A 114513-nucleotide genomic window follows, 5' to 3' on the forward strand; every position below is an offset into this window, starting at 1 on the left:
CGATTGCCTTGCAAACCGGTTCCAGCAGATGCGGCGCTTCCGGAATCTTGCGCTCCAGACGACGCACAAGGCTTGCAAGCGACGGCACGGGGGAACCCTGCCCCGACAGCAATTCGCCAGCTTCGTTCACGTCACCGGCGATCTTCTCGGATTTCATCATGATCGCGCGACGTTCAGCGAGTTCTTCCTCTTCGCCGGGTTGCGGATCAAGCTTCGTCAGTTCTTCGACCGAAGAGCGCAGATAGTCGCCTTCGCGCTCGGCCTGTTCGACGCGAGCGCGGTGTTTGGCAAGTGCGGTTTCCGCATCGCGCCAGGCCTTGTGACGCTCACGAACCACCGCAGCCTCTTGTTCGAGACCACCGAAGGCATCCAGCAATGTACGATGAAGATCGGTATCGATCAGGGCGCGGTCATCGTGCTGGCCGTGAATTTCCACCAGCTTGCGCCCAAGGTCGCGAAGAAGCGCGACGCTCGCCGCCTGATCATTGATGAAGACGCGCGTGCGGCCATCGCCCATCTGCAGGCGGCGCAGGATGATGTCGCCATCATCGTCAAAACCGTTATCGCGCAGAAAATTCCGGGCAGGATGTCCGCCCGGCACATCGAATACCGCCGTCACCTGCCCCTGATCGGCGCCATGACGCACCAGTGAGGCGTCGCCGCGCGCGCCCAGAGCCAGTGAAAGCGAATCAAGCAGGATGGACTTGCCCGCCCCGGTTTCACCGGTAAGCACGGACAAGCCCGTCTTGAACTCGATGTCGAGCCTTTCAATCAGAACAATATCGCGGATCGACAGGTGCGACAGCATGTGAGAATCAGCTTATGAGCCGCCGCCGGTGATGAGCGCCGAAGCCTTGGCCAGCCACGAATTGCCATTTTCGCGCGGCTGAAGACCGCCGCTCTGCAGGAGCTTGTAGCTGTCCTTGTACCACTGGCTGTCCGGATAGTTCTTGCCGAGAACCGACGCGGCCATCTGGGCTTCCGAGGTCAGGCCAAGCGCATAATAGGCTTCGACAAGACGGGCGAGCGCTTCTTCCACCTGACGGGTGTTGGAATATTCTTCTACCACGCCGCGGAAGCGTTTGATGGCAGCCAGATATTCCTTGCGTTCCAGATAGTAACGGCCGACCTGCATTTCCTTGCCTGCAAGCTGGTCGCGGGCGAAGCGGATCTTGGCCTTGGCGTCATCCGTATATTCGGAATCCGGGAAGCGATCGACCACTTCCTGCATCGCGGCGATTGCGCGGCGGCTTGCGGCCTGGTCGCGGGTCACGTCCGGAATCTGGCGGAAGTAGGAAAGACCGATGATGTAATAGGCATAGGCCGATTCCGGCGAAGTCGGGTAAAGCGTGTTGTAACGCTTCGCCATCGAGATCGCTTCTTCGTAATTGCCCTTGCGGTAGTTGGTGAAGGCAGCCATCACGAGCGACTTGCGCGCCCATTCCGTGTAGGGATGCTGGCGGTCGACGGCAGCAAATTTCTTCGCGGCTTCATCGAGGCGGCCTGCATCCAGATTGGCGAGACCTTCATTGTAGAGCTTGTCGGCAGGATCGATCGTCTCGACATATTTGGTGAGATCGATGTCGTCATCCTTGCTGGCACAACCGGCGAGCGGGATAAGAACGGCGATAGCGCCAGTCAGCAGCGCGGTTTTCGTCACACCCTTGAATTTGAAACTCGTCATGCGGTCTCCGGCCTTCTGGCAGCGTCATTCCTGTTTGGAGTTGCGTGCTTCTAGCACTGCACGGCTGCTCCATCCATACAAAACATTCAGCTCCAGCCAATGTAAGAACATTGCTGACGCTGTTTTGGCCGTCCATAAACCACATGCAGGCGAAATCGGCAATCGTCTAGTAGCCCGAATCCGCCGGACGGCACGTCGAAACCCGTAACCAGTGTGAATTGTCCCCGGTATTGACCACCCGCATGGGTAGATACTCCCCGATCAATCCACCGCGGAAACGGCGCACCGACTCAATTGCGAGGGGAACCGGCGAACACGGCCCAATTAAGGCCATGTGCCGATACCCACTCATTTCATGCTATAAATCAAAGCGCCCAGGGAGCAGCGATATTCGGCTTCACGGCAACGAAATCGGAGGCTGTTGAATTCTTGCGGACACCGGAAGCTTCGACAATATCGAATGCCGACTTGTCCGACAGCAACGCCTTCACGGTTTCCGCATTCAGCCGGTGGCCGCTGCGATAGGAACGGAAGCAACCGATGAACGGCAGGCCTGCCAACGCCAGATCGCCAACGGCATCGAGCGTCTTGTGACGGACGAACTCGTCCTTGAAACGCAAACCACCGGGATTGATGACCGAATTATCGTCACCGATGACGAGCGAATTGTCGAGCGACGAACCAAGCGCATGGCCGGAAGCCCAGAGGCGCTCCACGTCCTTCATGAAACCGAAAGTGCGTGCGGTGGAAAGCTCCTTGCGGAAGGTCGCTTCATCCACATCATTCGCAAATTTCTGCCGGCCGATCAGCGGGCACTCGAAGTCGATCTCGACCTCAAATCGCGTACCGGCGAAGGGGCGAAACTCACCCCAGGAGCCGCCAGCCTCGACGCGGACCGTTTTCAAAATGCGGATAAAGCGGCGCTTCGCTTCCTGCGTGACGATACCCGCTTCATCGAAAGCCTCGATAAAACGAGCCGAGGTGCCATCAAGAATGGGAATTTCAGGGCCATCGACTTCCACGACAAGGTTGTCAATCCCGAGAGCGGCGATTGCCGCCATCAGATGCTCCACCGTGTCGATCTTGGACTCTTTCGGCCCGAGAGACGTACAAAGGTCCGTCGCACCGATCTGCGAAACATGGGCGCGCACTTCGGGCGCCTTGCCCTTCAGGTCTGAGCGCTGGAATACGATGCCGGTGTCGGCATCAGCCGGGAAGAATGTCGCCGAAGCAGGAGCTCCGCCATGAACGCCGACGCCTGAAAGCGTGACCGCACGACCAATTGTCTTTTGATAAGCGCTCAAGACAGTTCCAATCTGCTGAATATAATGAGTGCAGGTCGCCCAAAAGGAATTTCAACGACCGATTTCGCAATTCTTGGGTCTATATGGATAGATATAGCTAAAATTGCGACAGGAATCACGCAAGGGTGTACAAAACTCCGCCGCCCGAACCATACCCGTTTCGATCAAGATAATAATTCGCGCGGCCTGAACAAAATCACGCTTTCTTACGAATGTGCTGTTTCTGTTTACAGAAACGAAAAGCCGCGGAGTTACCCGCGGCTTTCATATTCATTGCCAGAAATGGCTCAGTTCGACTGGCGGCGCAGGAAGGCCGGGATTTCGAGCTGGTCTTCTTCCGAAGCTGCGCGCGGCTGCGGACGGCCCTGATCGTCAAGCTGGCCGCGACGCGGTGCATAGATCGACGAATCCTGCTGTGGAGCGCGGCGTTCAGCCGGGCGCATGCCGGGTTCGCGGTGCTGAGCCGGTTCCAGACGGGCCGCAGGCTGATCGTCCTCACGACGCGACAGACCGTGGGTCAGACGCTTCAGGAGGCTCATCGGACCGCGCGGTTCTTCCTGTACAGGCTGCTGCGGAGCGCGACGGGCATTGATTTCAGCCTGTGCAACCGGCGGGAAATCCGAAACGGCTGGCATGCGCGGAGCAGGACGCGGTTCACGAACCGGCTGTTCATGCATCTGCGGCTGCTGGTAGGCCGGCTGCTGCACGGCCTGTGCCTGATGGGCAGCCGGAGCCTGCGGCATCGGCGCACGGGCAACCGGAGCGCGCTCGAAGGATTCCGGTGCCGGAGCCTGGAAGATGCGGCTCTGCGGGCGGAATTCCGGCTCTGCCGAAGCGGCAGGTGCAGCCGGTGCGGCGGGAATTTCAGCTTCAGCAGACTGGATCGCCTGGGCAATCGGATCGACCTGACGCGGCTGTTCAACGACCGGAGGACGCAGTGCGCCATGCGGAGCCATCGGCTTTGCCTGTGCGGTCTGCTTTACCGGCTGGCGAAATTCCAGCGGCGCAGGCGCCGCGTCTCCTAACTGCTTATCAATACCGGTAGCGACGACAGACACGCGGATGACGCCTTCGAGGCCTTCGTCGAAGGTCGCGCCAAGAATGATGTTCGCATCCGGATCGACTTCTTCGCGAATACGCGTCGCGGCTTCATCGACTTCGAACAGGGTCATGTCGCGACCGCCGGTGATCGAGATCAGGAGGCCCTTCGCACCGCGCATCGAGGTTTCATCGAGCAGCGGGTTGGCGATTGCAGCTTCGGCAGCAGCCATCGCGCGGCCTTCGCCGGACGCTTCGCCCGTACCCATCATGGCCTTGCCCATTTCGCGCATCACCGAGCGAACGTCGGCGAAGTCGAGATTGATCAGGCCTTCCTTGACCATCAGGTCGGTGATGCAGGCGACGCCCGAATAGAGCACCTGGTCAGCCATTGCGAAAGCATCGGCGAAGGTGGTCTTGTCATTGGCGATGCGGAAAAGATTCTGGTTTGGAATGACGATGAGCGTATCGACATTCTTCTGCAGTTCTTCGATGCCGAGATCGGCAGTTTTCATGCGGCGTGCGCCTTCAAAATGGAAAGGCTTGGTCACGACGCCGACGGTAAGGATACCGCGCTCACGAGCAGCACGCGCCACGACCGGAGCAGCACCGGTGCCGGTGCCGCCGCCCATGCCTGCCGTCACGAAGCACATGTGGGTGCCGTTCAGATGATCGACGATTTCGTCGATGCATTCTTCAGCAGCCGCACGGCCAACCTCTGGCTGGGAACCAGCACCAAGACCCTCTGTAACGGCAGCGCCGAGCTGGATCATGCGTTCGGACTTCGACATCGTCAAAGCCTGAGCGTCGGTGTTGGCCACGACAAAATCCACGCCGCGCAAGCCGGCATTGATCATATTGTTGACCGCATTGCCGCCGCCGCCGCCGACACCGAATACGGTGATGCGGGGCTTCAGCTCGGTGATATCCGGCTTTTGCAGATTGATAGTCATAGGTCCTTGTTCCTCTTAAGCCTTACCACCGCTTCGCCGCCGCGGTGTGGATTGGTTGTTACCCAGATGGTCACGCCCCAATAAGTCGACACGCTAATTCAACACGCTATTTCAACAGCTTACACAATACTGGATACTCAGAAACTCTCTTTCAGCCATTGGCTGACACGTTGAATGCGCCCACCCGTACCGGTCATGAGACCGGAGGAAGCCGCTTTCACCGACCGTTCTTCTATCCCGGCCACCTGCGGGTAAATCAGAAGTCCAACGGTCGCGGCGAAAGCCGCCCCCTTAGCCGCCTCAGGCAATCCCGCTATTCCTAGAGGACGCCCGATTCGTACATTTCTTGCAAGGATTCGTCTGGCAGCCTCCGGCATTCCCGGCAACTGGCTTGCGCCCCCCGTCAGAACCACGCGCTTGCCGACGATATGTCCGAGGCCGGACTGGTTGAGCCTGTCGCGCACCAGTTCCAGCGTCTCTTCCACTCTCGCACGGATAATCCGCGTCAGTACCGAGCGCGGATATTGATTGGGTACATCACGCTCATCGTCACCGATCGGGGGAACCGAGATGAGGTCGCGGTCATCGGCAGCGCTTGGCAGCGCCGAGCCGTACATGACCTTGAGGCGCTCGGCATCTTCCATACGGGTGGAGAAGCCGCGCGCCACATCCATCGTAACGTGCGTGCCGCCGATGGCCACGGCATCGGCGTGAATGAACTTGCCTTCGGAGAAGACGGAAATCGTCGTCGTGCCGCCGCCCATATCGATGCAGGCTGCGCCCATTTCAGCCTCGTCGCCGACCAGAGCCGCAAGACCGCTGGCATAAGGCGTTGCAACGATGGCTTCCACCGACAGATGGCAACGATTGATGCAAAGCTCCAGATTGCGCAGCGGCGCAGCATCGGCTGTCAGCACGTGCATGTCGACACCGAGGCTGTCGCCGAGCATTCCAAGCGGATCGCGAATGCCGCGCTCACCGTCGAGCGTATAGCCGACGGGCAGCGAATGGACGAGGTGACGTTCAGCGGCCAGCGCCTGCTTTGCGCCAGCCGCCAGAACGCGGCGAATATCCGTCTGCTCCACTTCATGGCCGCCCAGATTGACGCTTGCCGTGAAGGTTTCGCTCTTGAGGCGACCAGCGGAAATATTGACGATAAGGCTATCGACGGTCAGGCCAGCCATGCGCTCTGCGGCGTCGACCGCAAGACGGATCGACTGTTCAGCCGCGTCCAGATCGATGATGACGCCCGACTTGACGCCGCGCGAACGCTGATGGCCGATGCCCAGCACTTCCATGCGGTGCGTGCGGCCTGGCAGCAGTGCGCCGCCCTCATGCGGACGCAGCCTTGCGATGACGCAGGAAACCTTGCTCGACCCGACATCCAGAACCGTTAACAGGCGCACCTTGCGCCCTGCAGTCCCGCCTTGTGATGTCCCCTTGCCGCCCAGAATACTCATACGCGTTTCCCCGTGCGGGATAGTTCTTTTTTACGCTCTGCCAGAAATTTCTGGCGCTGCTCCATGCCGCTTGCCGTCAGCTGCACCGTCACACGATCTTCGAGACGAAGATCGACCGCAGCGATATCGCGCGACAGAAGATGCTGCTCCTGATCGAGCTTCTCGACATGCGCCAGCGCCTTTAGCGGATCAGTCTCCGGAAGCATGATGCGCACGCCATTATCCAGAAGCAGGTCCCAGCGACGGTCGCCGACCCGAACGTAAGCGCGAACCTTTCCGGCCAGCGCCGGATAGGCGGCAATCTCATCGACGAAGCCCTTGACCTTCTTTTCCGCGCCTTCGCCCACCACGAGCGGCAGCGAATTGTAACGGCCCGGACGGAACGGAACGATGGTGTCGCCCGCAGCGTCGATCAAGGAAAGATCCTTGTCGTTCTGCCAGATGGCGAACGCCTTGCGCTCGCGCAGCGACACGAGAACGGTGCCGGGATAAACCTTGCGGACTTCCGCGCTTTCAACCCAGGGCAGCTTGTCGATGGACTGGCGGGCCTCTTCGGCGCTCAGGCCGACAAGGGACGTCTCGCCGTCGAGATCGAGCTGACCAAGAATATCGATGTCGGAGGTCTCGTTGTTGCCGACAACCTTCACATCCTCGATTGCAAAACCAAGCGTGGATGCAGTTGTCTTGACGACCTCGGGCGTATGACCGCCGACGGCCATGCCATAGAGACCGGTCGCACCGAGGAAGCCCAGCATGCCGACGGTGCCGGCATGGCGCGGAATATTGACATTGCCCTGAAACAGGCGGACGGCAAAGCGGAACGGCTTGCGCAGGAAGCGCGGCAGGACAAAAGCGGCACCCATCGCACCCGATGCATCCCGCATCGAGCCCGAGCGCCCGTATCCGTCCGATTTTCCGTTCAACGCAAACAAGACGCGTCCTCCACCATCCAACTCAACAATTCACCGAAAGAGATACCAGCCGCTCTGGCGATATCAGGCACGAGCGAGGTGGAAGTCATCCCCGGCTGGGTATTGATTTCCAGCCAGATAACTTCGCCATCTTCGGAGAAACGATCATCGAAACGGAAGTCTGACCGGCTTACACCCCGACACCCGATTGCCCGATGCGCCGTAAGGGCCATTGTTTGTATTTTTTGGTAAATATTTGGTAAAATTTTCGCCGGGCACACGTGAGTTGATGCGCCTGCAACATATTTTGAATCGTAATCGTAGAACTGGTGCCCGACGGGAATGATCTCGCACACATCCATGGCGCGATCGTCCATAACGGAACAGGTCAACTCGCGACCGGGAATGTATTTCTCGACCAGAACCTCGGCGCCATAATTCCACTCGGCAGAGCTGATGATTTGCGGCGGATGGGCCTGATCGTCCTTGACGATCACGACGCCAAAGCTGGAACCTTCACGCACCGGCTTGACCACGTAAGGCGGCTTCATCGGATGCTCGGTACCGATCTCGAAACGATTGAGCAGAAGCGAGGGAGCAACGGCAACGCCGGCGGCGGCGGCAACCTTCTTGGCGCGATCCTTGTCCATGGCCAGCGCCGAAGCGAGAACGCCCGAATGCGTGTAGGGAATCTGGAGATATTCGAGAACACCCTGGATAGCGCCATCCTCACCGAACGGGCCGTGCAGCGCGTTGAAAACAACATCAGGCTTCAGCTCGGCAAGAACGGTGGCAACATTGCGATCCACGTCAATACGCGTCACGCGATAGCCGCACTCTTCGAGGGTCGCAGCACAAGACGCTCCGGAGGACAGACTTACCGGACGCTCCGAAGAGAAACCGCCCATCAAAACGGCAACGTGCTTTCCCGTCATGTTAGCATCCCCTCTGCGCAATCCCCTGCGCATCAATTAAACAGAATCCGAGCAACCCAGCAGCACAGGCCGCAGGCACCCGCGGCAGGAAAATCCTGCCGAATCAAATCACTGTGTGGTTAACCCTAAAGAATCAGAGGATTGATTCCGTGACAAGACCCTATAGGAAGGGACGAACCTTACGTGTCGCTTGCGAAGGCAAAAAAGCCCGGAATATCAGGTAGAAAATCCGGGCAACTTTTTTATCAAAATTTTCCAAGAAACTCTTCAACCGGCTCGCCCTCGCGGAACAAACCGAGACGTTTGATTTCCCAATGAAGGCGAATACCCGAATTTTCAAAAACTCGGGCGCGAACCGTTTCGCCCAAAGTCTCCAGATCAAGCCCCGTTGCGGTGCCTGTATTGATCATGAAATTGCAGTGCATCTCTGACATTTGCGCGCCGCCGACCCGCAAACCGCGACAGCCTGCCTTGTCGATTTCCTTCCAGGCCGATGTGCCTTCCGGATTCTTGAAGGTCGAACCGCCTGTCTTTTCGCGCACCGGCTGCACCGTCTCGCGGTGATGCTGCACCTCGTCCATGGCCTGCCTGATTGCGTCGCGCTCGCCCGCAATCCCCTCAAACAGGACGGAGGTAAAAATCAGGCCCGGCGAAGCCGAGGAATGCCGGTAGGCGTAGCCCATATCCACATTGGAAAGCACCTGCACCTCGCCATTGCGGTCAAGCGCGCGCACTTCCACGACGCGCTCGCGCGTTTCCACGCCGTTCGCGCCCGCATTCATGCGCAGCGCGCCACCTATGCCGCCGGGGATGCCATGGTAGAAATGAAATCCTGCGAGCCCTGCATCCAGCGCCGCCGCAGCCACACGCTTGTCAGGCGTTGCCGCCCCTGCCCGCAATTGCGTGTCGGAAACCTGTTCGACTTCGCCGAAACCCTTGGCTGAGAGCCGCACGACAAAGCCGGGAACGCCGCCATCGCGCACCAAAAGGTTGGAGCCAATGCCAACAACGAGGATCGGAATCTCTTCGGGCACCGCCTTCAGAAATGCGGAAAGGTCTTCCTCGTCAGCGGGCTGGAAAAGGACCTGCGCCGGTCCGCCAGCGCGAAACCAGGTAATCTTGTCCATGCCGGCATCCGCTGTCAGCCTGCCGCGCAGGCCCGACAACTTGCCGTCGAGCTTTTTCAGAAGCGTCTCGCCGCTTTCCATCTTACTTCTTGCCCTGTTCAGCCAGTTCTTTCGGCAATGCGTAGGCCCACTGCGTTATGTTGCCTGCACCGAGGCAAACCACGAAGTCGCCCGGCTCCGCAATCGACGCGACCAATGGCGCCAGCGCTTCCGGGCCGTTCGCATAACGCGCATCGCGATGACCTGCGGTCTTGATGCGCGATACCAGTGTCTCGGAATTGACGCCTTCGATCGGGTCTTCGCCTGCCGTATAGACCGGCGCCACGATGACCGTATCGGCATCGTTGAAACATGCCGCAAATTCATCGAAAAGGCTTGCCAGACGCGTGAAACGGTGCGGCTGGACGATGGCGATCACACGGCCTTTGGCGGCTTCACGGGCTGCTTTCAGCACGGCGCGGATTTCAACCGGGTGATGGCCATAATCATCGAATATCTCGACGCCGTTCCATGTGCCGGTATGGGTGAAGCGGCGCTTCACACCGCCGAAAGAGCCGAGACCACGACGAATATCGTCGGCGGAGATACCGAGTTCATGCGCAACCGCAATTGCCGCCGTCGCGTTGGATACGTTGTGCTGGCCCGGCATAGGCAGGCGCAGATCCTTGATCTCGGTCGCCTCGCCCTTGCGCGAGCGGATCACGACGTCGAACAGGCTCGCAGCACCGTCCATGCGGTGATTGACGAAACGCACTTCCGCCTGTGGGTTCTGACCGTAGGTGATGATGCGGCGATCCTCGATGCGGCTCACCAGAGCCTGCACTTCCGGGTGATCGAGGCACATCACGCCGAAACCATAGAATGGCACATTTTCAACGAACTGGCGGAAAGCGGCGCGCACGGCATCGAAATTGCCGTAGTGGTCGAGATGCTCCGGATCGATATTGGTGACAACCGCGATGTCGGCTGGCAGCTTCAGGAACGTGCCGTCGCTTTCGTCCGCTTCCACGACCATCCAGTCACCATCGCCCATGCGGGCATTGGTGCCATAGGCGTTGATGATGCCGCCATTGATGACGGTCGGATCGAGGTGCCCGGCATCAAGCAATGCCGCAACCATCGAGGTCGTGGTCGTCTTGCCGTGAGTTCCGCCAATCGCAACCGCATGCCGGAAGCGCATCAGTTCGGCCAGCATTTCCGCGCGGCGCACGATGGGCAGCAGCTTTTCGCGTGCGGCGATCAGTTCGGGATTGTTCTTCTTGATCGCGGTCGAAACGACGACGACTTCAGCATCGCCAATGTTTTCAGCCTTGTGGCCGACAAAGACCTCAATGCCTTTTTCGCGCAGGCGCTGCACATTGGCGCTGTCGGACTGGTCCGAGCCCTGTACCTTGTAGCCCAGATTATGCAGCACTTCGGCAATACCACTCATGCCGATGCCGCCAATTCCGATGAAATGGACGAGCCCGATATTCAGCGGCATTTTCATGGCCGAGTTCCTTCTTTGAATTCCTGAACAGATTTACCCGCTGCAATAGCCTCTGCCAGATCGGCAAGCAACCGCGCAGCATCCGGCTTGCCAACGCTTTTCGCAGCTTTTGCTTGTGCTTCGAGGCGCTGTGGCTCATTCATCGCAGCCTGGAGTATCCCCGCCAGGCGTTCCGGCGACAATTCCGACTGGCGAACGACCTCGCCGCCGCCCACTGCCGCGAGCGCTGCCGCATTCGCGGCCTGATCATGGTCCAGCGCATGCGGAAACGGCACCAGCATGGCCGGGCGACCGATGACCGTGATCTCGGAAACGGTGGAAGCCCCGGAACGCGAAATCACGAACTGGGCATCGGCCATGCGTGCCGGCATGTCGTTGAAGAACGGCGCCACATCCGCCGGAATGCCAAGCTTCTTGTAAGCATCCCGCACCGCGGCTTCGTCTTCCTTGCGGGACTGCTGGGTGATCAGCAACCGTGCGCGATCTTTCTCCGGCAGCAAGGCCACGGCAGCGGGAATGGCGGTCGAGAAGAACTGCGCGCCCTGGCTGCCCCCAAAAACCAGCAGCCGAAAACGTTCATCCACCTTGACCGGCTTGTAGGGCGTTCCGGCTGCAACCAGCACAGGCGGACGCACCGGATTGCCGGTCGTGACCGTCTTCTCGGCATGAAGGCCACCCGTTTCAGGCAAAAAGCCACCGGCGATGGCTTTCACCCGGCCCGCAAGCCCCTTATTGGCGCGGCCCATGACAGCGTTCTGCTCGTGGACCATGGTCGGAATGTTCATGTTGCTGGCGGCATAAAGCGGCGGCAGCGTCGGATAGCCGCCGAAGCCCGCAACCAGTTTTGGCTTCAGCCGACGGAACAATTTGCGGCAATCGAGATTGCCCTGCCACAGCGACCAGAACGTCTTCAGGAGCGCAATCGGATTGCGTCCTGCGATCGTCGCCGAGCGAATGACATGAACATGGTCTTCCGCGAATGCGCCGGCGAAACGCTGCGCGCGCGCATCGGTCGCCAGATGGACGTCCCAACCGCGCGCCTTCAGTTCATGTGCCAGCGCTTCCGCCGGAAACAGATGGCCACCCGTTCCCCCGGCGGCCAGTACGATTACGCCTTTCCCCATATTCCCCTCACAAAGCCGGAATGCGCCTGTTCACATCGGCGCCCATGCTGACCGTATGGGTCATGCGGGCTTCCGGACGGCGGCGTGTCAATGCCAGAAGAATGCCCATCGTGATGGCGATGGCGATGAGCGAGGATCCGCCATAGGAAATGAACGGCAGGGTCATGCCCTTTGCAGGCATAAGATGCAGGTTCACCGCCATGTTGATGATCGACTGGAAGCCGAACAGGATGACAATCCCCGAGACGGCCAGACGCGTAAACGCATCGCGTTCGCGCAGCGCGATGGAAAGGCCGCGCACGACGATGAACGCGAACAGCAGCATGATGACCATGCATAGGATGATGCCGTATTCTTCCGCCGCAACCGAGAAGATGAAGTCGGTGTGGCTATCCGGAATGATGCGCTTCACGGTGCCTTCGCCCGGCCCTTGTCCAAACCAGCCACCGCGCAGGATCGCCTCGCGACCGGCATCGACCTGGAACGTGTCGCCCTCGCCCGTCATGAAGCGATTGATACGTCCGGCGACGTGATCGAACATGAAATAGGCCGAAATGCCGCCACAAACAGCAAGACCGCCAAGAACCAGAATCCAGAACATCGGCAGGCCCGCAAGGAAGAACATCGCGCCCCATGTGCCGGTGGTCAACATCGTCTGACCAAGATCGGGCTGAAGCACGAGCAGGGCCGCAACGGTGCCGAACAGCAGCATGGCGAGAAAATTGCCGGGCATTTCGCCGCCGCGCTCACGTTCCGAGAACAGCCAGGCGCAAACCACCACGAAGGCGGGCTTCATGAATTCCGATGGCTGGATGGATATGCCCGCCAGGTTGACCCAGCGCCGCGCACCCTTCACTTCGATGCCGAAGAACAGTGCCGCAACCATCAAGACGAGCGAAATGCCGAGCAGGATCAGAGCAAAACGCCTGATCTGGCGCGGCGAGAAAAACGAAACGCCGATCATGACGACGACCGCCGGAAGCATGAAGAAAATCTGTCGCTCTACAAAATGAAAACTGTCCAGCCCGATGCGCGACGCGACAGCAGGACTTGCGGCGAATGACAGCAGAATGCCAAGCCCCATCAGGGCCAGACATGCAGCGAGGAAGAAGCGGTCTATTGTCCACCACCAGTTGGCGACAGGACCGCGATCGACACGGCTTACCATCAGCTTTCCCCTCCTATCCGCTCGACACCCGGAAGTGCGAGAACAGCGCTGCGGAATGCATCGCCGCGTTTTTCAAAGTTCTGGAACTGGTCGAAACTCGCGCAGGCAGGCGACAGCAGCACGACTGGCTCGGGAGCCGCATCGTTGCCGGCATCCCGGGCAGCGTGTTCAACGGCGACCGCAAGCGTGTCGGAAATCTCGAACGGCGCCGCATCGCCAAGCGTTGCCGCAAACTGCGCGGCGGCTTCGCCGATCAGATAGGCCTTGGCAATCCGTGGGAAGAACGCGGCCAGCGAAGCAATCCCGCCAGCTTTCGGCACACCACCTGCAATCCAGTAGATGTTCTGCGGGAACGAAGACAATGCCGGAGCCGTCGCTTCCGCATTGGTCGCCTTGGAATCGTTGACGAACAAGACTTTCCCGCGATGTCCGACCTGTTCCATGCGATGGGCGAGGCCAGGAAAGCTATTCAGACCGGCGTGGATTTCTTCAAGGCTGAGGCCCACGGACAGGCAGGCGGCAATCGCCGCAAGTGCATTCTGCGCATTATGCGCGCCGCGCAGCGAGCCGATACCTTCAAGAGAAGCGATTTCATCAACTTCTCCATCCTGTGCCCAGAGCAGTTTCGCACCGTCAGCAAAGTAGCCCTTGCCGAGTTGTTTTTCCTTGGAAATCCGCACGACATGCACGCCGTCACGATAAAGCCGGTCGGCAATGGCTTCGCAATATTGATCGTCGACCCCGACAATGGCCGTGTCGCTTGCCGCGACCAACCGTTCCTTGATCGCCGCATAGTTTTCCATCGATCCATGACGGTCGAGATGGTCCGGTGTCAGATTGAGCAGGATGCCTGCGGTCGGGTTCAGCGAAGGCGCCAGATCGATCTGGTAGGATGAACATTCAACCACGTAAAAGCGGTTCGCCTGCGGCGGCTCTAGCGTGAGGATTGCTGTGCCGATATTGCCGCCGAGCTGCATGTCGCGACCGGAAGCCTTGATGATATGGGCGATCAGGGCGGTCGTCGTCGACTTGCCATTGGTTCCTGTAATGGCAATGAACGGGCAATCGGGAGCAATGTGGTTGCGCTCGCGAACGAACAGCTCCACGTCGCCGATGATCTCAACCCCGGCAGCACGAGCCAGATCGACGGTCCAGTGCGGCTTCGGATGGGTCAGCGGGACGCCCGGCGAAAGCACGAAAGCCGCAAACTGCGACCAGTCTGCCTGCCGCAGGTCGCCAGTGGCAATGCCCGCGCTCTGTGCACGGGCAACGCTGTCGGGATTGTCGTCCCAGGCAATGATCTTTGCGCCTCCGCCAAGAATGGCCTTGGCGGTCGCGATGCCCGACCCGCCCAGTCCGAAAAGGGCGACCGTCTTGTCCTTGAGGGCGGTGATCGGGATCATGGCACTTTACCGGAGCTTGAGGGTGGAAAGGCCGATCATCGCGAGAATGATCGCGACGATCCAGAAACGGATCACGACCTGGCTCTCGGTCCAGCCCTTCTTTTCGAAATGATGGTGGATCGGCGCCATCAGGAACACGCGCTTGCCGGTCAGCTTGAAGGACCCAACCTGAATGATGACGGAAAGCGCTTCCACGACAAACAGGCCACCGATGATGGCGAGAACGATTTCGTGCTTTGTCGCAACGGCAACCGTGCCCAGCATACCACCCAGCGCAAGCGAACCCGTATCGCCCATGAAAATTGCGGCAGGCGGCGCATTGAACCAGAGGAAGCCGAGGCCCGCGCCGATGACGGCGCCCAGAACCACTGCAAGCTCACCCGTGCCGGGCACGAAATGAATCTGCAGGTAATCGGCAAAGATCGCGTTACCGGACAGGTAGGCGATGAAGCCGAAGGAGGCAGCGGCAACCATGACCGGCACGATTGCAAGTCCGTCGAGACCGTCTGTCAGGTTCACGGCATTGCCTGCGCCAACCATGACGAAAGCAGCAAACGGAATGAAGAACCAGCTCAGATTGATGACGAACTGCTTGGCAAACGGGAATGTCAGCGAGGACGAGAACGGCTCCTGCCCTGCCCGCATGATGATGAAAGCGGCGGCGGCGGCGATCAGGAATTCGATGCCAAGACGCGCCTTGCCGGAAAAGCCCTTGTCGGACTGCTTCGTCACCTTGAGATAATCGTCATAAAAGCCGATTGCGCCGAAACCCACGGTAACCAGCAGCACGACCCAGACATAGACGCTGGAGAGATTGGCCCAGAGCATGCACGACACAAGAATGCCGGTCATGATCATGAGGCCGCCCATGGTCGGCGTACCGGCTTTCTTGAAATGGGTCTGCGGGCCGTCGGCGCGGATCGGCTGGCCTTTCCCCTGACGCACCCGGAGCGAGTTGATGATCGACGGGCCGAACAGGAACACGATCAGCGCCGAAGTGATCATCGCGCCGCCGGTGCGGAAAGTAATGTAGCGGAACACATTGAGCGGTGTCATATGTTCGGCGAAGAAGGTGAGAAGCATCAACATTTAGAGAAAAATCCCTCAAATACCGCTTATTCCGCCGGTTCTACCGGCGGAAACTGGCTGATCAGCGCCTTGACGATTTTGGAAAAACCGATTCCCTTCGACGATTTCACCATGATGACATCGCCCGGACGGACAGTCTTGACCACCAGCGGCAACAATTCGTCGGTGCTCTGCCTGTACTCGGTATGAATTTCAACCGGCAAGGCATTTTTAAGCGCCGACATGTCCGGTCCACCGATAAAAAGCGCATTCACCTCGGCATCCACAATCGGACGCGCCAGATCGGCGTGGAGTTTTCCCGACTGACGGCCAAGCTCCAGCATATCCCCCAGCACCGCAATGCGGCGGCCGCGCGAACCTTCCGGCGCCGTTGAATGCAAGAGCGACAGGGCTGCGCGCATCGAGGTTGGATTGGCATTATAGCTTTCGTCGATCAGCGTGAACGTGCCTTCGGGGTGCTGCAGCACATGGCGCGCGCCGCGACCGCCTTCCGCGGTGAGCGTCGCCATTGCCATCATCACCTTGGCGATATCCGCGCCAACCAGATCGGCTGCGCCGAGGACGGCAAGCATGTTCTGGACGATATGTCGGCCCGGCATGCCGACCTTGACCGCAGCTTCATGCGTGCCAGCCTTCACCGTCATGCAGGAACAGGTGGGATGAAGCTTCACTTCGCGCAGGCGGTAATCGGAGCGTGCATTCTCGCCGAAGGTGACGATATGCTCGACGCCTGCCTTTTCAGCCAGTTCTTCCAGCTGCTTGAAGCGCTTGTCGTCACGGTTGAGGAGTGCATAACCGCCCGGGACAATGCCTTCAAAAATCTCCGCCTTGGCGACGGCGATTTCCTCCAGATTGGCAAAATGACCAAGATGCGCGGGGGCGATCAGCGTAATCAGCGCCACATGCGGGCGCACCATCTTTACCAGCGGGCGGATTTCGTCATGATGGTTCATGCCGATTTCAAAAACGCCATAATCCGTATCGGCAGGCATGCGCGCAAGCGTCAGCGGCACGCCCCAGTGATTGTTGAACGACGCCACCGAAGCATGAACCTTGCCGACTTCCGAAAGTACATGGCGCAGTGCTTCCTTGGTCGTGGTCTTGCCGACAGAACCTGTCACCGCGATGATCTGGGCCTTCGAGCGGGCGCGCGAAGCAATGCCAAGCTTGGTCAGGGCTTCAAGCACGTCCTCCACCACGATCATCGGCACCTTGGAATTGCCGAAAGCGGGCAGACGGTGTTCTGCCACCACGATCAGACCGGCACCGGCAGCCATGGCGGCGGTGACGAAATCATGGCCGTCGAATTGCTCGCCCTTGATGGCGAAGAACGCCTCGCCCGGCTTCAGCGAGCGGCTATCGATGGAGATGCCGGTTATGCCGCCGGGAAGGTTACCGAATGGCCTTCCTTCCATGGCTTCGACCATATCGTCGGATTTCCAGAGCCACTCACTCATTCCGAGCGCTCCTCAAGACGGGCAGCCAGTGCTGCCGCAACTTCCGCATGATCCGAGAACGGCAGGGTGATATTGCCGACGATCTGCCCTTCTTCATGACCCTTGCCTGCAACGACCAGCGTATCGCCCGGCTGCATCATCGACACGGCGGTGAAGATCGCCTCGCGGCGATCACCGATTTCCGTCGCACCTGGCGCAGCCGCCATGATTTCCGAGCGTATCTGCGCGGGAACCTCCGAACGCGGATTGTCGTCCGTGACGATGGCCACATCGGCCAGACGCGACGCGATTTCGCCCATGATCGGACGCTTGCCCTTGTCGCGATCGCCGCCGCAACCGAAAACCACGATCACACGGCCCGTCGTGAACGGGCGCACCGAAGTCAGCACATTTTCCAGCGCTTCCGGCTTATGGGCGTAATCGACGTAGGCCGGTGCGCCATCTTCCGTCGCGCCGACGAGATCCAGCCGTCCCGGCGCCCCTTTCAGGAGCGCCAGTGCGCGCATTGCAGCCGCAGCCGGAACGCCCGTGACCATGGCAAGTCCCGCGGCCACCAGCGCATTGGCCACCTGAAAATCTCCGGCGAGCGGCAGCTCGATCTCGAAGATCTCGTCGCCGATGCGCACTTCGACATGCTGGCGGAAACGCTCATGCTCCACGCGCTTGAGAGCGATGAAATTGCCCTTGCGTCCCACCGTCTTGACGTCGCATCCAGCTAGCGTCGCCGCTTCGATGGCCTGCGCCGAAAAATGATCGTCGGAGAAGATGATGGCTGGCGCGCCCTTCGGCAGAAGCGTGTTGAAGAGACGCATCTTCGCGCCCAGATATTCCTCAATGGTCGCGTGATAATCCATATGATCGCGACCGAGATTGGTGAAGGCACCGGCAGCAAGCTTGACACCATCGAGACGGCGCTGATCGAGACCATGAGACGAAGCTTCCATGGCGGCATGGGTGACGCCTTCGTCGGCAAGTTCGGCCAGCACGCGATGCAGTTCCACCGGATCGGGCGTGGTCAGCGAGTTATAGTCGCTGCGTGTCGGCGAGAAGACGCCGGTCGTGCCGATGTTGGCGGCGGGGAAACCGGCATACGCCCATATCTGACGGGTAAAGGATGCAACGGACGTCTTGCCGCTGGTGCCGGTGACCGCAACCATGACCTGCGGCTGCTTGCCATAGAACTGTGCCGCCGCAACTGCCAGGGCAAGACGCGGATCGTCGACATGAAGGACCGGCACACCCGCATCGGCAATGACCGTATCCTTGCCCGCAACGATGGCGCTGGCGCCGCGCTTGACGGCATCGGCGACAAAAGCCGCGCCATCAGCTTTCACACCCTTCAAGGCTGCGAAAAGAAAACCGCGTTCGACCTTGCGGGAGTCCGACGTGACACCGGTGATCTCCACCTCGCCGGCATTGCCGGAGGCCAGTTCCTTGAAAAGAGCGATTTCCTTCAGTTTCATGGTCATACCAAATCCAGATTCAGTTGTGCGCGTAACGCTGCAAAGGCTGTTTTATGCGAATCAGTCGTATTCGTTGGAAACCATTGCTGGCGGCACATCCTGTTGAAAATCAGGCTTGCCGCTTAAATTGCTAACCATTGCTGGCTGGGCTTCGAGCTGGAAATCGGGCTTCACGCCGAGGAACGAAGCGGACCGGCGGATGATTTCCGAAACCATCGGCGCTGCGTTGAGACCTGCGGTTGCGCTGAATTTGCCTTCCTCCGGCTTCGGTTCGTCGATGATGGTCAGCACGACATAAGTCGGGTCATCCATCGGAAATGACGCCAGAAATGCGTTGAAGCGCACATCCTTCGAATAGCGCCCATGCACCACCTTTTCCGCCGTGCCGGTCTTGCCGCCGACGCGATAGCCCGGAACCGTCGCGCGCTTGCCGGAACCGCCCTGCGCAGTCGCGTTGAGGCGGTAGAGATAACGCATGTCGGCAGAAACCTGTGGATGGATGATCTGCTTGGCCACCTGATCGGCCTCGGCCTGCGTGCGCGTCAGGAATGTCGGCGGCATCAGCTTGCCGCCATTCATCAGCGCCGCAGCGCCAACTGCCGTCTGCAACGGCGTCGTCATCATGCCGTGGCCGAACGAAATGGTCATCGAATGAACCTTCTTCCACACACGCGGCTCGACGGGGCGCGCCACTTCCGGCAGTTCCGTCTGCAAGCGATCGAGAAGACCGATCTTTTTCAGGAACGCACGGTGGCCTTCGATGCCGACGGCGTCGGCCTCGCGGCCCGAACCGATGTTGGACGAGAAGATGAAGACTTCCGGCAGCGTCAGCACACGGCCCTTGCCGTGGAAGTCACGGATGGTCTGGCGGCCGAAGACCAGCGGACGCGACGCATCAAGACGCGAGTTCAGGTTGAACTTGCCGGAATCGAGCGCCATCGCCGTGGTAAAGCTCTTGATGGTCGAGCCCATTTCATAGGTGCCTGCCGACATGCGGTTCAGGCGATCCTTGTCCAGCGCATGGACCGGATTGTTCGGGTCGAAATCCGGCACCGATGCCATGGCGATGACTTCGCCGGTCTTGACGTTCAGCACAACCGCACCGGCGGCAATCGCCCGATAGCGTTCCATGGCCTTGACCAGCACGTCGCGCATGATGTGCTGCACGCGAATGTCTATGGAGAGACGCACCGGTTCCAGCGACTGCCCGGTCGCAAGACCAACGGAGCGCAGGTCGGTCAGGCCCTGGCTGTCGATATATTTCTCCATGCCCGCAATGCCCTGATTGTCGACATTGACGAGACCGAGGATGTGCGAAGCGGTTGGGCCACCCGGATAGAAACGGCGCTTTTCCGTCCGGAAACCGATGCCCGGCACGCCGAGCGCCATGATCTGGCTCTGCTGGCGAGGCGTCAGCCCGCGCTTGACCCAAACGAAGCCCGCGCCGCTTTTCAGGCGCTTGTATGTCGCTTCCCAGTCGAGGTCCGGCAGCACGGTGGACAGCATTTCGATGGTTTCGTCAGGATCGACGATCTTGCGCGGTTCGGCATAGAGCGACGCCGTCTTGATATCGGTGGCGAGAATTTCGCCGTTCCGGTCGAGGATATCCGGGCGCGATGCCAGCTGCTGGACAGCCGGGCCTGCATTATCCTCGTTTTCGCCGCCGATGACGCCGAAATAGATGAGCTTTCCACCCATCACACCATAGATGCCGACAAAACAGGCGATGGCCATCCACAGGCGATTGCGTGCGCGGTTGCCGTGCTTCTTGCGCGAGCCGACAAACGCCATGTTGCCGGCCAGCTTTTCATCGCCAACCGGCTCAACACCGTTACCTGCCTGCATGTTCTTTTTTCTGAAAGGTCTCAGCCGCATGATCAGTGCCTCGCCCCACTCTTCTTGACGCTGCCGGTCGTGATAGCATCCTTTTCAAGCACGCCGCTTGCCAGCAGTTCGTCGCTGCCGGAGATGATCTTCTGGATATCATCCACCGGGCGTTCCGGAATTTCGTTGACGCCAAGGAGAAGCTGTTCGGCTTCGATCGGCTGGAGATTGAGTTCCTTTTCATAGACGCCCACGAGGCTCTGCAAGCGGCCCGGCTGGTTCATCAATGCCCAGTCGGCGCGCAGGAGCGTGATGGTGTCCTTCTCGGAGTCGATCTGCCGCTTCAGCTTGGCGATGACGGCGATCTGTTTTTCCGCGTCATATTTGATCGTGTAGGTGACGGTCGCCGCCACCAGCATCGCCGCTATCATGATGATGTCGAAAGTACGCAGCACTCGTTTAACTCCGGGCCAGTTCGTTCGTCTCGGGCAGTTTGGGCAACCCGAAAAGCGATAGATCGTCTTCCAGTGGCGGATTTTCCGTCCTTGTTCCGGCGCGCAGCTTCGCCGAGCGCGCACGCGGATTTCGTTCTTCTTCCTCAGCCGTCGGGCCGACCGCACCCTTGATCGCCGGCGTAAAGCTCGCGAGACGAACATGCGTTTCCGGCAGATGGCGCGATCCGGCGCTGCCGCCCGCCCGGTCCGCGAAGTAACGCTTCACCATGCGGTCTTCGAGCGAATGGAAGGTCACGACAACCAACCGTCCGCCCGGCTTCAGGATGCGCTCGGCAGCAAGCAGCGCCCGCGCCAGTTCGCCTAACTCGTCGTTCACATAGACACGCAGCGCCTGAAACACCCGCGTGGCCGGATGAATGCGATCCTTCGGGTTGCGACCGACCAGCGTTTCGATGGCATTGGCAAGATCGAGCGTGCGCGTGAAAGGCTGTGCCGTGCGGCGCTTGTCGATCATGCGCGCGATACGGCCCGCATGGCGTTCCTCGCCCAGGAAATTGAAGATGCGGGCCAGATCGCCGGTCTTGAGACGGTTGACCACATCGGCAGCGCTCGGCCCTTTTTTCGACATGCGCATGTCGAGCGGACCGTCCTTCTGGAAGGAGAAGCCGCGCTCGGCCTCATCGATCTGCATCGACGACACGCCAATATCGAGCACAACGCCGTCCACCTTGCTGCCCGCTCCCTTCACTGTCGAGACCGCGTCATCCAGGGCAGAGAACCGGGACTCGACCAGATTGAGCCTGCCCGGAAACTGTTTTTCCATCACCCGCCCGGCTTCGATTGCGGTCGGATCGCGGTCAATCGCGATCACGTCCGCACCCGCTTCGAGTATGCGGCGCGTGTAACCACCCGCGCCGAATGTCCCATCGACGATCACCGCGCCAGCTACGGGCTTCAGGGCATCGATCACTTCGGCAATCAGCACCGGAACGTGACGGACTTCAGCCCCACCGGCTTGAGAATTGTCTCCGCCGAGGCTTGCCATCATTCCGATCCTTTCCCGGGTACGCAGCCCGTTAGCTAAAGCGCATTGCGCTTGAGAGCATCTTCCCGCTTTCGGGAGACATGCCTGAGTGTTGCCTTTGGATTCCGCCCATTTGCCGTCGACTTGAGGGCATGACGGATTCGTTCGTCAGTTATCGGATATTAAGCTTAATGAAGCGTTATCCTTTGGATGGGCTTCGCGCCGGAACCCGCTCAGCCTCGGAACTTTCAACAGAGATTTTTTTGGGAGCAGTTTCGCGGCATCGACCGAAAACCGGAGCGCGTTTCACTCAACGCATCACCTCCGGCCCACACGCTATGCATCACAAGCTTATGATTTGTGATGCCCTGCCCCCTGTTGACGTCTCCGCGTGCTTGCCGTATTTAATGCAAATAGTTTGCAACTGCATTACGACATCAAGGCGTTTATGATGGCTCCATATGGAGAAAATTCGTCCGGCGCTGGCGAAGTTACATTTGAAGGCTGGCGGCGCGATCGCGGTGAAGCATCCATGTCCGATGTCCACCGCTCGATCAGGGTCAATCGCTCCGGCTCGAAGTTTCGCCGCGCACTGTCCTTTTTCGGCCCGGGATATCTGGTAGCCGTTGGCTATATGGACCCCGGCAACTGGGCGACCTCGCTGGCTGGCGGCTCCCGCTTCGGCTATACGCTGCTTTCCGTCGTTCTGCTGTCCAATCTTATGGCCGTGCTCCTGCAGGCGCTTTGCACTCGCCTTGCAGTCGCGACGGGCCGCGATCTGGCGCAGGCCTGCCGGGATGCCTATCCGCGTTTTCTCGCATGGCCGCTCTGGTTTCTCGCGGAACTTGCAATCTGCGCCACCGACCTTGCCGAAGTCATCGGCACGGCCATCGGCCTCAACCTCCTGTTCGGCATTCCGCTGGAAATCGGCGTCATCATCACCGCAGCCGACGTGCTTCTGGTGCTATATCTCCAGAACAAGGGATTCCGCCGCGTCGAGGCGCTTATCATCACGCTGCTTGGCGTGATCGCGCTCTGTTTCCTCATTCAGATTTTGATGGCGCAGCCGCAATGGGGCGAAGTCATCAAAGGCTTTGCCCCCACGACCGAGATCATCCGCAATCCGGACATGCTCTATATTGCGCTTGGCATCATCGGCGCAACGGTGATGCCGCATAACCTCTATCTGCATTCCGGTATCATCCAGACGCGCGACTACGGCCATACGAGCGCTGAAAAGCGCGAGGCCATACGCTTTGCGACATGGGATTCCACCATTGCTCTGACATTCGCGCTGCTCGTCAATGCGTCGATCCTGATCCTGGCTGCTGCGAGCTTCAACGCCACCGGCAATACCGCTGTCGAAGATCTGGACAAGGCACATGCTCTCCTGAACCCGCTGCTCGGCTCGGCCCTCGCGCCAACACTCTTTGCCATTGCGCTTCTGTGTTGCGGGCTGAACTCCACCATCACCGCGACCATGGCCGGGCAGATCGTCATGGAAGGCTTCATCGACATTCGCCTGAAGCCGTGGCTGCGCCGTGCGATCACCCGTTTCGTGGCCATCGTTCCGGCTGCCGTGGTGACGATCATGTATGGCTCTCAGGGAACGACCGAGCTTCTTATCCTGTCTCAGGTCGTGTTGAGCCTGCAACTGCCCTTTGCGATCATTCCGCTTGTGATGTTCACGGCAGAGAAAAAGAAGATGGGATCACTTGTCGCTCCGCGCTGGGTCACGCTGCTTGCCGCCATCACCGCTGCAATCATCATCGTTCTGAACATGAAGCTGATTTACGACTTCCTGACCGGCGTGCCCATCTAAGGCCCGAAGCGCTTCAAAAGGGCGGCCCTGCATCGCAGAGCCGCCCTTTCATTCATTTTACCGCAGCATTGCCGCCATCGGCATAAAGCGCTGTCCCCGCAACGAAACTGGACATGGGACCCGCCAGAAACAGCGCAGCCTGCGCGATCTCTTCCGGCTGTGCGATCCGCTTCATCGCATGAAGACCGGCGGCCCATTCCTTGTGTTTTTCATCTCCACCCATTGGCGTGTCCACACCGCCCGGCAGAAGCGCATTTGCCCGGATACCACGGACGCCGTAATCGGCGGTTATGCCCTTCACCAGCCCCATGAGAGCCACCTTCGAGGTTCCGTAAACCGACATGCCGGGTATGCCGACGCTCGTGCCGACAAATGTGGAGGTGAAGATGATCGAGCCGCCGCCCCGTTCGAGCATGAGGGGGATTTGCGATCTTGCTCCCAGAAATGCGGAAGTGAGATTACCCGCCAATACCGCTTCCCAATCGTCGGGCGCGATTTCGGCAAGCGGCGCGATGGGACCGACGGTTCCGGCATTGTTGAAAGCAATATCGAGCCCGCCGAATTCATCTTTCGCCGCTGCCACCAGCGCCGCATGGGTCCGGGCTTCCGACACATCGCCGGCAACACAATGCGCCTTTCCGCCAAACGCCGCGATCTCCTGTGCGACGCGCTCAAGGCCCGCGAGTCCGCGCGCGTTCAGCACCAGCGACGCGCCTTCTCTTGCAAAGAGCAATGCCGCCGCACGTCCTATCCCGGACGACGCGCCGGTAATGATTGCAACCTTGTCCTTCAAGCTGGTCATAGTGAACCTCCATGATTTCGTGGAGGTTCCGATTAGAACCTCGGTCGCAACGCAACTATCCGTTTCTTGCGTTGGAAGATCGAAACCGTCCTGGAGGAAAATTGTCAGCCGGTCTGTAAGCCGGGTTCTGTATGGCCGGGCTTGCGCCCGACGTGGCAGCCATTCATCTGGGACGGATGTCGCCACCCGCCTCGTGCAACCCACCCGGACGGCTGATCCGGAAACCGATTGCCGGCCCTTGCGAACCGACGCGCCGTCCCTATTCGGTTTTGCTCCCGATGGGGTTTACCGTGCCGCCTGCATTGCTGCCGACGCGGTGGGCTCTTACCCCACCCTTTCACCCTTACCCCGTCATCCCTGCCGTTTCGTCATTGCAACGGTACGGAAGACGGGGCGGTCTGCTTTCTGTGGCACTATCCCTGGGGTCACCCCCGCCGGGCGTTACCCGGCATCGTGTTTCCATGGAGCCCGGACTTTCCTCACCTGCCGCCTTTCGGCATATGACAGGCGCGGCTGCCCGACCGACTGACACGGCGCATATAGCAACGATAGCGCGACAGTGAAACCGGATTTCGAAAAAATCTCGTCACAACAGAAAAGCCGACAGTGTTGCCACTGTCGGCTTTCCGTTCGCATCAGGCTGCCTGTACTCTACGCGACCGCTGACGCAAATCTGTTAGAGAGCGCGCATATAGGCCTTGACCGAGCTGCAGTACTTCGCAGAGGTCGGGTTCATGCGCGTTGCGCCGTGACCGGCATTGTATTTCAGAATCGTGCCACAGGTGCTTCCGCCGCCGAGCTTCTGCGCCATGGCGAGATACTTCATGCCGAACTGGATGTTCGTGGACGGCTCGTAGAGGCCCTTGGCGGAGCCGGTGTAGCCGAGGCTGCGAGCGGTCGAGAGCTTGATCTGCATCAGGCCGATTTCACCGGCCTTGCCGCGCACATTCGGCTGGAAATTGCTCTCGTGACGCACAACCGCATGGGCAAGTGCGGAGGGCACGCCATAGGTCGACGCATAACGGTTGATGATGGTGGAATAGGCGCCACCCTTGGCGTTACGGGCGGTCGTCGTGTCTTTCGACTGCGAGCGCTTGCCGGTGGAACCCTTTGTGGCCGGGGCCGCACGGCGGCTGACGACCGATGCCTTCTTGGGCGCTGTGGTTGGCTTTTCCGCCGTGGCAGACTTGTTCTGCTGGCGTGCCTTGAGGAGAGCTGCGAGGTTGGTCGGTTCAGTTGAAGGGGCACTCAGCGCCGGATTCAGGCCAAACGAACTCATCGCGCCGACAAGGGCGCTAACAACAACAAATTTTACTTTCATAACCTACCGTCTTGAAACGTTTCTTTTGTCAGACCGCCTGTCTTGGGGGAGACGATCCTGTTTTTTGATCCCGCCCGATATGGCCCGTAAGAGCCCGTGACCGCTGGGATTGACGAATGAATTGGCGGGGAAATGCAGCTGAAGATTGGTTGCAAAAGTAAAATAGTCTTACAGGTTGCAACATTAGCGATTCATGCGCGGCCGCAGCGAACCGCCGTCACAGCCCCGCTGCAACGGGACTGGATCGATCTATTTTTATGAAAACATTACGAAAATCTGAAATGTTGCCCTTAGACAAACAGATCACTCGTGCCGCTTCAGGCGGTAACATTTTGCAGGGAAAAAATCAGCCTGTAGAGGGTATCTATGGTAGAAACATCGGCCACGCCGTCCACATTCTGTGGCCGAAAATGGCGCTGAAAGGCCTTAATCACGGTCTCCGTATCCTCATCGAAGATGCCAGTGATGGCAATTCCGTAGCCGTAAAGCGCCAGCATGGACTGCAAGGCTTCGACCGGCTGGCCGTTTTCGCCCCTTGCGAGAAACCTTCCGCCGCGGATCGGCGTCGGCTCGATGTAATGGGCGATACCTGCCTCATGAAGCCGCTTCCACGGAAAATTATGGCCGGGATCGGTCTTGCGGGACGGAGCGATGTCCGAATGGGCCAGCACATTCTCCGGTCTGATGGCCTGGCGCTCGCATATGTCGCGGCAAAGGCGGATAACCGCCTCGATCTGTGCATCCTTGAACGGCGGATAATCCTGGAGGTTGCCCGGGTTGACGATCTCTATGCCGATGGAAGCCGAATTGATGTCCGTTTCGCCCTTCCAGAAGCTCTGGCCTGCGTGCCAGGCCCGCGCCTTTTCGGACACCATCTGCACGATCCGCCCGTCTTCATGGACGAGATAATGCGCGGAAACTTCCATATCCGGCGACTTCAGGACCTGCACCGCTTCTTCGGCGGTTTCCAGACCCGTATAGTGGAGAATGAGAAAGGTTGGCATCTTGCCGTCGCGGCGCGGACCGAAATTGGGCGACGGGTCAAGCATTGCACCGACGAAATCAGGCCGGACAAGCGCCAGCTCCTCCAACAATTCGTTCTCGATTTCGTGTGCGCTGCTCATGCAGCCTCCAGATTCTTCTCGATACTCGCCCAGGCTGCGTTTATCGCCGCAAGACGCCTGTTGGCAATGGTTATGAATTCGAGCGGCAACCCTTCGGCCACCAGCCGGTCAGGGTGGTGTTCCTTCACCAGTGCGCGATAACGCTTGCGGGCCATATCGAAGGACACGCCGCGCTCCAGCCCCAGAATGGCGTAGGGATCGTCAGCGCCGCGCTGGACATGCCGGATCGCAATACGGTCGAAGGCCGCCTCGTCATAGCCGAAAATATCCGCCACGCCTGCAAGAAAGGTCATTTCCTTTTCGTGCACATAGCCATCGGCGGTGGCGATATGAAAAAGCCCGTCGAGGATGTCTTCCAGCAGATGACAGTCGGTCTGACCCTCACTGCACAATCCGGCAAGCTGACGCGCATAGGATTCGTAGCCCGCAACATCCTGTTTGGCGAGATCGTAGAGCCGCGCGACATGCGCCGTCTCTTCCTTAGGCACCGCGAATATATCCTGAAAGGCGCGAATTTCATCCTGGGTGACAACCCCGTCCGCCTTGGCCATCTTGGCGGAAAGCGCGATCATCGCGATGGAGAAAGCCACCCGGCGGCGCGTGTCGGCATCGCCTTCAAAAACGGTGCGCACGGCTTCGATAACGCCAGTAATGGCATTCGACGCCACGGACGTGACGAACTCACCGATGCGGACCCAAATCGACATGGCACTTTTCTATAGAATTCCGAAAGGACTGAAAACCGCCTAGGCAGGCGAAAATTGAAAAAACAAACATTTAGAAAGAATATCGAACCGCAGGCTGAGAGCCTCAATCAAAAAGCGTCGGGCCGTCGCGAAAATGGTGATTTTCGAGTACCGAAGCGGAACGTACTTAAGGTTACGTGAGCACCGGAATACAGAAAGGCGTCATTTGCAGACCGGCATGACGACTGTTGGACCAGGCTCTTACATTATTGCTGGGGCTCGCGGTCGTTGAAGGAGCGCTGTGCGGCAGCAGCCGCAGCCTCTCCAGCCGCCTGTGCCTGCTCATCCGTCTGGCCCACCGACTGAGCGGCGGCAACCGCATTTGCGCGCGCCCTTTCGATGGCGGCGGCTTTTTCTTCCGGGGTCACCACGCCTGAACTCTCGCGAAGCGACTTGACCAGATCGGGACCTTTTTCCGTGCCCGTGCTTTCTGCCGGCTTGGCAGGCTGCGAAATGGCGGCAGCGCCCTGCTCTCCGCCATTGGTCGTGGCAGCGCTTTCGTCATCTCCCTTGCCGCATGCGGCAAGCGCAACGAGAACGATCGCAGAAATGAAAAAGAGAAAGTTACGGTTCATGACGAAAGCCATAACCGAACCGAGCCTGCGTTGAAACACGGAAAACGCAGAGCGCCCGTCTTTTCCCACTGTGGTTGCCTTAACGTTCATGTCAAATCCGAAACCGGCCGAAGCCGTCAAGCACGAATGGCGACCCGACACCGGATCGCCATCCGCCTGCAAAGCAGTCACGACATCGCACCCTTAGTTGGAAGGTGCGGTCCCCGTACCCGGCGTCGATGGTGCCGGGGTGGCCGGAGTGGTCGGCGCTGGCGTCGTGTCATTGTTCGAAGGCGCTGCCGGCGTGGATGGTGCCGGTGCGTTGTTCGTGTCGTCCTTCTTGTCGTTGCAAGCTGCAAGACCGAGAAGCGATACGGCGGCGACAGAAGCAATCAGAAACTTCTTCACTTAGGCTCTCCTTCCTAGGTTAGGCTCTTGGCCTGGTTTCAGGCATCAATGGCAAGCTTTGCCAAACGCCTCTCTGTTTCTCCGTGCGTGGCCGGTTTGCCCGGCCAATCACCTTTACGGTCGCTCATCGACACAGAAGTCCTGTCGACTGAGACCTTCACAGGGAAAAACGGCAACAGCGCGGAAAAGTTCTCTCAAATAGTCTTACCGAACGTAATAAAGCGACAGTATTACAGGGCAGTAGCCCATTTTTTCCCGTTTATAAGCCCGCAATTATTTCGTCACGTCCCTGTCATTGGACGATGTTTAACTTTGCAAAATCGAAGTCGGGATTCGAGGATCAGGGGAACTTTTGATGACAGAGCAGGCAACAGACGGCACAATTCTCAAGCGTGCTGTGACACAAAACAACGCTCTTTCGCGCGCGGGCTTTTCCGAAAGATTGTTCGCGTGGCTGTTCAAGGGGCTGGTCTATCCGCAAATCTGGGAAGACCCGGAAGTCGACATGGCGGCACTTGCCATCGAGCCCGGCCACCGCATCGTCACCATCGCTTCCGGCGGATGCAATGCCATGTCCTACCTGACCGCCGATCCGGCATGCGTGGAAGCGGTCGATCTCAATCGGGCGCATGTCGCGTTCAACCGGCTTAAGCTCGCCGCCGTCAAAAACCTGCCTGATTACAACGCTTTCTACCGCTTCTACGGCAAGGCCGATGACAAGACCAATCTGGCGGCCTACAAGCGCTTCATCCGCCCGCACCTCGACAGCGAAAGCCGCGCCTATTGGGAAAAGCGCAAGTGGAACGGCCGCCAGCGCATTTCCATTTTCTGGCGCGACCTCTACCGCCACGGTTTGCTTGGCGTCTTCATCGGCATGGGTCACCGCGTTGCGCGGCTCTATGGGATCGATCCGCGCGACATCTTGAAGGCGCGCACCATGGAAGAGCAGCGCAGTTTCTTCGACACCGCGCTGGCGCCGCTTTTTGAAAAACGCATGGTGCGCTGGGCGACGGCCCGCAAATCGTCCCTGTTCGGGCTCGGCATACCGCCACAGCAATATGATGCCCTTGCTACCGCCGGGAATGGCGACATGGCGCTCGTCCTGCGCAGCCGCCTTGAGAAACTCGCCTGCGGCTTTCCCCTCACCGACAATTATTTCGCGTGGCAGGCCTTCGGGCGCGGCTATAGCGGCAATGAGGAGACCGGTCCGCTGCCGCCCTATCTGTCGCGCAGCAATTTCGAAACGGTGCGGGCGCGTGCCGACCGCATGACAGTGCAAAACGCCAGCTATACCGATTTTCTCGCCGCCAAGCCCGCCGCTTCCGTCGACCGCTATATCCTGCTGGATGCGCAGGACTGGATGAATGACGAGCAGCTCAACGCGCTGTGGATCGAAATCACCCGCACGGCCGCGCCGAACGCCCGCGTCATCTTCCGCACTGCTGCTGAACCGAGCCTGCTTCCGGGACGGGTAGCGCCCGAGATACTGGATCGCTGGGAATATCAGGCAGACGAGTCCCGCGCCCTGCATGATCGCGACCGCTCGTCGATCTATGGCGGCTTCCACCTCTATATCTTGAAGGATGCCTGACATGCTGCGCAGCCCATGGAGCGTTCAGGGTATGGACCACGCCAACCTCATGGATCGGGTCTACCGTCGTCAGCGGCATTTCTACGATGCAACCCGCAAATACTATCTTCTGGGTCGCGACCCCATGATTGCGGGGCTGGACGTTCCCCGCAACGGCACGGTTCTGGAAATCGGCTGCGGCACGGGCCGCAATCTGGTGAAGACTGCCGAACGTTATCCTGACGCCACGCTCTTCGGCATGGATATTTCCGCGGAAATGCTGGATACCGCCCGCCGGGCGGCAGAGCGCGTCGGCATCGAAAGCCGCGTCCGCCTCGACCGGGCCGACGCAGCGCAATTCGATCCGGAGCGATTGTTCGGACAAGCGGGCTTTGACCGGATTTTCATTTCCTATGCGGTGTCGATGATCCCGCAATGGCAATCGGTCATCCGGGAAAGCGTCCGGCACCTCAATGCGGGCGGCGAACTGCATATCGTCGATTTCGGCGATCAGTCTCGCCTGCCGCGCTGGTTCGCAAAAGCTCTGTTCAAATGGCTGGAATGGTTCCACGTCACACCACGCAGCGACCTTTTTGCGGTTTGCGATCAGCTCGCGCAGGAACGGCACGCCACTGTTGAAAAGCGCATTCTGTATCGCGGCTTTGCCTGGATAGCGGTCGTTCGTTCGGCGATGCCAGCCACTTCAACAGATTAGCAGCAAACTTGCCCGGCAGACTGGTGACGTCCGCCTCCGGATCGCGTAACCGTTAGAGGACTGATTCGCGACACGGAACCACTATATGAACCGTCTGGCCAGCTGCAGCATTCTCGCCCTCGGCGCTTTACTTCTTTCCGCCTGCACGACGGTGGACTACGACTTTTCCGACGTAAAGAAATCAGGTGGTTCGGTAGCCCGCATTCCACCGCCGTCAGGCCCGGTGAAGGCGCCCCGTTTCGGGGATCGCGACCCGCACGACTGGACCGGCAAGACGCCGTGGCACTATCCGATCCACGGCACGGACGTTTCCAAGTACCAGACCAATATTGACTGGAGCGCCGTTCGCGCCAGTGGCATTTCCTTTGCCTTCATCAAGGCGACCGAAGGCGGCGACCGGGTCGATGACCGCTTTCAGGAACATTGGAACGGCGCCCGTCAGGCAGGCATCGCGCGGAGCGCCTATCATTTCTATTATTTCTGCCGTCCGGCGATCGAGCAGGCGCGCTGGTACATCCAGAATGTGCCGCGTGACCCCGGCGCGCTTCCGCCCGTTCTCGACATGGAATGGAACCCGCAGTCGCCAACCTGCAAGCTGCGCCCCAACGCAGCCGTTGTGCGCAAGGAAATGCGCATTTTCCTGCAAGCGCTGGAAAAACATTACGGCAAGCGCCCGATCGTCTACACGACGGTCGATTTCTTCGATGACAACGATCTGCGGCAGATGGCGGATTATCCGTTCTGGCTGCGCTCCGTCGCCGGTCATCCTGACGAAAAATACGGACCGCATCCGTGGACGTTCTGGCAATATACGGGCACCGGCTCCATTCCCGGCATCAAGGGCGACGCCGACATCAACGTCTTCGCAGGTGACGCCAATACGTGGAAAAAGTGGCTGGAAAGCAACAAGGTCCGTTAACACGGCCCAGTTTGGCGGTTCACACCAAGTTTTGCTTCATTTCCGGGGCTTGTTGGGGCAATAGCAAAACAATCCTCGGAAGGGAGCCGACTGCTCCCGGTTTATTAGTGTGAGTTACCAATGAAGTTGTTTGCTTCAGTTATCGCAGCCGCCCTGCTGGCATCGACAGCCATGTCCAATGCACAGGCCGCCGCGTCCCCGGCGCCTGCTGCGGCCCCGGCTGAAAACGCCGTCAATCTTCCAAAACCGGAATGCGAGATCGATTTCGGCCAGTGGATGGACAATCTGACCAAGGAAGCCCGGGACGCCGGTGTCGGCGAGAAGGGCATCGCCGAACTGCACAAGGCCATGCTTGAGCAGAAGGTGCTCGACCGCGACCGCAAGCAAACTGTCTTCAACCTGACCTTCACCGAATTTTCCAAGCGCCTCATCTCGGAAGCGCGCCTGAAGAAGGGCCGTGACAACCTGGTCAAATATGCCGATGTCTTCAAGAAGGTCGAAGACACCTATGGCGTACCGGGACCAGTCCTTGCCGCCTTCTGGGGCCTGGAAACCGACTATGGCGCCATTCAGGGCGATTTCGACACGCTCAATGCGCTTGTCACCCTTTCCTATGACTGCCGCCGCCCGGACCTGTTCCGCCCGCAGCTGATCGCCCTTCTCAAGCTTTTCGATCAGGGGGTCGTCGATGCGGCAACCACTGGCGCATGGGCTGGCGAAATCGGCATGATGCAGCTTCTGCCGAAGGATTATCTTGAACGTGGCGTCGACGGCGATGGCGACGGCAAGGTCGATCTGAAGAACAGCGTTCCCGACGCCATGATGACCGCCGGTCGCATGATCTCGGAACTCGGCTGGAAACGTGGCCAGCCATGGCTCGAGGAAGTTCGCCTCACCAAGGACCTGCCTTGGGAAGAAGCGATCCGCACCAACCGCAAGCCGCATTCCTGGTGGGCTGAACACGGCGTGACCGGCCTCAATGGTCCGCTCGGCCCGGATGACGGCGATGCGTCGCTTCTGCTGCCGCTTGGTCGCAAGGGACCGGCTTTCCTGTCCTATCCGAACTTCGACGTGTTCGTGGAATGGAACAAGTCCATCGTCTATGCGACCACGGCGGCCTATTTCGCGACCCGTCTGGCGGGTGCGCCTGCCTTCGATCCCGGCAACCCGGTTCCGGGCCTGACGCAGGACCAGCTGAAGGAACTTCAGACCAAGCTGCAGGCGCGCGGCTATGAAATGGGCAAGATCGACGGCGTTTTCGGTGTCGCCACCCGCGATGCCGTGCGCGCCGAACAGTTGCGCCTTGGAATGCCCGCCGATTCCTGGCCAACGCAGGAGCTTCTCGACAAGCTCTGATATTCGACAAGGCGCGGAGTTCAAAGCCCGCGCCTTTTCCTTTCCTGAACTGAAATGCGCCCCATGCTCACAACGCTATTCGTCGTCCTTCCCGTTTTCGCGCTGATTTTCTCCGGCTGGGGTGCCTTCAGGCTGAAAATTCTCGGGCCGCATGCGATAGCGGAGCTGAACCGTTTCGTCGTCTATCTTGCACTGCCTGCCCTGCTCTTCGACATTATGGCCAACACCCATGGCAGCGAGCTGTGGCAGCCGGGCTTCATCGCAGTGTTTCTGCTTTCAAGCGCCATTGCTTTCGCATTGCCATTTCTGGTGCGGCTGCGCGGAAAAATGCCGCTTGCCGACACCGCGCTGGACGGCCTGAACGCCGCTTATCCCAATACCGGTTATATGGGCATCCCGCTTTCGATGATCGCTTTCGGCTCGGGCGTTCTGGCCGCGACAACCATTTCGATCATCATCACCGTGTGCGTCACCTTCGCTTTTGCCATCGTGCTGATCGAAATTGGCCTGCAAACCGAAAAGAAGCCAATCCGTCTCATCTGGAAGGTCGTGCGATCCCTGATCCGCAATCCGCTGCTTGTCGCTCCAGCGCTTGGTGCCGTGGTGTCCTTTCTGGGGCTCGCGATCCCCGCCCCGGCGGAAACCTTCCTCAAGATGCTCGGCGGTGCCGCATCGCCTTGCGCGCTCGTGGCCCTTGGCCTGTTCCTTGCCCAGCCGCGCAAGATCGAACGTGAAAGCGTGAATGCCATCGCCTTCCTGGTCTCGGTGAAGCTCATCGTGCAGCCGCTCGCAACCTGGCTGCTGGCGGTCCATGTGTTCGGACTGCCGACCCTGCTGGCGCAGAGCGCCGCGCTTCTCGCAGCCCTGCCGACCGGCACAGGGCCGTTCATGCTGGCCGAGCATTATCGTCGCGAAGCGGCGATAACCTCCAACGTCATCCTCTATTCGACCGTGATATCTGTCCTCACCTTATCGGCATATCTGGCGCTAATTCGCTGAAATGGGCTAAAAACGTGCCAAAAAAGCTGTGGCAAGTGCGGCGAAAACAGCACCAAACGTGGCAGTTCGATGTCTTTTTCATGAAATGTGAACAAATTTTTCTGGTTAATTATTTCAATAGTTTAGAGGGTAAACAATAGGTTTATTCCCCTATCACGGCAGATTGCAGAACGAAATCTTCTTTTGTTCGGGGCGTTTTGCGCTTAGATTCCGGTTTCCTACCAGCGCGCGTCCGACTCGTCGGGCGCATATGAAGGAGACAGACCAATGGGACTTACGCGATCTTTGAATGTCCTCATGATCTGTGCGGCATTTGCATTTGTTGCAGCGTTGATAGCAGGGGTCATCCCTTAGAGTATGTCTCCCGAAAGTGGGAACCGGTTTCGGGATAAAGACACCAGCCTAAACAGGAAATGCTCTAAGGCAAATGGCCTAAACCATTACGGCGGCTTCGGTTTTTGAGGATAGGCCGACCCGCACGAAAACGAGAAAGCCCGGCGAAATCGCCGGGCTTTCTTTTGTTTCAGGCCATTTCCAGCGCTGCTTCCGCCTTCGGCCTTATGCCGATCATATGGCAGATCGCAAAGGGCAGATCGGCGCGATTCATCGTGTAGAAATGGAAATCCTGCACGCCGCGTTCGATCAGATCCATCACCTGTTCGGCGGCAATTGCGGCTGCCACCAGCTGGTGCGTCTGCGGATCGTTGTCCAGCCCGTCGAAACGCTCGGCCAGCCAGGCCGGAATATGCGTCGCCGACCGCGCGCAGAAATTCTTGACCTGCTTGAAATTATGCACCGGCAGCACGCCCGGAACGATGGGGATGTAGATGCCTGCGCGGCGAACTCGCTCGACATAACGCTCGTAAAGATCGTTCTCGAAGAAGAACTGGGTGATGGCGCGCGTCGCACCATTATCGACCTTGCGTTTCAGCATATCGATATCAGTTGCAAAATCCGGGCTTTCCGGATGCTTTTCAGGATAGGCGGAAACTGAAATGTCGAAATCCGCAATATTGCGCAGGCCGGAGACCAGTTCGGCACCGTTCTGGTAGCCGCCCGGCGTCGGCACATATTTTTCGCCTATACCCGCCGCCGGATCGCCGCGCAGCGCCACGAAGCGATTAACGCCGAGCGATGCGAATTCACGCACCACACGGTCGACTTCCTCACGCGTCGCATCCACGCAGGTCAGATGCGCGGCGGGCTTGACGTCGGTTTCCTTGAGAATGCGCGCAACGGTGCGCGCCGTGCGTTCCCGCGTGGAACCACCGGCGCCATAGGTCACCGAAACGAATTCAGGCTGCAACGGGGCGAGCCGCGTGACCGTATCCCAGAGACGCTGTTCCATTTCTTCCGTCTTGGGAGGGAAGAATTCGAACGATACCCGGGTGGTCTGGCCAACGTCCGGTCGGCGGGAAAGACCGTAAAAACCCATCAAACTGTCTCCGTAATGCTCGGAGCATTTTGCAGCCAGATGGAAATATCCAGCGTCGCATAATGCCGTGAATACAAATATTTAGAGTGTGCTTCCGTCTGACTTCATCAAGCCGAAACGCGCTCTATCGTTTTCGACACCGGGTCGGCGATCAGAAGGCGCGGATCGCGGGCAAGCCACAGCTTCACTGTCAGCCCCTGATCTCCGTTGGTAGCCTTCGGCTCCAGCTCCAGTGTCTTTTCCGGTTCAAGACCGGCATCCCTCATCCAGCCCAGCATCTGCTCGTCACTGAAGCCGAGCCGCAGATGCGCGTGCTCCTCGCGCAGGAACTCAAGCCGGTGCGGTGCAAAATCAACGATCAGCAACCGCCCATTGGGGCGTAGCGCCCGCGCGCCTTCCCTGATGGCAGCCAGCGGGTCGTCAAGAAAGTGCAGAACCTGATGAATGGTCACCAGATCGAAACTCTCGCGTTCGACAGGCAGCGCATAGACATCGCCCTGCCGAACCTGGGCATTGCCGATTGCCGCCAGATCGAGATTGGCCCGCGCCACGGCAAGCATGTCGCGATTGATGTCGATACCGACGCCGCGAAGGTAAAGCGGCGCAAAAAGCTCCAGTAAACGGCCCGTTCCCGTGCCAACATCCAGCATGGCCTGAAACGGCTTGTCGCCGACTATTTTCTTGAGCGCAACCTCGACCGCGTCCTCGGAAACATGCAGCCTGCGTATCTGATCCCAGCTGCCGGCATTGGCGCTGAAATAGGCGGCTGCCTTTTCCTGACGGCTGGACTTCACCTGCGACAGGCGCTCCATGTCGCGCTCGACCAGCGCATCGGCACTGTCGAGGCGCGCCAGAAGTCCGCGCGCCAGATCACCGCTGATCGCATTGTCCGCGAGACGGAAATAGGCCCACGCCCCTTCCTGATAGCGATCGATAAGATCAGCTTCGGCCAGCAGCTTCAGATGACGCGAAACACGCGGCTGGGATTGCCCCAATATCGTCGTGAGGTCCGAAACGGTCAGGTCGCCCCGCGCCAACAGCGCCAGAATGCGCAAGCGGCTTGGCTCCGCCACCGCTTTCAACACATCCACCATCTGATCGAGTTGCAGCTGCAAACTGCTCATCACTTGGCCCTCGGGCTGACTAAAAGACATAAAGATATGTTTATATGGAAAACAATTTTGACGCAAGGACTTTTCATGCAGAATGGGCGGCGTAAGGGGATTCGCAAACGAGCGCCGCACGCCTTACGGATGCACGAAAAACGTTCCAGACAGGAAGCCAAGCGTCATGCATCCTGAAATCGGTTCAGATTTTCAGGCGCATGCGGATATGGAAGGGGAGTAGAATGAGCGCAGGCACCAATCGCCAGAAGGCAATCGCCAAGTCCCTGACGCTTCTGCTTCCGGCCGTCCCCTATTCGGACTCCGAACCTATCCGCGCCGCAGCACTTGCTCCGCACATGAAGACGCTGCCGCCTTCGACTGCCGTGTGGCTCGCGACCGTTGCGCATGTGCGCCATTCCCACACCGATTACGACGCGCTGCGCGACGAAGGCTATGACAAGGATTCGGCACGGTTCTTCGTTTTGGACGCAATCAACGCGAAACTCACGGAATGGCGCGCAACCCGGCTCGTCTCGCCGGAGGACGATGAAGCCGTGCAGATGTAAACCAGCCGGGATTTATTGTTTCGCCGCCGCACATTTGGGCCGGGTCAACCGCACGGTATATTGCCGCGGACCAACCATGCCTTGCGGTGTCGGCTGGGTGATGATCCTGGCCTTCAACCTGCATGTTCCGACCCGGACATCGTAAGAACCGGATTCCTGTCGGGTGATGCTCTGGATGGGCTGGCCCGGAAAGCGCTTTCCGACCGCCTCGGTCACGGAGGCGAGTTCCCGGCCTGCCTCGACATTCGGTGCGAGCACCGCATGAGCAGGGAAAGTAAGCAGCACCATGAATAGGGCCGCCCCCAAAAACGGGACCGCGAACGCATTATGCCTTTGCTTGAAATGCTCTGATCTCAGAAAATATTTCATGAAAACGCCCCATAAAAACTTCCGGATGATAGCGCATCGCGGAATGCAAGGCCACACAATGCATTCAGGCCCGCAATCGTACCGATCCGGGCCTGAAAAATATTCCAGCTTGGCGAATGTCAATCGACCGAGCCGTGCCCTTGCAGATAACCGTGCGTGCGTGGGTTCGGCATCATGATACTGACGACGAAGACGACCACCATGATCACGGTCACATACCAGAAGAAGCCGCTTTCCATGCCCTGCTGCTTGAACCACAGCGCCACATATTCCGCCGTGCCGCCAAAAATAGCGTTGGCGATCGCATAGGAAAAGCCGACGCCCAGCGCCCGCACTTCCGCCGGAAACAGTTCTGCCTTCACGATGCCGCTGATAGAGGTGTACATGCTGACGATCGCCAGCGCGATCACGATATAGATGAACGCCCAGAGTGGACTCTGAACCGAACCGATCAGCGTCAGGAGCGGTATCGTCGTCAGGATCGAAATGCCGCCAAACCCGATCATCATCGTCTTGCGCCCGATCCTGTCGGACAATGCGCCGAAGAGCGGCTGCATCAGCATATAGACCAGCAGCACGACGGTCATGGTTTCGCTGGCCGTTTCCTTGCTCATGCCAGCCGTGTTGACCAGATATTTCTGCATATAGGTGGTGAAGGTATAGAAGGCGAGCGAACCGCCAGCCGTGAAGCCTACCACAACGAGGAAAGCCTTGCGGTGGTTCTTCCAGATATTGGCGAAGCTGCCCGCCGCCTTGTTGCTGCGGGTTTCTTCCGTCGAGGTCTCGTGAAGGGTCCGCCGCAGGAAAAGCGCCACGATGGCCGCGACACCGCCAATGGCGAAAGGAATGCGCCAGCCCCAGGCGTGAAGCTCATCCGATGTCAGGAAGAACTGCAGCACCACGATCACCAGAACGGCAAGCAACTGCCCGCCGATCAGCGTGACATACTGGAACGAGGAAAAGAAGCCACGGCGACCGGCAAGCGCCACCTCGCTCATATAGGTAGCGGTGGTGCCGTACTCGCCACCGACGGAAAGCCCCTGCAAAAGCCGCACGATCAGCAACAGGAATGGTGCCGCAATGCCAATGCTCTGATAGGTCGGCAGAATGGCGATCGCGAAAGAACCGAGGCACATCATCGTGACCGAAATCAGCATGGATGTGCGTCGGCCGAGCCGGTCGGCAATGCGGCCAAAGAGCCAGCCGCCGATAGGGCGCATGAGGAAACCAGCCGCAAAAATCGCAGCCGCGTTCAACAACTGGCTGGTCTGGTCTTCGGCGGGAAAAAACTGCGACGCGAAATAAAGCGCGCCGAAGGAATAGACGTAAAAATCGTACCACTCCACCAGATTGCCCGATGCGCTGGCCACGATGGCAAAGACGCGGCGGCGCGTGTCATGGGCATCATGTGCCGCTTCGATCTCGCCATTGGCGTCAGCATGCATTTCTGCATTGTTCATTCTGAAAACTCCCGATAGCGGGCAGTCTCGAACAGCCCGCAAGCCGCCGGTCCCATGCGGGGATGACCGAAATCGGCGATTGTTTCACTTCACAAACATAAAAAGCGAACCGCGTTTCAGTCGAAAGGCAGCCTCGCATTTGAAATGTCCTCCCGGTCAAAACCATGCCGCCTGAATCGCTGGCGATGACAGACGGTCCTTGAACCGGCGGTCTCGGTGTTCATTCCCAACGAAGAATATAACGGAGCAAGAGCATCGAAACCGGCCTCCTGAACGAAATCGCGACGGGATGAAACGCATCACGGCGTTGCGATCATAGGCTCCATATCTAGAGCGGTTTCAGGATGCGGCCAGACCATAGGAACAAAATCGTTTGCATGCAATCTATTACAATATGAGAAATTGCTAAATGAAACGGCTGGCAGCGCCGCCTGCTCCAGAGACGACTCAACCCTTTGAAATAACAAATAAATAATTGAGATCACCCGCACGGGCAATCGATCAATTCCCCGTGTAGAGCGATCTTTGAGACAGTTATTTCTTTTGAGCGACCAGAAAAATACGCGGAAAACGCAACAGCACTTTTCCGTCGACTGTCGCTGGATAATGCGGCGTGATCTGCGCTTTATAAGCCTTCAGATAGTCGGCCCGTTCCTGCTCATCGAGCGGATCGAGAAAAGGCCGCAAACCTGTCCCCTTCACCCATTCCACAACAGCATCCACGCCATCCAGCGGATGGTTATAGATCGTATGCCATATATCGATCCGTGCAGCCTGGCTGGCCAGTGCGTTGTAATATTCCGCCACCGGCGGCAAAGGCTCCCTGCCCTCGGTGCCGATCTTGGCGGCAAAGGCTTCCGTTCTGGCCACGTCGCGCATGCCGACATGCGTGGGTTCACCCATATTATCCGGCATCTGGACGGCCAGCACTGCGCCGGGACGAAGCAGCGACAAGAGGCGCTTCGTCTGCGCGATGTGATCGGGAAGCCACTGGAACACGGCATTGGAGAAAAGAACATCGGTCTGCGCATCCGGCTCAAAGCTCGTCACGTCGCCGATGGTGAAATCGACATGCGGCAGGCGCGCCCGGGCCTTCTCGATCATGTCGGGTGATGTGTCGAAGCCGGAGACATGGGCGTCTGGCCAGCGTTCGGCCAGAAGCTCCGTCGAATTGCCCGGGCCGCAGCCGATATCGACAACCTTGCGCGGCGCGTCGAGGGGTATCCGGGCCAGAAGATCACGCGCCGGGCGGCTGCGTTCGTCTTCAAACTTCAGATATTGCTTTGCGGACCAGTCTTTCATCCTGTCTCCCTTCATCAAACGAAAAGGCCGGTGCAATGCACCGGCCTTTTGAGAGTAATTAACGAGTGAGCGGCTTATAGGTAACCCGCTTGGGATTGACGCTATCCGGTCCAAGACGGCGGATCTTGTCGGCTTCGTAATCCTCGAAGTTTCCTTCGAACCATTCGACATGGCTGTCGCCTTCAAATGCGAGGATGTGCGTCGCCAGGCGGTCGAGGAACATACGATCGTGGCTGATGATAACGGCGCAGCCCGCGAAATTTTCGAGCGCATCTTCAAGCGCGCCGAGCGTTTCCGTATCGAGATCGTTGGTCGGTTCGTCGAGGAGCAGGACATTGCCGCCCGATTTCAGCATCTTGGCCAAGTGAACGCGATTGCGCTGACCGCCCGAAAGATTGCCGACCTTCTGCTGCTGGTCGCCGCCCTTGAAATTGAACGCACCGCAATAAGCGCGGGAGTTCATTTCAAACTTGCCGAGCTTGATGACGTCATTGCCGCCGGAAATTTCTTCCCATACGGTCTTGTTAGCGTCGAGCGCGTCACGGCTCTGGTCCACATAGGAAAGATGAACCGTGTCGCCGATGCGAACCGAACCCTTGTCCGGCTGCTCCTGCCCCGTCAGCATCTTGAAGAGCGTCGATTTACCGGCGCCGTTCGGGCCGATCACGCCGACAATGCCGCCAGCCGGAAGCTTGAAGCTCAGATCATCGATCAGCAGGCGGTCACCAAAGCCCTTCGACAGGTTCTCAACCTCGATGACCACCTGACCCAGACGCTCGCCGACCGGGATGATGATCTGTGCGTCGCCGGGGCGGCGTTCTTCCGCGCTCTTGACCAGTTCGTCATAGGCCTTGATACGCGCCTTGGACTTGGCCTGACGCGCCTTCGGGCTTGCCGAAATCCACTCGCGTTCACGCGACAGCGCCTTTTCACGCGCTGCTTCCTCGCGGCCTTCCTGCTGCATGCGCTTGGCCTTGGCTTCCAGATAGGCGGAATAGTTGCCTTCATACGGAATACCGCGACCACGATCGAGCTCGAGAATCCAGCCCGTCACATTGTCGAGGAAGTAACGGTCGTGGGTGATGATCAGCACCGAACCCGGATATTCGCGCAGGTGCTTTTCCAGCCATGCGGTCGTTTCGGCATCCAAATGGTTGGTTGGTTCGTCGAGAAGCAGCAGGTCGGGCTTGGAAAGCAGAAGCTTGCAAAGCGCCACGCGGCGCTTTTCACCGCCCGAAAGCTTGGACACGTCCGCATCGCCCGGAGGGCAGCGCAGCGCTTCCATGGCCATTTCCACCTGGCTGTCCAGATCCCAGAGGTTCTGGCTGTCGATGATGTCCTGCAGCTTTGCGCCTTCATCCGCCGTTTCGTCGGAATAGTTCATCATCAGTTCGTTGTAACGGTCGATGATCGCCTTCTTCTCAGCGACGCCTTCCATCACATTGCCGAGCACATCCTTGGACGGATCGAGTTCCGGTTCCTGCGGGAGATAACCGCAGGTCGCGCCTTCGGCGAGCCACGCCTCGCCGGTATATTCCTTGTCGAGACCGGCCATGATCTTGAGCACGGTGGACTTACCGGCGCCGTTGGGACCGAGAATGCCGATCTTGGCGTCAGGGTAGAAGGAGAGATGAATGTTCTCCAGAATCTTCTTGTTGCCATAGGCCTTGTTGAGGCCGGACATGTGATAAATGAACTGGCGTGCCATAAAGCGCGTCGTCTCCGCAGGTTGAGAAGCGCGGGTCGCCGATCAGGTCGAACCGCGCGGAAATTGCTGAGTGTCTGAATCAAAAAGCGTCAGGCCGTGGCGAAAATGGTGGTTTTCGAGAACCGGAGCGCAGTGTACAAAAGTACATGAGCACCGGAAGCGCAGAAAATCACCATTTGCAGCCAGGCATGGCGACTTTTGGATCAGACACTGAGGCGTATGTAGGCCAAATATGCCCCGGAAGCAAACGCCAACCCGCGAAATGGAAGCAGCCGGAACCACCAGTCCGCATCTGCTCGAGAAACAAATATAATGAAACCGGGCGCGGATATTTCCGTCACCCGGTTTCCCCTCTGGCCACCGTCCGCGAAAGTTTCCTCCCTTTCATCGGACGGCCTGCAAGTTATGACGTGAATTCTGTCTCTCGACGCCCCTGGATGCCCTTCAAAACCCCGTCTGCAAAGCTAGATTTGCCCAAGCTTTTGCGCTTTTCAAGCAGAATCTGCACAAAAAACGCTGTTGCCTAAAATTCGTTCATCCGTCGATCCAATGCCTGTTTTAGCGACGCTGCATCGGGGAGATTGACTATTTGCACGGCATAAAATCAGATGGCGAAATGACGTTCAAAACCATTCATCATCTGCCGGTTGCAGACAAATCAGAACTTCCGTTCCGCACTGTCCGCGCCGCCATGCCGCGAGCGGTTGTCCAGCTGTGCCACGGCCTCGCCGAACATTCGGCGCGATACGAACGCTTCGCCTTCGCCCTCGCGGCGGCCGGCTACGATGTCTATATTCACGACCACCGCGGGCACGGCACCAATATCGGTGCTCATGCACCGAGAGGCATGTTCGCGCAAAAGCAGGGCCATATCGTGGCCATCGAGGACGTGCGGGCGCTCAACCGTCACATTCACGAGAAGCATCCGGGCCTGCCCGTCGTACTTTTCGGCCATTCCATGGGCGGGCTGATCACGCTGAACTATGTGCTGGACCATGCCGACACAGTGGATGCGGCGGCGGTCTGGAATGCAAATTTTGACGGTGGAGTGCAAAGCGCTGCGGCACTCGCACTTCTTTATATGGAGCGCATGCTGAAAGGCTCGGATGTTCCAAGCAGCATCCTGCCGAAAATGACCTTCCGCGCCTGGGGCCGGTCCATAAAGGGCCACCGCACGCTGTTCGACTGGCTTTCGCACGATGCAGCGGAGGTCGATGCCTATATCGCCGATCCGCTTTGCGGCTTCGACGCCAGCGTGGCGCTGTGGATCGACATTTTCCGGATGATCCGGCGCGGGGCCGACGACCACAATTTCTCAAAGGTTCCGCGGGACATGCCGTTCAATCTGGTCGGCGGCGCTGAAGACCCGGCAACGGCGAACGGCGCCGCTGTGCAGAGGTTGGGGGAGAGAATGCGGAAAATGGGCTTCAAGCGTGTCGATTGCACGATCCTTCCCGGCACCCGCCACGAAAGCCTCAACGAGACCAACCGGGATCAGGTGATGCAGAATTTTCTGGATTGGCTGGCGGAGGCTCTTCCGTCACCGGCATTGACCAGCTAGAAAACGGCAGTCAACCGATCAATCGAGTTATTATCCGGGCCAGAACTCACGATTACTTGAACCGTCTTGGCTTTGCCATGCAATCAATGCTATGCAGCGCGCCTTGCGCGCTATCGGGTTTCCGGGCAGGTAAGCCGGGCTTAAGCAGATGGCGCGAGGAATGAAGGAACACTCCGCTTGGACACACCGACGATTTCTGTGGTTATCCCCTGCCGCAACGAAGCCGACAATCTTGCCTTTCTGCTGGATGAAGTCGATGCCGCCATGCAGGGCCGCGCATACGAAGTCATCGTCGTAGACGACGGTTCGACGGACTCGACCAGCGACGTACTCGCGGGCCGCATCCATGCAGGCAAGCCGCTTCGCCATCTGCGCCATGATCGTTCATCGGGCCAGAGCGCCGCAGTGCGCTCCGGTGTCTTCGCGGCGCGCGGCAAGATCGTCGTGACCATGGATGGCGACGGGCAGAACAATCCCGCCTATCTCCCGGTTCTGGCGGATGCGCTGATCAAAGCCGGACCGGATTACGGCATTGCTGCCGGACAGCGCCTCAAGCGCACGGATACGAAACTCAAGCAGTTGTCCTCGCGCTTTGCCAACAATCTGCGCGGCGCGATCCTCAAGGACAAGACGCGCGATTCCGGCTGCGGCCTGAAAGCGCTGCATACCGACCTGTTCCGGCAACTGCCATTCTTCGATGGCTGGCATCGCTACCTTCCTGCGCTGGCGCTGCGCGAAGGCTACGATGTGGTGCATGTCGATGTGGTCGATCGCGAACGCCGCCACGGCAAATCCAATTACGGCATTCTGGACCGTGGAATGCGCGGGATTCTGGATCTTTATGGCGTCTGGTGGCTGCGCAAGCGCCGCAAGGTCGTTCCCCGCGTGAGGGAGATCACCCATGACTGATATTTTCAACAGCCTGTCGCAGTGGCTGCACGACGTTTTCGTGGCGCAATGGGATGGCTGGATCGTGCTGGGCTTTGTCGCCCAGGCCTGTTTCACCATGCGCTTCGTGGTGCAGTGGCTCGCATCCGAAAAGGCAAGGCGCAGCGTCATGCCGGTGGCCTTCTGGTTCTTCTCGCTGTTCGGCGGCGCTTTGCTGCTGATCTATGCAATCCAGCGCAAGGACCCGGTCTTCATCGCCGGTCAGGGCCTCGGCCTCATCGTCTATATCCGCAATCTCTGGCTCATCGCCAACGAAAAGAAGCGGCTGACAGCCGGGGAGTAAACTCCCCCGGCTCGGAACTTTTGTTTTTAGGCCCTCAGCGTCCGGCCCACTGAGCGATAGTCAAGCCCGGTACCGGCAATGTCCTCGGCCTTGTAGACATTGCGCAGATCGATCAGCACATTTCCGGCCATGACACCGGCCACCCGTTTCAGATCGAGCGCACGATAGGCGTTCCATTCCGTCAGCAGAGCCACGACACCCGCCCCCTCTGCAGCTTCATAGGCTGAATTGCACCAGACAACATCGGGCAGCACCGCGCGGGCCGCGTCCATGGCTTCCGGGTCGTGCGCCTGAACCTTGATTCCGGCCTTCTGTATGGCCGCGATAATGTCGAGCGCGGGAGACTCGCGAATATCGTCGGTGTTCGGCTTGAAGGCCACCCCGAGAACAGCAACCCTGTCCGCACCGCTCTCCTTGGCGGCGGTCACGATCCGTTCCGCCATGGATTGCTTGCGGGTTTCATTGACCGCGATCACCTGTTCGATCAGCGACTGACGCGCCTCGTATTTCTTGCCGGTTGCAGCAAAGGCGCGCGTATCTTTCGGGAAGCACGATCCGCCGAAACCCGGTCCTGCGTGCAGGAACTTGGATCCGATACGATTATCCATGCCGATGGCGCGAGCCACTTCCTGCACATTGCCGCCGGTCTTCTCGCAAAGGTCGGCGACCTCGTTGATGAAAGTCACCTTCATGGCCAGAAAGGCATTGGCCGCATATTTGATGATTTCCGCATTTTCCAGCGACGTGACGACCATCGGCGTTTCACGCAGGTAAAGCGGACGATAGAGGCGCTGCATTGCGGCCTTGCCGCGCTCGTCCTCCACGCCGACGACCACACGGTCGGGTCGCATGAAATCCTCGATTGCCGAGCCTTCCCGCAGGAATTCCGGGTTGGACACCATCGAGAACGGTACGCCCGGATTGGCGGCCTTGATGCGGTCGCGTATGCGCGCATTGGTGCCGACCACGACTGTCGACTTGATGACGACGACGGCGCCGGGCTTCATGGCGGCGGCGATTTCATCCGCAGCAGCCTCGATATATTGCAGGTCCGCCTCGCCGTCGCCGCGACGGGACGGCGTGCCGACCGCGATGAAGATGACATCGGCATCCGCGACACTTGCCGGAAGGTCAGTGCTGAACTCCAGCCGGCCATCGCGAATGTTGCGGGTCATCAATTCATCGAGACCCGGCTCGAAGATGGTGACCTTACCGGCCTTCAGCCGTTCGATGATCGACGGATTCTTGTCGACGCAGGTGACGTGAAAGCCGAATTCGGCAAAACACACACCCGAAACCAGCCCCACATAGCCCGTTCCGATCATCGCCAGCTTCATATGTTCAGTCCTTCAGTTTGCCTTCGCGAGAGCCTGATGAGATTCCGGCTCCGGTTTGCCGGAAATGGAGGCGTTAGAGAACCGGAGCATCGTTCACTTAAAGTTACATGCGGACCGGAAGCGTCAAACAACACCATTTGCAGGCTGCCAGAACCGAAATATCGGTAGGATCACAGCCATTTGTCGTAGTCCGACACCAACAGATGCAGCGGCTTCTCGTTTTCTTCGATATTCGAAAAGCGGCCGATCGGCTCGCGGAAAATATTGTCAGTCAGATCGTCGTTGACGGTCGAAACTTCACCGATCAACACGTCACCGCCCTCGCCCCAGAAGGCATGCCAGTTGCCGGGCAGCAGCGTCACGCTTTCACCAGGCTGCAGCTTCAGGTGAGCGCCGGCCTTCTGCGTCACAAGGCGTCCGTCGGTTGCGACCGTCACGTCGGTTTTCTCGTCCACGCTGCCGTCGGGCCGTGAATTGAACAGTTCGAGCACCAGCGTGCCGCCGCCGCGATTGATGATGTCTTCAGCCTTCACCACATGGCGATGCATCGGAGAAAGCTGGTTCTTGCGCGAGATCATGATCTTCTCGGCATAGAGCATGCCGCCGCCCCGCTTGAGGTCCTCGGCATTGCCGTTGCGCGTGGTGAAGAGGAACAGTCCGAGATCGGCGAACTTGCCCTGTCCGTAGTCCGTAATATCCCAGCCGAGACGCGCATCGCGGATTGCACGCGCATCAGACGAGGTGCGTACCTTCAGTTCCTCGGGCGACCAATAGGCGAAGGGCGGCATGACATAGCCGAAAGAGCGGATGAAAGCGTCGCTTTCGCGGATGATTTCGTTGATTTCAGAACGTTTCATGGCCACCGAGCCTCCCATGGAATGAAACAGATTGGGATATGGTTGACGTGGTAACTGGCTTTTAAACCAATTTGCAATCCCGGAAACGCTCCGCAGGCGCATGTAACACACATTTGCGATGATCTGGCTGCGCCGCAAAAGCGACATTTTGGCGTGTCGTCTTTACGCGAAAACCATGTCGCATCCCAATGCGCGTTTAGAATAGTTCAGTGATTGAATCAGGATAACGGAAGCCAGCTCACAGACCTCGGGAGATGTGGGCAAGCCATTGAGATAACGGGACAAGCCGTGCTTCCGGAAGACAAAGGGAACACCGGATCGAGCCATAGTCGCTGCGAGAACAGCAGAAGGGCCGATCCAAGATGGAAAGCAAGGGTTCGAGGCTATGGACGTTCGCAACGAAATGCTGGGGCTGTTGACCGGGCGCGACCCCAATTTCAGCCTGGAGCAGAAATTCTACACCGATCCTGAATATTACAAGCAGGATCTGGAGAACATTTTCTACAAGGACTGGCTGTTTGTCGGCCACTACTGCGAGCTGCCGAAGACCGGTTCCTACATGACCGTGCAGATCGGCGCTTACCCTGTGGTCATCGTTCGCGACGCGCAGGGCGGCATTCGTGCTTTCCACAATTCCTGCCGCCATCGCGGCTCGCGCATCTGCGCTGCCGAAAAGGGCACTGCCGCAAAGCTCGTGTGCCCTTATCACCAGTGGACTTACGAACTGGACGGACGCCTCCTCTTCGCACGTCAGGTCGGCCCGGACTTCAAGCCAGCCGAATACGGCCTGAAGCCGGTTCATTGTGAAACCGTCGCCGGCTATATCTATGTGTGCGTGGCCGACGAAGCCCCCGATTTTGCTTCCTTCCGCAATCTGGTCGAGCCTTATCTCGCACCGCACAATATCAAGGACGCGAAGGTCGCCTTCGAAAGCTCGATCATCGAGAAGGGCAACTGGAAACTCGTCTGGGAAAACAATCGCGAGTGCTATCACTGCGCCGCCAACCATCCCGAACTCTGCCGCACCTATCCGGAAGCGCCGTCGGCAACCGGCGTGCAGGGCGTAATGGAAGACCCGGAGATCAACCAGCTCTGGAAGAACTGCGCCAGCGTCGGCCTGCCTGCACAATTCAACATGTCGGAAGACGGCCGCTATCGCATCACCCGCATCCCGCTTCTGCGCGACGCGGTGAGCTACACGATGTCCGGCAAAGCCGCGGTGAAGAAGCCTCTGAGCGATCAGGTGGCTGGCGCCACGAATATCGGCGCCATGCTGCTGTTCAACTATCCGTCGACCTGGAACCATCTGATGGCGGACCACGCGATTTCCTTCCGCGTTCTGCCGATCAGCGCCGAGGAAACGCTTGTCACCACCAAATGGCTCGTTCACAAGGATGCGGTCGAAGGTGTGGATTACGATCTCGACGAACTGACCCATGTCTGGATACAGACAAACGATCAGGACCGGCAGATCGTGGAAGAAAACGCCGTCGGCATCCGGTCGCCCGCCTATCAGCCCGGCCCTTACTCGGTCGAACATGAAGGCGGCGTGATGCAGTTCCTCGAATGGTACACCAACACAATGACGCCGCGCCTGCGTGGCGAAGCGGCAAAGCTCAGCCGCGTCGCCTGATACCGTAATACGAAGCGAGAAGTGAGAAGGCCATGCAGCCTCTGAAATATCTGGATGAGATGCTGCCGTGGAACGACAGGTTGCAGATGCTGGAATGCATCTCGGCCATCGAAGAAGCGCCAGACGTCATGACCTTCTCCTTCAAGACCGCCGAGGACAACTGGTTCCGCTATACGCCGGGCCAGTTCGTCACCCTTGAACTGCCGATTGAACGGGCCGACGGGCTGGGGCCGGTGCTGCGGACCTATACGCTGTCCTCGACCCCTTCCCGTCCCTACCATATCTCCGTCACCGTCAAGGCGCAGAAGGGCAGCATCGGCACGCGCTGGATGCTCGACAATCTGCGCCCGCCGATGAAGATCAAGGCTTACGGGCCGAATGGCGATTTCTCGCTCGCCAACCATCCCGGCGAAAAATATCTCTTCGTCTCCGCCGGTTCCGGCATAACGCCGATGGTCTCCATGACCCGCTGGCTCTTCGATTGTGCACCTGCGACCGACGTCGCCTTCATCAACTGCGCCCGGACGCCGGACGACATCATTTTCCGCCGGGAACTGGAATTGCTTTCGGGCCGCATGGAAGCCATGCGGCTGGCCTTTATCGTCGAGCAATCCTCGGCGCGCCATGTCTGGCCAGGCCTGCACGGGCGCATCGACCGTGCCCGGCTCGAACTGCTTGCGCCAGACTTCCTGCACCGCACGGTTTTCTGCTGCGGCCCGGAGCCGTTCATGAACGGAGTGCGCGGCCTGCTGGAAGATGCCGGCTTCAACATGGCCAACTACCATCAGGAAAGCTTTAATCCGGCGAGCGAGATTTCGTCGGTTCCGGTGCCTTCAACACTTTCCGAGACGGCTGCGGCAGCCCCCGCCGCCCCGGCGGTAGCGTCCGCCAGCGTCGTCTTCAGCCTTTCCGGCGTGGAAGTGGAATGCACGGAAAACGACACGATCCTGCTTGCGGCACGCAATGGCGGGCTCAAGATTCCGAGCGCCTGCGAGTTCGGCATCTGCGGCACCTGCAAGGTGAAGTGCCTCGGCGGCGAGACCGAAATGAACCACAATGGCGGCATCCGCGATGACGAGATCGCGGAAGGCTATATCCTCGCCTGCTGCAGCCGCCCGCGCGGCCGCGTGGAGATCGATGCCTGACCTTGCAGTCACAGCACGAGTTCTGGAAAAGGCTTAGGCTTTTTTCAGAAACTCGGTCCGCAGCACCAATCCCTTGACCTGCTTGGTGCTGCAATCGACTTCCGCCGGGTTTCCGGTAAGGCGAATGCCCTTGACCAGCGTTCCCCGCTTCAATGTGGTGGAGGTTCCCTTCACCTTCAGGTCCTTGATGAGCGTGACGGAATCGCCGTCATTCAACTGGGTGCCATTGCTGTCGCGGACGATTACGTCTGTCATGATGGTTTCCTGTCTGGTGTCTGATCTGGATCGTCCGTAGCACCCTTGCCGATGTTATACCAGAACGCGGCTTATAGCTTACCTCGCAAAACCTCTTCGGCTCTTGCCGTGGCACGCATCTTGTCCGAAAACCGGTTCCCACTTTCCAGGATGCGCTCTATATCTGGTTGCAAAACAAGCCAAGCGGGAGCGCTTCATGATCGGTCATGCACTTGTGGTTATCGACGTCCAGAATGATTTCTGCCCCGGCGGTTCGCTGGCGGTTGATCGCGGCGATGAAATCATTCCGACCGTCAACCGGCTGATTGAGGAAAGCGAAAACGTCATCCTCACGCAGGACTGGCACCCTGCCAACCATTCAAGCTTTGCTTCGACCCACCCTCGCGCCAGGCCTTTCGATACGGTCGAAATGGCCTATGGCCTGCAGACGCTCTGGCCCGACCATTGTGTGCAAGGCAGCCGCGGAGCGGATTTCCACCCGGACCTGCAATGGACGCGGGCGCAGCTCGTCATCCGCAAGGGTTTTCGGATCGGCATAGACAGCTATTCAGCATTCTTCGAGAACGATCATAAAACGCCGACCGGCCTTGGCGGATATTTGCGCGAACGCAATATCGGCTCGCTCACCCTGGTGGGCCTCGCCACCGATTTCTGCGTCGCTTATTCAGCGCTTGATGCCGTGACCCAGGGCTTTCAGGTGCGCGTCCGTCTCGATGCCTGCCGCGGCATTGACCTCAACGGCTCGATGGACATCATGCTCGAAAGGATGAAACAGGCTGGCGTCGAACTGATCGACGAGCCTGTTTCGGCATCCCACTTACTCTAGCTCACCGTCCGGCATGGCGATAAAGATCAGCACGGCGATGATGGTGATGAAGAACCGGAACGCGGATTCAATCCCGTTCCAGGTCTGCGACATCCACATGCCGAACCATTCCCCGCCGACCGACATGAAGCCGACCTGCCAGACCAGAAAACCGAGCGACAGGCCCGCAATGGCCCACTTCTTGGAGCGGTTGAAGCTCGCCGCCCGGTCGGTCAGGCGGCCAAGCATGGCAAAAGCCCCAATCCAGCACAGGATCGCCGTCAGCGTTTCCGCCGCGATGATCAGAATATAGGCGGCATTGTGCAGCATCGGATTACCGATGGCACGGTACTTGATCGTGGCATCGGGAAAGATCGTGTCCATCATCAGAACGTGCTGCACGAAGGCGAAATTGGTATCGTAATCGGTGATATTGCCGAACGAAACCAGCGTTGCGAAAAAGGCTATTGCCGCCACGAAGGCGGTCTTGCTCAACCGTGTAACAACCATGGAAACGTGCCCTCCCCAGTGAAGCCGCATCGCTGCATTCGAGACGACCCGCGGCAAATTGCGAAACCCATCGCAATGATCAATGGTCCTCAACTCCGGCGATTCGGTCAAGACCAACAAAAAAGGGCAGCGTAAGCTGCCCCTTTGTTCAGACTGCACGAGGCAAGGCTAGTGCCCTGTGACCTCTTCGGCTTCTTCCTGCCAGTTCGGATTGAGCCGGTTGTAGCGCAACGAAGACATGAACGAGAGACCGATCAGGGCCGCACCGATAAGGCCGGTGATGACTTCCGGAATATGCACCAGTGTCTGGACATACATGATGACCGCCAGAACCAGGATTGCATAGAAAGCGCCATGTTCAAGATAGCGGTACTGGCCCAGCGTCTTGCGCTCGACAAGCATGATGGTGAGCGAACGCACATAGAAGGCGCCGATGCCAAGGCCGATGGCGATAATGAACAGGTTCGTGGTGAGCGCGAAGGCACCGATAACACCGTCGAACGAGAAGCTGGCATCCAGAACTTCCAGATAGATGAAGGCGCCAAGACCGCCGCGATGGACCATGTCCATCTGTTCCTGCGTCGCATCCAGCACCTCGCCCAGCCCTTCGACGGCAAGGAAGGTCAGAAGGCCGAACAGCGCCGCAATCAGGAATGTGTGCGAATGTTCGGCATCCAGCTGGTAGGAGAAGAAGATGATCAGCGCGATTGCGACCCCGATTTCCACTCCCTGCACGGAAGCGAACTTCGACATGCGGCTTTCGATGGCCTTGATCCAGTGCACATCCTTTTCGACATCGAAGAAGTACTTCATGCCGACCATCAGCAGGAACGTACCGCCGAAGGCGGCGATGCCGGTGTGCGATTCCGAGATCACGCGGGCATATTCATCAGGCTGCCAGATGGCGAGTTTCAGTGCCGAGATCGGATCGGTCCACATGGCAACCGCGACAATGGCGAGCGGGAAGATGATGCGCATGCCGAAAACGGCAATGATAATGCCCCAGGTCAGAAAGCGGTGCTGCCATTCCGGGGTCATGTCGCGCAGGATGCGCGCATTGACGATGGCGTTATCGAAGGAAAGCGAAATTTCCAGAACGCTGAGAACCGCACAGATGATGAAGACGGAGACCATTCCCCCAAAAGTGCCGGTCAATTCGTAACCGAGCCAGACGGCACCTGCGAGACCCAATACGGTAAAAACCATGGGCCAGATAAAATAGCGAAGAGTGGCCATTGCAAACCATCGGATTATTATTGTTATCAAACGGAAACAGGCAATGGACACCGCGCAACGAACCCGCGAAGCGAAGCCCGCTTCCCGCATCCGTTCTACCTGACCACTGCTCTTCCCGCCAAGGCGTAAAGGCTATGTAAGTAGCATGTCAGATGCAAACAAGAGAAAGCGTGGCAATAAATTGGCAATTTTGCGGATTTGATGTGCTGAAATATTTCGTTACTATTCCGTGATACTAAAGTCGAACCCACCCGCCCTCTCCTGCCTTGCTCCCGGCAGTAAAATCCTCTCCACATGATCGCTCTGTACGAATTGTCACGTGGTAAAAACTTAATCTCAACATAGATTCCGGGTGCGGATCGCGGTCAGCAATGGCTGCGCACTTTTACAGGAATGAAGGAACTCAGCAGATGATTGCTCCGGAAGAACTGCAGCGCCGAATTGAGAAAAGACTTGCCGAGAGCAGTTTTACACAGCCCGAACTGCTTATCCGCCGGGCACACCGCGTGGCGCTCGAAGGCAAGAACGGATCGGCCTCCGACGCCAACGCGCTGCTGAAGGAAGCCGGTTCGCAAATCGGTCTGCAGGAACTGACCGAAATCATCGACCACAGGCCCTGGCTGCTCGAAATCATTATCAACAGCGCAGGAAAAAACGGCAGCAATTCCGGCCATCACTAGCTTGCGACAATGGGCGGGAAAGATGCGTATTTGCGCTGATATACTGGCTTTCAGGCAGCAACGGCAGAAGAGCGCCGTGCAGCGCTGCCACCAATAAATTGCAACGCCCGTTTAAAATCCACAGAACAAACACCAGTACAAGTAAGAATTTTCATTTTATTTCCCAAAGCGATTAACATATATATGGAGAAAGATTTGATTCCGATGTATTATCAGGAATGCTAATACATAATTGAGGGGGTTTTTTCAGTGAAAGACGGAAAATCACGTAACCAGAACGGGAATTTACTGTTAAAATTTTACAGAAGTATTATATTAGCATCGTCTGTTTTAATTGGAACATCAACGGCATCGCTCGCAGCCGATGCCGTAGCAGCACAACCAGAAATTCAGGACCAGCAGCGCTGGCAGGTGATTGTCAGCCCTTATCTGTGGGGCGCGTCGCTCAATGGTAGCGCCGGATTGCTTGGCCGCAGCACCGACGTGAATATGCCGTTCAGCGAGATTTTCGACAATCTCGATATGGGTGTGATGGGCAATGTCGATATCACCAACGGCACGTTCGGCTTTTTCATTGACGGGCAGTACGTCAAGACCAGCCAGGACGAAAGCCTCCGCGACAATGAGCTTGCTCTCGACATCAAGACGGCGAGCCTGTCGGCTGGCGCTTACTATCGCATCTATGAGCAGCAGCTCGAAGGAACGACGCTATTCGGAAACCAGCGCGTCTTCGCGATTGAACCGACGGTCGGCGTTCGCTGGACAAAGCTTGAAGCAGGATTGCAGGTTGGCCGCTTCAGCGAAACGAGCAAGGTGGAATGGACAGACCCGTTCGTGGGAACGCGCGTCTTCTATGATATCAACGATCGCTGGAACATTTTTGCGGAAGCCGACATTGGCGGTTTTGGCGCCGGCACTAAGCTCAGCGCCAACGGCCAGATCTATCTCGGTTACCGCACGATGGTTTTCGACGTGCCCACGACGTTCCGCGTCGGTTATCGGGCGCTATATCAGGATTACAAGGACAACGATACGATTGCGAAGTTCAAGTATGACGTGACCCAGCACGGGCCGGTCGTCGGCTTCTCCGTCTCGTTCTGATCGCGTTAGATTTCATCTCACTTGTTCGACCCGCCGGCCCGACCGGCGGGTTTTGCTATTCGCCCGCGTCGATTGGCGCAATATGCCTGCCCAAACTGGGAAATGATCAGGCTCCGGATTGACAGGCCATCGGCCTAAGTAAAATTCAACCACTTCTCCCTAATATTAGCGGGTACTATGCCGGGTATCGGAGCGCAGCGGAAAGCGGCTCTCGGAAAAGATATCCGCCAGAACAATGCGCTGGAGCAGCTCCGATTGACTGGAAGCGCTCCAAGGGGGGAATAAATGGCCTTTATCTTCGAGCTGCCGATCTACCTGTCGTTTGCTGCCTTCATCATACTCGGAATTGTGTTCTATGCGGTGGGGCGTTTTGCGCTGGACATGCTTTCAAAACACGCAGCCAGCGATGCTCTGTCGATTCCAATCGGCGCCTTCATCGGCACCATCGCAACCGCCTGGGCTTTGTCGCTCGGCTTCGTCGCGGCAGATATATGGAGCGTCAATTCCCGCGCCGATCAGGCTGTCAGTGAAGAGCGCTCGGCGATTTCCCGCCTGATCGGAACCTCCAATGCGGAGATATTGGCCGCGCCTGCGCTCTCAACCGCCCTCACCGGCTATCGCCATGCCGTCATCGATGATGAATGGCGCGAGAAGATCAATGTCGAGCCGGCAGGTTCCGTTGAAACCGCGCTACAGAACATAAGGCGCGAGATCATCAATCTGGCCCGCACCGACGTCCCCTCGCCGGTAATCTCGCAGCTCATCAACGACTTCGATGAATTGCAGGACGCACGCAATACCCGCCTGGCCGTCGGTTCGACCTCCATCGACTATTACAAATGGTATCTCGTGCTTTCCCTGACGTTCCTGACCGCGATAACCATCGCCGCCACCCACGCCGATCGCGTGCCGGCTGGTGTGAAAGCGCTCGTCATCTACTCCCTGACAGCCTCGTTCTGCCTCTGGATTCTGGCTATTCATGCAAATCCCTATCAGGGGCTGGAGCGTCTGGAACCGTCCCTGCTTTTCACAAGCCACAAGCACCGCTAGAATAGCAGGAGATTCGGTCTATTTTATCTTGCTGAAATTGCACGGAAATTCGTTCAATCGAATGCGGAGCGGCCATTTGATAAAACTGCTGGGTACAGGCGTCCTCATGGGTTTGATGTCCCCGGTCGGGCTGGCTTCGGCACAGACCTTCAGTGTCTGCCACGGTTACGAATGTTATTACCGGACCAAGGTGACGCTGACCCCGAAAGAGGAACAGCGTATCCGCGGCCTTCTGCAAGCGGGCAGTAGAAGCGCGGATGGCGAACGGAAGGCGTTGCGCGCCGCAGTTGCGATCTTCGAACAGCGCAGCACTGCGACCATCGGCGTCCGCGACAAGCCGAAAATGCAGTTCGGCAAGGCCCGCATCAGGGGCCAGATGGATTGCATCGATGAATCGACCAATACCGACAACTTCCTGCATTATCTGCAATCACGAGGCTGGTTGAAGCATCACTCCGTCGCGCGGCGCGCTTCACGCGGAGCCTTCTTTGACGGCCGCTACCCGCACTGGACAGCGGTTATCGAAGACAGGCAGGGCCAGCGCTGGGCGGTCGATTCCTGGTATGAGGCGGGCGGGAGGACCGCCGGACATCATGCCGTTGCAGCAATGGAAACGGCGCGGATACATGGGAGAACGCTGATTGCGAGCCCTGCAATCCGGAACGCACCTCGCCGGGCAGAGGCACGCGCTCTTCGCCGAGTCCGCTAACCTGCGGCTCTGTGAAGCTTTCCAAAAATTTCTGAATTTTTTTGCTGAACCAATCCTGTTCCGTCGCGTTAGTTAACCATAACCAACCCAGAACGGAGGACTACCAATGGACTGGAATCGCGTTGAAGGAAACTGGAAACAGGCCAAGGGCAAGATCAAGGAGCAGTGGGGCAAACTCACCGACGACGACCTTGACCAGATCAATGGCCGGCGCGAACAGTTGGAAGGCAAGATTCAGGAGCGCTACGGCATCGAGAAGGACCGTGTGCGTTCCGAACTGGACGATTGGTACAATCGTCAGACCTGGCTTTCCTGAGGCCGGAAATTTCAAGTCGAAGCCCTGCCATCCGGCAGGGCTTTTTCTTTATGCTACCGGCAGCTGTCCACCCGCTGCAACGAGGCTGAGAGCCCCATCAAGGAAAACGTATAGTGGGTCTGTGTGCCACGGGCCGATGTGGCCTGGACATTGAGCGTCTTGCCTGCGCGCATCGCGCGTATCAACTTGGCTTCATCGGCCACATTTTCCGCCCAGGCGCGATTACCCTCGCTGAAAAACGGGAAACGCGCGCCATCCACCATCACATTGACCGAACTATCCGCCTTCAACTGATATCCCATCACCAGTTGCGGGCTGTATTGTCCGTCCGCCTTGGAAATAATCACGAAATTATCGCCGTGCCGCACACCGGCTGGATGGAAATTGACCGGAACGGTCAAAGCATAGCACTTGTTTCCTGCAAGTTCGGTGTTCTGATAAACACCCCAATCCCTGAATTCACCCAGATAACTCGTCTTCGCTGAAGCCGCGAGAGAACTCGCCACCAACCCCGCCAGTGCCAGCGCAACGGTGGTTGCATTTTTTCTCATCGCCCAAAACCTCCAATTTGTTGCCAGTTCACGTCACTTAAAAAATTGTTTCATTGCGTTACTATTTTCTTAACGAACCGCTAAAATTTGTTGAAACTTTGTGATGACGGCTGGCCCACCGACCTGTTGAAGCAGGCGGCGGCTTCAACACGCGATATCGGCAGCGCCAATCCTGTCGAAACCAGCCTATCGGAGATCGAGTTTTTGGAACGGGGCGTCCCACAGACAAGCGCAGGTCCCGTCCGGAATTTTGCTATCGCTACAAAACTGTCTGAAGGAAAAATGGTGGGCCCGGAGGGACTCGAACCCCCAACCAAGCGGTTATGAGCCGCCGGCTCTAACCAATTGAGCTACAGGCCCCACGCATCCTTGCCCTACCCTAAAGAAAGCCGGGACACAAGCTGTCAAATGCATCAGTTGCCCTAATGCGCACATATTCAGTTGCGAAGCATGCAACCGGGAGCACTTCCCGCAGAAGTGCGCAGCGGTTTTGTGGGATAATGCGACGAAACAAATACTTAGAGCGCTTCCGGCGGCTCCGCTTAAACTGGAAACACCTGCTTCTCATTTTAACCGGAGGTTGCATTTGGCACGCAATTCGAATCTGATATCGTCTGCTCCATGCACGAGAGGGAACTTAAGAAATAAATGATTTCAAAGACAAGGCGGCCAGCCATTCCGGCACGGCCTGCCCTGCCAAAGCTGCCTCAACTTTCTCTACAGGAGATTTTATGAACAACCGCGCTACCACTCTTCTTGCAACCTCCTTTTCTGCAATCATGCTCGCAGGCGCGCTGACGCTGCCGGCTCTGGCACAGGAGAATCAGATGACGAAGCAGCCTGCGCGTATCGCCGTCACCGGCGAAGGCACCATGACCGCCTCGCCCGATATGGCCATCCTCAATCTCTCCGTATTGCGCGAGGCGAAGACCGCTCGCGAAGCCATGACGGCCAACAATGAAGCCATGGCAAAGGTGCTAGAAGCCATGAAGAAGGCGGGCATTGAAGACCGCGATCTTCAGACCGGCGGCATCAACATCCAGCCGCGCTACGTCTATCCTGACGACAAGAATGGCCTGAAGGAACCGAGCATCACCGGTTACACCGTTTCAAACAGCCTGACGGTGCGTGTGCGCGATCTGGCCAAGGTCGGAAACGTGCTCGACGAATCGGTCACGCTCGGCATCAATCAGGGCGGCGACCTGAACTTCGTGAACGACAATCCCGCCGCAACGATCAACGAAGCGCGCAAGCGCGCCGTTACCGACGCTATCGCCAAGGCCAAGACGCTTGCCGACGCAGCCGGTGTCGGCATTGGCCGCCTCGTCGAGATCAACGAGCAGAGCCGTCCGCCCATGCCGATGCCGATCGCGCGCGCGCAGTTCAAAACCATGGCTGACGCGGCACCGCAGGGCTCCGTTCCGGTTGAAGCCGGCGAGAACAGCTATAATGTCTCGGTCAACGTCGTTTTCGAGATCAAGGAATAACGTCCAGTTGAGGACCAAACAGGAAGGGGCGCACCAGCGCCCCTTTTCTTTGCCTGCCGACAACGAAAAGCCCCGGCCTGATTGCGCAGGCCGGGGCTTTTGAAATTCAAAGCGGGTTTAGCGAATGATCGGGCAGCCGCGTACATTCGCAAATACGACACCTGCGGGGCGACCGTGGCGGAAGCCGCGAACCTGAACCGACTTGCCGCGATAGACGACACGCGCATTGCGGATGCCCATGCGGTTGGCCTTCATCTTGGCGCCTTCGACCGAGCATGCAGGACCGCGATAAACCGGGCGGCCGTGGCGATGGCCGCGATAGTCGACGTTCACGATGGTAGAACCTGCCGACGTGCTGACAGCTGGAACGGCAACCGGCGATGCAGCGCTGGCCGTGGCAGCCGTCGTGAAGATGGCGGCAACACCAAGAGCGGCGGTTACGACGAACGACTTGAGCGAAATAGCAGACATCTTTGAACCTCTTTCGATTTGTTTCCAGGTCTTGCCTGAGACATCCGAGAAGTAGCCCGCAATAGATGAACAGAATGAAAAACCATCATTCATGTACCGTTCAGCTTTCCGTGAAGCGCAAGGCATATCGGCGCTACACCACCATAAATAGAATAAATTCAAATACTTATAATGACTGAAACTCTGTGCCGCTCTGTTCCGGCCACAGATTAAATTTACGCAATGTTTGAAAACCGGTGGCCAGCCGTCACCGGTCGCCCGGCATCACCATATGGTCCAGATAATCGTCGTCGTCTTCCATATCGTGATCAAAGGCCGTCACCTTGCCGCGAACGGAAATGCCTGCTTCATGCACGGTTTCGGGCGAACCGGAAACAAGCGGGTGCCACCAGTAAAGGTCCGAACCCTCCGCAACCAGACGATAGGCGCATGTCACCGGCAGCCAGTCCACCTCATCGACGATTTCCGGCGTCAGGAACACACAGTCCGGCACCGTCTTCTTGCGGTTGGGATAATCGCGGCATTGGCAGGTTTCGGCATTGAGCAGCGTACAGGCGACACTCGTCCAATAGATTTCGTCGGTGTCCTCGTCCTGCAACTTGTGCAGGCAACATTGGCCGCAACCGTCACACAGGCTCTCCCACTCGCTGCGGGTAAGCTGGTTCAGGGTCTTGGTGCGCCAGAAAGGTTTGTCGTTCATGATGCAGCGTATACTGGAATTGTGTCCGGAATGGCATGGACAAATCGCCGCCACTCAGAACAGTTGAAATCGGTTCCCGGACAGGTTAAGCAAGCGGCGTCATCACGATGACCGTAAGCGTCTTACGTCAGGCAACGCATCAATCCGCCGGGAACGGCAATTCGCATTGATGTTTCGTTGCGCCTTTCCCGCATACTATTCAGGAATACACATGTCTCGGTTTGAATGCGCACGCCGCAGGAAACTGCCCGCCCGCTATGCATCTATCGTGATGCCTTTCATCCTATCGATCATGATGACATTCATCGTGTCGCTGATTGCAACCGCCAAGAGCCTTGGCTTTACCCATCCCGAACTCGCATCGAGTTGGATGGGCGCCTGGGCTCTTTCATGGGTGGTCGCGTTTCCGGTGCTCCTCGCCATTCTGCCCATCGTGCGCAGAATGGTCGCCATGCTGTGCGAGCCGCATTAGTTTTTAAAAAAAGCCGCGCACCTTGATGCGCGGCTTTTCCAATCTTCTTGCGAATGGTTCAGCGGAAAATGGCTTCGCCCTGTTCATCCACGATCTGCCGGCCCTTGTTCAGCGCAATGCTGGCGGCATCTTCGATGCCAGGGCAACGGTCGGCGCGAACGAAGCGATATTCCTTCACTTCGCCGTCGATCGACTTGGAAATGACGCCGCAGACCTGATACTGCCCGCCCTCGCTATAGGGCGTGGCAATGATCAGAAAGTCCTTGTGCTCAAGGCGACCAGCCTCTTTCGGCTCTGCCGGTGTTTCGGAGGCGGAGCCTCCACCGAAAAGACGCTTCAAAAAGGACATATCGCCTCCCCTTCCCGTATGTTTTGTTCTGCTTGGCTATCCAGGCCGGTTTAGCTGTCCAGGAACGAACGCAGCTTGCGCGACCGGCTCGGGTGCTTCAGCTTGCGCAGCGCCTTCGCTTCGATCTGGCGGATACGTTCGCGGGTAACCGAGAACTGCTGGCCGACTTCTTCCAGCGTGTGATCGGTGTTCATGCCGATGCCGAAACGCATGCGCAGAACACGTTCTTCACGCGGAGTCAGCGAAGCAAGGACACGGGTCGTCGTATCGCGCAGATTGGCCTGAATGGCTGCATCGATCGGCAGAAGCGCGTTCTTGTCCTCGATGAAATCGCCTAAGTGTGAATCTTCCTCGTCACCGACCGGGGTTTCGAGCGAGATCGGTTCCTTGGCGATCTTCAGCACCTTGCGCACTTTTTCCAGCGGCATGGCGAGCTTTTCGGCCAGTTCTTCCGGCGTTGGTTCACGACCGATTTCATGCAGCATCTGGCGCGACGTGCGAACGATCTTGTTGATCGTTTCGATCATATGCACCGGAATGCGGATGGTGCGCGCCTGATCGGCAATCGAACGGGTGATCGCCTGACGAATCCACCAGGTCGCATAGGTCGAGAACTTGTAACCGCGGCGATACTCGAACTTGTCGACCGCCTTCATCAGGCCGATGTTGCCTTCCTGAATGAGATCGAGGAACTGCAAGCCACGGTTCGTGTACTTCTTGGCAATCGAGATAACGAGACGAAGGTTGGCTTCCACCATTTCCTTCTTGGCGATGGTCGCCTCGCGTTCACCCTTCTGCACCTGATTGACGATACGACGGAATTCGCCGATCGAAATCGCGGTTTCGGTTGCCAGCATCTGGATTTCCGAACGCAGCCGATCGATGGTGCGTTCCTCCTTGGCGGCGAATTCCTTCCAGCCGCGCGCCGAAAGCGTGCTCACGCGCTCGACCCATTTCGGGTCCAGTTCGTGGCCCTGATATTCCTTCAGGAACTCCTCGCGGCGCACGCCGAAGGATTCGGCCAGACGCAGGAGCTTGCCTTCATTCTGCACCAGACGCTTGTTGATGTCGTAAAGCTGTTCGACAAGCTGTTCGATACGGTTCTGGTTCAGCGACAGCGACTTCACTGCCTTGATGAGCTGATCCTTGAGTTCCTTGTAGCGACGCTCCTGGCTGGACGACAGCTCGCCCGTCGCGGCCAGACGGCCCTCGACCTGCTGGTCCTGCAGCTTGCGCAGCTTCTTGTAGGTGTCGGCGATGAGATCGAGCGTTTCCATGACCTGCGGGCGCAGTTCGGCTTCCATGGCCGCCAGCGACAGGTTGGCTTCGTCCTCGTCTTCTTCTTCCTCTTCAACCGGCATGTCGCCGCCGACATTGGTGATGTCGTCGTCGTCACGCGAGCGGCGCTGAGGCTTGTCATCGCGCGGCTTTTCCTCTTCCACCCGCTCGATCACCGGGGCCTGCTTGGCTTCCGGACCGGCATAGGTGGTTTCGAGGTCGATGATTTCGCGCAGCAGGATGTTGGAATCGTTCAGCTGGTCGCGCCAGATGATGATCGCCTGAAAGGTCAGCGGGCTTTCGCACAGCCCTGCGATCATGGTTTCGCGACCGGCCTCGATGCGCTTTGCAATGGCGATTTCGCCTTCACGCGACAGAAGCTCGACCGAACCCATTTCGCGCAGATACATGCGCACCGGATCGTCGGTACGGTCGGTCGGCTCTTTCTTGGTCGTGGTGGTGGCAACAGCCGTGCCGCCGGATTCGACCAGATCGCCGCCCTCTTCCGAGTCGTCGTCGCTGTTGTCTTCGCGGTCGTTGTCCTGCTCGTCGTCTTCAACGACGTTGATGCCCATGTCTGAAAGCATCGACATCGTGTCTTCGATCTGTTCGGATGTCACTTCCTCGGAAGGCAGCACGGCGTTCAGCTCGTCCATCGTGACGTAGCCGCGCTTCTTCGCGAGTTTGATCATCTTCTTGACAGCATCGTCAGAAAGGTCGAGAAGCGGACCGTCGGCAGCACCTTCGCGCTCGACTTCGGCTTCTTCGTTTTCCTTAACCTTCGTTGCCATATGTTCTTCTCCAGGCGACCCCGGTCGCTTCTAAGATATATAGAGTTCTCGGACAGTTTTGCGAGGTCGCAATCCGTCAGTTGATTCTGCGAGTAGCCGATTTCCTGTTAATGGCGGATTAACCTTGCCATCGGTATCGGGCTTCTTCATCTCCGATTTCTTGTGGGCAGATGGGCGGTCAACCGGACAACGCCACTTTCCGGGCCACTTTTCCGGCCCGTACCCAGCTTGCCGCCTTGCAGCCTCGGATATCACCGGTTTCTGTTCTTTTCCTTGTTCGAACTGTCGTGATTCCGTCATTTACGCCATACGTCAAGAGCGACTCACCTGATTCGCGCTTAAAAAGCGAATCATTTTGTTGTCGCAGCCTCTCCGTCGGCCAGATAGAGCGCGTTTGCGGGATCGCAACCCCGCATTTCCGGCTGTTGTGGCAGCCTGATTCGTGAAACCCGAATCAGAAGCCGCCGGGCGGACGCCCTGAAGACAGGCCGAAACCATCAATCAGCGCTTCTGTCGCATCAGCTTTCAAAATCTGATTTTGTATATCTCTGAGACGTGCGAACAGCTCGCCCGTTTCATCTGTTTCAAGCGCGGCCTCAACGGCTCGCAGCTCCTTATGTAGTGTGCGCGCCCGCTGATGCAAGTGAAGCGCCTGCCGAAGCGCTTCCCGCGCATCGTCTTCTGCGGCCAGTGCCGTCGCGGTCCAGAGCTTCGCGCCCTTCACCACAAGTTCGAGCATTTCGATCTGTTCGCCATGCCCGGCATTGACCAGCGCCCGCCGCATCGCATGGCCATCTTCCATGTGACCGGCAGCCAGCACGTCCAGCATAGCCAGATGCAGCGACCTCAAGGCTTCATGTCCCAGATCGAGCGCGGCCAGCGTCTCGAAATCCTCTTCGATCAGACGCGGATGGTTGAGAAGCGTCAGCACGATTGCCGTTTCGCGCAAGGGAGCGTGCGAACCAGCACCCGGCCTGCCGCCCTTTACCAGCGTGGAACGCACCAGGCTGTCGGAAATCGCAAGGCGCCCGCTGCCGCCAGCCGGTCCGCCGCGCCCGCGCCCGCCTTCGTTCCTGCGGTTGAAAGACGAATTGCGCTGCCCTCCGCCCTGATACCCCTGTCGTCCCTGACCAAAGAAAGCCTGCGCCCGGTCGCGCATATCCTGGCTGTAGTGGCGGCGAATATCTTCATTGGCGATGCGGCTGGTAATCTCCCGCAGCCGGGCTTCAAGCTCGGCCCGGCGCTCGGGCGTATCGAACACACCGCCTGCCGTTTCCCGCGTCCACACCATATCGACCAGCGGCCTGGCATCGCGCAGGACCGCATGGAACGCAGCCGACCCTTCCGCCTTGACGAGATCGTCCGGGTCCTGCCCCTCCGGCAGAAGAGCAAAACGCAGCGACTTACCGGGCTGCAAGGCAGGCAGCCCCAGATCGACGGCGCGATAGGCGGCGCGAAGGCCCGCCCCGTCGCCGTCGAAACACAATACGGGTTCGGGGCTGATGCGCCAGAGCAGATCGAGCTGTTCTTCGGTCAGCGCCGTGCCGAGCGGAGCCACCACCTGATGAATACCGGCCTGCGCCAGCGCGATCACATCCATATAGCCTTCGACGGCAATGATGGATTTGGCGGGCTCGCCGCCTTGGGGCTGGCAGGCCTTGCGCGCCCGCAATCCGTTATAGAGCACCCGCCCCTTGTGAAACAGTTCGGTTTCCGGCGAGTTCAGATATTTTGCCGGGGCATCGGCAGAAAGCGCACGGCCACCGAAGGCGATGATGCGCCCGCGCAGATCCTCGATCGGGAACATGACGCGATCGCGGAAACGGTCATAGGAAACCGCAATTCCCTCGCCGTGCACGACAAGGCCGCACGCCTCGATCTGCTCGCGCGACACGCCCTTGCCAGCCAGAAATTCCTTCAATGCGTTGCGCGATTCCGGCGCGTAGCCGATGCGGAATGCTTGCTGTGTCGCGGTCGAAAGGCCGCGGTCGCGCAGATAGGCGCGCGCCTTGGCGCCAACCGCATTTTGCAACTGGCTTTCAAAAAACTGCGCAGCCAGTTCCATGACATCATAGAGCGTGGCGCGCTGCGCCTCGCGCTTTTCCATTTCCGGATCGCGCGCCGGCATCGGCACGCCTGCCATATCGGCGACGCGTTCGACGGCTTCGGGGAAACTCAGCCCCTCGAGATCAGTCAGAAACTTGAAGTGATCGCCGGTCACGCCGCAACCGAAACAATGATAGCGGCCCTTGCGGTCTTCACAGTGAAAGCTCGGCGTCTTCTCGCCATGGAACGGACAGCAGGCCCAGAAATCGCCCTTTGGCGGATTGCTTTTCTTGCGGTCGAACGAAGCGCGCGTCCCTATCAGCGTCGAGATCGGGACGCGGTCTCTGATCTCATCGAGAAAGGAGGGCGGAAAACGCATTACAGATTTCACTTTCGGTTCATACAGGCAGGCCATTCGGGCAACCAGTGCATTCTAAAGAGTATATAGGCCCGCCCGCTTCCACAGTCCATCGCGCAGGCGCGTCCCTCCCCGCTAATCACATGTCGTCAGCGGACAGGCGCATTGTCACAAAACTGTCATATATTCGTCATGACGCTGTGGGAATGGATTGCTTTTTATTGCGAACAAGCCCATATCTCTTGGAAATTTGATTAGCCGGAACATATTTTTTCTTCATTTGTTGCGTTAGCTTAATCACAGATATTCACCTCCAACCCGAAGGGATTTTGCCGTGAATGGTTCTGTAGTCCTTTTGCATCTGGCCGGTGCAGTTGCCCTCCTGCTATGGGCGACACGCATGGTGCGGACCGGGGTGGAGCGCGCCTATGGCGACCGGCTGCGCAGACGCCTGCGCAACCAGATGCAGAATCCGCTGCTTTCCGTTGCCTTTGGCCTGGCCCTTGCTGTCGCGCTGCAAAGCTCGACTGCGGTTACGCTTCTCGTCGGTTCTTTTGTCGGGTCAGGTTTTGTCAGCGGCATAGCGGGCCTCATGGCCGTGCGCGGCGGAGAGCTTGGTTCCGCCCTTGTCGTCAAGATCCTGAGCTACGACCTCACGCTTCTGGTGCCGCTCTGCCTCGTTATCGGCACCGGCATCTTCATGACGACCGAGCGCCGCGACTGGCGGCAGATCGGACGTATTCTGGTCGGCATCGGCCTTCTCATCATGTCGCTGGAAATGACCGGACAGGCCACGGAACCTCTGCGGCAAAGCGAATTGCTGCCGGTCATCGTCGATTATCTGTCCGGCGATCCGATCACCGCCTATCTGCTTGCAGCGCTGATGACATGGCTGTTTCATTCAAGCGTTGCCGCCGTCATCCTCCTCACCACATTCGCCTCGCGCGGGCTGATCCAGCCAGAACTTGCCGTGGTGATGGTTCTCGGCGTCAATCTGGGTTCGTCGATCATCGCGCCGATCCTGACCCGTCATGCCCCGCCGGAAACCCGCGTCGTGCCGCTCGGCAATCTCCTGATGCGCGGCGCCGGATCGCTCGTCATGCTGGTGCTCTACCAGACCTTCAAACCATCGGTCGCCTTCCTTGGCGCCGATCCGGTTTCGCAGGTGGTCAATGCGCATATCCTGTTCAACGTCATCGTGATGATTGCAGGCATCCCGCTTTCCGGCCTCGTGCTGCGGGCGACCGAAGCGCTTGTGCACCTCAACGCCGACAGCAATGCGCCTGCTCAGCCGCTGGCGACCGAGGAATACAGCGCGCTCGATGCCGCCGTGCTCGACCGGCCTTCACAGGCGCTCGCCAATGCAACCCGCGAGGTGGTGGGTGTCTGCGACACGATCGAGGTCATGCTGCGCCGCATTATCGAGCTTTATGAAAAGCCCGATCAGGCGCGGATCAACGAACTCGCGGCGCTGGACGACCGGGTGGACAAAAAGCACGCCGCGATCAAGCTTTACCTGACCAGACTCGCAACCCATGAATTGTCGGATTTCGAGTCCCTGCGGATGCAGGAACTGCTGGGAGCCTGCGTAAAGCTCGAACAGGTGGGCGACATCATCGTCCGCAACATGCTGGCGCATGTCCAGAAGAAGATGGACCACCAACTGGAATTCACCGAGGAAGGCTGGAAGGAACTCAGCCATTTCCACGCCATGGTTCTGGCCAATGCGCATATGGCCTTCAACGTCATCGTTTCACGCGATGGCCGCACCGCCCGCCAGCTTGTGCAGGAAAAGGACCAACTGCGCGAACTGGAAAAGCAGACGAGCATGCGGCACTTCACGCGCCTGCGCGAAGGCGCGACCCGCAGCATCGAGACGAGCTCCATCCATCTCGACACGATTCGCGACCTCAAGCAGATCAACTCGCTTCTGGCGTCGATGGCCTACCCCGTGCTCGAGGAACAGGGGCTGCTGAGCGATACGCGCCTCAAGACCGCCAAGCAGAGCTGACCGCCGGTCCAGCGGCAGCAGGGCATGCCTGCTGCCGCATGGCTTCAATCCTTAAAAGGAAATATCCGCAGCCGGACGCACCCGCACGCGAGCATTTCCCGCCCTGAAACCGCTCAATGTTTCATTGTGATGCGCAACGATATCCGCAAATTGCAGGCTGGCGGTGTCGCCGGTCGTGTGCGCATCCCCGATCAACGTGACGTCGTAACCGAGAGAAACGGCGCGCCGGACGGTGGTGTCGACGCAATATTGCGTCTGGCAGCCGCCGACGACGAGATGCGAGATATTCCGCTGGTCCAGAACGGTTTGCAGGTCCGTTTCGTGGAAAGAATCGCAGCTCCGCTTTTCAACGAGAACGTCGCCCGGTTTCAGGGCAAGCTCCTCGCGGATTTGCCATCCCGCCGTGCCTTTTTCCAGCTCGTCCCCCGGGCCGCCGTCATGCTGAACCATGATGACCGGAATTCCGGCCTGCCGCGCCTTCTCCTGCAAGCCGCGCAGCCGCATGACGATCTCATCGAGGGCCTGGTCGATAGCGGGCTGCCGTTCCGGCGTGCCCATCCCGGCCACGATGTCGTTTTGAACATCTATGACAAGCAAAGCTGTTTTCATCAGTCAGCATCCGGTGATTGGTTGGCCTTCGCCATGCATAGCACAAAGAAAAGCCCTCGCCAGAGCGAGGGCTGAATCCAAAGTCGAAAGCCTTCAGGCCTTACGCTTTCACTGCAAAAGCGATTTCACGATGGCGCTGGCCCTGGTGAAATCCATCTTGCCGGCATAACGCTCCTTCAGGACCGCCATGCACTTGCCCATGTCGCGCAGGCCCTGCGCGCCGATTTCAGCAATTACATCCGCACAGGCCTGCTTGATCTCGTCGTCCGACATCTGCTGCGGCAGAAACTCGGAAATGATCGCGATTTCCTCACGCTCTGCTTCGGCCAGCTCGATACGGCTGCCCTCCTCGTAGATGCGGGCGGATTCTTCACGCTGCTTGACCATCTTGCCGAGGATGCCCAGCAATTCTTCGTCCCCGACCGGGTCCTTGCCAGCGGTGCGATTGGCGATATCTCGGTCCTTTACCGCAGCCAGGATCAGCCGCAGCGTCGACATGCGGCGCTTTTCCTGTGCTTTCAGCGCGGTCGTGAGGGCCTGGGAAATCTCCTGGCGAAGCATAACGTCTCTCCTGACGGTGTTTGTTCTGTGTTGTTCGTTTCGTGCATCTATACAGCAAGCGAATAGAAACGCCGAGCTGTCCGAACCGGCATCCCGAGAAATAATGCGACGATTATCGTCATTATTTCGGGAAAGCCCCGCTTCGGACGATTGACCCGGCCTTCAAGTTTCTCTATTGCTCAAGGCTTAGCAGGACATCGGCACGTGCTCGCGGCGGGAGGTTTGAAATCCCCGCTGCCTTTTGGCGCATATATGACCCTTGACGCTTCATCTTTCAAGCTACCTTACCGGTGGCGGGGTGAAACGCGAACGCGTGCCGCATAATGCATGTCGCCCAAAGGCGGGAACCGGTTTTGGGGCAAAGGCATGCATGCAAACAAACAGTTAGAGCCTCGATTTGATTCCATCAGTCCGGTGCACTAACTGGTAACGAAATAACAGCACACGCTGGCGTGCGGCTAACAAACAGGAGTGCAGACCATGACAGAAACGACACCGAAAACAGCACCCTGGACTGTCGAGAAGCGAACCGCGATCCTGGTTCTTGCGGACGGAACCGTGATCGAAGGCAAGGGCCTCGGCGCAGTTGGCGCGGTCGAAGCCGAAGTCGTGTTCAACACGGCGCTGACCGGTTACGAGGAAATCCTGACCGATCCATCCTATGCCGGACAGATCGTCACCTTTACCTTCCCGCATATCGGCAATGTCGGCACCAATGCCGAAGACATCGAAGACCTGACGCCCGCCAACCGCCACGGCGCTGTCGGCGCGATCTTCAAGGCCGACATCACCTCGCCGTCGAATTTCCGCGCAAAAGAAGATCTCGACGCCTGGCTGAAGCATCGCGGCATCATCGCGCTCGCCGGCATCGACACCCGCGCGCTGACTTCGCTCATTCGCGAGCGCGGTGCCCAGAACGCGGTGATCGCGCATGACCCGAGCGGCAATTTCGACCTTGATGCACTCAAGGCGCGTGCTGCCGCATGGAGCGGCCTCGAAAACCTCGATCTCGCCAAGGACGTCACGGTTGGTCAGAGCCTCACATGGAAGGAAACACCATGGACGCTCGCAAATGGCTACGGCGAACAGGAAGCCCCGGAATATCACGTGGTGGCGCTGGATTTCGGCGTGAAGCGCAACATCCTGCGCCTGCTCACTGGCCTCGGCGCAAAAGTCACCGTTCTGCCTGCGACCGCGACGGCTGAGGACGTTCTGGCCCACAATCCGGATGGCGTCTTTCTCTCCAACGGCCCCGGCGACCCGGCAGCGACCGGCGAATATGCCGTGCCGACCATCAAGAAGCTTGTCGAAACCGAACTCCCGGTCTTCGGCATCTGCCTCGGTCACCAGATGCTGGCGCTCGCGCTTGGCGGACGCACCGAGAAAATGCATCAGGGCCATCACGGCGCCAACCATCCAGTGAAGGACTACACGACCGGCAAGGTCGAGATCGTCTCGATGAACCACGGCTTCGCGGTCGATTCAGACTCGCTGCCGGAAAATGTCGAGGAGACCCACGTCTCGCTCTTCGACGGCACCAATTGCGGCCTGCGCGTTGTCGGCAAGCCGGTCTTCTCGGTGCAGCACCATCCGGAAGCATCGCCCGGCCCGCAGGATTCGCACTATCTGTTCCGCCGTTTCATCAATCTGATCCGCGAAAAGAAGGGCCAGGCGCCGCTTCCGGAACGCGAACAGGCGGCTTGAACGCTGCGCATGAACCATCAAACGAAAAGGCCGGAGCAAAACTCCGGCCTTTCTTTTTGTATCAATCAGACCTCCGACAGTCTGGCCGGTGCGGTAGGCCGCACCCGCGCCACCACGATGACCAGCGCCAGAAAGACCAGCCCGGCGCCCACGGCATAGGGCATGCCCGCGAAAACGAACGGCGCATTCTTGCCGGTGAAAATCGCGAAAAGCTGCGTGAAGATGAGCGGGCCGATGATGGTCGTAATGCTCGACACGCTTGTCAGTGCGCCCTGCAATTCGCCTTGCGCCGAAGGCGGAACCTTGCCTGCCGCGATGCTGCGCAGCGGCGGATCGGCCAGACCTTCCAGCGCCGTCAGGAAGATGACGGCATAAACCATCCATCCCTCCCATGCGATGGCGTAGCCGATCAGCCCCAGACAGGAGAACAGCACACCGGTCATCGCCGTGCGCTTTTCACCCAGTATCGGCAGGACCCGTGGCAGAACCAGCGCCATGACGAATGCCGCGCCAATGCCGAAAAGCCCGAGCGAAAAGCCGATCTGCGCTTCGCTCCAGTTATAGCGATAAGCACCGACAAACGCCCAGACGGACGGATAGACGGCATGGGCCAGCCAGAACAGGAAGAAGACCAGCACGACCCAGCCGATGCCCGGATAGTTCCGCATCTGCTTGAGTGCTCCCAGCGGATTGGCGCGGGCGAACTTGAACGAGCGCCGGTTTTCACGCTTCAACGTTTCCGGCAAAAGGAAATAAGCCAGAATGAAGTTGATGAACGACAGGAACGCCGCACCGTAGAACGGAACGCGCGGGCCGAACTCGCCCAGCAAGCCGCCCAGGACCGGACCGAGCGCAAAACCGACACCGAAGGCAATGCCGATCAGGCCGAAATTGCGCGCGCGATTGCTGTCATCGCTCACATCGGCGATGTAGGCCGAAGCCGTCGCGAAGCTCGCTCCGCTGATACCCGCCAGAATACGGCCGACAAACAGCATCCAGTAGGTGGTTGCGAGCGCGCAGATCAGATTGTCGAGCGCGAAGGTGAAGATCGAGGCGAGCAGCACCGGGCGCCGCCCGAACCGGTCGCTCAGATTGCCGATCATCGGGGCGAACAGGAATTGCATTCCGGCATAGACCAGCAGGAGCCAGCCGCCATCGACGGCAGCGGTGCTGATATCCGCGCCGGTCAGCTCTTCGAGAAAAGTCGGCAGAACCGGCATGATGATCGCAATGCCGATAATGTCGAGAAACAATGTCATAAAGACGAGTAACAAGCCCCGCCGTACAAACTGGGGATCATGCATGGGACACCTGAAATATGCTCCACGACGGACGAGGTGGAACAGTCATAAATTGTGTTGATTGGAGAACTCGCGCGCCATCGCCGCTCAAAACTGAGCGTCACGCTTGCAAATCGGGAAAAGGGCCGCGCCGGTCAAAAAGCATTTATCTGGAAAATTATTTCACGACAAGGCGAATATTCCCCGGTTTCGACAAAAAGAAAATGGAATTCCGCCGGATAAAGAAAAAGGCGGTCGAAACCGCCTTTTCCGCAATATCGAAACGATCTTAAACGTCACCGCTGAACGTATCGCATGATTCCAGCTTTCCGCTGTCGAAACCGCGCTGGAACCATTTGGCACGCTGGGCCGAGGTGCCGTGATTGAAGCTTTCAGGCACGACATAACCCTGACTGCGGCGTTGCAGCGTATCGTCGCCGATCTGGTGGGCCGCATTGAGCGCACTTTCCAGGTCGCCTGACTCCAGAATGCCCTTCTGCTCCGTGTAGTAGCCCCACACACCGGCGAAGCAATCGGCCTGTAGCTCGACGCGGACCGACATCTGGTTTGCCTGCGCTTCGCTCATCTGCTGGCGCATCTGGTTGAATTTCGGCAGGATGCCGAGCAGGTTCTGCACATGGTGGCCGACCTCATGCGCCAGAACATAGGCACGCGCAAAATCGCCGGAAGCCCCGAAGCGGTTGGCCAGTTCGTTATAGAAGCTCAGATCGATGTAGAGCTTGCGGTCGCCGGGGCAGTAAAACGGCCCTGAAGCCGCAGATGCAAAACCGCAGGCCGAACGAACCTGTCCCGAAAACAGCACCATCGTCGGCTTGGTATAGGTCTGGCCGCGCGACTGGAAAATGCCGCTCCAAACGTCTTCCGTCTCGGCAAGGATGGTGCGGGCAAACTGCGTCGTCTCGTCATTGGCAACATTGCCGCCTTCGGCAACCGTCCGTCCCGACTGGTCGGCCTGCTGGGTCACGCTCGGCCCCATGCTGCCGTCACCGAACAGGATTGGCAGCGGATCGATGCCCACGGCGCGCAGCACGAAGAACATCACCACCAGAATGAGGATGCCTGAAATCCCGCCGCCACGGACGATTCGAAATCCCGGACCGCCAAGGCCCCCGCCGCGACCGAAGCCGCCGCCTGCACCACCGCCCTGCTCTCCGCGCAGATCTTCAACATTGTCGCTTTGCCTACGGCCTTGCCAGCGCATTGACCAACTCCCGTGCACCGTGCCACCCTTAACGAAGCGGCACCAAACTATACCTGTAATTGTCGCATAAAGAGTTGGCACGGCAACATAAAAAGTAAATGGCAGCGTCAATCACAAACGAAGACTCTTTCGCAATAGTTTGCTCACAAGAAACCCCCTTCGGCTTCGATAGGTGAAACCTGCCGCAAAGAGAGCCAGCAGAAGGCAGGCCAAAAGAAATGGCGACCTCCATCCATAAGGAAACGCAACCTCGTTCATGATGCGTCCGGGCATGAAGGCAAAGAACCCTGCTCCAGGAATTCCGCCGAGATAGACGCTTCTCATGACCCTGCGATGTGCCTCTATCTGCCCTGTCCGGGCAGCAACGACGGCGCACGCACACCCCGCCAGCACCAGTATCGAAAGAATATGTATCGGGCTGAAGCCGCCTATGAGATTGATCTGGTGAATGAAAAAGCTCGAGATGGCAGTTGCCACCATCAGCATCACCCAAAGGCGCCCGAGCGCCTTGTGCAGTCTCGTACCCTCGCGGCGCATGAAGATGACAAGGCCGATGATGGCGGCGGGCACGACAGTCGCGACATGGATCTGAATGGCAAGCGGTGCATGAAGAAGCGGTTCGAAGTTCATCGCAGCGTTCCTGTTGAATTTCCTGTCGCTATCAACAAGACTGCGCTCACCTCAATCGAAACGGCGTCAAATGCAGGAAAACTACGTGACCGGGGGCTTGTTGCAATCCGCGCTTCGCGAATTGTCGACCATCATTCGTGCGCTGCGCCTGTGGGGCACCTTCTTCGTCGTCGTGCTGATCTTCACCGTTACCGGCCCCTTCGGGACGGACCAGTCCATGCCGGTTGCGGTTCGCTTCTTTTACTGGCTCTCGGTGCAGTTTGCCGGTTGGTCAACCGCAATCGCCTTTTCTGTTCTGGCGGATGCTTTTCTTGAACCATTTTTCAAGCATGCCTTTGCCCGCATGATGGCCGGCGCTGTTGTGGCTGCCCTTCCGATCGGGCTCTGGATCGGGTTTATCGACTGGGGCTTTTCGGGCAGAACGCCCACGGCGAGTGCGGTTCTCGCCAACGCCTCGGTCGCCTTGCCCCTCAGCGCCCTTTTCTGCATTCTCGCCTACATGACGCTGCGCCGTGAGCTGGAATCCGTGCCGAGAAATATTGCCGACACGCCACCCCCATTGCTCGCCCGGCTGAAACCCGGCAATCGCGGCGCGATTCTGCGTCTTTCCGCGGAAGATCACTACACAAGGATCGTCACCAGCCGGGGAGAGGAACTTCTCCTTCTCCGCTTTTCCGATGCCGTGAACGAGGTCGGCAATACGAGCGGACTTCAGATTCATCGCTCGCACTGGGTTGCCGACCGGCACGTTGCAGAATTGTGCAAGACCAATGGCGGTCTCAGCCTGCTGACGAAGGACGGCACGCTGCTGCCGGTCAGCCGCGCGAGTCGGAAATCAGCCCGCGAACGCTTTGGTTCGGTTATAACATCCACGGAGAAAGCAGAATTTTCGTGAATGCCCCCACTTTCTTTGAAATAAAACGATTTGTGGGGTTCCGCTTATCGAAATGATTGCCTATAAGGCCCGCTTAGCCCACAGAATTCATAAGCTGCCAACCCGCCGGAAAACCGTGCGGGCTTTTCTGGCAGGCTAAGAAGCATGTCTCTCGAAAGTGGGAACCGGTTTCGGGACAAGATCATGCGCGCGAAGAAGATAGGATGAGCTCATGCCGAAACGTACAGATATCAAATCGATCCTGATTATCGGCGCGGGCCCCATTGTCATCGGCCAGGCTTGCGAGTTCGACTATTCCGGCACGCAGGCCTGCAAGGCGTTGAAAGAGGAAGGCTACCGCATCATCCTCGTCAACTCCAACCCCGCCACGATCATGACCGATCCCGATCTGGCCGATGCGACCTATATCGAGCCGATCACCCCGGAAGTCGTGGCCAAGATCATCGCCAAGGAACGCCCGGATGCGATCCTGCCCACCATGGGCGGCCAGACCGCGCTCAACACCGCATTGTCGCTCCGCCGCATGGGCGTTCTCGAGCGCTACAATGTCGAGATGATCGGCGCCAATGCGGAAGCCATCGACAAGGCGGAAGATCGCGCGCTCTTCCGCGAGGCGATGCAGAAGATCGGCCTCGACACGCCGGGCTCGATGCTCGCCAACGCGACCGAAATCAAGGACGAGGACCGCAAGCGCCACGAAGCCAAGCGCGCCGAAGTGAAGGCGCAGTTCTCCGGCGACGATCTCGACAAGGCGCTCGACAAGCTGGAAACCGAATGGCAGCTCGGCGAAGTGGAACGCAAGCAGCGCTATATGAGCCATGCGCTTGCAAAGGCAGCGCAGGCGCTCGACGTGGTCGGCCTTCCCGCCATCATCCGCCCGAGCTTCACGCTCGGCGGCACCGGCGGCGGCATTGCCTATAACCGCCAGGAATTCTTTGAGATCATCGAACGCGGCCTCGACGCCTCGCCGACGACCGAAGTTCTAATCGAAGAGTCGGTTCTGGGCTGGAAAGAATATGAAATGGAAGTCGTCCGCGACAAGGCGGACAACTGCATCATCATCTGCTCGATTGAAAACCTCGACCCGATGGGCGTGCATACCGGCGACTCGATCACGGTTGCGCCTGCGCTGACCTTGACCGACAAGGAATACCAGATCATGCGCAACGCCTCGATTGCGGTGCTGCGCGAGATCGGCGTCGAAACCGGCGGCTCCAACGTCCAGTTCGCGATCAATCCGGCCAATGGCCGCATGATCGTCATCGAAATGAACCCGCGCGTGTCGCGCTCTTCGGCGCTGGCTTCCAAGGCAACCGGCTTCCCGATCGCCAAGGTCGCAGCCAAGCTCGCCGTCGGCTACACCCTCGATGAACTCGACAACGACATTACCGGCGGTGCAACGCCTGCCTCGTTCGAGCCGTCGATCGACTATGTCGTCACCAAAATCCCGCGTTTTGCCTTCGAGAAATTCCCCGGTTCCTCGCCGATCCTGACCACCGCCATGAAGTCGGTCGGTGAAGTGATGGCCATTGGCCGTACCTTCCAGGAAAGCTTGCAAAAGGCACTGCGCGGTCTCGAAACCGGCCTGACCGGCCTTGATGAAATCGCCATCCCCAACATCGAGGAAGGCGACGAAAAGAACGCCATCCGCGCCGCCATCGGCACGCCGACGCCGGATCGTCTGCGCATGGTAGCGCAGGCAATGCGCCTTGGCCTCACCACCGAGCAGGTCCACGACGCATCGAAGATCGATCCGTGGTTCCTCGAACAGATCGAAGCCATCGTGAAGACTGAAGAGCGCATTCGCGAACATGGTCTGCCGCAGGACGCTGAAAACCTGCGCATGCTGAAGGCCATGGGCTTCTCCGATGCGCGCCTTGCAAGCCTGACCGGCAAGGACGCGGAAGACGTGGCCAAGCTGCGCGCCGATCTCGACGTGCATCCGGTCTACAAGCGCATCGACACCTGCGCGGCCGAATTCGCATCACCGACCGCCTATATGTACTCGACCTACGAAACGCCTTTCGTCGGCCAGCCGCGCTCGGAAGCCGAAGTATCGGATCGCAAGAAGGTCGTCATTCTCGGCGGCGGTCCGAACCGTATCGGTCAGGGCATCGAGTTCGATTATTGCTGCTGCCATGCAGCCTTCGCGCTCGGCGATGCCGATTACGAAGCCATCATGGTCAACTGCAACCCGGAAACGGTTTCGACCGACTACGACACCTCGGACCGTCTCTATTTCGAACCGCTGACCGCGGAAGACGTGCTGGAAATCCTGCGCGTCGAGCAGGAAAAGGGCACGCTTCATGGCGTCATCGTGCAGTTTGGCGGTCAGACCCCGCTGAAACTCGCCAATGCGCTTGAAAAGGCAGGCATTCCGATCCTCGGCACCTCGCCGGACGCCATCGACCTTGCCGAAGACCGCGACCGCTTCCAGAAGCTGCTGATCAAGCTCGATCTCAACCAGCCTAAGAACGGCATCGCCTATTCGGTCGAACAGGCCCGCCTCGTCGCCGCCGATCTCGGTTTCCCGCTTGTCGTGCGCCCGTCTTATGTTCTGGGTGGCCGCGCCATGCAGATCATCCATGATGAGCGTTCGTTGCAGAACTATCTGCTCGATACCGTGCCGGAACTGGTGCCTGAAGACATCAAGGCCAAGTACCCGAACGACAAGACCGGCCAGATCAACACGTTGCTCGGCAAGAACCCGCTCCTGTTCGACACCTATCTGACCGAAGCCATCGAAGTGGACGTCGACTGCCTGTGCGACGGCAAGGACAGCTTTGTCGCCGGCATCATGGAGCATATCGAGGAAGCCGGCATCCACTCGGGCGACAGCGCCTGCTCGCTGCCGGTGCACACACTTTCGGCTGAAATCGTCGCCGAACTGGAACGCCAGACGGCAGCGCTGGCCAAGGCGCTTCATGTGGGCGGCCTGATGAATGTGCAGTTCGCCATCAAGGACGGCGAAATCTTCATTCTCGAAGTCAATCCGCGTGCATCGCGCACGGTTCCCTTCGTGGCCAAGACGGTCGGCACCCCGATTGCCAAGGTCGCAGCCCGCATCATGGCCGGTGAAAGCCTTGAGGCAGCACTCGGCGCCTATGGCGGCAAGCCGAAGACCCCTTCCCGTCCGCATATCGCGGTCAAGGAAGCCGTGTTCCCGTTTGCCCGCTTCCCCGGCGTCGACACGCTGCTTGGGCCTGAAATGCGCTCGACCGGCGAAGTCATGGGTCTCGACTACGACTATGCTCTGGCCTTCGCAAAGGCACAGCTCGGTGCCGGCGTGGAACTGCCGCGTGAAGGCACGGTCTTCGTATCGGTCCGCGATGAGGACAAGGAACGCGTGCTCGGCCCCGTCCGCCTGCTGGCAAGCATCGGCTTCAAGGTCATGGCGACCGGCGGAACGCAGAAGTTCCTCGAAGCAAACGGCGTCGAATCGACCAAGATCAACAAGGTCATCGAAGGCCGTCCGCATGTGGAAGACGCGATCCGCAATCGCCAGATTCATCTGGTCTTCAATACGACGGACAGCGCAAGTGCCGTTTCCGACTCCAAGTCGATCCGCCGCGCAACGCTGATGCAGAAGCTGCCTTACTATACGACGATGGCCGGAGCGGAAGCTGCTGCCGAAGCCATCGCCGCGCTCAAGGCAGGCTCGCTGGAAGTTCGTCCGCTTCAGGATTACTTCCGCTGACCGCATAGAGCATTTCCAGCAAAAGTGCGAAGCGGTTTTGCGTGAGGAAAATGCGACAAAACAAATAGTTAGAGCAGTTCCAACGACTCCGTTTTAACCGGAACCGTTCTAACTCATGAAAGTTGAAAAGCCGCCGGGCGACCGGCGGCTTTTTCATGCCGTTTTCAGGGCCCGCACCTCCAGAGGCTTTCCTGAAGGGTCGTCTTCCAGACTGATCTGCTGGGTGAAAAGCCCGTCATGCAGATGCGGCTTGCCAAGATGAATGACGGCTGCATCTTTCAGCTCGGTATTCAGCATGTCGCGAATCCGGTCGTAGGCTTCGGCATCGAGGCCGTCGAGCGCGCCATCGATGACGATCCACTGCGGTTTCTGCAGGATCAGGCGGGCGAAAGCGATACACTGACGCTCATCGTCCGTCAGGACGCGATCCCAGCGTGCAGCGTGGTCAAGACTGGTCGCCAGACGCTCAAGCCCGGCCCGCCGCAGAACATTCTCCAGATCCTGTTCGGAAAACTTCTTGATATCGAGCGGATAGACGATCACGCCCTTGAGATTGCCCGGCGGAAAATAGGGCGCGCGCGGCATGAAGGCCACGCCTACGCCAGCCGGCATGCCGATCCGCCCCTCGCCCCATGGCCAAAGCCCGCCCAGTGCGCGGAAGAGCAGCGTTCTCTGTGTCTCGGTCCCGCCAGTCACCAGCACCCGCTCGCCGGGCTTCACCGAAAAGGCCTTGCGGGAAAGCTTCAGGCACTGGTCGGGCGCGGCAATGGAAACACCGTCCAGCGTCAGCCTGTCATCGTCATTCGTTGCAAGGTCGATCTGCCGGTCCAGATGGCCAAGCGCATCCATGTGCAGCACCGCCTGGCGAAAACTCGCGACGCGAAGCAGCGTCGCCCGCCAGTCGGCGATCGCACCGAAATTGTCGACGAACCAGCGCAGCGCATTATGCACCTGCGTGAATGCGCCGACCGCCATCATCAGACCGCCGAATGTCAGCCCGCCACCGAAATAGACCGGTGCTGCAACGAGGATCGGCGCCACGATCGTCAGCCAGCCATAACCTGCCGTCACCCAAGTCAGCCGCGTGGTTGCATAGACGATCTTGCGGATCGCGCCCAGAACCGCATCGATGTCCAGATCGAGGCGGCGTCTCTCATCCCCCTCGCCGCGCGACAGGGTGATGGCGTCGAGATGTTCATTGACCCGCATCAGCGATGCGCGGAAATCCGCCTCGCGCGCATAGCGGTTGGCGTTGATGTTGACCAGGCTGCGCCCCACGATCCATGTGAGCCAGGAGGCGGAAGCCGCATAAAGGATAACGGCCCAGACCATGTAACCGGGGATGGAGAAGCTGTAGCCCGCGACATGAAACACGAAACCGCTCGAAAGCGACCACAGAACGCCGACGAAACTCACCAGAATGACGGTCGACTGGAGCAGGTTGATCCCCAGATCGCACGACATTTCCGCAAAGTGCCGCGCATCTTCATGCAGGCGCTGATCAGGGTTGATGCCGATCTCGCCCGCATTGGCGAGGCGGAAGGCCCTGCCCGGCGCCAGCCATTGCCCCACCAGATCGCGGGCCAGCCCCTCGCGCATCTTGAGCTTGAACATCTGGTTGAGCCAGGTCTGCGATACGTTGAGAAGCAGAAGAGCGCCTGCAATCCCGAAGAACACCATCAATTGATGGAAGAAAGCCTGTAAATCCCGACGGGCAAGTGCATCGTAGAACGGTTCGTTCCAGCGATTGATTGCCACCTGCCCGATGGCGATCAGCACGACGAGAGCAAAAATCCCGGCCCCGAGCGCAATCAGCGTGTTGCGCACCGGCGAGACCAGAAAAGCCCCGACCATCATCGAAACCTGTGAAAAAAGATCGGTCCCATCGCGCGACGGCGTGCCGCCGATCAGCTTGGCGGAACTTTTGCGCAGGCGTTCCGTGACGCTGCGTCTGGGCTTCTTGCGGCGGCGCTCCTTCCCGGGTGCGCTCTGCTTCGTCTTGTCCTTGTCTGGTTCAGACGTCATTTCCTGCCTCGCTGCCCGTGGCCCGCTCGATTTTGCAGATACTCATTAGAGCATTTCCAGCAAAAGTGGGAACCGGTTTTGCGTTGGGAAATGCGTCACTACAAATACATAGAGCAGTCCGGCGATTCCGGCTTCACGCGGAAGTCAAAGATTGGAGATCGGCACATTTTTTCGCGCAGGAGAGCTGATACGCCCCACAACAATATGCGGGTTTTACCGGCAGGCTTTCGCTGCAATGATGGCCGGACCCCGAACCCTGCCGGAAAGCAATCCATGGCTGTCACGATCAAGCCCATCGACAAAGTGCTCATTTATGCAACGTGGAACGACCGCCTTCTGGTATTTGAAGAACCGGATTTTCCCGAAACACCGCTACAGGTGCCGGGCGGCACGGTCGATGCGGGAGAAGACATTCTCGCCGCCGCCTATCGCGAATTCGCCGAAGAAACGGGGCTTCTCCCCAGCGACAGCATGATCCACCTCGAAACCGTTGTTTACGACTATCCGGAAAGGGGCTCCAGGGAGCGGCACCGCCGCCATTGCTTCCACCTGAAATTGAACGCCACGATGCCTGAAACCTGGGATCACTATGAAATGTCGCCTTGCGACGGCGGCGCGCCGATCCTGTTTCGGCTGTTCTGGCTCGACCGCAGGAGCGCGCAAAACCGGCTGGGCCTTGGAATGGCTGAAAGCATCAGTAAAATCAGTTTCTAGCTCGCATTCTATCTATCTTGTATTGGTCAAATTTGTCGCATATAGTTAGCGCATCGATTTTTCGGTCGAGTGACTTTGCGACCCGTGCGGCCCGCCGTGCTTCCTGACGATCTCCTGTCCATAAATTCGATTCACGGGCACGTGTGCGAAGCATACGGACTTAAAAATTACTATGTTACAAAGGACATTCCCATGGCTACGGGAACAGTTAAGTGGTTCAACACGACCAAGGGCTTCGGCTTCATCCAGCCTGACCAGGGCGGCACGGACGTATTCGTTCACATCTCCGCCGTTCAGCGCGCTGGCCTTGCCACGCTCGACGAAGGTCAGAAGGTTTCTTACGAAATCGTTCAGGACCGCCGTTCCGGCCGTTCGTCTGCAGACAACCTCGTCGCAGCCTGATCGTCAGAATATAACAAAAAAGGCGGGTCCTCGGGCCCGCCTTTTTTGTTTGTCCGCCGTTCCGTTCAGCCCCGTCCCATCGCGCTTGCGCCAAGAATGAGCGCTGCGACCAGCGCGGCAATGGTGCGGACGTGATTCCACAAGGTCCAGTCGCGCACATAAACGAGCCAGGCGTCGGCGGACGCAGCGGCATTGACGTCCATCACGGCAAGCTGGTTGTTCAGCGGCACGTTGAGAACCATCGTGACGCCGATAGTGCCGACGAGATAGACGGCAGCGCCGGCCACCGCCCACGTCGACAGGCCCCCGAAGCCTATCAATCCCAGCACGATAATCGCGAGGCACAGCAATGCGGTGCCGAAAAAGGCGGCGAAGAACGTGCCGTTGAGCACGGTGATGTTGATCGACTGCATCGCCATCATGCCCGCGCTCGCCGGAATGCGCGCCAGCGCGACCATCACAAAACTTGAGAACGCATAGAAAATGCCGCCTGTAATGGCGCTGCCCCATGCCGTCAGCAGAACCAGCAACTGAAAACCCGTCGTCATGACTGTCCTCCCTCTGTCGTCGGCGGAAGCTTTATCCGCACGAAACCTGTTCACCTTCGCGGCCAAAAATCTGAGTAACCCTCATATTTGCAATATGTGAGTAATCCTCATATTCTGTCAAGAGCGAAATATGTGAGTCGGTCATGAAGCAGAATTCCGCCGGGCAAGCAGAGGCCACCAGCACCCCTGTCCTGCGCCGCACACCCAGCCAGAGCCGCGCGCAGGAGAAGATCCGTCGCATAGCAGAATGCGCCACGGCTCTGATCGCCGCCAAAGGCAGCGACAGTCTCAGGATGAGTGAGATCGCCCAGCAGGCCGGTATTTCCATTGGCGCGCTCTATCAGTATTTCCCCGACAAGAGCGCCCTGATCCGCTACCTGTTTGAAAGCTCCAATGCACAATCGCGCCAGTGTATCGCCGAAGGGCTCGCGACCGCCAATTCGGCAGATGAGCTGATTGTCGCCTTCAATGCATTGATCGATGAATATCTGGGGCTGATGCGGCTGGAACCGGCAATGCGCGACATCTGGTCGGCCACGCAGACAGACAAGTCCCTGTCAAAGCTGGAAATTGATGAAAGCAGGCAGAACGGCCAGCTGCTGGCCGATACGATCCGCCGGATCGCCCCCGGCAAGCTGCCGCCGCAACTGGACGAATCCGCGTTCCTGCTGATGCATTTCGGCGAATCCACCATGCGCATCGCCGTCGAGGTTTCGGAAAGCGAATGCGATGCGCTGATAGCGGCTTACAAGCTGATGGCCACGCGCAGCCTGCGCGACCTGATGGCAGGATAGAACCTTAAGGCAGCCACTCGATCGGCACATGCCCCTTGTCGCTGGCGACACGCTCCAGCCATGCGCGCACGGCGGGATATCGCTGCATGTCGAAACCGCCCAGATGCGCTTCGTGCGTATAGGCATAGAGCGCGATATCAGCCACCGTATAAGTGTGACCGGCGATGAACGGCGTTTTCTTCAACTGGGTTTCCATCACGGCCAGCGCCTTTTCGCCGCCAGCCAGCGTGGAAGCGAGACGCTCCGGCGTCGCATCACGCGACCGCTCCGGATAGACCATCAAGGCACGGCGCACCGCGATATAAGGCTCATGGCTATATTGCTCGAAGAACAGCCATTGATAGACCAGAGCGCGCTCGTAGGGGTCTTGCGGCAACAGGGGTGTTCCCTCCGCCAGATGCAGGAGAATGGCGTTCGATTCCGCGAGGAAACGACCGTCTTCCAGTTCCAGCAGCGGAACCTTGCCGTTCGGGTTCCTGGCCAGATATTCCGGCGTCCGCGTCGATCCATCAAGCGAGGAAACCGCGACGTGACGAAAGGGCTTGCCGATCTTCGCCAGAAGCAGGCGAGGCTTGTAGCAATTGCCGGAATCGGCGTGTTCATAAAGCGTCAGCATGGTCGTCTCCTGTTTGCCGCAATATTCCTGCCCGCCAGCTTCCTGTCCAATCAGTTTCTTTGCGCTAATATGTCAGCATTGCTGATGGATCTGTTCGTTTCGGCAACACATTTGCGCGAAATCCGGCAATTGCGGACGAATTCTCAATCCATCTGTTGCGCTTCCCGCGCCGATGGGACATAGAAAATCCGCAAAACCGGACCGCGCCCGGTGCCGGTTAACAGAGCCTGCCATTTATGGAGATCTATCATGGCATTTCTCGCCGACGCCCTTTCCCGTGTTAAGCCTTCTGCGACCATCGCGGTCAGCCAGAAAGCACGTGAACTGAAAGCCAAGGGCAAGGACGTGATTGGTCTCGGTGCGGGCGAGCCCGACTTCGACACGCCGGAAAATATCAAGCAGGCGGCTATCGACGCCATCAATCGCGGCGAAACGAAATACACGCCTGTAGCCGGTATCCCCGAGCTGCGTCAGGCCATCGTTGCCAAGTTCAAGCGCGAAAACGGCCTCGACTACAAGCCGGAACAGACGATCGTCGGCACTGGCGGCAAGCAGATCCTGTTCAACGCCTTCATGGCGACGCTGAACCCCGGCGATGAAGTCATCATCCCTGCCCCCTACTGGGTCAGCTATCCTGAAATGGTGGCGATCAACGGCGGCAACCCGGTTTTCATCAACACGAAGATCGAAGACAATTTCAAGCTGACCGCATCCGATCTGGAAAAGGCGATCACCCCGAAGACCAAGTGGCTCATCTTCAACTCGCCGTCGAACCCGACCGGCGCGGCTTATACGGAAGCAGAACTGAAGTCCCTGACCGAGGTTCTGGTTCGTCATCCGCATGTCTGGATTCTGACCGACGACATGTATGAGCATCTGGTCTATGGCGATTTCGTCTTCACCACGCCTGCTCAGGTCGAACCTTCGCTCTACGACCGCACGCTCACCATGAACGGCGTGTCGAAGGCCTATGCCATGACCGGCTGGCGCATCGGCTACGCAGCCGGACCGCTGCAGCTCATCAAGGCCATGGACATGGTTCAGGGTCAGCAGACCTCCGGCGCCTGCTCCATCGCACAGTGGGCCGCAGTCGAAGCCCTCAACGGCACCCAGGACTTCATCCCGGAAAACAAGAAGATCTTCCAGGCCCGCCGCGATCTGGTCGTCTCGATGCTCAACCAGGCCAAGGGCATCAAGTGCCCTACACCTGAAGGTGCGTTCTACGTTTATCCGTCCTGCGCTGACCTGATCGGCAAGAAGACGGAAGCTGGCAAGGTCATCGAGACCGACGAAGATTTCGTCACCGAATTGCTGGAAGCCGAAGGCGTTGCCGTCGTGCACGGTTCGGCATTCGGCCTCGGACCGAACTTCCGCATTTCCTATGCGACGTCGGATGCGCTGCTTGAAGAAGCCTGCACCCGCATCCAGCGCTTCTGCGCCAGCCTGCGCTAGAGCATTTCCAGCAAAAGTGCGTAGCGGTTTTGCGTAGGATAATGCGACAGAACAAACAGTCAGAGCAAAGCATACCAAGGGGCCGAAAGGCCCCTTTTTCATATCTGCAATTTGAGACTTGCCGTGGCGGGCAGGTCGGGCTTCCCGGACCTGTCAAAAGCGACAGTTGAGCGCGATAAACATCTGGCTATCGTTGCAATGCGTCGCCCGGCCCGGCGAAAAGCCAAAAAAAAAGCCAGACAAATGTCTGGCTTTGAGTTTTGAAGGTGCCTTCGAGGCAAACCTCCAGAGGGGAACACTCAGCCCGCGCAAATGGGAGGAGGAAACGCAGCGCTGAGATGACCTTTATATGCCTGTTGCCCATTGTTTTTGCAATGAGACTTTAGCGCAATGCAGCTATGCGTTTTACGCATGTCTTGACCAGGCAAGAAAATCCTTTGAAATCATCTAGTTATTCCGAACAGAATTACTTCGTAATATTATAATGGGCAAATCAACCGCCTAAAGCATGGGCATGGGCGACATGGCAATGCCCGCAAATTTGGCAAATCACCCTTTTTGAGTCGCCCGAAGCAGATGTCACGCAACTGTCACTGCAATGCAGCGGGCCTGTCACATAACGAGCCTAAAAGCCCCGGCAAGACGCCGCGCATGACGCGCCTGGCGCATGTGCGGCGCGTGAAAAAGCGCTGCCCCCACAGACAGACCCGAGAAGGAGCGTACCCGTGCGGATCGTTCAGATTACAGACACTCACCTCAGCCCCATCAAGCCGCACTTCAACCGCAACTGGGAACCGCTCGTTGCCTGGATCGACCAGCAGAAGCCCGATCTCATCATCCACACCGGCGACCTGACGGTCGATGGTGCTGACGTGGAGGCCGACCTTCTGTTCTGCCGCGCCTGCCTCAACGAACTTCCCGCGCGTGTCCTCACCCTTCCGGGCAATCACGACATCGGTCATCTTCCCGAAAGCCACCAGCCCGTCAATGCGCAGCGCCTGATGCGCTGGCGCCGCCATATCGGCCCGGACCGCTGGGCGGAAAATTTCGGAAACTGGCGCATTATCGGCCTCAACAGCCTCGTCATCGGTTCCGGTGAAGCCGAAGAAGCCGAACAGTTCCAGTGGCTCGAGGATGAATTGAAAAACAGCGACGGCAAGCCGGTCGCCGTCTTTGCGCACAAGCCGCTCTTTGTGGACGATCCGGATGAAGGCGACAGCGGTTACTGGGGCATCCGCCCCGCCCCGCGCCAGCGCCTCTATGATCTTTTCGCGCAGTATAATGTGCAGCTTCACGCCAGCGGCCACCTGCACCGCGCCTGGTCGGGCGACGCCTTCGGCACGAACTATGTCTGGGCGCCTGCCGCCGCCTTCATCGTCGGCCCGATGGAGCGCGACCTGCCCGGCGAGCGCATACTCGGCGCTGCAATTCACGACCTCGATGAAGTCGCCACGAGCAGCATTGTCCGCATCGACGAGCTGACCCCCTATGTCATCGACGATGTGGTGCATGAAGTCTATCCGCATCACACGGGCGACGGCGAGAAGGTCACCGAGGAGGCAAGCCAGTGAGCACGCTCGTCCTTCGCGACATCGGCAAATCCTACGGAGGCAACCGCATTCTCGATGGCATTTCCATCGAAGCGGCGGAAGGCGAATTCATCGCCCTCGTCGGCCCGTCGGGTTGCGGCAAGAGCACGCTTTTACGCATTCTCGCCGGTCTCGATCATGCGGATGAAGGAAGCGTCGAGCTTGCGGGACGCAACATAACCGGCGCGCATCCCGCCGACCGGAACATCGCCATGGTTTTCCAGTCCTATGCGCTCTATCCCCATCTGACGGCGGCACAGAACATTGCGGTGCCGCTTGCCATGCGTGACCTGACCGCCGTGGAACGCCTGCCGATGGTAGGCGCCTTCCTGCCCGGCCAGCGGCGCAAACGCGCCGCCATCCAGAAACAGGTCAAGGCCACGGCGACCAGCCTCAGGATCGACCATCTGCTCGACCGCAAGCCGGGCCAGATGTCGGGCGGCCAGCGCCAGCGCGTCGCCCTTGCCCGCGCGCTCGTGCGCCAACCGGGCGCATTCCTGATGGATGAGCCGCTGTCGAACCTCGACGCCAATCTGCGCGTTCACACTCGGGCCGAGATTGTCGAGTTGCATCGTCGCGCAGGCGTGCCAACCATCTATGTGACCCACGATCAGGCCGAAGCGCTCAGCATGGCCGACCGCGTAGCGGTGATGATGGGCGGTAAGCTGCTGCAGATCGACACGCCGACCGCGATCTATAACGATCCCCGCCATATCGAGGTCGCGCAATTCATCGGCACGCCGCGCATCAATATTCTGGAAGCATTGGTCAGCGATAACGGCATGGTGCATTTTGCCGGTCGCGCCATCCTGCAGGATGTCGCCGCCCATTCCGGCACCACTATCCGCATCGGCATTCGTCCCGAACATTTCCAGCTCAAGCCGCACGACAAGACGGGCATTGCGGGCACGGTCTCGCGGATCGAGTTTCTCGGCTCTGAAGTGCTCGTCTACCTCAAGGCTCCCGGCTCCCCGCAGGACCTCACCGTGAAGCTTGCGCCCGAAGAAGCCCGCGATATCGTCGTTGGCCTCCCGGTCGGCCTGCATTTCGATGCCAACCACGCCTATCTCTTCGGGGAAGATGGCCTGCGCCTGCGCCAGCCCGCCGGAAATATCGTCAAGACGGCATCGCCGGAAAAGGCTGCTGCCCATGTCTGATGTCGCGATCCCCGCTCCTGCGGCCACCAGCGCACGGACGGCGGCTGAGGAAGCTCGCCGCCGTGAAGAACGGCTTGCCTGGAAACTTGCGGCTCCGGCCATCATTTTGACGGTGCTGCTTATTCTCCTGCCGACAGCCGCCGTTATCTTCTGGAGCCTTACCAATTTCGAGCTTGGTTATGACGGTTTCGAATTCATCGGACTGGAAAACTACGCCGAACTGTTCAGCGACCGGACATTTCTGATCTCGCTGAAGAACACCGCCATCTACACCGCCATCGTGGCACCCGCTTCCGTCTTCCTCGGCCTTGGCGTGGCGCTCCTCATCGAAGGCGAAGTTCGCGGCAAATCCTTCTTCCGCACCGTCTATTTCCTGCCGGTCGCCTCCCTGCTCGTCGCCATGGCAACCGTCTGGCAATATCTGCTGCATCCGACGCTCGGCCCCGTCAACGCCATGCTGGGCATGATCGGCATTGCCGGTCCCAACTGGCTCGGTTCCAGCGATACGGTTCTGTTCAGCCTCGCGCTTATCGGCATCTGGCAAAGCGTCGGCTTCAACATGGTGCTGTTTCTGGCCGGTCTCACCGCCATCCCGCGAGAACTCTATTCGGCTGCCGAAGTGGATGGCGTGAAAAACGGCTGGGAGCGCTTCCGGCTGGTCACATGGCCCCTGCTCGGCCCCACCACGCTTTTCGTCACGACGATCAGCATCATCAACGCCGTGAAGGTCTTCGAGACGGTCAAGACACTGACCGAAGGCGGCCCGAACAAGGCTTCGGAAGTCCTGCTCTGGACGATCTACCAGGAAGGCTTCGTCTATCTGCGCGTCGGCTATGCCTCCGCCATGACGGTGATCTTTCTCGCGGTCCTCGTGATCCTGATGATGCTGCAATTCCGCGTGCTGGACCGCCGCACCCACTATTGAGGATACCCGGATGACATTGGCTCGTTCTTTCCGTCTTGGACTTCTGTCGCTGGGTGCCCTGCTTTTCCTCGCGCCCTATATCTTCATGCTGTCCACGGCAGCAAAATCGCAGCAGGACATATTCTCGTCCTCCCTGTCGCTGATCCCGCACAACTGGGCGCTCTGGGACAATCTGGCCAAGGCGATGAGCCGCGTGCCGATGGGGCTTCTGCTGTTCAACGGCGTAATCGTCTGCGCGCTCGTGCTGGTCATCCAGGTCGTGGTCGCCATCCCCTGCGCCTACGCCATGGCAAAGCTCAACTTCCGCGGCCAGCGCATCATGATGATGATGGTCATGCTCGGCCTGCTGGTGCCGATCCATGCCACGGCACTGCCCTTCTATGTGGGCTTCAATCAGCTTGGCGTGCTCAACAGCTACTTTGCCCTCAGCGCACCGTTCTTCATCTCGGTCTTCGGCATATTCCTGTTTCTGCAGTTCTTCCGCGCCATGCCGGACGATCTCATCAGCGCCGCCCGCCTCGACGGCATGTCGGAAGCCGGCATCGTCATGCGGGTGATCGTGCCCAATGCATGGCCTGCGATTACGGCCTTCTCGATCTTCTCCGTTGTCGCGCACTGGAATGACCTGTTCTGGCCGCTGATCGTGGTCAACGGCATGGAACGCGCCACGCCGCCGCTCGGCCTCCTTTATTTCCGCGCTGCGGAAGCGGGCGACGATTACGGGGCGCTGATGGCGGCAACCCTCATCATCACCCTGCCGCTGCTGCTGGCATTTCTCGCCGCCCAGCGCCGCTTCATCGAAGGCATCACCCTAACCGGCCTCAAGGGCTGAATTCTTCCCACAATCCTCCACAGGAGTTCAAACATGAAACGCTTTTCCGGCGCCCTCGCCGCTCTGGCCATGGCAACGGCCTTCGGCTCGCCCGCCCTTGCCGACACGACGCTGAACGTGCACTACCCGATGCCGGGTTTCTTCAAGGATGTCATGGCCGACATCTCCAAGAAGTTCATGGAAGAAAATCCGGACATCAAGATCAACTTCGTCAGCCCGTCGGCAACCTATGAAGAAGGCATCCAGACGATCATGCGTCAGGCCGGAACGTCGGAAATGCCGGATATCACCTTCACCGGTCTGAACCGCCTGCGCGTGCTGGCGGAGCGCAATATCGGCGTCGACATGAAGCCGCTGGTCGAAAAAGAAACCGACATGGAAGCGCAGGGCTTCACGGATCACCTGCTCAGCCTCGCCCGCGTCGGCGACCGTCAGGTCGGCCTTGCTTTCGCAACCTCCAACCCGATCATGTATTACAACGCCGATCTTCTGAAGGCGGCAGGCGGTAATCCCGACAATCCCCCCACCACCTGGGACGAAGTGATTGAACTGGGCGGCAAGATCAAGGCGCTCGGCAACGGCAATGAGGGCATCGATTTCCGCTGGCAGGGCGACGACTGGATGTTCTCCGCGCTGCTGTTCGGCGCGGGCGGCACCATGCTGACCGAAGACGAGAAAAAGGTCGCCTTCAACGGACCGGAGGGGCTCGAAGCCTTCAAGCTCATCGACCGCATGGTGAAGGAAGGCGGCATGCCGGTTCTGACAAAGGCGGCGGGCGAGCAGGCTTTCGCGGCTGGCAAGGTCGGCTTCTCGTTCCAGACCACCGGCGCGCTGCGCAACACGATCAAGAATGTCGGCGACAAGTTCGATCTTCGCACGGCGAAGATCCCGCTCATCAACGCCGAAAAGGGTCGCCTGCCCACCGGCGGCAATGCGGTCGTCATCCTGACCGACGATCAGGGCAAGCAGGATGCGGCATGGAAATTCGCAAAGTTCGCCGCCGGACCCTATGGCGCGTCCGTCGTCGTTCCCGGCACCGGCTACGTGCCGAACAACGAGCTGGCCGCGAAGTCCGACGAATATCTCGGCAAGTTCTATGAGGAAAATCCGCTCTTCAAGGCTGGTCTGAGCCAGATGTCGCTGATGATCCCGTGGTATGCCTTCCCCGGTTCCAACGGCGTGAAGGTGACGCAGACCATCGTGGACAATCTTTCCCGCGTCGTCGAACAGTCCGCCACCCCGGAAGACGCCCTTGCCGACGCCTCCAAGGAAGTCCAGCGCCTGCTGCCGCGCAAGTAAACAGCCATCACCAAAAAAACAAAAGGCCGCGCTGATTGCCAGCGCGGCCTTTTTTGAATCACAAGCTGCGATCAATAGGTCCAGTTGCGGGCCTTCGAGAACAGGAAGTCGCGGAAGGCGTGCAGTTTCGCGGAGTTCTTCAAGGCTTCCGGATAGCAGAAGAACGTATCGAAGGACGGTATTTCTTCCAGTTCGGGCAGAAGCTGCACCAGGCCGGATTCCTTGTCCGCCATATAGTCGGGCAGGACGGCGATGCCGACGCCGCGCTGCACGGCGCGGCGGATCGACAGCAGATTATTGACCTGCAATGCCGGGATGCGCGAGCTGCCGTCCGTGCGTCCGGCGATCTCCAGCCAGTTGAGGCCCGTCAGATAGCTCGGCGCCGGTTCACCGAAGGTCACGACGCGGTGCTGGTCGATCTCGTCTATGGAGTTGAGCTTGCCATATTTCGAGACATAGCCCGCCGACGCATAGACATGCATATGCACCGTGAACAGTCGACGCTGGATCAGGTCCGGCTGCTGCGGCTGCCGCAACCGGATGGCGCAATCCGCATGACGCATCGTCAGGTCCAGTTCCTCATTGTCGAGGATCAGCTGGAGCTGGATATCGGGGTAAAGCTCGACGAATTCCTGAATGCGCTCGATCAGCCAGCCGGAACCAAGACCAACGGTCGTCGTGACGCGCAGGCGGCCCGTCGGCTTTTCCTTGCTTTCGGCAAGCTTCGAGCGAACGTTTTCGAGCTTCATCAGCACGTCATGCGCGGTGCGATAGAGCGTTTCGCCCTGCTCGGTCAGGATCAGACCCCGCGCATGACGATGAAACAGCGGGACGCCGACATCCTGCTCCAGCGCGCTGACCTGACGCGAAATAGCCGATTGCGACAGATGCAATGTCTGGGCTGCGTGGGTGAACGACCCCGCCTCAGCCGCAGCATGAAAAATGCGCAGTTTATCCCAGTCGAGCGGAGCGACCACGATTATCCCCTCTCATTGTTTTGACCGCATTCAGCTTAGGCAACACCGCCTCCCGCTTTTGGCTTGGAAAGCCCTATTCCGCCGCTTCGTGCAGCGGTTCCTGTGCGGCAAGCCAGCGCTCGGCTTCAAGAGCTGCCATGCAACCCATGCCGGCGGCTGTCACGGCCTGACGATAGATATCGTCGGTGACGTCGCCCGCAGCGAAAATGCCCGGAACGTCGGTAGCCGTCGAATCGGGCGCGGTCCATAGATAGCCGTTCGGCTTCTGCTTGAGTTTGCCCTCGAACAAAGAAACCGCCGGTGCGTGGCCGATGGCGACAAAAACGCCATGCGTATCGAGTTCCTGCGTTTCGCCGGTCACGACATTCTTGAGGCGCACGCCGGTCACGGTCGCGCCCATGGGCGGTTTTGCCTCCGTGCCGAGGATTTCGTCGATCACGCTGTTCCAGACGACCGAGACGTTCTGGCGCGAAAGCAGGCGGTCCTGCATGATCTTCTCCGCCCGGAAACCGTCGCGGCGATGCACGACCGTCACGCTCTTGGCGATATGCGAAAGGTAAAGCGCTTCCTCGACCGCGGTATTGCCGCCGCCGACGACGACCACATCCTTGCCGCGATAGAAGAAACCGTCGCAGGTCGCACAGGCCGAAACGCCGCCGCCCATGAAGGTCTGCTCGCTGTCGAGGCCAAGCCATTTGGCCTGTGCGCCCGTCGCAATAATCAGGGCGTCGCAGGTATAGATCGTGCCGGAATCACCTTTCAGGCGGAAAGGACGCACCGTCGTTTCGACCTCGGTGATGATGTCGTGGACGATCTCGGCGCCGACATTCTGCGCCTGCGTCGCCATCTGGTCCATCATCCATGGCCCCTGCACCGGATCGGCATAGCCCGGATAGTTTTCCACGTCGGTGGTGATCATCAGCTGACCGCCCTGCTGCAGCCCGGCAATCACGATTGGCTTCAGCATGGCGCGGGCGGCATAAATCGCCGCAGTATAACCAGCAGGACCCGAGCCGATGACAATGACTGGCGCATGACGCTGTGACATGAAGTTCTCTCCGGTCCCGGAGCGCTGGGCCTTCAAGCCGGATCGGCGCTCCTCATGTTGGTTTTCACGTGCACCCAAAACTGTTCCACATTTTTGGGTGCACCTTAAAATCGATTTAAAGCGGCGGGTTTCCGGCCCACCAGAATCGCTTCCGCAATCCTGTCCGGCCAATGCCCCGATATTATGGCCAAGGTAGGTCTGCCCCCAGATGTTTGCAAGCTTCCACAGGGATTTGCCGAGCTTTAGCCACAGCTTGTGACCTTTTGAGCAAACCCTTTCATGCCAGCACGTTGCGGGTGGATCGATCTCACGCTAAACAAGCTTGATATAGGAATAATTCGCCCAAACCCGGAGCCGGCCGCCATTTACAAGACAGTCGCCAATATCTGCGCGCGTTTCGGCCTCATCATGGCGGCGGCCATGCTTCTGCCTGCGGCGATCGACCTGCGCGACGGAAGCGACGACTGGCTGATCTTCGTCCGCTCGGCTGCGGCTACAGGCGCATTGTCTGCGCTGTTTCTGCTGGCCACCCAGAACCAGACCATGCGCTTCACGCCGCGCCTCGGTTTTCTGCTGACGGCCTGCCTCTGGCTCACCGCAAGCTTCCTCGGCTCGATCCCGCTTTATTTTTCGCACCTGCCGATCAGCTACGCCACCGCCTTCTTCGAGGCCATGTCGGGCGTCACGTCCACCGGCGCGACCGCGCTCACCGGCCTCGACAACATGCAGCGCGGCATTCTCCTGTGGCGCTCGATCCTGTGCTGGATCGGAGGCGTCGGCTTTATCGGTCTCGCCCTTCTGTTGCTGCCCTCGCTGCGGGCAGGCGGGCTTGCGCTCTTTCATATGGAGAATTCCGACAAGTCGGAAAAAATCCTCCCGCGCATGAACCAGATAGCGCTCGGCATCATACTCGCCTATCTCAGCCTGACTGCGGCCTGCATCATCGCCTATTTCGCAGTCGGCATGAGCGTTTTCGACGCCATCAATCATGGCCTGACGACCGTGGCGACGGCAGGTTTTTCCACGCATGACAGCTCAATCGGTTTCTATGAGGGAAACCGGCTGCTCTTGGTCGTCTCCACCATCTTCATGGCGCTCTCGGCCCTCCCCTTCGTGCTTTACATCAAGGCCTTCATGCCGCGCCGCATGGAATCGCTCGCCGACCCGCAGGTAAAACTGTTCTTCACAATTGCCATCGGTTTCAGCTTTGCGCTTGCGGTGGTGCTGCGGCTCGGCTCCGATGTGCCGTTCGGCGATGCGCTGATTTCCGCTTCGTTCCACTTCGTGTCGGTCATGACCACGACAGGCTACGCCACCGAAGATTATTCGCTCTGGGGACCGCCTGCGATCGGAATTTTCTTTCTCGCTTCGTTCCTCGGCGGTTGTGCCGGTTCCACCTCCGGCGGCATCAAGATGAACCGCCTCATCATCCTGTGGAGCCTGACACAGGCCAATCTCGCCCGGGCTCATCATGCCGCATGCGGTCATCAAGATCCGTTACGGCACCTCGGAGATTTCCGGCGATATCGCGCAGAACGTGCTGCTCTACCTGTTCCTCTATTGTGCGTCGCTCGTCATCGGCGCGGTGCTGCTCGCCTCGTTGGGCCTCGATTTCGTCTCGGCCTTCACCGGGGCGCTGACGGCGCTTTCCAACGTCGGACCCGGATTTGGCGACACGATCGGTCCCGTCGGCAACTTTTCCACCATTCACGATCCGGCGCTGTGGGTGCTTTCATTCCTGATGCTGGTCGGACGTCTGGAGCTGGTGACGGTGTATATCCTGTTCACACGCGCTTTCTGGGTGCGTTGACCGAGCGTTAAGCGGTTTACATCCGCCTGTTTCATTTGATATGAGCAGGATTAGATTGCGCCACGATGGCGACGAATGTTCTATAATTACCCCGGAATGAAATTTCCTTGCGCGCGGAGTTACGCATGCCGATCAAGGCCGATCTGGATGAAATCGATTGGAAAATCCTTCGGGAGCTCCAGAACAACGGGCGCATCACCAATGTCGAGCTGGCCGAACGCGTCGGCATTTCGGCCCCGCCCTGCCTTCGCCGCGTGCGCAAGCTTGAAGAAAGCGGCGTCATCCGGGGTTATCGCGCCATTCTCAACGGTAATTCGCTTGGACAGGACCTCGTCGCGTTCTGCTCGGTCGGCCTTCATCGCCAGGCCGATGCCGACCTCAAGGCATTTGCCGAAAAAACCAAGCAATGGCCGCTGGTACGCCGCGCCTGGATGGTTTCGGGCGAATCCGATTTCCTGCTCCATTGCGTCGCGCGTGATCTCAACACGTTCCAGACCTTCGTGATCGAGGAACTGACCGCCGCTCCCAACGTGGATTCCGTGCGTACCGCGCTGACCATTCGTCCGGTCAAGGACGAACCGCTGATGATTCTCTAAGAGCCTGAAACAAAAAGCGGCATGTGTGTGCGAAAATGGTGATTTTCGAGTACCGGAGCGCAATGTACTGAACGTACATAAGCACCGGAACCTAGAAAAGCGCCCATTTGCAGCCACAGGACGACTTCTGGAACAGGCTCGAGATTATTTCCCGGCGAATACGCGCTCGTAAACACCGCTGATTGCAGCGGCTTCCTTTTCGAGCGGAAACGTGGCGCGAACATGCCGGAGAGCATTTTCGCCGTCGCGTTCGGCCAATGCCGGATCGGCCAGATATGGCTCGACAGCCTTGCGCAGGGCTTCCCCGTCGCCGGCTGCAACCGATGTCCCGGTGCCATCCACGATCATTTCCGCATAGGCACCCGCATCGCTGGCAACGACTGCCGTTTGCGACGCCATGGCTTCGAGCGGCGTCAGCCCGAAACCTTCATTGCGCGAAGGCGCAACATAAAGCGTCAGGCGGCGATACCAGACGCGGATATCCGGCACTTCCCCCAGAATGAGGATGCGGTCCTGCAGACCGGCTGCAGCGATCTTCGCCTTCAGTGCGTCTTCGAAAGACTGGTGCTCAGCGGTCGTGCGTCCGGTAATGATCGCCGTCCAGTCCGGATATTTCGGCAGGAGCGCGACCATCGCATCGACAAAAAGGTCTGTTCCCTTGGAGGAACGCACGCGACCGAAGCAGCCGACGGCATATTTTCCGGGCAGGCCGGACGCCGCGAAACTATCGTCATCGCCAACCGGCGGATGAAACCGCTGCAAATCCACGCCGTGCATGATGACATCGTGCGGGACCTGGAGAAAGCTTCCCGAGCGGCCACTCGTTGCAATCACCGCATTCATGCGGCGGATCAGCCATTTGGTAAAAGGCTTGTGGTCCCGCTGTGCGGCCGAGGTAAAGATCAGCCGCAGTTTCATGCGCAGAACATCGCGCATGAAAATCCCGGCGAGCATTTCGATATTGCGCCGCGCGTGCCAGATGCGAAACGGCTTCGTACGCGGCTTCGACCAGAAGGATAACAACGCGCCCCAGCCAAGATGCGGGAGCGTGTCAGGCAGGCCCGGCCCCATCGTCGCGATGTTCAGGCCCTTTGCACGCTGCAAGGGGATGAGCTGAACGATCGTCGATGTGACCCCGGATAGGCGGCGCTTGAAATTGGGCGCCACCACCTCGACATCCTGAACCCGGACTTTCATGAAAATCAGACGAACTTCAGGCCGACGATTTCGTAGGAGCGCGAACCGCCGGGTGCGTTGACTTCGATGGTATCGCCTTCGCCCTTGCCGATCAGCGCGCGCGCAATCGGCGATGAAATGGAAATGCGGCCTTCCTTCACATCGGCTTCCTGGTCACCGACGATCTGGTAGATTTTCTCTTCTTCCGTATCTTCGTCGATCATGGTGACGGTCGCGCCGAACTTGATGCGGTCGCCCGACAGCTTGGAAACGTCGATGACTTCCGCGCGCGCAACCAGATCTTCCAGCTCGTTGATACGGCCTTCATTCAGGCTCTGGGCTTCTTTCGCAGCGTGATATTCGGCGTTTTCGGACAGGTCGCCATGCGCACGCGCTTCGGCAATTGCCTCAATAATCCGAGGGCGCTCCGATTGCTGGCGCCAGCGCAGCTCTTCCTTGAGCTTTTCGAAACCGCCAGGGGTCATAGGGAACTTTTCCATACCCAGTCCTTTCCTTCATCCGGCGCTTCACCTCTCCCCGAGGCCCTGCACGCACCGGCAGTTTGATTTGCCCGCCTCACCTCGCGCAATGCTTGGATAGTGCGAGGCGCTTTTCGGAGGCTTCCAACCTCCGAGACACAAAAAGAAAACGGTCACCGAAACATCCGCCTCGGAACCGTTCGAATAACCATTCACAGAACTATAGCATTTCCATCAATCATTTCACGCGGAAAAATATGTCCCTGTCAACTCTCTGCAAAAGCGGCGCTTTCTCGCGTGCGCTATTTCGGCTTGACTGGCCAGCTCGCCGGCCATTTCTCCGGGCCTCCCGCATAATTGCCATCGCAATCGCCTTTTGAGCGCTCCTGCACCAGCACGAAACGCACCCGGCCCTCGCCGCTGTCGGTGGCTTTCCAGACATCGTAAATGCCGCAATCACCAAGTCCCCGGCCCTTGAAGAAAGCCGTCAGCGTCAGTGATTTCTGGTTCCAGTCGATATTCCATGCCGTATCGGTCACTGTCGGGCCGTCGTCGGAAATGGTTGGCAGGGAAATCGGCACGATCCTGTTTTCATGGCGGCTGTAGAAGGCGTAGGGCTGATTATAGGCGCCCGGCGATCCGCACGGCAGGCCGATGAGATCGAGCCCATCGGCAATCTTCGTCTCGAAACCGCCCGCGCTGCGGAACGTCTCCGGGCTTGCACCACCGCAAACCGCGGCTTCATCGGAAAAATCCTTGCGGATTTCAGCCGGTATCTGGCCAACCGTTTCAATCAGCTTGAGCACCGGCGGCACGGGCGCGGGCTTGCTGCCCTTGACCTGCAATGCCTCGACGGTTCCGTCGCGCGATTGCTGCTCATCCACATAGATCAGCCCTCCGACAAGCCCGGAAAGCGAATAGGTGAACGTCTTTCCGGCCAGTTTCAGCTGCAACTTCTGGCCGTTCTTCATTCCTTCAAGCGCTTTGGCGACATCGCCCGCATAATCAAGCTGGTCGTCCTCTGCCTTAAGGGCCGAGACATCCACGCCAAGCAGCGGCTGGCCATCGACGGAAATCTCCAGCTTGCCGGTTTTCCGGGACGGATCGACATAGGAAAGCCGCAAGACCGGTTTCGACCCCGGCTGGCTGCTGCGAAAGAAGCCAAGCCCCGGCGCTCCCTCGCTTGCGACCGGCGTCAGGCTCAATGTGCAGTTCTGCGCGAAATCGCACAGAACCTGCGTGTCCCGAACCGTCTTGAAAGCCGCCTGCGATTCCCCGCCTGCCACAAACAGCATCGTTGCGGTGGCTGACGCCACGACAGCGGCCCTGACAGAGGCTAAGACAGAGGATTCACGATAGAAGGAAAGCATAAGACCTCCGCCGATGGAAAGCGCACTGAGCAGAATCAGATCATGCACGAATGTCGCAGAATCGGAAGTTCCCTTGCCGCCTGCCCACAATATTGCCTATAGCATGTCGGCTGAAAAAGATCGAACCGAGGTAAGAATGACGCGCGTACAGGCCAACATGCTGCTGCTTCTGGCGGGCGCCATCTGGGGCATGGGTTTCGTCGCGCAATCGACGGCAATGGCCAGCATCGGACCGTTTCTGTTCATCGGCATCCGCTCGGCAATCGCCTCGCTCACCGTCCTGCCATGGGCCGTGGCGGAAGGACGCCGCGCGAAGATCGCCCTCCGCCGGTCGGATTATCTCTTCTTCATGGTCATCGGCCTGAGCCTGTTCATCGGGCTCGTCCTCCAGCAGATCGGGCTCATCACCACATCCGTCACCAATGCCGGTTTTCTGACCGGGCTTTATGTCGTGATGGTGCCGGTGCTGGGCGTCATCCTGTTTCGCACATGGCCGCACCCGGTCGTCTGGCCCAGCGCGGCGGCCTGCCTTGCAGGCATCTTCCTGCTTTCCGGCGGCACGCTGACCGCGCTCAAGCAGGGTGACCTGCTGGTCATCGGCGGTGCCGTGTTCTGGGCATTGCAGGTGGTTTTAATCGGCAAGGCAAACCGCGCCGCGCGACCGATAACGCTGAGCTGCGTCCAGTTCGCGACCAGCGCCGTTGCAGGGCTTGCCATCGCTTCCATGGTCGAAGACCTCAACTGGACCGCCATCGCGCTCACCTGGAAGGAAATCCTCTTCACCGGCGTGTTCTCGTCCGGCGTCGCCTTCACCTTGCAGGCCATCGGGCAGCGCTATACCACCTCCGCGCAGGCAGCGATCTTCCTCGCCTCGGAAGCGCTCTTCGCGGCCCTGTTCGGCGCGCTTTTCCTCGGCGAACGAGTGACCTTCATCGGCCTTATCGGCTGCGGACTGATCTTCTCCGCCATGATGGCCGTCGAACTCATTCCCATGTTCTGGAAGCGCAAGCCCGCGCTTGCTCCCGCCGAGTGATTTCCATCAGGCCTTGAAAATCAGAGCCGCCCCGCCTGCGATGAGCGCAAAGCCCAGCAGATGGTGCCAGGTAAAGGCTTCCTTGAGGTAGAACACCGAGAACAGGCTGAAGATCACCAGCGTGATGACCTCCTGTATGGTCTTGAGCTGCGCCGCCGAATAGACCTCATGCCCGATGCGATTGGCCGGGACCGCCATGCAATATTCGATCAGCGCGATACCCCAACTGATGAAGATGACGGTGATGAGCGGCGTGCTGGTGAATTTCAGGTGCCCGTACCAGGCGAATGTCATGAAAACGTTGGAGCCGATGAGAAGCAGGATCGGCAGGACGCTTGGCGAAATCAGTGCTGACATGGAAATGACTTCAGGGACCGGGAGGATGTTGTCTGCGGCATGGCCCGAAACCGCCGCACGGTGATAAAACAACGGCGGCATTTTGCCAATCCTGCCGTTTGCGCCTGCCCCGTTTACGCCACAGCCCTTAACGCGGGCGCTGACTCTTCCTTTACGCTTGCAGGCTAATATTCAGGGAACGCCATCGGTCTGGTCTCCTGAAGAAAAGGTATGGACATGAGTTCTGCGTTGTCCGCCACCGCTCCAGTCAGCCGCCAGCGCTCCCGGTTGCAAGGTCTGGCCCCCTCTTTATCGATCATGCTGCTGGCCCTCGTCGCAGGCTGCTCCGGCGAAAGCGCGCCGCGTCCGCAGGCCAGCGTCGGCAATTCCGACGTGATGGTGCCCGAAGCCCCGGTGGCGAGTGCCGCCCCGGTCATGGCTGCGCCCGTCATGCAGCAACCGCAGGAAGAGCGCGTCGTCGGGCTTGCCGAAGAGGAGGAAAACCACGTCGCGCAATCCGCGCCGCAGAACCGGCCGCAATATTCCGGCGACTATGGCTTCACGGCCCCTGTTCAGAACCCGGTCACGGCTGCCGAAAACATCTATACGATGTCCAATGCGGAAGCCGCCTGCCGCACGCGCCTCAAACGGCTGGGCGTCGTCTTCAGGGAAAAGCCCACCATCTATCGCAGCAGCTCCTGCCATATCGAAAACCCCATCGAAGTATCGGGTTTCAACAGCGGCTCCATCGCGTTCAAGCCGGCGGCGACGCTGAACTGCCAGGTGACGGAAGCCTTCGCCCGCTGGATCAAGGGCGACCTGCAACCCGCCTCGCGCCTGCGATACCTGTCCGGCGTGAGCACGATCTACAATGCCGGAGGCTATTCCTGCCGAACGATGAACCATCGTCGCGGCGCGAAAATGTCGGAACATTCACGCGGCAACGCCATCGACGTCACCAAGATCGTGCTGAACAACGGCAAGAACATCATGGTGCGCAAGCCGGGCTTCTTCGCCTTCCGCGAAAAGGGCCTGCTCAACAGCGTCCGCTCCGATGCCTGCGGCTATTTCACGACAGTTCTCGGCCCCGGCTACAACCCGGAACATGCCGACCACTTTCATTTCGACCTGATGCAGCGCCGCAGCGGCTATCGCGCCTGCAAATAGAAAAAGCCCGGCCTTACAGGCATAGCCTGCGCCGGGCTTCCTTTCATCATCGGTTCATTCTTCCGGCGGAACCGGCGTCGGCTTGCCGTTCTCGTCCAGCGAAACCATCACGAATTCGGCATGGGTGACGAGATCGCGCCTGTCGCTCAGATAGCGCTTCGCCCAGGCCTCGACCCTGAGCGTGATGGACGTGCGGCCTACCCGCGTTATATCCGTATATACACAGAGCGTGTCGCCGATCTTTACCGGCCGGGCGAACGCCATTTCGCGCACCGCCGCAGTGACCGTGCGGCCCTTGGCGCGCTCGGCGGAACGGATGCCCGCAGCCATGTCCATCTGCGCCATCACCCAGCCGCCGAAAATATCATAGGCCGAATTGGCGTCCTTGGGCATGGCTGAAACGCGGATGGTCAGCGTGCCGTTCGGCTCATTGTCAGTATTCATCAATGTCGTTCCTTGAGTGCTTGAGAGAGTCGGCCGCTAATATGAGACAAGGCCGCCCGGAAGAAAAGTACCGCGCAATACGCTCTAAACCGTTAGAATCAGGCCGCACCTAAAAGGTTGGCAATAATTAATCATGAATTGAAATTGATTATCCGTGATGAGCCGGAATAATATCGGCTATGCTATAAGTAATGATGGAAAGTATATTAGAGGAACGATAAATGAACCTATCGGTGAAAGCTTCCATATTTACATTAGCATTCCTTGTTTCAGCAAATGCTTATGCATCATCGGCCATCGTCACCTCGACAGTTAATCTGCGCACCGGTCCCGGTACCCAGTATGGAACCATCGGGGCGATCCCGAACGGCGTTGGAGTTACCGTCGGGGGCTGCACCAGCGGCTATGGCTGGTGTCAGGTGAGTTACGGCGGCATGACCGGCTGGGCGGCATCGAGCTATATCGCCATCCAGACGGGCAACGGCTACACGACCAACGACAATTTCGGATCGACCGCCGCAGCCGTGGGCATACCGCTCATCGCAGGCATCGCCATCGGCTCGGCACTGTCGGCCAACAACGACCGCTATTGGGGTACCGGCCCCTATCGCGGCTGGGGCGGCGGCGGCAACGTCTATAATGGCTGCATCGGTCGCAATTGCCAGTCGAACTGGGGTCCGCCGCGTCCGCACTGGACGGATCGCCCGGGCTGGAACGACCATCCGGGCTATCATCCCGGTTTCGGTCGCGGCTTCGGTCCCGGCCCGCGCATACGCATGGGCGGCAGGCTGTAGAGCCATCCGCAAAATGGTCGCCTCCTGACAGCCTTCTGTCAGGAGCATTGGCCGGATATGTTGAGAGCGCCGAGGATTTCGCCTCGGCGCCCTTTTCATTTGGACGCTGAAATTCCATATTGGAAGCATGTCGCAGAAAAGTGGAAACCGGTTTTCCGCTTAAGACATGCGGTAACAATATAGGGTCATGGCTTCCTCAAAAGACAAACATTCCCAGGATTCGCAAGACAAGGCTGGCGGCTTCGGTGAAGCGCCACAGGCCGGGTTTTCCGGCGCGCCCCTATCCGGTTCAATTGCTGGCCCCATTGCTGATTGGGCGAAGGAGATCGGCGACGAGGCGGCCAAGCCGCGCGCAAAAAATCCAAAACAACCCAAGAAGATTCCCGAGCGCAGCAAGGAAGCGTCGCGCACAGGCCGCGGCACGTCGATGGGCGGCGCAGCTTCGGCGAAGGAACGCGCAGCCGCGGGCCTCAACCCCGTTGCCGGTCTCGACATCAGTCTTGAAGACGCAGCCGGTCTGAATCCATCCGGCGCGACCGCCACGGTTCAGGCCCTGTCGGACCTGATCGCCTCCGGCAATCCGCTGTTCAAGAACGGCGAGCTGTGGACCCCTCACCGCCCCGCCCGCCCGGAGAAATCCGAAGGCGGCATCGCCATCGAGATGGAAACCAGCTTCGAGCCGTCTGGCGACCAGCCGACTGCAATCCGCGATCTGGTGGAAGGGCTGGAGAACAACGACCGCACGCAGGTTCTGCTCGGCGTCACCGGCTCGGGCAAGACCTTCACCATGGCGCAGGTCATCCAGCGGACACAGCGCCCTGCCCTGATCCTCGCGCCCAACAAGACCCTGGCCGCGCAGCTTTACGGCGAGTTCAAGAGCTTCTTCCCGAACAACGCCGTCGAATATTTCGTTTCCTACTACGATTATTACCAGCCGGAAGCCTATGTGCCCCGCTCGGATACCTATATCGAGAAGGAATCCTCCATCAACGAGCAGATCGACCGGATGCGCCACTCGGCCACCCGTGCGCTGCTTGAGCGTGACGATGTGATCATCGTCGCCTCCGTGTCGTGCATCTACGGTATCGGTTCGGTCGAAACCTATACGGCCATGACCTTCGAGATGAAGATCGGCGACCGGCTCGACCAGCGCCAGCTGCTCGCCGATCTCGTGGCGCAGCAATACAAGCGGCAGGACATCAATTTCGTGCGCGGCTCGTTCCGCGTGCGCGGCGACACGATCGAACTGTTCCCCGCCCACCTGGAAGATCGCGCCTGGCGCATTTCTCTTTTCGGCGACGAGATCGAGTCCATCACCGAGTTCGACCCGCTGACCGGCCAGAAGACCGGCGATCTGAAATCGGTGAAGATCTACGCGAACTCGCACTATGTGACGCCGCGCCCGACGCTCAATCAGGCGATCAAGTCGATCAAGGAGGAGCTGAAGCACCGCCTTGACGAACTGACCCGCGCCGGTCGCCTGCTGGAAGCCCAGCGCCTCGACCAGCGCACGACATTCGACCTCGAAATGCTGGAAGCGACCGGCTCCTGCGCGGGCATCGAAAACTATTCGCGCTATCTCACGGGCCGCAATCCGGGCGAGCCGCCGCCGACGCTGTTTGAATATATTCCCGACAATGCGCTGGTTTTCATCGATGAAAGCCACGTCACGGTTCCGCAGATCGGCGGCATGTATCGCGGCGACTTCCGCCGCAAGGCGACGCTGGCCGAATATGGCTTCCGCCTGCCCTCCTGCATGGACAACCGCCCGCTCCGCTTCGAGGAGTGGGACGCCATGCGCCCGCAGACCATTGCCGTTTCGGCAACGCCGGGCAACTGGGAAATGGAAGAAGCGGGCGGCGTGTTCGCAGAACAGGTCATCCGCCCGACCGGGCTGATCGACCCGCCGGTCGAAATCCGTCCTGCCAAGACGCAGGTCGACGACGTGCTCGGCGAAATCCGCGACACTGCGCAGAAGGGCTATCGCACGCTGGTCACCGTGCTGACCAAGCGCATGGCGGAAGACCTGACCGAATATCTGCACGAACAGGGCGTGCGCGTGCGCTACATGCACTCCGACATCGACACGCTGGAGCGCATCGAGATCATCCGCGACCTGCGGCTTGGCGCCTTCGACGTGCTGGTCGGCATCAACCTGCTGCGCGAAGGTCTGGACATTCCCGAATGCGGCTTCGTCGCCATCCTCGACGCCGACAAGGAAGGCTTCCTGCGTTCGGAAACCTCGCTCATCCAGACCATCGGTCGTGCGGCGCGTAACGTTGACGGCAAGGTCATTCTTTATGCCGACAATATTACCGGCTCCATGCAGCGTGCGATGGATGAAACCAGCCGCCGCCGCGAAAAGCAGGTCGCCTATAATGAAGAGCACGGCATCACGCCTGCTTCGGTGAAGAAGAATATCTCTGATATCCTCGGCTCGGTTTACGAGCGCGATCATGTCCGCGCGGATATTTCGGGCTTTGCGGAAGAAGGCGCGATGATGGGCAACAACCTTGCCGCCCATCTGGAGCATCTGGAAAAGCAGATGCGCGACGCCGCCGCCGATCTCGACTTCGAAAAGGCGGCGCGCCTGCGCGACGAGATCAAGCGCCTGCGCGAGACGGAACTGGCCATCGCCGACGATCCGCTGGCACGCGAGTTCGAGGCGGGCGATGCGGGGGCGAGCCACAACAAGGGCAAGCCCACCGGCAATTCGCGCTTCCGCAAGCCGACGCTCGATGAAATGGGCGCCGATACGACGCGCCCGCTTGGCAAGCCGTCCCTGTTCCAGAAGCCGTCGCTTGACGATATGGGACCGGGCACGGACATGGCAAAACCGCTATTCCGCAAGAACACGCTCGACGAGATGACCGTGAAGCGGACGGAAGTGCCATCTGGCGGCAACGATGCGGCGATCCGCCGTGAGCGCGCGGGCATCGGGTCTTACGAAGACCCGGCAGAAACAGCGCGCAAGAAGCGCCGCCCCGGCAAGACAGGCCGACCGGGGCGTTAGAGCATAATCCGACCCGAGTGAAACGAGGATCGATAATGTGCCGGAAGGCTCACCAGCCTTCCAGCACGATCTTGCCCTTTGCCTTGCCGCTTTCCAGCACGCCATGCGCTGCCTTGAGATTGGCGGCATTGATCGGTGAAAGGACTTCCGTCAGCGTTGTCCTGATCTTGCCTTCATCGACCAGCTTCGCGACTTCGTTCAGCAGTCTGCCCTGCTCCGCCATATCTGCGGTCTGATAGATCGGGCGCGTGAACATCAGTTCCCAGTGCACCGACACGGACTTGCGCTTGAAGGGCATGATGTCGAGCTTGTCCGGATCATCGATGAGCCCGAAACGGCCCTGCGGAGCTATGAGCCTGACGATTTCGGAAAGATGATCCAGCGTCTGCGTCGTCGAAAAGACGAACGCCGGTACGCCAATCCCCAGAGCTTCAACCTGTTCGGCCAGCGGCTTGCGGTGGTCGATGACGTGGTGCGCGCCAAGCTGCCTGACCCAGTCTTGCGTTTCGGGCCGCGATGCGGTCGCTATCACCGTCAGGTCGGTCAGTGCGCGCGCCAGCTGGATCGCGATCGAGCCCACGCCGCCCGCGCCGCCGATGATGACGATTGCATTCACCGCACCGGCAACCGGCCTGCGCACGTCCAGCCTGTCGAAAAGCATTTCCCATGCGGTAATGGACGTCAGCGGCAGGGCGGCGGCTTCGCTGTTGGACAGCGATGCCGGTTTGCGCCCGACGATGCGTTCATCGACCAGATGAAATTCGCTATTGGCGCCCGGACGGGTCAGGGAGCCTGCATACCATACCCTGTCGCCGGGCTTGAAATCCCGAACCTGATCGCCGGTTTCGACGACGGTGCCGACAGCATCCCAGCCAAGCACCTTCCATTGGCCGGCGTCCGGTGAAACGCCGCCACGGATCTTGTAATCGACCGGGTTCACGGAAATCGCCTCCACCTGAACCAGCAGATCGCGCCCGGCGGCAACCGGCTTGTCCAGTGTCACGTCGACAAGCGAATCGGCGCGATCCAGTTTACCGGCGTTCTGATAGGCAACAGCTTTCATCGTCTTTGCTCCATTTGCTATGGACCAAATATTAGACTACGTTCCCAATTTAGAAATACGCACAAATATCGCCTATAGTGTCGATATTTGCACTTGGTATAAAAAGGATACCGAAATGGCCAAAGCCAGGCATTCCCGCTTCGACTGCAGTCCCGGCTGTGCGGTTGAAGCCGCCATCAGCCTGATCGACGGAAAATGGAAGAGCGTCGTGCTCTTTCATCTCATGGGCGGCACGCTTCGGTTCAATGAATTGAGGCGACAGATACCAAGCGTCACCCAGCGCATGTTGACCAACCAGCTGCGCGAACTGGAAGAAGACGGGCTTATCGAGCGCAAGGTCTATGCGCAGGTGCCGCCGAAGGTGGAATACAGTCTTTCTCCGCTCGGCCGCAGCATCGAGCCGATCCTGCTCGCATTGAAGAAATGGGGCGACGCCAATATCGACCGGTTCGGCAAGCCGGTGAAGGAATCAGCGTCCTCTGTTCAGGAAGCGGCGTGAAAAGGGCGGCACCTGCCGCCCCTTCCATTGAGCCAGTCGTTACCGACACTGCCCGCTGCTCATGATGCGATAGCCTGCGCGGTCGGCTTCGCAACGGTTCGGGAAGGTTCGCCTGTCATTGCCGCGTTGCGCGCAAACCGGCATGAACTCCCGCGTGCATGCGCCTGCTCCCGGCCTGCCCGGCCTGTTGCCCTGGTGCGGCGGATGCATTCCGCCTGCGCCGCCCCAGCCCGGCCCCGGCCTCGATGAGCAGCGACCGTTGGAAATGACGCGGTAGCCCTCTGCCCGCGCCTGGCACGAATTGCTGAAGGTTTGGCGTGACGATCCGCGCTGCGCGCAGACCGGCGCATAGTTCATCGGGCAGATTCGCGGCGGCTGTGACGGTCCGGGGCGCAGCGGCGGACGATGATCCACCCCGCCTTCCGCAACGCAACCGGCAAGAAGCAGCAGGCCCGCGAGCACGGACAGTTTTCTGAAACGATGAAATTGCATTTTCCTCTCCCTTTGTCCCGAACCCTAAGATGGCGCAGCCTTCAATAAGGGCAAGTCTTTTCGCGAAAGTGCAAAACCTTCCGGACCATATCGACAACCCGCCCATATAGGTTACCTTGGCCGAAGTTGAGGGGCGGAACAGGCAGCATGAATCGTTACAGGCACAGCATAGCGGTTATCCTCGTTTCCCAGCTTTTCAGCCTGCCTCTCGGCGTCATTTCCTCCCATGCAGCCAGTGAGCCGACCCCGCCGGTCTATGCGCCGCCCCTGCCCCCGGAAAAGAAGACGCCGACCGTTGGCCGCATCTGCCAGCTCATCGGCGCCAATGCAGACGCCCATGGAATCCCGCGCGACTTCTTCGCGCGGCTGATCTGGAAGGAAAGCCGGTTCGACCACAAGGCGGTGAGCCCGGTCGGTGCCGAAGGCATTGCGCAATTCATGCCCTATACCGCAAGGGAGCGCGGGCTCGCCGACCCCTTCGATATCGAGCAGGCCATTCCCGCCTCGGCGAGCTTCCTGCGCGACCTGAAAGGCGCGTTCGGCAATTGGGGCCTTGCAGCCGCCGCCTATAATGCAGGCGCGGGGCGCGTTTCCAGCTGGATGCGGTCCGGCGGCTTTCTGCCGCTCGAGACGGAAAATTACGTGCTGGACATTACCGGCGCGCCTGCCGACGACTTCGCCGCCGGCAAGGAAATCATGAACCGGCCGCTCGATCCCAAGCTCGCCTTTCACGACGCCTGCAAGCGCCTGCCGATCATCCGCAGCGCCACCATTCCGATGTCGCGCGTCAAGCCGAAACCCTGGGGCATACAGGTTGCCGGCAATTTCCGCCGCAGCGCCGCCGTCAATCAATGGACCCGCCTGCGCAGGCAGTTCAGCGCCGTGCTTTCAGGCCACGAGCCGGTCGTCAGCCGCATACGCACGCCAATGGGACGTCGCGGCATCTATGCAGTGCGCATCGGCGCCGACAGCCGCGGGGAAGCCGATGGCATTTGCACAAAACTTCGCGCTGCCGGCGGAGCATGCATAGTTTTACGCAACCGATGAGAAAAACACGGTCAGTACCTGCTAAATCAGCGATATATTAGGGAAACCCTGTTCTGTTTTGGGATTCGACCGAGGATTTTCTTGAAACAATCGTAAAAAAATCAAACGATACCGGTTCGAAGATAACCAATCATGTCCACCCCAAAGAATTTGCTTGCCAAATACCGCTTCATAGATCAGTCTCCATCTGTTCGGGCATTTAGCGAACAAATGGAAGACTGGAAGAACGGCGTGCCGGGGCCGCTATAAGTTCCGGGTCGAAGGCTCCCCTTCGGCAATGATCGGTTCCTTCCCAATGTCGAGAACTGCCTGCATAACCCTCTGCCGGGTGTGTGGTGCGCTTGGCAGAAATAGTAATACCACCGTCTCCACAGGAGCGGTGGCGCCAAGGAAAAGGAACGGATCCCATGGCACAGACCGGACAGGTCAAATTCTTCAATACCGAAAAAGGTTTCGGTTTCATCAAGCCGGACGACGGTGGCGCAGATATCTTCGTACACATCTCCGCGGTACAGGCTTCTGGCCTCACAGGCCTCGCAGACAATCAGAAGGTTTCCTACGAGACGGAACCGGATCGTCGCGGCAAGGGCCCGAAGGCCGTGAACATCACCGTTACCGGTTGATCGTTCATTAAAGAACCTACCACTTGCCCCGGCTTCTGCCGGGGTTTTTTATTGCCTGCGCGGCGCCCCGTCTGGTTTCTTAAAGGCACCCATTCAAGCGCGAAATATTACAGATACTGCGCGTAATTTACCGGAAAATGGGCGTTTTCCGCAGCCCATCACCATTGTTCAGCCTCCATTCATGTCGAAAGAGTTAATCACTTATTCACAAACGATACGTGCCCCTTCGGCCAACGTATCGCAGACATTGCAGTCGAGCTTCTGAAGGAGCGAACAATGAACCGATTTGCGAAAACAGCCATTCTGGCAGCGGCATCCCTCGCGGCAGTTGCCGCGCCGCTTGCAACGGCATCGGCAGATTCCTGGGGTCGCCATGGTTGGAATCGTGGCGGCTGGGATCGTCCCTACTACCGCGACCGGCATCGCGGCCACGGCGACGCGGTTGCCGCAGGCGTGATCGGCCTTGCAGCCGGCGCCCTCATCGGCAGCGCGCTGAGCCAGCCGCAGCCGACCTATGTGCAGCCGGCCCCGGTCTATGCGCCGCCTCCGCCGCCGCCTGCCTATTATCCGGCAGCCCCGGCGCGCCAGGTAACCTATTACCGCGCAGGCTATGAGCCATGGAGCCGCGGCTGGTATCAGTATTGCTCCGACCGTTACCGGTCGTTCAATCCGAACACCGGCACCTATCGCGGTTACGACGGGCGCGACCACTTCTGCTCCGCGAATTGAGGCTGGCCAGTCCACCGGACTGGTCTCCTGTCCCGCTTCGATGCGCAGATAATGCCGCTAAAAATAAGAAGAACGGCTACCCTGATCTCAGGGTAGCCGTTCTTGTTTGCGGTTTTCAATTTATGCGTAGCCGATGTCGTTCAGGAACGGATTGGAGCGCCGCTCCTCGCCGAACCGCCCGCCCGGACCATGCCCGCAGATGAAGCCGATATCGTCGCCAAGCGGCAGCAGCTTTTCCTTGATGGAGCGAATCAGCGCCGCATGATCGCCGCCCGGCAGATCGGTGCGCCCCACCGAGCCATTGAAAAGCACGTCGCCCACGATGGCGAATCGCGCCTCCGGGTTGAAGAACACGACATGCCCCGGTGCGTGGCCCGGCGTGTGGAAGACCTCGAACTCGTGTCCGGCAACGGAAACCTTGTCGCCCTCGTTCAGCCAGCGGTCCGGCGTCACGTTGCGCACGCCTTCGGTAAGGCCGTATTTCAGGCCGGTCGTGGCCAGATTGTCGAGCAGGAATTTGTCATCCTTGTGCGGGCCGATAATGTCCACATCCAGCGCTTCCTTGAGATCGAGCGCAGCCCCGGCGTGATCGATATGGCCATGCGTGATCCAGATGGCCTCGACCTCGACTCCCTGGGATCCAATCGCGTCCAGGATGCGGTCGAGGTCGCCACCCGGATCGATCACCACGCCCTTCTTGGTCTCGCTGTCGAACAGTATGGTGCAGTTCTGCTGGAACGGCGTGACGGGAACGATGATGGCCTGCAATTGCCCCATTGGTCTTACTCCACTTTATAGCGCGTCCCGCATAAATGACGGTCTGGAAAACGCATTCTGTCCCACACTAGAGCATTTCCAGCAAAAGTGCGAAGCGTCTACGCGGGGAAATCAGTTCACTGGTCTGATTTCTTAACCCGCTTCAATGCGTGGGATAATGCGACAAAACAAATACTTAGAGCCCCGCCTGTCCGGTGAAGCTTCAGAACATAATCCGACCCGGGGATCGATAAGATTATGCTTCAAACAGAACGTCTCGACCGGAACCGCTCCAAACAGATACGGGCGGCTGGTCGCCGCCCGTTTTCCCTCTCCAGGATTGACCGGGACGCCTGCCCGAAAGCCGCTTCACGGTTTTCGGGACGCGCCCCGACAGTTCGTCTTGCCGGTTGTCCCCACAACCTTACGTTCTGCGGTGCATCAGGCCTTGGCGGCCATCGCGTTCTTGATCAGGCCGACAATGGCCGTGAGTACGATACCGCCGACACCGCCACCAGCCAGCTGACCGACAACGCCGTTGAGAACGGAATCGAGACCGCCGCCGGATAGCATCGGAAGCAGCTGACCGAGGATGACACCACCGATGCCGCCCGCCACCGTGTTACCCGTGGTTCCCAGACTGATATTCTTGACTGCGCCTGCGATGTTGCCGCCAACCGCGCCAGCGACCAGCTGAAGAATGAGAGGTAGTAGAGCTTCCATAATCGTCACCCCATCTGAGTTTTAAACCGGAATAGCGCGACTCCGGCAAAAAAATCATGTGCCGAAACTTGCCAATGTCAAACAATAACCGACGGAAAAACAAAAAAGCGGCCCGAAGGCCGCTCTTTTTCTGTTTAAAACCCAGTTACTCCGCCGCCGCGCGCTTCGGCTGAACTTCCGTTGAATAGTCATTCATTAGAACATTTGTAATTTCGGAAGGCTTGAACCGGTATTGTCCGATTTCCGAAACCGGCGTCACTTCCGCAGCCGTTCCGCACAGGAAGCATTCGGAGAAACCGGCAAGTTCTTCCGGCATGATTGCCCGTTCGATGACTTCGATGCCGCGACGCTTGGCAAGATCGATGATCGTGCGGCGCGTGATGCCGTCGAGGAAGCAGTCGGGCTTCGGCGTGTGCAGCGCCCCGTCCTTGACGAAGAAGACGTTCGCGCCGGTCGCTTCCGCGACCTGTCCGCGCCAGTCGAGCATCAAGGCATCGGCATAGCCCTTGGCTTCGGCGGCATGTTTGGAGATCGTGCAGATCATGTAGAGACCGGCGGCCTTGGAGCGCGACGGCGCGGTGCGCGGGTCCGGGCGGCAATATTCGGCGATGTCGAGCCGAATGCCCTTCATCTTTTCTTCCGGCGAGAAATAGCTCGGCCACTGCCAGATGGCGATGGCCAGATGAATGCGGTTGTTCTGCGCCGACACGCCCAGCGAATCCGAGCCGCGCCAGGCGATCGGGCGCACATAGGCATCCTCGAAGCCCTGCTTCTCGAGAAGCTCGCGGCAGGCATCATTGATTTCCGCGACGCTGAAAGGAATCTCGAAACCGAGAATGCGCGCGGATTCATGCAGGCGTTCGGTATGCTCGTTCAGCTTGAATATCTCGCCGCCATAGGCGCGCTCGCCTTCAAACACGGCGCTCGCATAATGCAGGCCATGGGTCAGCACATGGACTTTCGCATCTTTCCAGTCGACGAATTTTCCGTCCAGCCAGATGAATCCGTCCCGTTGATCGAATGGAATCGCAGCCATTTTCTTGCTCCTTGACTTTCCTCGCGGCGCTGTCTCGACACGGTTACAGGCCGATTTCAGACCGGACAAACTTCTCCGCGACCCGTCTTCCCCAGTTAAATCGATATAAATGGTGAGACGGCCACCTTTTTCTGCGTAACTGCTGGCCTTTTTGTTCAAAATGCTTTGAGGTCACGCAAACATATTGCGCGAAATCCAGCCGGAGCATGCATGGAAAGAAAATAAATCCTCCATCGGGACGGAATATTGCGGGTACTCTTCTCCCCGTCCGCGTTCAGACGAACGGCGGCAAAGCGGCCAGCGCAATTATTCCTCCTCCATGCACGCGTCAGCGCAAACATTATTCCAAAAAAGCCAGCTCACGCTTATCGAAAATTATCTGGGCGATTGAATTATGTCAATAATGCTGACATATTTAACGCGACAGAACGGAGCACAGATGTGAATTCGACGAACGATCTGAATTATATAAGCAATCCGTTGACGGCTGAGGAGGCGGCCGATCTCAACGTGATCGAACTTCTGTTTTTTTCCTATCGCGATTTCACCGCCGACCCTGATCTCATTCTGGAAAAGATCGGATTCGGGCGGGCGCATCACCGCGTCCTCTATTTCATCAACCGCAAGCCCGGCATGACGGTTGCGGAGCTGCTGGAGGTTCTGCGCATAACGAAGCAAAGCCTGTCGCGCGTGCTCAAGCAGCTCATCGATACCGGCCATGTCGTTCAGGCCACCGGCCTGCATGACCGCCGCCACCGCAAGCTCTATCCGACCAGGAGCGGCCGCGAGCTGACGCTGGCGCTGGCCCTTCCGCAGTCGCGGCGCATTGCGCGCGCGCTGGAGGATTGCGCCCCGCAGGACCGCGCGGTGATCGAACGCTTTCTCTATAATATGGTCAATCCCGAGCGGCGTGCGCAGATCGACGAGTTTTCTGCCGATGATCCATCGTCCCGGCAGGTCTGAGGCGAAGTGTTACGCATCGTTGCAGAAAGTGTCTGAATAAAGAGCGTCAGGCCGTGGCGAAAATGACGGGTTTCGACAACCGCAGCTTGAAAAATACTTGAAGTATATGCGCCTCGGCAGCGCAGAAAGCCGCTATTTGCAGCAGGGCATCGCGGCTTTGGACCAGACACTGAATGATTGCATAAAAACAGGCGCATGCAGGCAGTGAATGGACGTGCCGCATTCCTGTCGATAATATGCATGCCAAAGCATCGGGCATGATGCCGGGATGCTGAAGTCAAATTATCGGAACGGGATCGAAACACGCCATGGCAGCAGAAGAAGAAAAAACGCTTTCGGATGACGCGCCGCATCTCCTCGTCGTTGATGACGATACGCGCATCCGCAGCCTTCTTTCGCAATATCTGACGAATAGCGGTTTCCGTGTCACCATGGCTGGCAGCGCCGCTGAAGCGCGCCGCAAGCTGGAAGGCATCGACTTCGATCTGCTCATCCTCGACGTCATGATGCCGGGCGAAACCGGCGTTTCGCTGACGCGCTCGCTGCGCGAGCAGAAGAATGTTCCCATTCTCATGCTGACGGCATTGTCGGAAACCGACAGCCGCATCGACGGGCTGGCCGCTGGCGCCGATGACTATCTGCCCAAGCCCTTCGATCCCCGCGAGCTGACGCTTCGCATCAACAATATCCTGCGGCGCGGTGCGCCTCCGGCGCAGCCGAAGATCGAACAGATCGTGTTCGGCCCCTATACTTTCTTCATCCCGCGCCGCGAATTGAAGAAGGGTTCGGAAACGATCAAGCTGACGGATCGCGAACAGGACATCATGGCGATCTTCGCGGAGCGCGCCGGTGAAACGATCCCCCGTCACGAGCTGACCGGTCAGGACGGCGATGTCGGCGAGCGCACCATCGACGTGCAGATCAATCGCCTTCGCCGCAAGATCGAGCAGGACCCGGCCAATCCGGTCTGGCTCCAGACCGTGCGCGGCATCGGCTATAAGCTGAGCATCGAGTAGCATTCGGCAGAGCCGGGATAGTGCGATCGGAAATGGTATTCTCACAAAACGCGAAGCGCAGCCTGAAAAGAACTTTTCGGCTGCGCCAGACGCCGGGAAGGCCGTCGCGAAGCGCAATCACCGCCCCGAATACCGCCGCGAATACCGACCTTGTGCCGCAGCCAGTGTGGGCCTGACACGATGAAATCGCCCTTGAGAAAATTCTCCCGCTGGTTGGCCCGCACCATGCCCAAGGGGCTTTATGCGCGGTCGCTCATCATCATCATCGCACCGATGGTGCTGCTGCAATCCGTGATCGCCTATGTGTTCATGGAGCGTCACTGGCAGATGGTGACGGAACGCCTGTCCACCGCCGTCGTGCGCGATATTGCAGGCATCATCGATATTCTGGAAACCTATCCGCAGGAACCGGGCTACGATAATCTGATCCGCATCTCGCAGCAGCGGCTGGCGCTGAACATTTCGATCCTGCCGCCCGATCCGCTGCCGCCGCCCGGACCGAAGCCGTTCTTCGCCATTCTCGATTACTTCCTGAGCGAGGAAATCACCCGCCAGATCAACCGGCCCTTCTGGGTGGATACGGTGGGCGATTCCGATCTCATCGAAATCCGCATTAAGCTCGAGGACAAGGTGTTGCGCGTCTTTGCAAGGCGCAGCCAGGCCTATGCGTCCAATACGGGTATCTTCCTGACCTGGATGGTCGGCACCGCGCTCGTTCTGCTGATCATCGCCATCGCCTTCCTGCGCAACCAGATCAAGCCGATCCAGCAGCTTGCCGAGGCGGCGGAAAGTTTCGGCAAGGGGCGCCCCATGCCGGAGGGCTTCCATCCGCGCGGGGCCGAGGAAGTACGGCGCGCCGGCATAGCCTTCATCCAGATGCGCTCGCGCATCGAGCGCCAGATCGAGCAGCGCACGGCCATGCTGTCGGGCGTCAGCCACGACCTGCGCACCATCCTCACCCGCTTCAAGCTGCAGCTGGCGCTGGCTGGCCATTCCATCGACACCGAGCCGCTCAATCAGGATATCGCCGACATGCAGACGATGCTGGAAGGCTATCTTGCCTTTGCGCGCGGCGAAGGTTCGGAAGAAACGGCAAGCTATGATGTCACCAAACTCTGCGAGAAGCTGGAGAACGAGGCGCGGTTGCGCGAACGCGGCTTCAAATATCATGTCGAGGGCGACAGCGAGGTTCATGTGCGCCCGAACGCCTTCTCGCGTCTGGTGAGCAACCTCGTATCGAAC

The 114513-nt window shown here is 58.9% G+C and carries 106 protein-coding genes, 1 tRNA gene, 1 other RNA gene and 2 pseudogenes (2 of these 110 only partly in view); 46 read left to right on the top strand and 64 right to left on the bottom strand.

The features are described 5' to 3' along the window. The 18 genes from recN to rsmH form a co-directional block, all read right to left on the bottom strand. Nucleotides 1-808, bottom strand: partial view of a DNA repair protein RecN gene (recN, locus tag OINT_RS07645; RefSeq protein WP_006467212.1) — the 5' end (the start) only. It extends 872 nt beyond the left edge of the window; 808 of the gene's 1680 nt are visible here — the first part of the coding sequence; its start codon is at nucleotides 806-808; its stop codon lies beyond the left edge, outside the window. 12 nt (nucleotides 809-820) lie between these two features. Further along, the gene (locus OINT_RS07650; protein WP_006467213.1) at nucleotides 821-1684 is read right to left on the bottom strand and encodes an outer membrane protein assembly factor BamD; all 864 of its coding nucleotides are present in this window, start codon (nucleotides 1682-1684) and stop codon (nucleotides 821-823) included. Nucleotides 1685-2049: 365 nt separating this feature from the next. After that, a complete protein-coding gene (lpxC, locus tag OINT_RS07655; RefSeq protein WP_006467214.1) occupies nucleotides 2050-2988 on the bottom strand; it encodes a UDP-3-O-acyl-N-acetylglucosamine deacetylase in 939 nt (312 codons plus the stop codon). Nucleotides 2989-3275: 287 nt separating this feature from the next. Next, a complete protein-coding gene (gene ftsZ, locus OINT_RS07660) occupies nucleotides 3276-4979 on the bottom strand; it encodes a cell division protein FtsZ (protein WP_006467215.1) in 1704 nt (567 codons plus the stop codon). 137 nt (nucleotides 4980-5116) lie between these two features. After that, nucleotides 5117-6439 carry a cell division protein FtsA gene (gene ftsA, locus OINT_RS07665; RefSeq protein ID WP_006467216.1) on the bottom strand — a complete coding sequence of 441 codons (1323 nt, stop codon included), beginning with the start codon at nucleotides 6437-6439 and terminating at the stop codon, nucleotides 5117-5119. Beyond that, a complete protein-coding gene (locus OINT_RS07670; protein ID WP_039852685.1) occupies nucleotides 6436-7371 on the bottom strand; it encodes a cell division protein FtsQ/DivIB in 936 nt (311 codons plus the stop codon). Before OINT_RS07670 ends, ftsA begins: the two co-directional genes overlap by 4 nt. Then, entirely contained in the window at nucleotides 7359-8285 is a 927-nt protein-coding gene (locus OINT_RS07675) for a D-alanine--D-alanine ligase (protein WP_006471680.1), read from the bottom strand. The genes OINT_RS07670 and OINT_RS07675 overlap by 13 nt, the downstream gene beginning before the upstream one ends. 245 nt (nucleotides 8286-8530) lie before the next feature. Continuing rightward, nucleotides 8531-9493: a UDP-N-acetylmuramate dehydrogenase gene (murB, locus tag OINT_RS07680; RefSeq protein ID WP_006467219.1), complete on the bottom strand. Its 963-nt coding sequence runs from the start codon at nucleotides 9491-9493 to the stop codon at nucleotides 8531-8533. 1 nt (nucleotide 9494) lies between these two features. Further along, nucleotides 9495-10901, bottom strand: coding sequence for a UDP-N-acetylmuramate--L-alanine ligase (gene murC / locus OINT_RS07685; protein ID WP_006467220.1), 1407 nt, complete (start codon nucleotides 10899-10901; stop codon nucleotides 9495-9497). After that, the gene (murG, locus tag OINT_RS07690) at nucleotides 10898-12025 is read right to left on the bottom strand and encodes an undecaprenyldiphospho-muramoylpentapeptide beta-N-acetylglucosaminyltransferase (RefSeq protein ID WP_006467221.1); all 1128 of its coding nucleotides are present in this window, start codon (nucleotides 12023-12025) and stop codon (nucleotides 10898-10900) included. Before murG ends, murC begins: the two co-directional genes overlap by 4 nt. A 7-nt stretch (nucleotides 12026-12032) precedes the next feature. Beyond that, a complete protein-coding gene (gene ftsW, locus OINT_RS07695; RefSeq protein ID WP_006467222.1) occupies nucleotides 12033-13193 on the bottom strand; it encodes a putative lipid II flippase FtsW in 1161 nt (386 codons plus the stop codon). Then, nucleotides 13193-14596, bottom strand: coding sequence for a UDP-N-acetylmuramoyl-L-alanine--D-glutamate ligase (gene murD / locus OINT_RS07700; RefSeq protein WP_006467223.1), 1404 nt, complete (start codon nucleotides 14594-14596; stop codon nucleotides 13193-13195). Before murD ends, ftsW begins: the two co-directional genes overlap by 1 nt. Nucleotides 14597-14602: 6 nt before the next feature. Next, nucleotides 14603-15685 (bottom strand): phospho-N-acetylmuramoyl-pentapeptide-transferase, encoded by a 1083-nt coding sequence (mraY, locus tag OINT_RS07705; RefSeq protein ID WP_006467224.1) that lies wholly within the window; start codon nucleotides 15683-15685, stop codon nucleotides 14603-14605. 26 nt (nucleotides 15686-15711) lie between these two features. Beyond that, nucleotides 15712-17142: a UDP-N-acetylmuramoylalanyl-D-glutamyl-2,6-diaminopimelate--D-alanyl-D-alanine ligase gene (locus OINT_RS07710; RefSeq protein WP_006467225.1), complete on the bottom strand. Its 1431-nt coding sequence runs from the start codon at nucleotides 17140-17142 to the stop codon at nucleotides 15712-15714. Beyond that, nucleotides 17139-18611: a UDP-N-acetylmuramoyl-L-alanyl-D-glutamate--2,6-diaminopimelate ligase gene (locus tag OINT_RS07715; protein ID WP_006467226.1), complete on the bottom strand. Its 1473-nt coding sequence runs from the start codon at nucleotides 18609-18611 to the stop codon at nucleotides 17139-17141. The genes OINT_RS07710 and OINT_RS07715 overlap by 4 nt, the downstream gene beginning before the upstream one ends. A gap of 54 nt (nucleotides 18612-18665) precedes the next feature. Next, nucleotides 18666-20480 carry a peptidoglycan D,D-transpeptidase FtsI family protein gene (locus OINT_RS07720; RefSeq protein ID WP_006467227.1) on the bottom strand — a complete coding sequence of 605 codons (1815 nt, stop codon included), beginning with the start codon at nucleotides 20478-20480 and terminating at the stop codon, nucleotides 18666-18668. A 2-nt stretch (nucleotides 20481-20482) separates the two neighbouring features. Next, a complete protein-coding gene (ftsL, locus tag OINT_RS07725) occupies nucleotides 20483-20884 on the bottom strand; it encodes a cell division protein FtsL (RefSeq protein WP_006467228.1) in 402 nt (133 codons plus the stop codon). A gap of 4 nt (nucleotides 20885-20888) precedes the next feature. Next, nucleotides 20889-21932 carry a 16S rRNA (cytosine(1402)-N(4))-methyltransferase RsmH gene (gene rsmH, locus OINT_RS07730; protein WP_006467229.1) on the bottom strand — a complete coding sequence of 348 codons (1044 nt, stop codon included), beginning with the start codon at nucleotides 21930-21932 and terminating at the stop codon, nucleotides 20889-20891. Nucleotides 21933-22359: 427 nt separating this feature from the next. On the opposite strand from rsmH, the gene OINT_RS07735 reads away from it, so the two are divergent. Further along, nucleotides 22360-23730, top strand: a complete 1371-nt coding sequence (locus tag OINT_RS07735; RefSeq protein WP_036592933.1) for an Nramp family divalent metal transporter — start codon at nucleotides 22360-22362, stop codon at nucleotides 23728-23730. A gap of 52 nt (nucleotides 23731-23782) precedes the next feature. On the opposite strand, the gene OINT_RS07740 is transcribed toward OINT_RS07735, so the two are convergent. From OINT_RS07740 to OINT_RS07765, 7 genes are all read right to left on the bottom strand, one after another. Beyond that, complete coding sequence (locus OINT_RS07740) at nucleotides 23783-24532, bottom strand: SDR family oxidoreductase (protein WP_006471674.1); 750 nt, start codon at nucleotides 24530-24532, stop codon at nucleotides 23783-23785. 100 nt (nucleotides 24533-24632) lie between these two features. Then, nucleotides 24633-25061: RNase P RNA component class A (gene rnpB, locus OINT_RS22520), an RNA gene on the bottom strand. 147 nt (nucleotides 25062-25208) lie between these two features. Continuing rightward, entirely contained in the window at nucleotides 25209-25853 is a 645-nt protein-coding gene (locus OINT_RS07745) for a lytic transglycosylase domain-containing protein (RefSeq protein ID WP_006467231.1), read from the bottom strand. Between the two features lie 317 nt (nucleotides 25854-26170). Continuing rightward, nucleotides 26171-26977, bottom strand: coding sequence for an N-acetylmuramoyl-L-alanine amidase (locus tag OINT_RS07750; RefSeq protein ID WP_006467232.1), 807 nt, complete (start codon nucleotides 26975-26977; stop codon nucleotides 26171-26173). Further along, nucleotides 26974-27684: a J domain-containing protein gene (locus OINT_RS07755; protein ID WP_006467233.1), complete on the bottom strand. Its 711-nt coding sequence runs from the start codon at nucleotides 27682-27684 to the stop codon at nucleotides 26974-26976. The genes OINT_RS07750 and OINT_RS07755 overlap by 4 nt, the downstream gene beginning before the upstream one ends. Nucleotides 27685-27929: 245 nt before the next feature. Then, a complete protein-coding gene (locus OINT_RS07760) occupies nucleotides 27930-28388 on the bottom strand; it encodes a hypothetical protein (RefSeq protein ID WP_031352537.1) in 459 nt (152 codons plus the stop codon). 93 nt (nucleotides 28389-28481) lie between these two features. Continuing rightward, a complete protein-coding gene (locus OINT_RS07765) occupies nucleotides 28482-28685 on the bottom strand; it encodes a hypothetical protein (RefSeq protein WP_006471673.1) in 204 nt (67 codons plus the stop codon). Between the two features lie 355 nt (nucleotides 28686-29040). On the opposite strand from OINT_RS07765, the gene OINT_RS07770 reads away from it, so the two are divergent. From OINT_RS07770 to OINT_RS07790, 5 genes are all read left to right on the top strand, one after another. Next, nucleotides 29041-30276, top strand: a complete 1236-nt coding sequence (locus tag OINT_RS07770; protein WP_039852687.1) for a BtaA family protein — start codon at nucleotides 29041-29043, stop codon at nucleotides 30274-30276. A gap of 1 nt (nucleotide 30277) precedes the next feature. Then, on the top strand, nucleotides 30278-30970 hold the full coding sequence (locus OINT_RS07775; RefSeq protein WP_006471672.1) for a class I SAM-dependent methyltransferase: 693 nt from the start codon (nucleotides 30278-30280) through the stop codon (nucleotides 30968-30970). 85 nt (nucleotides 30971-31055) lie between these two features. Further along, the gene (locus tag OINT_RS07780; RefSeq protein ID WP_006467237.1) at nucleotides 31056-31889 is read left to right on the top strand and encodes a glycoside hydrolase family 25 protein; all 834 of its coding nucleotides are present in this window, start codon (nucleotides 31056-31058) and stop codon (nucleotides 31887-31889) included. A 120-nt stretch (nucleotides 31890-32009) separates the two neighbouring features. Further along, entirely contained in the window at nucleotides 32010-33245 is a 1236-nt protein-coding gene (locus OINT_RS07785; protein WP_006467238.1) for a lytic murein transglycosylase, read from the top strand. A gap of 63 nt (nucleotides 33246-33308) precedes the next feature. After that, the gene (locus OINT_RS07790; protein WP_006471671.1) at nucleotides 33309-34244 is read left to right on the top strand and encodes an AEC family transporter; all 936 of its coding nucleotides are present in this window, start codon (nucleotides 33309-33311) and stop codon (nucleotides 34242-34244) included. 523 nt (nucleotides 34245-34767) lie between these two features. Here the strand turns inward: OINT_RS07790 and metF are convergent. Both metF and OINT_RS07800 read right to left on the bottom strand, forming a co-directional pair. Continuing rightward, nucleotides 34768-35679 carry a methylenetetrahydrofolate reductase [NAD(P)H] gene (metF, locus tag OINT_RS07795; protein ID WP_006471670.1) on the bottom strand — a complete coding sequence of 304 codons (912 nt, stop codon included), beginning with the start codon at nucleotides 35677-35679 and terminating at the stop codon, nucleotides 34768-34770. A 107-nt stretch (nucleotides 35680-35786) separates the two neighbouring features. Further along, complete coding sequence (locus tag OINT_RS07800) at nucleotides 35787-36803, bottom strand: ArsR/SmtB family transcription factor (RefSeq protein WP_006471669.1); 1017 nt, start codon at nucleotides 36801-36803, stop codon at nucleotides 35787-35789. A 224-nt stretch (nucleotides 36804-37027) separates the two neighbouring features. Between OINT_RS07800 and OINT_RS07805 the strand changes: the two genes are divergently transcribed. After that, on the top strand, nucleotides 37028-37351 hold the full coding sequence (locus OINT_RS07805) for a DUF2293 domain-containing protein (protein WP_006471668.1): 324 nt from the start codon (nucleotides 37028-37030) through the stop codon (nucleotides 37349-37351). A gap of 12 nt (nucleotides 37352-37363) precedes the next feature. Here the strand turns inward: OINT_RS07805 and OINT_RS23535 are convergent, their stop codons facing one another. The 4 genes from OINT_RS23535 to ettA form a co-directional block, all read right to left on the bottom strand. Continuing rightward, nucleotides 37364-37639: a hypothetical protein gene (locus OINT_RS23535; protein ID WP_138920918.1), complete on the bottom strand. Its 276-nt coding sequence runs from the start codon at nucleotides 37637-37639 to the stop codon at nucleotides 37364-37366. 200 nt (nucleotides 37640-37839) lie between these two features. Then, nucleotides 37840-39180 carry an MFS family transporter gene (locus tag OINT_RS07815; protein WP_022568328.1) on the bottom strand — a complete coding sequence of 447 codons (1341 nt, stop codon included), beginning with the start codon at nucleotides 39178-39180 and terminating at the stop codon, nucleotides 37840-37842. Nucleotides 39181-39714: 534 nt separating this feature from the next. Next, nucleotides 39715-40482 carry a trans-aconitate 2-methyltransferase gene (gene tam, locus OINT_RS07820; RefSeq protein ID WP_039852690.1) on the bottom strand — a complete coding sequence of 256 codons (768 nt, stop codon included), beginning with the start codon at nucleotides 40480-40482 and terminating at the stop codon, nucleotides 39715-39717. A gap of 58 nt (nucleotides 40483-40540) precedes the next feature. Then, nucleotides 40541-42190, bottom strand: a complete 1650-nt coding sequence (gene ettA / locus OINT_RS07825) for an energy-dependent translational throttle protein EttA (RefSeq protein ID WP_006467247.1) — start codon at nucleotides 42188-42190, stop codon at nucleotides 40541-40543. A gap of 616 nt (nucleotides 42191-42806) precedes the next feature. Here ettA and OINT_RS07830 point away from each other — a divergent pair. The 3 genes from OINT_RS07830 to OINT_RS07840 all read left to right on the top strand — a co-directional run bounded on the left by OINT_RS07830 (nucleotide 42807) and on the right by OINT_RS07840 (nucleotide 44982). Further along, complete coding sequence (locus tag OINT_RS07830; protein ID WP_006471663.1) at nucleotides 42807-43751, top strand: alpha/beta fold hydrolase; 945 nt, start codon at nucleotides 42807-42809, stop codon at nucleotides 43749-43751. Nucleotides 43752-43928: 177 nt separating this feature from the next. After that, nucleotides 43929-44660 carry a glycosyltransferase family 2 protein gene (locus tag OINT_RS07835; protein ID WP_006467249.1) on the top strand — a complete coding sequence of 244 codons (732 nt, stop codon included), beginning with the start codon at nucleotides 43929-43931 and terminating at the stop codon, nucleotides 44658-44660. After that, nucleotides 44653-44982, top strand: a complete 330-nt coding sequence (locus tag OINT_RS07840) for a lipid-A-disaccharide synthase N-terminal domain-containing protein (protein ID WP_006467250.1) — start codon at nucleotides 44653-44655, stop codon at nucleotides 44980-44982. The genes OINT_RS07835 and OINT_RS07840 overlap by 8 nt, the downstream gene beginning before the upstream one ends. Before the next feature lie 26 nt (nucleotides 44983-45008). Here the strand turns inward: OINT_RS07840 and OINT_RS07845 are convergent, their stop codons facing one another. Together OINT_RS07845 and OINT_RS07850 are read right to left on the bottom strand one after the other, a co-directional pair. After that, nucleotides 45009-46319: a UDP-glucose dehydrogenase family protein gene (locus tag OINT_RS07845; protein ID WP_006467251.1), complete on the bottom strand. Its 1311-nt coding sequence runs from the start codon at nucleotides 46317-46319 to the stop codon at nucleotides 45009-45011. A 170-nt stretch (nucleotides 46320-46489) separates the two neighbouring features. Beyond that, on the bottom strand, nucleotides 46490-47176 hold the full coding sequence (locus tag OINT_RS07850; protein WP_006471662.1) for a D-lyxose/D-mannose family sugar isomerase: 687 nt from the start codon (nucleotides 47174-47176) through the stop codon (nucleotides 46490-46492). A 385-nt stretch (nucleotides 47177-47561) separates the two neighbouring features. Between OINT_RS07850 and OINT_RS07855 the strand changes: the two genes are divergently transcribed. Further along, on the top strand, nucleotides 47562-48809 hold the full coding sequence (locus OINT_RS07855; RefSeq protein ID WP_006467253.1) for an aromatic ring-hydroxylating oxygenase subunit alpha: 1248 nt from the start codon (nucleotides 47562-47564) through the stop codon (nucleotides 48807-48809). Between the two features lie 32 nt (nucleotides 48810-48841). Then, entirely contained in the window at nucleotides 48842-49954 is a 1113-nt protein-coding gene (locus OINT_RS07860) for an FAD-binding oxidoreductase (RefSeq protein ID WP_006467254.1), read from the top strand. A gap of 33 nt (nucleotides 49955-49987) precedes the next feature. Here OINT_RS07860 and OINT_RS07865 read toward each other — a convergent pair whose 3' ends face one another. Continuing rightward, nucleotides 49988-50209 carry an alkylphosphonate utilization protein gene (locus tag OINT_RS07865; RefSeq protein WP_006467255.1) on the bottom strand — a complete coding sequence of 74 codons (222 nt, stop codon included), beginning with the start codon at nucleotides 50207-50209 and terminating at the stop codon, nucleotides 49988-49990. 196 nt (nucleotides 50210-50405) lie between these two features. Here OINT_RS07865 and pncA point away from each other — a divergent pair, with 196 nt between their 5' ends. Then, entirely contained in the window at nucleotides 50406-51035 is a 630-nt protein-coding gene (pncA, locus tag OINT_RS07870) for a bifunctional nicotinamidase/pyrazinamidase (RefSeq protein ID WP_006471661.1), read from the top strand. On the opposite strand, the gene OINT_RS07875 is transcribed toward pncA, so the two are convergent. Further along, a complete protein-coding gene (locus OINT_RS07875) occupies nucleotides 51027-51524 on the bottom strand; it encodes a DUF2165 family protein (RefSeq protein ID WP_006471660.1) in 498 nt (165 codons plus the stop codon). The genes pncA and OINT_RS07875 overlap by 9 nt on opposite strands. Before the next feature lie 168 nt (nucleotides 51525-51692). Further along, the gene (locus tag OINT_RS07880) at nucleotides 51693-52760 is read right to left on the bottom strand and encodes a DUF475 domain-containing protein (RefSeq protein WP_006471659.1); all 1068 of its coding nucleotides are present in this window, start codon (nucleotides 52758-52760) and stop codon (nucleotides 51693-51695) included. Between the two features lie 410 nt (nucleotides 52761-53170). Here OINT_RS07880 and OINT_RS07885 point away from each other — a divergent pair, with 410 nt between their 5' ends. The 5 genes from OINT_RS07885 (at nucleotide 53171) to OINT_RS07905 (ending at nucleotide 56616) form a co-directional block, all read left to right on the top strand. Then, the gene (locus tag OINT_RS07885; RefSeq protein WP_006471658.1) at nucleotides 53171-53440 is read left to right on the top strand and encodes a hypothetical protein; all 270 of its coding nucleotides are present in this window, start codon (nucleotides 53171-53173) and stop codon (nucleotides 53438-53440) included. 333 nt (nucleotides 53441-53773) lie between these two features. Further along, nucleotides 53774-54541: a hypothetical protein gene (locus tag OINT_RS07890; RefSeq protein WP_376781022.1), complete on the top strand. Its 768-nt coding sequence runs from the start codon at nucleotides 53774-53776 to the stop codon at nucleotides 54539-54541. Nucleotides 54542-54826: 285 nt separating this feature from the next. Further along, nucleotides 54827-55591: a bestrophin-like domain gene (locus tag OINT_RS07895; protein ID WP_006467261.1), complete on the top strand. Its 765-nt coding sequence runs from the start codon at nucleotides 54827-54829 to the stop codon at nucleotides 55589-55591. A gap of 106 nt (nucleotides 55592-55697) precedes the next feature. After that, nucleotides 55698-56300, top strand: coding sequence for a hypothetical protein (locus tag OINT_RS07900; RefSeq protein ID WP_235691661.1), 603 nt, complete (start codon nucleotides 55698-55700; stop codon nucleotides 56298-56300). Nucleotides 56301-56406: 106 nt separating this feature from the next. Continuing rightward, on the top strand, nucleotides 56407-56616 hold the full coding sequence (locus tag OINT_RS07905) for a CsbD family protein (protein WP_006467262.1): 210 nt from the start codon (nucleotides 56407-56409) through the stop codon (nucleotides 56614-56616). A gap of 53 nt (nucleotides 56617-56669) precedes the next feature. Here OINT_RS07905 and OINT_RS07910 read toward each other — a convergent pair whose 3' ends face one another. Together OINT_RS07910 and OINT_RS07915 are read right to left on the bottom strand one after the other, a co-directional pair. Further along, on the bottom strand, nucleotides 56670-57167 hold the full coding sequence (locus OINT_RS07910; protein WP_006467263.1) for an invasion associated locus B family protein: 498 nt from the start codon (nucleotides 57165-57167) through the stop codon (nucleotides 56670-56672). Nucleotides 57168-57450: 283 nt separating this feature from the next. Beyond that, nucleotides 57451-57527 (bottom strand) — tRNA-Ile (locus OINT_RS07915). Nucleotides 57528-57898: 371 nt separating this feature from the next. Between OINT_RS07915 and OINT_RS07920 the strand changes: the two genes are divergently transcribed. Further along, nucleotides 57899-58654 (top strand): SIMPL domain-containing protein, encoded by a 756-nt coding sequence (locus OINT_RS07920; protein WP_001064928.1) that lies wholly within the window; start codon nucleotides 57899-57901, stop codon nucleotides 58652-58654. Between the two features lie 117 nt (nucleotides 58655-58771). On the opposite strand, the gene OINT_RS07925 is transcribed toward OINT_RS07920, so the two are convergent. Together OINT_RS07925 and OINT_RS07930 are read right to left on the bottom strand one after the other, a co-directional pair. Next, entirely contained in the window at nucleotides 58772-59125 is a 354-nt protein-coding gene (locus OINT_RS07925) for a hypothetical protein (protein ID WP_006471654.1), read from the bottom strand. A 247-nt stretch (nucleotides 59126-59372) separates the two neighbouring features. Then, entirely contained in the window at nucleotides 59373-59825 is a 453-nt protein-coding gene (locus OINT_RS07930) for a YcgN family cysteine cluster protein (RefSeq protein ID WP_006471653.1), read from the bottom strand. Between the two features lie 211 nt (nucleotides 59826-60036). Between OINT_RS07930 and OINT_RS07935 the strand changes: the two genes are divergently transcribed. Then, entirely contained in the window at nucleotides 60037-60297 is a 261-nt protein-coding gene (locus OINT_RS07935; RefSeq protein ID WP_006471652.1) for a DUF2798 domain-containing protein, read from the top strand. Nucleotides 60298-60355: 58 nt separating this feature from the next. Here the strand turns inward: OINT_RS07935 and OINT_RS07940 are convergent, their stop codons facing one another. The 3 genes from OINT_RS07940 to dnaG form a co-directional block, all read right to left on the bottom strand. Continuing rightward, complete coding sequence (locus tag OINT_RS07940) at nucleotides 60356-60646, bottom strand: HlyU family transcriptional regulator (protein ID WP_000008939.1); 291 nt, start codon at nucleotides 60644-60646, stop codon at nucleotides 60356-60358. A 50-nt stretch (nucleotides 60647-60696) separates the two neighbouring features. Further along, nucleotides 60697-62715 carry an RNA polymerase sigma factor RpoD gene (gene rpoD / locus OINT_RS07945; RefSeq protein ID WP_006467266.1) on the bottom strand — a complete coding sequence of 673 codons (2019 nt, stop codon included), beginning with the start codon at nucleotides 62713-62715 and terminating at the stop codon, nucleotides 60697-60699. 454 nt (nucleotides 62716-63169) lie between these two features. After that, a complete protein-coding gene (gene dnaG / locus OINT_RS07950) occupies nucleotides 63170-65140 on the bottom strand; it encodes a DNA primase (RefSeq protein ID WP_006471650.1) in 1971 nt (656 codons plus the stop codon). 313 nt (nucleotides 65141-65453) lie between these two features. Here dnaG and OINT_RS07955 point away from each other — a divergent pair, with 313 nt between their 5' ends. Continuing rightward, nucleotides 65454-67130, top strand: coding sequence for a Na/Pi cotransporter family protein (locus OINT_RS07955; RefSeq protein ID WP_006467268.1), 1677 nt, complete (start codon nucleotides 65454-65456; stop codon nucleotides 67128-67130). A gap of 51 nt (nucleotides 67131-67181) precedes the next feature. On the opposite strand, the gene OINT_RS07960 is transcribed toward OINT_RS07955, so the two are convergent. Further along, nucleotides 67182-67739 (bottom strand): cysteine hydrolase family protein, encoded by a 558-nt coding sequence (locus OINT_RS07960; protein WP_006471649.1) that lies wholly within the window; start codon nucleotides 67737-67739, stop codon nucleotides 67182-67184. 108 nt (nucleotides 67740-67847) lie between these two features. After that, on the bottom strand, nucleotides 67848-68300 hold the full coding sequence (locus OINT_RS07965; RefSeq protein ID WP_006467269.1) for a GatB/YqeY domain-containing protein: 453 nt from the start codon (nucleotides 68298-68300) through the stop codon (nucleotides 67848-67850). Between the two features lie 480 nt (nucleotides 68301-68780). Here OINT_RS07965 and carA point away from each other — a divergent pair, with 480 nt between their 5' ends. Then, nucleotides 68781-70004, top strand: coding sequence for a glutamine-hydrolyzing carbamoyl-phosphate synthase small subunit (gene carA, locus OINT_RS07970; RefSeq protein ID WP_006471648.1), 1224 nt, complete (start codon nucleotides 68781-68783; stop codon nucleotides 70002-70004). A 65-nt stretch (nucleotides 70005-70069) separates the two neighbouring features. Here the strand turns inward: carA and OINT_RS07975 are convergent, their stop codons facing one another. The 3 genes from OINT_RS07975 to OINT_RS07985 all read right to left on the bottom strand — a co-directional run bounded on the left by OINT_RS07975 (nucleotide 70070) and on the right by OINT_RS07985 (nucleotide 73136). Further along, a complete protein-coding gene (locus OINT_RS07975; protein ID WP_006467271.1) occupies nucleotides 70070-71308 on the bottom strand; it encodes a TCR/Tet family MFS transporter in 1239 nt (412 codons plus the stop codon). Between the two features lie 265 nt (nucleotides 71309-71573). After that, complete coding sequence (ypfJ, locus tag OINT_RS07980) at nucleotides 71574-72506, bottom strand: KPN_02809 family neutral zinc metallopeptidase (protein WP_006471647.1); 933 nt, start codon at nucleotides 72504-72506, stop codon at nucleotides 71574-71576. 111 nt (nucleotides 72507-72617) lie between these two features. After that, nucleotides 72618-73136 carry a DUF2306 domain-containing protein gene (locus OINT_RS07985; protein WP_006467273.1) on the bottom strand — a complete coding sequence of 173 codons (519 nt, stop codon included), beginning with the start codon at nucleotides 73134-73136 and terminating at the stop codon, nucleotides 72618-72620. 70 nt (nucleotides 73137-73206) lie between these two features. Here OINT_RS07985 and OINT_RS07990 point away from each other — a divergent pair, with 70 nt between their 5' ends. Together OINT_RS07990 and carB are read left to right on the top strand one after the other, a co-directional pair. After that, entirely contained in the window at nucleotides 73207-74031 is an 825-nt protein-coding gene (locus tag OINT_RS07990) for a LytTR family DNA-binding domain-containing protein (RefSeq protein WP_006471646.1), read from the top strand. A gap of 211 nt (nucleotides 74032-74242) precedes the next feature. Then, nucleotides 74243-77728 carry a carbamoyl-phosphate synthase large subunit gene (carB, locus tag OINT_RS07995; RefSeq protein WP_006467275.1) on the top strand — a complete coding sequence of 1162 codons (3486 nt, stop codon included), beginning with the start codon at nucleotides 74243-74245 and terminating at the stop codon, nucleotides 77726-77728. A gap of 153 nt (nucleotides 77729-77881) precedes the next feature. Here carB and OINT_RS08000 read toward each other — a convergent pair whose 3' ends face one another. Beyond that, nucleotides 77882-79753, bottom strand: coding sequence for an ABC transporter ATP-binding protein/permease (locus OINT_RS08000; RefSeq protein WP_006467276.1), 1872 nt, complete (start codon nucleotides 79751-79753; stop codon nucleotides 77882-77884). Between the two features lie 273 nt (nucleotides 79754-80026). On the opposite strand from OINT_RS08000, the gene OINT_RS08005 reads away from it, so the two are divergent. Together OINT_RS08005 and OINT_RS08010 are read left to right on the top strand one after the other, a co-directional pair. Beyond that, a complete protein-coding gene (locus OINT_RS08005; protein ID WP_006471897.1) occupies nucleotides 80027-80467 on the top strand; it encodes an NUDIX hydrolase in 441 nt (146 codons plus the stop codon). Nucleotides 80468-80659: 192 nt separating this feature from the next. Further along, nucleotides 80660-80869, top strand: a complete 210-nt coding sequence (locus tag OINT_RS08010) for a cold-shock protein (protein ID WP_006471898.1) — start codon at nucleotides 80660-80662, stop codon at nucleotides 80867-80869. A 65-nt stretch (nucleotides 80870-80934) separates the two neighbouring features. On the opposite strand, the gene OINT_RS08015 is transcribed toward OINT_RS08010, so the two are convergent. Beyond that, a complete protein-coding gene (locus tag OINT_RS08015) occupies nucleotides 80935-81417 on the bottom strand; it encodes an anthrone oxygenase family protein (RefSeq protein WP_006471899.1) in 483 nt (160 codons plus the stop codon). Between the two features lie 143 nt (nucleotides 81418-81560). Here OINT_RS08015 and OINT_RS08020 point away from each other — a divergent pair, with 143 nt between their 5' ends. Continuing rightward, entirely contained in the window at nucleotides 81561-82211 is a 651-nt protein-coding gene (locus OINT_RS08020) for a TetR/AcrR family transcriptional regulator (protein WP_006467280.1), read from the top strand. A 4-nt stretch (nucleotides 82212-82215) separates the two neighbouring features. Here the strand turns inward: OINT_RS08020 and OINT_RS08025 are convergent, their stop codons facing one another. Then, entirely contained in the window at nucleotides 82216-82827 is a 612-nt protein-coding gene (locus OINT_RS08025; RefSeq protein ID WP_006467281.1) for a glutathione S-transferase family protein, read from the bottom strand. A gap of 249 nt (nucleotides 82828-83076) precedes the next feature. On the opposite strand from OINT_RS08025, the gene OINT_RS08030 reads away from it, so the two are divergent. From OINT_RS08030 to OINT_RS08055, 6 genes are all read left to right on the top strand, one after another. After that, nucleotides 83077-84279, top strand: coding sequence for a pyridoxal phosphate-dependent aminotransferase (locus tag OINT_RS08030; protein ID WP_006467283.1), 1203 nt, complete (start codon nucleotides 83077-83079; stop codon nucleotides 84277-84279). A gap of 725 nt (nucleotides 84280-85004) precedes the next feature. Further along, nucleotides 85005-85850 (top strand): metallophosphoesterase family protein, encoded by an 846-nt coding sequence (locus OINT_RS08035; RefSeq protein ID WP_006467284.1) that lies wholly within the window; start codon nucleotides 85005-85007, stop codon nucleotides 85848-85850. Next, nucleotides 85847-87025 (top strand): ABC transporter ATP-binding protein, encoded by a 1179-nt coding sequence (locus OINT_RS08040; protein ID WP_006467285.1) that lies wholly within the window; start codon nucleotides 85847-85849, stop codon nucleotides 87023-87025. Before OINT_RS08035 ends, OINT_RS08040 begins: the two co-directional genes overlap by 4 nt. After that, entirely contained in the window at nucleotides 87018-87950 is a 933-nt protein-coding gene (locus OINT_RS08045; RefSeq protein ID WP_006467286.1) for a carbohydrate ABC transporter permease, read from the top strand. The genes OINT_RS08040 and OINT_RS08045 overlap by 8 nt, the downstream gene beginning before the upstream one ends. A gap of 10 nt (nucleotides 87951-87960) precedes the next feature. Then, the gene (locus OINT_RS08050; RefSeq protein ID WP_006467287.1) at nucleotides 87961-88782 is read left to right on the top strand and encodes a carbohydrate ABC transporter permease; all 822 of its coding nucleotides are present in this window, start codon (nucleotides 87961-87963) and stop codon (nucleotides 88780-88782) included. A 33-nt stretch (nucleotides 88783-88815) separates the two neighbouring features. Further along, on the top strand, nucleotides 88816-90081 hold the full coding sequence (locus OINT_RS08055; RefSeq protein ID WP_006467288.1) for an ABC transporter substrate-binding protein: 1266 nt from the start codon (nucleotides 88816-88818) through the stop codon (nucleotides 90079-90081). Nucleotides 90082-90152: 71 nt separating this feature from the next. Here OINT_RS08055 and OINT_RS08060 read toward each other — a convergent pair whose 3' ends face one another. Then, nucleotides 90153-91058, bottom strand: a complete 906-nt coding sequence (locus OINT_RS08060) for a LysR family transcriptional regulator (RefSeq protein WP_006467289.1) — start codon at nucleotides 91056-91058, stop codon at nucleotides 90153-90155. A 73-nt stretch (nucleotides 91059-91131) separates the two neighbouring features. Next, nucleotides 91132-92106, bottom strand: coding sequence for a thioredoxin-disulfide reductase (gene trxB, locus OINT_RS08065; protein ID WP_006471901.1), 975 nt, complete (start codon nucleotides 92104-92106; stop codon nucleotides 91132-91134). Nucleotides 92107-92514: 408 nt separating this feature from the next. Here trxB and OINT_RS08070 point away from each other — a divergent pair. Together OINT_RS08070 and OINT_RS08075 are read left to right on the top strand one after the other, a co-directional pair. Continuing rightward, nucleotides 92515-93916 (top strand): annotated as a pseudogene (locus tag OINT_RS08070) (TrkH family potassium uptake protein). A 125-nt stretch (nucleotides 93917-94041) separates the two neighbouring features. Continuing rightward, nucleotides 94042-94512, top strand: coding sequence for an Lrp/AsnC family transcriptional regulator (locus OINT_RS08075; protein ID WP_006471903.1), 471 nt, complete (start codon nucleotides 94042-94044; stop codon nucleotides 94510-94512). On the opposite strand, the pseudogene OINT_RS23545 reads toward OINT_RS08075, so the two are convergent. The 4 genes and pseudogenes from OINT_RS23545 to OINT_RS08090 all read right to left on the bottom strand — a co-directional run. Next, nucleotides 94496-94603, bottom strand: a pseudogene (locus tag OINT_RS23545) (flagellar basal body P-ring protein FlgI); the annotation flags it as partial. The gene OINT_RS08075 and the pseudogene OINT_RS23545 sit on opposite strands and share 17 nt — an antisense overlap. A gap of 53 nt (nucleotides 94604-94656) precedes the next feature. Continuing rightward, nucleotides 94657-95709: a glycosyltransferase family 4 protein gene (locus OINT_RS08080; RefSeq protein WP_006467293.1), complete on the bottom strand. Its 1053-nt coding sequence runs from the start codon at nucleotides 95707-95709 to the stop codon at nucleotides 94657-94659. A gap of 5 nt (nucleotides 95710-95714) precedes the next feature. Then, nucleotides 95715-96188, bottom strand: a complete 474-nt coding sequence (gene greA, locus OINT_RS08085; RefSeq protein ID WP_006467294.1) for a transcription elongation factor GreA — start codon at nucleotides 96186-96188, stop codon at nucleotides 95715-95717. 281 nt (nucleotides 96189-96469) lie between these two features. Further along, entirely contained in the window at nucleotides 96470-97537 is a 1068-nt protein-coding gene (locus OINT_RS08090; RefSeq protein WP_404990518.1) for a DUF1176 domain-containing protein, read from the bottom strand. A 136-nt stretch (nucleotides 97538-97673) separates the two neighbouring features. Here OINT_RS08090 and OINT_RS08095 point away from each other — a divergent pair, with 136 nt between their 5' ends. Next, a complete protein-coding gene (locus OINT_RS08095) occupies nucleotides 97674-98570 on the top strand; it encodes a DMT family transporter (protein WP_006471904.1) in 897 nt (298 codons plus the stop codon). Between the two features lie 6 nt (nucleotides 98571-98576). On the opposite strand, the gene OINT_RS08100 is transcribed toward OINT_RS08095, so the two are convergent. Beyond that, nucleotides 98577-98927, bottom strand: a complete 351-nt coding sequence (locus OINT_RS08100) for a DMT family protein (RefSeq protein WP_006471905.1) — start codon at nucleotides 98925-98927, stop codon at nucleotides 98577-98579. Between the two features lie 216 nt (nucleotides 98928-99143). On the opposite strand from OINT_RS08100, the gene OINT_RS08105 reads away from it, so the two are divergent. Beyond that, nucleotides 99144-100073, top strand: coding sequence for an extensin-like domain-containing protein (locus tag OINT_RS08105; protein WP_006471906.1), 930 nt, complete (start codon nucleotides 99144-99146; stop codon nucleotides 100071-100073). 54 nt (nucleotides 100074-100127) lie between these two features. Here OINT_RS08105 and OINT_RS08110 read toward each other — a convergent pair whose 3' ends face one another. Then, the gene (locus tag OINT_RS08110) at nucleotides 100128-100517 is read right to left on the bottom strand and encodes an acyl-CoA thioesterase (protein WP_006471907.1); all 390 of its coding nucleotides are present in this window, start codon (nucleotides 100515-100517) and stop codon (nucleotides 100128-100130) included. A 221-nt stretch (nucleotides 100518-100738) separates the two neighbouring features. Here OINT_RS08110 and OINT_RS08115 point away from each other — a divergent pair, with 221 nt between their 5' ends. Both OINT_RS08115 and uvrB read left to right on the top strand, forming a co-directional pair. Continuing rightward, nucleotides 100739-101311, top strand: a complete 573-nt coding sequence (locus OINT_RS08115; RefSeq protein WP_006467300.1) for an SH3 domain-containing protein — start codon at nucleotides 100739-100741, stop codon at nucleotides 101309-101311. 187 nt (nucleotides 101312-101498) lie between these two features. Next, nucleotides 101499-104324 (top strand): excinuclease ABC subunit UvrB, encoded by a 2826-nt coding sequence (uvrB, locus tag OINT_RS08120; RefSeq protein WP_006467302.1) that lies wholly within the window; start codon nucleotides 101499-101501, stop codon nucleotides 104322-104324. 49 nt (nucleotides 104325-104373) lie between these two features. Here the strand turns inward: uvrB and OINT_RS08125 are convergent, their stop codons facing one another. Next, complete coding sequence (locus OINT_RS08125) at nucleotides 104374-105387, bottom strand: zinc-binding alcohol dehydrogenase family protein (RefSeq protein WP_006467304.1); 1014 nt, start codon at nucleotides 105385-105387, stop codon at nucleotides 104374-104376. Nucleotides 105388-105502: 115 nt separating this feature from the next. On the opposite strand from OINT_RS08125, the gene OINT_RS08130 reads away from it, so the two are divergent. Further along, on the top strand, nucleotides 105503-105886 hold the full coding sequence (locus OINT_RS08130; protein ID WP_006471908.1) for a winged helix-turn-helix transcriptional regulator: 384 nt from the start codon (nucleotides 105503-105505) through the stop codon (nucleotides 105884-105886). Nucleotides 105887-105925: 39 nt separating this feature from the next. On the opposite strand, the gene OINT_RS08135 is transcribed toward OINT_RS08130, so the two are convergent. Next, nucleotides 105926-106378, bottom strand: a complete 453-nt coding sequence (locus tag OINT_RS08135) for a Kazal-type serine protease inhibitor family protein (RefSeq protein ID WP_006467306.1) — start codon at nucleotides 106376-106378, stop codon at nucleotides 105926-105928. A gap of 147 nt (nucleotides 106379-106525) precedes the next feature. Here OINT_RS08135 and OINT_RS08140 point away from each other — a divergent pair, with 147 nt between their 5' ends. From OINT_RS08140 to OINT_RS08150, 3 genes are all read left to right on the top strand, one after another. Continuing rightward, nucleotides 106526-107425 carry an SPOR domain-containing protein gene (locus tag OINT_RS08140; protein WP_006471909.1) on the top strand — a complete coding sequence of 300 codons (900 nt, stop codon included), beginning with the start codon at nucleotides 106526-106528 and terminating at the stop codon, nucleotides 107423-107425. 407 nt (nucleotides 107426-107832) lie between these two features. After that, complete coding sequence (locus OINT_RS08145; protein ID WP_006471910.1) at nucleotides 107833-108048, top strand: cold-shock protein; 216 nt, start codon at nucleotides 107833-107835, stop codon at nucleotides 108046-108048. 276 nt (nucleotides 108049-108324) lie between these two features. Next, nucleotides 108325-108777: a BA14K family protein gene (locus tag OINT_RS08150; RefSeq protein ID WP_006467309.1), complete on the top strand. Its 453-nt coding sequence runs from the start codon at nucleotides 108325-108327 to the stop codon at nucleotides 108775-108777. Nucleotides 108778-108897: 120 nt separating this feature from the next. Here OINT_RS08150 and OINT_RS08155 read toward each other — a convergent pair whose 3' ends face one another. The 3 genes from OINT_RS08155 to OINT_RS08165 form a co-directional block, all read right to left on the bottom strand. Beyond that, the gene (locus OINT_RS08155) at nucleotides 108898-109554 is read right to left on the bottom strand and encodes an MBL fold metallo-hydrolase (protein WP_006467310.1); all 657 of its coding nucleotides are present in this window, start codon (nucleotides 109552-109554) and stop codon (nucleotides 108898-108900) included. Between the two features lie 420 nt (nucleotides 109555-109974). Beyond that, nucleotides 109975-110256 (bottom strand): hypothetical protein, encoded by a 282-nt coding sequence (locus tag OINT_RS08160; RefSeq protein WP_006471911.1) that lies wholly within the window; start codon nucleotides 110254-110256, stop codon nucleotides 109975-109977. A 145-nt stretch (nucleotides 110257-110401) separates the two neighbouring features. Beyond that, on the bottom strand, nucleotides 110402-111292 hold the full coding sequence (locus tag OINT_RS08165) for a branched-chain amino acid aminotransferase (protein ID WP_006471912.1): 891 nt from the start codon (nucleotides 111290-111292) through the stop codon (nucleotides 110402-110404). Nucleotides 111293-111733: 441 nt separating this feature from the next. Between OINT_RS08165 and OINT_RS08170 the strand changes: the two genes are divergently transcribed. From OINT_RS08170 to OINT_RS08185, 3 genes are all read left to right on the top strand, one after another. Continuing rightward, the gene (locus tag OINT_RS08170; protein WP_006471913.1) at nucleotides 111734-112255 is read left to right on the top strand and encodes a MarR family winged helix-turn-helix transcriptional regulator; all 522 of its coding nucleotides are present in this window, start codon (nucleotides 111734-111736) and stop codon (nucleotides 112253-112255) included. 308 nt (nucleotides 112256-112563) lie between these two features. Next, the gene (locus OINT_RS08175; RefSeq protein WP_006467315.1) at nucleotides 112564-113271 is read left to right on the top strand and encodes a response regulator; all 708 of its coding nucleotides are present in this window, start codon (nucleotides 112564-112566) and stop codon (nucleotides 113269-113271) included. Nucleotides 113272-113451: 180 nt separating this feature from the next. Continuing rightward, nucleotides 113452-114513 carry the 5' portion of an ATP-binding protein gene (locus OINT_RS08185; RefSeq protein ID WP_006471914.1) on the top strand. Its footprint extends 282 nt past the window's final position, so 1062 of the gene's 1344 nt are visible here — the first part of the coding sequence; its start codon is at nucleotides 113452-113454; its stop codon lies off the right edge, out of view.

This window comes from Brucella intermedia LMG 3301 (assembly GCF_000182645.1).
Classification (GTDB): Bacteria; Pseudomonadota; Alphaproteobacteria; order Rhizobiales; family Rhizobiaceae; genus Brucella; species Brucella intermedia.

Excerpts from the sequence above, each read along its gene's own strand:
- OINT_RS08080 (WP_006467293.1), bottom strand. The coding sequence starts at position 95,709 with ATGAAAGTCCGGGTTCAGGATGTCGAGGTGGTGGCGCCCAATTTCAAG.
- OINT_RS07735 (WP_036592933.1), top strand. The coding sequence starts at position 22,360 with ATGGCTCCATATGGAGAAAATTCGTCCGGCGCTGGCGAAGTTACATTT.
- OINT_RS07935 (WP_006471652.1), top strand. The coding sequence starts at position 60,037 with ATGTCTCGGTTTGAATGCGCACGCCGCAGGAAACTGCCCGCCCGCTAT.
- OINT_RS08000 (WP_006467276.1), bottom strand. The coding sequence starts at position 79,753 with ATGACGTCTGAACCAGACAAGGACAAGACGAAGCAGAGCGCACCCGGG.
- OINT_RS08100 (WP_006471905.1), bottom strand. The coding sequence starts at position 98,927 with ATGTCAGCACTGATTTCGCCAAGCGTCCTGCCGATCCTGCTTCTCATC.
- OINT_RS07965 (WP_006467269.1), bottom strand. The coding sequence starts at position 68,300 with ATGCTTCGCCAGGAGATTTCCCAGGCCCTCACGACCGCGCTGAAAGCA.
- OINT_RS07710 (WP_006467225.1), bottom strand. The coding sequence starts at position 17,142 with ATGAGTGAGTGGCTCTGGAAATCCGACGATATGGTCGAAGCCATGGAA.
- OINT_RS07715 (WP_006467226.1), bottom strand. The coding sequence starts at position 18,611 with ATGACCATGAAACTGAAGGAAATCGCTCTTTTCAAGGAACTGGCCTCC.
- OINT_RS07975 (WP_006467271.1), bottom strand. The coding sequence starts at position 71,308 with ATGCATGATCCCCAGTTTGTACGGCGGGGCTTGTTACTCGTCTTTATG.
- OINT_RS08160 (WP_006471911.1), bottom strand. The coding sequence starts at position 110,256 with ATGGAAGCTCTACTACCTCTCATTCTTCAGCTGGTCGCTGGCGCGGTT.
- OINT_RS07840 (WP_006467250.1), top strand. The coding sequence starts at position 44,653 with ATGACTGATATTTTCAACAGCCTGTCGCAGTGGCTGCACGACGTTTTC.
- OINT_RS07650 (WP_006467213.1), bottom strand. The coding sequence starts at position 1,684 with ATGACGAGTTTCAAATTCAAGGGTGTGACGAAAACCGCGCTGCTGACT.
- ftsZ (WP_006467215.1), bottom strand. The coding sequence starts at position 4,979 with ATGACTATCAATCTGCAAAAGCCGGATATCACCGAGCTGAAGCCCCGC.
- OINT_RS07780 (WP_006467237.1), top strand. The coding sequence starts at position 31,056 with ATGAACCGTCTGGCCAGCTGCAGCATTCTCGCCCTCGGCGCTTTACTT.
- rsmH (WP_006467229.1), bottom strand. The coding sequence starts at position 21,932 with ATGATGGCAAGCCTCGGCGGAGACAATTCTCAAGCCGGTGGGGCTGAA.
- OINT_RS07920 (WP_001064928.1), top strand. The coding sequence starts at position 57,899 with ATGAACAACCGCGCTACCACTCTTCTTGCAACCTCCTTTTCTGCAATC.
- OINT_RS08090 (WP_404990518.1), bottom strand. The coding sequence starts at position 97,537 with ATGCTTTCCTTCTATCGTGAATCCTCTGTCTTAGCCTCTGTCAGGGCC.
- OINT_RS07905 (WP_006467262.1), top strand. The coding sequence starts at position 56,407 with ATGGACTGGAATCGCGTTGAAGGAAACTGGAAACAGGCCAAGGGCAAG.
- OINT_RS07830 (WP_006471663.1), top strand. The coding sequence starts at position 42,807 with ATGACGTTCAAAACCATTCATCATCTGCCGGTTGCAGACAAATCAGAA.
- OINT_RS07885 (WP_006471658.1), top strand. The coding sequence starts at position 53,171 with ATGATTGCTCCGGAAGAACTGCAGCGCCGAATTGAGAAAAGACTTGCC.
- OINT_RS07775 (WP_006471672.1), top strand. The coding sequence starts at position 30,278 with ATGCTGCGCAGCCCATGGAGCGTTCAGGGTATGGACCACGCCAACCTC.
- murG (WP_006467221.1), bottom strand. The coding sequence starts at position 12,025 with ATGGGGAAAGGCGTAATCGTACTGGCCGCCGGGGGAACGGGTGGCCAT.
- OINT_RS08025 (WP_006467281.1), bottom strand. The coding sequence starts at position 82,827 with ATGCTGACGCTTTATGAACACGCCGATTCCGGCAATTGCTACAAGCCT.
- OINT_RS08005 (WP_006471897.1), top strand. The coding sequence starts at position 80,027 with ATGGCTGTCACGATCAAGCCCATCGACAAAGTGCTCATTTATGCAACG.
- OINT_RS07990 (WP_006471646.1), top strand. The coding sequence starts at position 73,207 with ATGCAGGAAAACTACGTGACCGGGGGCTTGTTGCAATCCGCGCTTCGC.
- metF (WP_006471670.1), bottom strand. The coding sequence starts at position 35,679 with ATGGGTTTTTACGGTCTTTCCCGCCGACCGGACGTTGGCCAGACCACC.
- OINT_RS07750 (WP_006467232.1), bottom strand. The coding sequence starts at position 26,977 with ATGAGCAGCGCACACGAAATCGAGAACGAATTGTTGGAGGAGCTGGCG.
- OINT_RS08010 (WP_006471898.1), top strand. The coding sequence starts at position 80,660 with ATGGCTACGGGAACAGTTAAGTGGTTCAACACGACCAAGGGCTTCGGC.
- OINT_RS07900 (WP_235691661.1), top strand. The coding sequence starts at position 55,698 with ATGGGTTTGATGTCCCCGGTCGGGCTGGCTTCGGCACAGACCTTCAGT.
- ypfJ (WP_006471647.1), bottom strand. The coding sequence starts at position 72,506 with ATGCGCTGGCAAGGCCGTAGGCAAAGCGACAATGTTGAAGATCTGCGC.
- OINT_RS07770 (WP_039852687.1), top strand. The coding sequence starts at position 29,041 with ATGACAGAGCAGGCAACAGACGGCACAATTCTCAAGCGTGCTGTGACA.
- greA (WP_006467294.1), bottom strand. The coding sequence starts at position 96,188 with ATGGAAAAGTTCCCTATGACCCCTGGCGGTTTCGAAAAGCTCAAGGAA.
- OINT_RS07815 (WP_022568328.1), bottom strand. The coding sequence starts at position 39,180 with ATGAACAATGCAGAAATGCATGCTGACGCCAATGGCGAGATCGAAGCG.
- OINT_RS07925 (WP_006471654.1), bottom strand. The coding sequence starts at position 59,125 with ATGTCTGCTATTTCGCTCAAGTCGTTCGTCGTAACCGCCGCTCTTGGT.
- OINT_RS07880 (WP_006471659.1), bottom strand. The coding sequence starts at position 52,760 with ATGGCCACTCTTCGCTATTTTATCTGGCCCATGGTTTTTACCGTATTG.
- OINT_RS08105 (WP_006471906.1), top strand. The coding sequence starts at position 99,144 with ATGAGTTCTGCGTTGTCCGCCACCGCTCCAGTCAGCCGCCAGCGCTCC.
- mraY (WP_006467224.1), bottom strand. The coding sequence starts at position 15,685 with ATGTTGATGCTTCTCACCTTCTTCGCCGAACATATGACACCGCTCAAT.
- rpoD (WP_006467266.1), bottom strand. The coding sequence starts at position 62,715 with ATGGCAACGAAGGTTAAGGAAAACGAAGAAGCCGAAGTCGAGCGCGAA.
- murC (WP_006467220.1), bottom strand. The coding sequence starts at position 10,901 with ATGAAAATGCCGCTGAATATCGGGCTCGTCCATTTCATCGGAATTGGC.
- OINT_RS07755 (WP_006467233.1), bottom strand. The coding sequence starts at position 27,684 with ATGTCGATTTGGGTCCGCATCGGTGAGTTCGTCACGTCCGTGGCGTCG.
- tam (WP_039852690.1), bottom strand. The coding sequence starts at position 40,482 with ATGAAAGACTGGTCCGCAAAGCAATATCTGAAGTTTGAAGACGAACGC.
- uvrB (WP_006467302.1), top strand. The coding sequence starts at position 101,499 with ATGGCTTCCTCAAAAGACAAACATTCCCAGGATTCGCAAGACAAGGCT.
- OINT_RS07720 (WP_006467227.1), bottom strand. The coding sequence starts at position 20,480 with ATGCGGCTGAGACCTTTCAGAAAAAAGAACATGCAGGCAGGTAACGGT.
- OINT_RS07960 (WP_006471649.1), bottom strand. The coding sequence starts at position 67,739 with ATGAAAACAGCTTTGCTTGTCATAGATGTTCAAAACGACATCGTGGCC.
- OINT_RS08135 (WP_006467306.1), bottom strand. The coding sequence starts at position 106,378 with ATGCAATTTCATCGTTTCAGAAAACTGTCCGTGCTCGCGGGCCTGCTG.
- OINT_RS07895 (WP_006467261.1), top strand. The coding sequence starts at position 54,827 with ATGGCCTTTATCTTCGAGCTGCCGATCTACCTGTCGTTTGCTGCCTTC.
- OINT_RS08095 (WP_006471904.1), top strand. The coding sequence starts at position 97,674 with ATGACGCGCGTACAGGCCAACATGCTGCTGCTTCTGGCGGGCGCCATC.
- OINT_RS07850 (WP_006471662.1), bottom strand. The coding sequence starts at position 47,176 with ATGAAACGTTCTGAAATCAACGAAATCATCCGCGAAAGCGACGCTTTC.
- OINT_RS08165 (WP_006471912.1), bottom strand. The coding sequence starts at position 111,292 with ATGGCTGCGATTCCATTCGATCAACGGGACGGATTCATCTGGCTGGAC.
- ettA (WP_006467247.1), bottom strand. The coding sequence starts at position 42,190 with ATGGCACGCCAGTTCATTTATCACATGTCCGGCCTCAACAAGGCCTAT.
- murB (WP_006467219.1), bottom strand. The coding sequence starts at position 9,493 with ATGGAAAGCGGCGAGACGCTTCTGAAAAAGCTCGACGGCAAGTTGTCG.
- carA (WP_006471648.1), top strand. The coding sequence starts at position 68,781 with ATGACAGAAACGACACCGAAAACAGCACCCTGGACTGTCGAGAAGCGA.
- OINT_RS08110 (WP_006471907.1), bottom strand. The coding sequence starts at position 100,517 with ATGAATACTGACAATGAGCCGAACGGCACGCTGACCATCCGCGTTTCA.
- OINT_RS07675 (WP_006471680.1), bottom strand. The coding sequence starts at position 8,285 with ATGACGGGAAAGCACGTTGCCGTTTTGATGGGCGGTTTCTCTTCGGAG.
- OINT_RS08125 (WP_006467304.1), bottom strand. The coding sequence starts at position 105,387 with ATGAAAGCTGTTGCCTATCAGAACGCCGGTAAACTGGATCGCGCCGAT.
- OINT_RS08030 (WP_006467283.1), top strand. The coding sequence starts at position 83,077 with ATGGCATTTCTCGCCGACGCCCTTTCCCGTGTTAAGCCTTCTGCGACC.
- OINT_RS08145 (WP_006471910.1), top strand. The coding sequence starts at position 107,833 with ATGGCACAGACCGGACAGGTCAAATTCTTCAATACCGAAAAAGGTTTC.
- OINT_RS07805 (WP_006471668.1), top strand. The coding sequence starts at position 37,028 with ATGAGCGCAGGCACCAATCGCCAGAAGGCAATCGCCAAGTCCCTGACG.
- OINT_RS07785 (WP_006467238.1), top strand. The coding sequence starts at position 32,010 with ATGAAGTTGTTTGCTTCAGTTATCGCAGCCGCCCTGCTGGCATCGACA.
- OINT_RS23535 (WP_138920918.1), bottom strand. The coding sequence starts at position 37,639 with ATGGTGCTGCTTACTTTCCCTGCTCATGCGGTGCTCGCACCGAATGTC.
- OINT_RS08130 (WP_006471908.1), top strand. The coding sequence starts at position 105,503 with ATGGCCAAAGCCAGGCATTCCCGCTTCGACTGCAGTCCCGGCTGTGCG.
- OINT_RS08020 (WP_006467280.1), top strand. The coding sequence starts at position 81,561 with ATGAAGCAGAATTCCGCCGGGCAAGCAGAGGCCACCAGCACCCCTGTC.
- carB (WP_006467275.1), top strand. The coding sequence starts at position 74,243 with ATGCCGAAACGTACAGATATCAAATCGATCCTGATTATCGGCGCGGGC.
- OINT_RS07855 (WP_006467253.1), top strand. The coding sequence starts at position 47,562 with ATGGACGTTCGCAACGAAATGCTGGGGCTGTTGACCGGGCGCGACCCC.
- ftsA (WP_006467216.1), bottom strand. The coding sequence starts at position 6,439 with ATGAGTATTCTGGGCGGCAAGGGGACATCACAAGGCGGGACTGCAGGG.
- OINT_RS07910 (WP_006467263.1), bottom strand. The coding sequence starts at position 57,167 with ATGAGAAAAAATGCAACCACCGTTGCGCTGGCACTGGCGGGGTTGGTG.
- dnaG (WP_006471650.1), bottom strand. The coding sequence starts at position 65,140 with ATGCGTTTTCCGCCCTCCTTTCTCGATGAGATCAGAGACCGCGTCCCG.
- murD (WP_006467223.1), bottom strand. The coding sequence starts at position 14,596 with ATGATCCCGATCACCGCCCTCAAGGACAAGACGGTCGCCCTTTTCGGA.
- OINT_RS07760 (WP_031352537.1), bottom strand. The coding sequence starts at position 28,388 with ATGAACGTTAAGGCAACCACAGTGGGAAAAGACGGGCGCTCTGCGTTT.
- OINT_RS07875 (WP_006471660.1), bottom strand. The coding sequence starts at position 51,524 with ATGGTTGTTACACGGTTGAGCAAGACCGCCTTCGTGGCGGCAATAGCC.
- OINT_RS07930 (WP_006471653.1), bottom strand. The coding sequence starts at position 59,825 with ATGAACGACAAACCTTTCTGGCGCACCAAGACCCTGAACCAGCTTACC.
- OINT_RS08175 (WP_006467315.1), top strand. The coding sequence starts at position 112,564 with ATGGCAGCAGAAGAAGAAAAAACGCTTTCGGATGACGCGCCGCATCTC.
- OINT_RS07860 (WP_006467254.1), top strand. The coding sequence starts at position 48,842 with ATGCAGCCTCTGAAATATCTGGATGAGATGCTGCCGTGGAACGACAGG.
- OINT_RS07865 (WP_006467255.1), bottom strand. The coding sequence starts at position 50,209 with ATGACAGACGTAATCGTCCGCGACAGCAATGGCACCCAGTTGAATGAC.
- ftsW (WP_006467222.1), bottom strand. The coding sequence starts at position 13,193 with ATGGTAAGCCGTGTCGATCGCGGTCCTGTCGCCAACTGGTGGTGGACA.
- OINT_RS08045 (WP_006467286.1), top strand. The coding sequence starts at position 87,018 with ATGTCTGATGTCGCGATCCCCGCTCCTGCGGCCACCAGCGCACGGACG.
- OINT_RS07845 (WP_006467251.1), bottom strand. The coding sequence starts at position 46,319 with ATGAAGCTGGCGATGATCGGAACGGGCTATGTGGGGCTGGTTTCGGGT.
- OINT_RS07985 (WP_006467273.1), bottom strand. The coding sequence starts at position 73,136 with ATGAACTTCGAACCGCTTCTTCATGCACCGCTTGCCATTCAGATCCAT.
- OINT_RS08140 (WP_006471909.1), top strand. The coding sequence starts at position 106,526 with ATGAATCGTTACAGGCACAGCATAGCGGTTATCCTCGTTTCCCAGCTT.
- OINT_RS08015 (WP_006471899.1), bottom strand. The coding sequence starts at position 81,417 with ATGACGACGGGTTTTCAGTTGCTGGTTCTGCTGACGGCATGGGGCAGC.
- OINT_RS08150 (WP_006467309.1), top strand. The coding sequence starts at position 108,325 with ATGAACCGATTTGCGAAAACAGCCATTCTGGCAGCGGCATCCCTCGCG.
- OINT_RS07740 (WP_006471674.1), bottom strand. The coding sequence starts at position 24,532 with ATGACCAGCTTGAAGGACAAGGTTGCAATCATTACCGGCGCGTCGTCC.
- pncA (WP_006471661.1), top strand. The coding sequence starts at position 50,406 with ATGATCGGTCATGCACTTGTGGTTATCGACGTCCAGAATGATTTCTGC.
- OINT_RS07940 (WP_000008939.1), bottom strand. The coding sequence starts at position 60,646 with ATGTCCTTTTTGAAGCGTCTTTTCGGTGGAGGCTCCGCCTCCGAAACA.
- OINT_RS07745 (WP_006467231.1), bottom strand. The coding sequence starts at position 25,853 with ATGAAAGTAAAATTTGTTGTTGTTAGCGCCCTTGTCGGCGCGATGAGT.
- OINT_RS07800 (WP_006471669.1), bottom strand. The coding sequence starts at position 36,803 with ATGAGCAGTTTGCAGCTGCAACTCGATCAGATGGTGGATGTGTTGAAA.
- OINT_RS08055 (WP_006467288.1), top strand. The coding sequence starts at position 88,816 with ATGAAACGCTTTTCCGGCGCCCTCGCCGCTCTGGCCATGGCAACGGCC.
- OINT_RS08075 (WP_006471903.1), top strand. The coding sequence starts at position 94,042 with ATGCCGATCAAGGCCGATCTGGATGAAATCGATTGGAAAATCCTTCGG.
- OINT_RS08050 (WP_006467287.1), top strand. The coding sequence starts at position 87,961 with ATGACATTGGCTCGTTCTTTCCGTCTTGGACTTCTGTCGCTGGGTGCC.
- OINT_RS08155 (WP_006467310.1), bottom strand. The coding sequence starts at position 109,554 with ATGGGGCAATTGCAGGCCATCATCGTTCCCGTCACGCCGTTCCAGCAG.
- OINT_RS07790 (WP_006471671.1), top strand. The coding sequence starts at position 33,309 with ATGCTCACAACGCTATTCGTCGTCCTTCCCGTTTTCGCGCTGATTTTC.
- trxB (WP_006471901.1), bottom strand. The coding sequence starts at position 92,106 with ATGTCACAGCGTCATGCGCCAGTCATTGTCATCGGCTCGGGTCCTGCT.
- OINT_RS08115 (WP_006467300.1), top strand. The coding sequence starts at position 100,739 with ATGAACCTATCGGTGAAAGCTTCCATATTTACATTAGCATTCCTTGTT.